The organism is Pantoea sp. nfd-35 (genome assembly GCF_056892255.1).
On sequence record NZ_CP122403.1, the window covers coordinates 57,672 to 173,014 of the forward strand.

Below are 115,343 nucleotides of genomic sequence, written 5' to 3' on the forward strand. Positions count from 1 at the left end.
ATGCTGGCGGATATCAGCGGACAGACGCTGGATTACTGCGAAGGTGGCGATGTCGGACCCGCGCTGGGCGCAGCCCGTCTGGCGCAAATGGCGCTGGATGAGAATCTGACCGTGCCTGCCTTGAAGCAGGTGCAGCGCCACCAGCCGGACCCGGCGCGTCATGCGCACTATCAGCCGAGACGTGAGACGTTCAGCCGGCTGTATCAGCAGCTGCTGCCGTTGATGCAGCAGTAATCCAGAAAGGGGGCAAACTGTGTTGCCCCCTTTTCACTTAACCAATTGCCCCCAGCGCATCGTCCTGACTCTGCTTCTTCGGCAGCAGGAACAGCGTTGCCACAATATCCAGCAGGTAGATGAGCGCCAGTAAGGTAATGGCCGCCACGAAAGAAAACTTGCCTGCCAGCAGGCCGATCACCAGCGGGCCGAATCCACCGACGCCACGTCCCAGGTTAAACAACACATTTTGCGCGGTCGCGCGCACCTGCGGTGGGAAGGTATCCGAGATTAGTGCACCGTATCCGCCGATCATGCCATTAACAAACAGCCCCATCAGGGCGCCCGTAAACAGCATAACGGTGGGATCGCGCAGTTGCGCATAAACCACAACCATCACGACTGCGCCGAACTGATAAAGCAGGAAAATTTTCCAACGTGCAAAGCGGTCCGCCAGCACGCCAAACAACCAGATGCCAAAAGTCATGCCGACCACGGTTACTGCCGTCCAGAGGCCGGATTTTGTCAGGCTGAAACCGAAGTTTGATGAGAGGTAGCTCGGCATCCAGATCATCAGGCCGTAATAACCAAAGTTCTGGACGGAGCAGAGAATAAAGATCCCCAGACTGGCCTTGCTGGTGGCGCGGTCTTTAACCAGCAATTTCAGTCGGGCGGGAAAAGACAGCGAGGGAACATGTTTGATCTGACGGGTAAAGCTCTCAGGTTCGCCCATGCTGCGGCGAATGATAAACGACACCAGCGCGGGCAGCAGCCCCACAAGGAACATCCCGCGCCAGCCAATAACACTCAGCAACGGCGGCGTGATAAACGCCGCCAGCAGAACCCCCAGTTGCCAGCCGATCCCGACCCACGCCGATGCGCGGTTGCGCTTCTCTGCCGGCCAGGCTTCCGCAATCAGCGCCATGCCGATACCAAACTCGCCGCCGAGCCCCATTCCAGCCAGCGTGCGGTACGCCAGCAGATCCCAGTAACCCTGAGCCACCGCGCACAGGCCGGTAAAAACGGAGAACATCAGTATCGTAATGGTTAAGACACGAATACGCCCGTAACGATCGCTGAGATGGCCAAACACGATGCCGCCAATCACGGCACCAATCAGCGTCCAGGTCACCAGCGAGCCCGCCTGTGAGGGATCAAGCGCCAGCGACAGGCTAATGGCAGGCAGCATAAATCCCAGAATCAGCAGGTCGAATCCATCCATGGCATAACCGCTGACGGCAGCCAGCATCGCTTTGGCAGGCGTAACGCTCTGCTTAGAAGAGGAAGAAGAGGACATGAATCAGCACCCGTTGGTTAAAAAACTGGCGCAAGTATAAAGAGCGATGCTGATGAGGTCTATGCAGAATAGCCTCAACCGTGCGCCTGAATAGCACACGGTTGTGCAGAATCAAGAAGGTTTATTACTGCCGTCGTCGCCGGATAAGAGCTCATCAAGCTTGTCTCCGCCGACGTGACGGAAATCCTGACCTTTGACGAAGTAGAAAATAATTTCGCAGATGTTCTGGCAGCGGTCACCAATACGCTCGATGGCGCGGGCGCAGAACAGTGCAGTTAACACGCTGGGAATCGTACGGGGATCTTCCATCATGTAAGTCATCAGCTGACGCACAATCCCTTCGTACTCTTTATCCACTTTTTTATCTTCGCGGTAGATCTGAACGGCTTCGTTAAGATCCATACGTGCAAACGCGTCCAGTACGTCATGCAGCATCTGTACGGTGTGGCGGCCCAGGGATTCCAGGCTGACCAGCAGAGGCAGATGTTGCTGACCAAACTTCTCCAGTGCGGTACGGCTGATTTTCTCGGCCACGTCGCCGATACGTTCCAGCTCGGAAATGGTCTTAATAATTGCCATAACCAGACGCAGGTCAATCGCAGTAGGCTGGCGTTTGGCAATGATGCGCACGCAAGCCTCATCAATCTCCACTTCCATCATGTTGACCTTCTGGTCGCCATCGATGACGCGCTGGGCCAGCTCACCGTCCAGGTTATGCATGGCGGTAATCGCATCGGTCAGCTGTTGCTCGACCAGCCCGCCCATAATCATCACCTGAGTGCGGATGTGCTCCAGTTCAGCGTTGAACTGACCGGAGATGTGTTTATTCAGATTTAAACTGTCCATGGCGATCTCCTGTCAAATCAGCCGTAGCGACCTGTGATGTAGTCTTCTGTTTGTTTCTGTGCCGGCTTGGTGAACAGCGTGTCGGTGTCGCTGAACTCAATCAGTTCGCCCAGATACATAAATGCCGTGTGGTCGGAACACCGTGCAGCCTGCTGCATGTTATGGGTCACGATCACAACCGTATAATCCTGCTTCAGTTCGGTAATTAATTCTTCGATACGGCCGGTGGAAATCGGATCCAGGGCTGAGCATGGCTCATCCAGCAGCAGCACTTCCGGACGGATAGCGATGCCGCGGGCAATGCACAGACGCTGCTGCTGCCCACCCGACAGGCTGTAGCCACTCTGGTGCAGCTTGTCTTTGGTTTCGTTCCACAGGGCCGCTTTGGTCAGGGCCCACTGCACGCGCTCATCCATATCGGCACGGGACAGCTTTTCGAACAGGCGCACGCCGAAAGCGATATTGTCATAAATCGACATTGGGAAAGGCGTTGGCTTCTGAAACACCATGCCAACGCGCGCCCGCAACAGTGCGATATCCTGATGCGACGCCAGAATATTGTCGCCATCCAGCAGAATATCACCTTCGGCACGCTGATCCGGATAGAGCGAATACATTTTGTTGAAGGTGCGCAGCAATGTGGATTTACCGCAGCCTGATGGCCCAATAAACGCCGTGACCTGGTTTTTAGCAATATCCAGATTAATGTTTTTCAGAGCGTGAAACTTGCCGTAATAGAAATTCAGATTACGAACCTCGATTTTTCCGGCTGACGCAGTCGCAGTACTCATTGTTTTTCTCTCTTAATCGACACCGCACAGGGCAGTGTCGGTAGTTAACCGTGTTTACCCTTGGCGAAAACCACTCTTGCTACGATATTCAGCAGCAGCACGCACAGGGTAATAATCAATACGCCAGCCCAGGCCAGGCTCTGCCACTCGGCAAACGGGCTCATGGCGAATTTAAATATGGTGACCGGGAGGTTAGCCACGGGCTGCATCATGTCGGTGCTCCAGAACTGATTCGACAGCGCAGTAAACAGCAGCGGCGCGGTTTCACCGGCGATACGGGCAATCGCTAACAGGACACCGGTGATGATGCCGGAAACCGACGCCTTGAGCGTAATCGCCGAGATCATCTTCCATTTCGGCGTACCCAACGCATAGGCGGCTTCGCGCATGCTGTCTGGTACCAGTCGCAACATGTTTTCCGTGGTTCGAATCACTATCGGAACCTGCAGCAGCGCCAGCGCAATCACGCCCGCCCAGCCGGAGAAGTGGTGCATCTGCGCCACGACGATGGTGTAGACAAACAGGCCAACCACAATCGACGGAGCGGACAGCAGAATGTCATTAATAAAACGAATCACTTCTGCCAGTGCTGATTTGCGTCCGTACTCCGCCAGATAAACGCCGGCCATAATGCCCAACGGCGTACCGAAGAAGGTAGACCAGAAAATCAGTAAACCGCTTCCCGCCAGGGCATTGGCTAAGCCACCACCCGCGGTGTTTGGCGGCGGAGTGGACTCCGTAAACAGCGACCATGACAAACCATCAATGCCACGGCTTACCGTAGTAAACAGAATCCACACTAACCAGAACAGGCCAAAAGCCATGGTCAGTAACGACATTGTCAGCGCAATTTTGTTTTTGGTACTGCGCCACGACTGCATCTTACGACGTGACGCTTCCAGCTCAGCGCGAGCCTGTACTTCCATTGTTGTCATGATCGCGCTCCTTCACTTTTGGCCAGCCGCATAATCATTAACTTTGAAATCGCCAGCACGATAAAGGTAATCACAAACAGAATCAGGCCCAGCTCCATCAGGGCCGCAACGTGTACGCCTGATTCTGCTTCAGCGAATTCGTTCGCCAGCGCGGAGGTGATACTGTTGCCGGGCATAAACAGCGAGGCGCTGTCTAACTGGTAGGTATTACCGATAATAAAGGTCACGGCCATGGTTTCACCCAGTGCACGTCCCAGACCGAGCATGACACCGCCGATCACCCCATTTTTGGTGAAGGGCAGAACAATACGCCAAATCACTTCCCAGGTCGTACAGCCAATGCCGTAAGCCGACTCTTTCATCATCACCGGCGTCTGTTCGAACACGTCGCGCATTACCGAGGCAATGTAGGGGATGATCATGATGGCCAGGATAACGCCTGCGGCCAGGATACCGATACCAAATGCGGGGCCAGAAAACAGCTCGCCAATGATAGGAATGCCCGACATCACATCGCCAACCGGCGTCTGGAAGTACTGTGCGAACAGTGGCGCAAAAACAAATAAGCCCCACATGCCGTAAACAATGCTGGGGATCGCCGCTAACAGCTCAATGGCGGTCCCCAGTGGACGACGTAACCAGCCTGGTGCGAGTTCAGTAAGGAAAAGCGCAATACCGAAACTGACCGGTACCGCAATAATCAGGGCAATGATTGAGGTGACGAGCGTACCGTAAATCGGTACCAGCGCACCAAATTGTTCGTTAGGGGCGTCCCAGGTTTTGGTCCACAAAAACGCGAAACCAAATTTCTGTATGCTCGGCCAGGAAGAGAAGATCAGGGAGACAATGATGCCGCCCATCAGTAACAAGACGATCAGCGCAGAGAGTTTTACCAGTGCACCGAAAACTCTGTCACCTTGCTTGCCTGGGGCTTTGAATGCCGACTTCGTTGCAGCCATAGAAGTCTCAGTCCTCAGAAGTTATCAGGGCGGCAGACGCCGCCCCTGAAGGCTGACCAGACTGATGTCCGGCCAGGGTCATTCACTTACTTGTAAAGCGCTTTACCTGAACTGTCTTTGATATTGGCTTTCCATGCGGCACGGATCTGCTGAACTACGCTCTCAGGCAGGGTGGCATAATCCAGGGCGTTAGCCGTTTTGCCGCCGTCTTTATAAGCCCAGTCGAAGAATTTCAGTACTTCTGCACCTTTCGCCGCATTAGCCTGGTCTTTGTAAATCAGGATAAAGGTGGTTGAGGTGATCGGCCATGCATCATTGCCTTTCTGGAAGGTCAGATCCTGGGCAAACGATTTGCTCCAGTCTGCGCCTTTTGCGGCATTAGAGAAGCTGATTTCGCTTGGCGCAACGGCCTTACCGTCTGCATCCATCAGCTTGGTGTAGGTCAGGTTATTCTGTTTGGCATACGCGTACTCAACGTAACCAATGGAGCCTGGCAGACGCTGAACGAACGCCGCAACGCCGTCGTTACCTTTACCGCCCAGACCGGTTGGCCAGTTAACGGTGTTTCCTTTACCAATTTTGCTGTTCCACTCTTCATTGACTTTCGCCAGGTAGCTGGTGAAAACGAAAGAGGTACCTGAACCATCCGCGCGGCGCACCACGTTGATGTTGGTGTCTGGCAGTTTCACGCCCGGGTTCAGTTTAACGATCGCTGGATCGTTCCACTTCTTGATATTGCCGAGATAGATATCACCTACGGTTTTTCCGTCCAGCGTCAGTTGGCCAGATTTTACGCCTGGCAGGTTAACCGCCAGCACCACACCACCGATCACGGTAGGGAACTGGAACAGCCCATTCTTCTGCAGATCTTCGTCTTTCATAGGCGCATCGGACGCACCGAAATCAACGGTTTTGGCGATAATTTGTTTTACACCGCCAGATGAACCAATGCCCTGATAGTTAATTTTGCTACCGGTGGCTTGCTGATACTCTGCTGCCCACTTGGCATAAACCGGCGCCGGGAATGTACCGCCAGCACCAGTCAGATCGGTGGCTGCAAAGGCAGAAACCGCACTAACGGCAAGAGAGGCGGCGAGGATTCGGGCTACGGTGCTACGCATCAGTGTCATGTTCCCTCCAGGGGAGAAAAGTCAGGCTAAGTGCCTTTTTAGTAAGAGTCAGTGATTGCTGCAGGAGGGAAAATAGGACAGTTTAGTGACAGAAAAATGTAGTTAATATTACAGTTATATGACAGACACAATTATTGCTAATTTTTACAAGCCCACTATTGAAAAGGACATGTTCGATGAAATTTATGAAGAAGCTTCTGGTAGGCAATATCGTCGTCCTCTGTACGCTGGCCAGCGCCCAGGCGTACGACGTACCGCAGATTCATTCGGATGAATCTTTTGCAATGACAGATAACAGAGGCACTCTGGCTACAATTGATAGTGGTGGCGCGGTCAGACAAGCTTCTGTCAATGCTGAGGATGTGAGTAAAACGAAGGAGAATGTAGAGAAATTATTAAAAACGCAAGAAAACCAGACTGATACCCTCAACCAGCTCACACAAAAGCTCAGTAAAAATGAAGATACGATCAATAACCTGCAACGCTCACTCGATGAGGCTAACCGTAAAATCAGCGATCAGCAGCGCGTAATTGAGCAAGTCAGCAGCAAAATCAAATAAATGGAACGCGTGAATCCCTGGTGGGATTCACGCGTGAGAGGCTTTACTCGACCGTAACCGATTTCGCCAGATTACGCGGCTGATCCACATCGGTGCCTTTAATCAGGGCGACATGATAGGAGAGTAGCTGGAGCGGCACGGTATAGAAGATAGGCGCAATGGCCTCTTCAACGTGCGGCAAGGGAATGATCTTCATTCCCTCGCTGTCACTGAAACCGGCATCCTGATCGGCAAACACGTACAGCAGACCGCCGCGCGCGCGCACCTCTTCGATATTCGATTTCAGCTTCTCTAACAGCTCGTTGTTCGGTGCCACCACGATGACCGGCATGTCAGCATCGATCAGTGCCAGCGGACCGTGCTTGAGTTCGCCCGCGGCATAAGCTTCCGCATGAATATACGAAATTTCCTTCAGCTTCAGCGCCCCTTCCATGGCGATCGGATATTGATCGCCACGACCCAGGAACAGCGCATGGTGCTTATCAGAGAAATCTTCAGCCAGGTTTTCAATCAGCTTATCCTGCGCCAGCATTTGCTCAATGCGGCTTGGCAACGCCTGCAGACCATGAACAATCTCATGCTCTTTTTCTGCGGACATGCCGTTGAGGCGGCCGAGTTTTGCCACCAGCATCAGCAGCACGGTGAGTTGGGTGGTAAAGGCCTTTGTGGAGGCCACACCAATCTCAGTGCCCGCTTTGGTCATCAGCGCCAGATCGGATTCGCGCACCAGCGACGAACCCGCGACGTTACAGATAGCCAGCGAACCCAGATAACCCAGCTCTTTGGACAGGCGCAGCGCAGCCAGCGTATCAGCGGTTTCACCCGACTGAGAGAGGGTAATCAGCAGGCTGTTTTTACGCACAGCAGATTTGCGATAGCGGAATTCAGACGCGATTTCGACGTCGCAAGGGACGTTTGCCAGCGCCTCGAACCAGTAACGCGAAACCATACCGGAGTTATATGAGGTGCCGCAGGCAATGATCTGAACATGCTCAACCTTGCTGAGCAGGGCTTCTGCATTTGGCCCCAGTTCACTGAGATCCACTTCACCGTGGTTAAAACGCCCTGTTAAGGTGTTTTTAATCGCATTCGGTTGCTCATAGATCTCTTTCTGCATGTAGTGACGATACTGGCCTTTGTCGCCCGCATCATACTGCACGCTGGACTCGATCTCTTCACGACGGACGTTATTGCCGTTGCCATCAATGATGGTGACATCACGACGGCTAATTTCAGCGATATCGCCCTCTTCCAGATAAATGAAGCGGCGAGTGACCGGTAGCAGCGCCAGTTGGTCAGAAGCGATAAAGTTTTCACCCACACCACGGCCAATGACCAGCGGACTTCCGGAACGAGCCGCCACCAGCAGCGACGGATCGCGGCTGTCCATAATCACCATGCCATAGGCGCCGCGCAGCTGAGGGATCACGCGCTGTACAACTTCACGCAGCGAGCCGCCCTGTTTCTGTTCCAGATGGACCAGATGCGCCACCACTTCGGTATCGGTTTCTGAGGCGAAGTGATAACCCTTCGCCATCAGCGCTTCACGCAGGGGCTCATGGTTTTCAATAATGCCGTTATGGACGATAACGATGTGCTCAGAAACGTGCGGATGCGCGTTGGCTTCTGAGGGCTCGCCATGAGTTGCCCAGCGGGTGTGAGCAATGCCTGTTCCGCCGACAAGGGGCTGTTCTTCAGCGGCGGCAGCCAGCATCTGAACCTTTCCCAGACGACGCAGGCGCGTTACGTGCCCCTGCTGATCGACGACGGCAAGACCGGCTGAGTCATAACCGCGGTACTCCAGGCGGCGTAACCCTTCTAACAAAATTTCAGCGATATCACGTTGTGCTACTGCGCCAACAATTCCACACATAGTTATTTCCTGACTTCATGGCTGTTCGCCATTGCGTTGTCATATGACCTGATAGTCCGGCTTTGCCGGTTCCCCGAGCCTTGTAGAGAGTGGGGATTATAGTTTTGGCACTGCAAGCGGCCCGTGTACCACGGGCCGTAAAATTATTTTTTCTTCTGCGGACGTTGCCAACCGGCTTTATGGTTCTGTTCTTTACGGTTATAGACCAGATCGGCTGCAGAGACATCTTTCATTACCGTGGTGCCCGCTGCGATAGTCGCGCCTGCCGCCACATTGACCGGCGCGACCAGCTGCGTGTCCGATCCTACAAAGACGTTATCGCCAATGATCGTTTTGAATTTATTCGCGCCATCGTAATTACAGGTGATCGTTCCCGCCCCAATATTCACATTGGCACCAATCTCGGCATCGCCCAGGTAAGAGAGGTGACCCGCTTTGGACCCTTTACCCAGTCGGGCTTTCTTCATCTCGACAAAATTACCTACGTGCGCGGCCTGAGCCAGCTCACTTCCCGGGCGCAGACGCGCAAATGGCCCTACGGTACAGTCTGCAGCCAGATTTGCATCCTCGATCACCGAATAGGGGCTGATATCACAGTCATCCCCAATAACGCTGTTTTTGATGACGCAGCCAGCACCAATTTTGACCCGGTTGCCCAGCGTCACCTGGCCTTCAATGATAACGTTGGTGTCAATTTCAACATCACGGCCATGCTGCAGGGTGCCACGCAGATCGAAACGCGCAGGATCGCGGAGCATGACGCCTGCCAACAGCAGTTTTTCAGCCTGCTCGCTTTGGTAAGTCCGCTCAAGCGTGGCCAGTTGCAGGCGATTATTGACACCGTCAGTTTCGCTATTGCGGGCCGGATGCACTGCATTAATCACCCGACCTTCTTCATGCGCCAGGGCAATAATATCGGTAATGTAGAATTCGCCCTGAGCATTATTGTTATTCAACTGGGACAGCCAGCGCTTAAGATCGCCGCCATTGGCGATCAGGATACCGGTATTGATTTCGTTAATGGTCAGTTGAGAAGGCGTGGCATCTTTTTGTTCAACAATGCCTACGATGGTGTCATTGTCGCGTACGATGCGACCGTAACCGGTGGGATTATCCAGGACGACCGTTAATAAACCGATACCGCCCGCGGGTTTTGCTTCGCGCAGACGCTGTAAGGTAGCTTCAGAAATCAGCGGGACATCACCATAGAGCATCATGATGTCTTCGTCATCGGAGAAGTGAGGGGCCGCCTGCTGCATAGCGTGGCCCGTACCCAGCTGCTCTGCCTGTAGCACCCAGTTTACTGTGCTGTCGTTTAACGTTGCTTTGAGTTGGTCACCACCGTGCCCGTATACCAAATGCACATGCTTTGCGCCAAGGCCCTTTGCGGCATCAATGACGTGCTGAACCATCGGTTTTCCTGCCAGCGTATGCAACACTTTCGGCAGATCGGAATACATACGGGTGCCCTTGCCAGCCGCAAGAATCACCACACTCATCGCACTGTTAGACATATCTATCCTGACTGATTGTAGACTGAAGAAAGTTAAACGATTTAGCGCTGAGATTACTACATTTTTCTCGGCCCGAAATTAGCCAGCATCCTTTTGCTTTACCGTCACGCAAAAAAAATGCCAACCCAATGGGCTGGCATTTCGTGACGCACAAAGCCGGATTACATCGCTTTTTTGGTCAGCTCGATCACGCGCAGTTTCGCAATGGCTTTCGCCAGTTCCGCAGAGGCCTGAGCGTAGTCCACGTCGCCGTGGCTGCTGTTCATATGCTCTTCTGCTTTACGTTTTGCTTCCAGCGCACGCGCTTCGTCCAGATCGGTACCGCGAATCGCGGTATCGGCCAGAACGGTGGTGCTGCCAGGCTGCACTTCCAGCACGCCGCCAGAGAGGTAAATAAACTCCTCTTCGCCGTGCTGTTTCACGATACGGATCATTCCAGGCTTAATGGCAGTCAGCAACGGGGCATGGCCAGGGAAAATCCCCAGTTCACCTTCGCTACCTGACACCTGAATTTTCTGTACCAGACCAGAGAACAGTTGGCTCTCTGCGCTGACAACATCCAGGTGATAAGTCATAGCCATAATTTTCCTCCTGGGAAACCGTTATTACAGTTTCTTCGCTTTTTCGACCGCTTCTTCGATGGCGCCAACCATGTAGAAGGCCTGCTCTGGCAGGTGGTCAAATTCACCTTCCATGATGCCTTTAAAGCCACGGATGGTGTCTTTCAGCGTTACGTATTTACCTGGAGAACCGGTGAACACTTCTGCTACGAAGAACGGCTGAGACAGGAAGCGCTGAATCTTACGCGCACGTGCCACCAGCAGTTTGTCTTCTTCAGACAGCTCGTCCATACCCAGGATGGCGATGATGTCTTTCAGTTCCTGATAACGCTGCAGCAGTGACTGTACGCCACGTGCAACGTCGTAGTGCTCCTGACCCACAACCAGTGGATCCAGCTGACGGCTGGTGGAGTCCAGCGGGTCAACGGCCGGGTAGATACCCAGCGAGGCGATCTGACGGCTCAGGGTAACTGTTGAGTCTAAGTGAGCAAAGGTGGTTGCTGGTGACGGGTCAGTCAAGTCATCCGCTGGCACGTATACGGCCTGTACGGAGGTGATTGAACCTGTCTTGGTGGAGGTAATACGCTCCTGCAACACACCCATCTCTTCTGCCAGCGTTGGCTGATAACCTACCGCAGATGGCATACGACCCAGCAGCGCGGATACTTCCGTACCGGCCAGGGTATAACGGTAGATGTTGTCGATGAACAGCAGAACGTCGCGGCCTTCATCACGGAATTTCTCCGCCATGGTCAGACCGGTCAGTGCCACGCGCAGACGGTTACCCGGCGGCTCGTTCATCTGGCCATACACCAGCGCAACTTTATCGATAACGTTGGAGTCAGTCATTTCGTGGTAGAAGTCGTTACCCTCACGAGTACGCTCACCCACGCCGGCAAATACCGAGTAACCTGAGTGCTCAGCCGCAATGTTACGGATCAGCTCCATCATGTTTACGGTTTTACCTACACCCGCACCACCGAACAGACCGACTTTACCGCCCTTAGCGAACGGACACATCAGGTCGATAACCTTGATGCCGGTTTCCAGCAGTTCCTGCGAGTTAGACTGATCTTCATAAGAAGGCGCAGGGCGGTGAATAGAGGAAACCTCTACTGCGCTGCCGTCTTCTTCTGTCAGGTCGCCTTTCATGTCGATAGGCTCGCCCAGCACGTTCATGATACGGCCGAGGGTTGCTTTACCAACCGGTACCTGGATCGGTTTTTTCAGGTCGGTGACTTCCAGACCGCGCTTCAGGCCGTCAGAAGTACCCATGGCGATAGTACGAACCACGCCACCACCCAGCTGCTGCTGAACTTCCAGCACCAGACGAGCATCACCATTCTTAACCTCAAGAGCGCTGTACACTTGCGGTACTGCATCCTGAGGGAATTCGACGTCAACTACGGCGCCGATAATCTGGACAATCTTTCCAGCTGCCATCTTGAATCCTCTACCTAATTCCAAACCTGGTTAAACCGCGGAGGCTCCCGAGACGATCTCGGTAAGTTCCTGGGTGATGCTGGCCTGACGAGCTTTGTTGTAAACCAACTGCAGCTCTTTGATCAGATTTCCGCCGTTATCGGTTGCAGCTTTCATTGCCACCATACGTGCGGCCTGCTCACTGGCCAGGTTTTCCACCACACCCTGATAAACCTGCGATTCGACATAGCGACGCAGCAGCGTATCCAGCAGCGCTTTCGGATCGGGCTCGTACAGGTAATCCCAGGTCTTCGCCTTCATCTCTTCTTCACCTTCCGCTGGCGGTAACGGCAGCAGTTGGGTAATGGTCGGAGTCTGAGACATGGTGTTGTTGAACTTGTTGTTAACAATGTACAGCTTGTCGATGCGGCCTTCATCGTAGGCCTGCAACATCACTTTTACCGGGCCGATAAGATCAGACAGCGCAGGCTTATCGCCCATGCCAGTGACCTGTGCCACAACATTGCCACCAACAGCGCCGAAGAATGACACGCCTTTCGATCCCACAATGGCCAGATCGCTCTGTACGCCTTTGTCGGACCAGGCCTTCATCTCTGCCAGCAATTTTTTGAACAGGTTAACGTTCAAACCACCACAAAGCCCGCGGTCAGTCGAAACGACCAGGTAGCCGACGCGCTTAACGTCGCGCTCATCCAGGTAAGGGTGCTTGTATTCCAGATTCCCCAGTGCAAGGTGACCAATCACTTTGCGCATGGTATCTGCATACGGACGGCTGGCCGCCATGCGTTCCTGCGTTTTACGCATTTTGGAGGCGGCGACCATTTCCATCGCTTTGGTGATCTTCTGCGTATTTTTTACGCTTCCGATCTTGGTACGTATTTCTTTTGCGCCGGCCATTAGCTTCTCCTCAAAGCCTTGCGGCTTGCCCTTTCAGACAAGCCGCCAGACATTACCAGGACTGGGTTGCTTTAAACGTTTCGAGGAGGCCTTTCAGCTTCTCTTCGATATCGTTATTGAAGTTACCAGACTGGTTGATTTCAGCCATCAGCTCGGCGTGATCGCGATCTGCGAACGCCAGCAGAGCAGCTTCAAAGCTACCAATTTTTGCCAGCTCAACGTCGTTCAGATAGCCGCGTTCCGCTGCGAAAAGCACCAGACCCTGCTGCGCAACCGACATCGGCGCATACTGTTTCTGCTTCAGCAGCTCGGTCACTTTCTGACCGTGGCTCAGCTGTTTACGGGTTGCATCGTCCAGATCAGATGCAAACTGGGAGAAGGCCGCCAGTTCACGATACTGCGCCAGCGCGGTACGAATACCACCGGACAGTTTCTTGATGATCTTAGTCTGAGCAGCACCACCCACACGGGATACAGAGATACCCGGGTTAACAGCAGGACGGATACCGGAGTTGAACAGGTTAGATTCCAGGAAGATCTGACCATCAGTAATCGAGATTACGTTGGTCGGAACGAACGCAGAAACGTCACCCGCCTGAGTTTCGATGATTGGCAGCGCGGTCAAAGAACCGGTCTGGCCTTTCACTTCACCATTGGTGAAGCGCTCAACGTAGTCAGCGCTCACGCGTGATGCTCGCTCCAGCAGACGAGAGTGGAGATAGAACACGTCGCCTGGGAATGCTTCACGGCCTGGTGGACGGCGCAGCAGCAGAGAAATCTGACGGTAAGCAACAGCCTGCTTAGACAGGTCATCGTAAACGATCAGCGCATCTTCACCGCGGTCACGGAAGTATTCGCCCATGGCGCAACCTGCATACGGAGCCAGATACTGCAGTGCAGCAGACTCAGACGCAGAGGCAACAACAACGATGGTGTTAGCCAGCGCGCCGTGCTCTTCCAGTTTACGTACCACGTTAGAAATGGTTGACGCTTTCTGACCAATCGCAACGTAGACACACTTGATGCCTGAATCGCGCTGGTTGATGATGGCGTCGATAGCCATTGCGGTTTTACCGGTCTGACGGTCACCGATGATCAGCTCACGCTGGCCACGGCCGATTGGAATCATCGCATCGACAGATTTGTAACCGGTCTGAACAGGCTGGTCTACGGACTGACGGTCGATAACACCTGGTGCAATCACTTCGACTGGCGAGAAGCCGTCGTTGTCGATCGCGCCTTTACCGTCGATAGGTGCACCCAGGGTGTTCACCACGCGGCCCAGCAGGCCACGGCCAACCGGTACTTCAAGAATACGGCCAGTACACTTGACCTTCATGCCTTCGGCCAGGTCAGCATACGGACCCATCACCACCGCACCTACAGAGTCACGCTCGAGGTTCAGGGCGATAGCGTAACGGTTTCCCGGCAGGGAAATCATCTCACCCTGCATAACATCGGCCAGGCCGTGTACGCGGATGATACCGTCACTTACAGAAACAATAGTACCTTCGTTGTGAGCTTCACTCACGACATTGAACTGAGCAATGCGCTGCTTGATCAGTTCGCTGATTTCGGTGGAATTCAGTTGCATATGCTCCAGTCCCCTTAAGACTGCAAGACGTCAGCCAGACGGTCAAGACGGCCGCGTACGCTGCCATCAATAACCAGATCACCCGAACGGATGATCACGCCTGCCATCACAGACTTATCAATTTTGCAATTCAGCTTAACTTTGCGTGACAGACGTTTTTCCATCGCGGCGCTGATTTTAGTCAGCTGGTCGTCACTCAGCGTGCTGGCAGAAATAACATCCACTTCGGCAGTCGCTTCATAAGCGTCTCGCAGTTGAATGAATTGCGCCAGTACAGCCGGAAGCGCTGTCAAACGTCCGTTTTCCGCCATCACCTTAATCAGGTTCTGTGCGGGTTCATCCAGTTGATCACCACAGACTGCATTAAACGAGGCAGCCAGCGCTTCGGGTGCTAATGCACCTGAAAGCAGGTCGGCCATCTGTTCATTGGCAGCCACTTCTGCGGCAAACGCCAGCATCTTTTGCCAGCGTTCAATACTTTGATGCTCAACAGCAAAGTCAAAAGCTGCTTTGGCGTAGGGGCGAGCTACAGTAATCAGATCAGACATCAGCCCCTCCCTCCTTACAGTTCAGCGACCAGTTTATCAACGATGTCGCTGTTAGCAGCTTCATCCACGGAACGTTCGATGATCTTCTCGGCGCCAGCCATTGCCAGCAACGCGACTTGCTTACGCAGTTCTTCACGTGCACGCTTGCGTTCGGCGTCAATTTCAGCCTGCGCTTGTGCAACAATGCGAGTACGTTCGTTATCAGCTTCAGTCTTGGCTTCGTCCAGAATCTGCGTGCGACGCTTGTTCGCCTGCTCGATAATGACCTGAGCTTCCTCTTTCGCTTTTTTCAGCTGGTCGGTCGCATTAGCCTGCGCGAGATCCAAATCTTTCTTCGCGCGTTCAGCAGAAGCAAGGCCTTCAGCAATTTCTTTCTGGCGCTTTTCGATGGCAGCCATAATCGGTGGCCATACGTACTTCATGCAGAACGCGACAAACAGGATGAACGCGATGGCCTGGCCGAGGATTGTTGCATTAATGTTCACAGCACAATGCCTCTAATTAAGTATTTAACTTTTCTGCCGCTATCAACGATAAACGGCAGAATCCGTTCACTCTCGCACCAGGTACGGAGTGAACACAGGGGCTTTAGGCGACAGCAAACATCACGTAGAGGCCCAGACCAACAGCGATCATTGGGATTGCATCCACCAGACCCATTACAACAAAGAACTGCGTACGCAGCAGAGGAATCAGGTCAGGCTGACGAGCAGCGCCTTCCAGGAATTTTCCTCCGAGGATGCCGATACCGATCGCAGCACCGATTGCCGCCAGGCCCATCATCACAGCGGCAGCCATGTACAGCAGATCCATATTCAGGTTTTCCATGACAGTCTCCAGTTTGTTTCAGTTAAACGCGTATTGTTGAGAAAAAAATCAATGTTCTTCAGATGCCATCGACAGATAGACAATCGTGAGGACCATGAAGATGAAAGCCTGTAGCGAAATGATCAGGATGTGGAAAATGGCCCAAGGCACATTCAGAATCCACTGTGACCACCACGGCAACAGACCGGCAATAAGGATAAAGATCAGTTCACCCGCATACATGTTACCGAACAGTCGCAGACCGAGTGAAACCGGTTTTGACAGCAGGCTAACACCTTCCAGAATAAGGTTGATGGGGATAAAGATCGGGTGATTAAAAGGCTGCAGCGTCAGCTCTTTCGTGAAGCCGCCAATGCCTTTCATTTTGATGCTGTAGAACAGAATCAAAATAAATACGCCCAACGCCATGGATAGCGTGATGTTCACGTCTGCAGAAGGTACCACGCGCAGCGCCGGTAACCCCAACCAGTGCTCACCAATATAGGGCAGCAAATCGATTGGCAGCAGATCCATGAAGTTCATCAAGAAGACCCAGACAAAAATCGTCAGAGCCAGCGGGGCGATAAGTTTGCTCTTACCGTGATACATGTCGCGCACGTTGCTATCAACGAAACCGACAACCAGTTCGATAGCCGCCTGCATTTTCCCTGGCACACCGCTGGTGACGCTTTTCGCCACGCTACGGAACAACACCAGGAAGATAACTCCCAGCACCAGAGAGAAAAACATGGAATCGATATTTAATACCCAGAACGTCGCGGGAGCGTCGTGAGCATTCACTAACTCGAAGGTACGCAGGTCCAACTGAAGATGAGTCAGGTGGTGACCAATGTACTCTTGCGGAGTAGAGATTTCTCCTGCAGCCATGATGCCTCTTACCCTTTGTTGTTAATTACCGCCGGTGCCAACATCTGAACGACCAGCACCGATAACCAGGTGATCCCGACCGGCCAGAAGACCGCATCGAATACACCCAACGCCACAATGAGCAAAATAATGGTCGCGAACACTTTGGCTATTTCCCCCAAAGCGAAGCTCCACGCGACGCGCCCCGAAGCCGGAGTTTGCCCTTGCAGGCGCCAGGCTATAAACAAGAACAACACGTTTGGCAGCCAGGCTGCCATTCCGCCAGCAAGAGCAGAGCCGCCCCAGGTGACATCTTTCAGGGCAAAGAGTGCACCGACGATGACGATGGTCACTAGCTGAATCACCAGCACCGTTCGGGCGTATTTCACACTGTAAAGAGACACTGACATGACGCTGATACTCTCCTGCCCCTTTAGGGGTATGTCGCGTGTCGTATAAGACTGCCTTTGTGCATTTGAGTCAAGTAGCAAAAGCCGTGCAAATTATACGGGCCGTACCTGTGATTTCAATCGTTAAGTAACGAAAAGGTGAACAATTATCTAAATTTCTTTCCGAATGACTATTTTTCAAAAGATACTGAGCAGCCCGTTTCGGATAAAGCCGTAAAAAGTTCCGCAGCAACTCAGTTTTAAAGCGTGCTTTAGATCACATAATAAGCATTCGCACCGCGTTATGTTTTATTAAGACCCAATTATCCGAACGCAAAATAAGGGATAAAAAACCTTATTATCAATCAGTTAAAAAGCAATATACCGTAACGTTTTTTTGTTCCCGATGAAAATAGTCTATTGACATCGAAGTCTCCTTCAGAATCGTAAAAAGCCTATTACTCTTGCCGAAAGGCGGGTGGCCTTAAATATGATTAATCGCGGTGCGCACCGATAAAACGCCAAAAACTCGTGATTATTTTGATAAAACTTTGTGAAATAAAAGTTAAATGTGAAAAAGTTTTTCAGATAATTTCCGCGTCAGGATTTAACAACGTGAGCCGGAAAAGCAGAGTAGATGACCCAAAGACCATCGCATCTTTGGTTACATGGCACCGCGCGTTGATACGCTTTACGGTGCCTGAATGCGCTATGGCGTACTGTTCCTGGCAACGATAACCAGATGACGTTCGCCTTCCAGTTGGGGAACCTGAAGTGAAATCACCTTGTCCAGCGCATAGCCCGCAGGCAGGCTGGCGATTTCCTCATCCGGCCGCACGCCTTTAAGCGCATAAAAACGGCCATTTTCCGCGGGTAAGTGATGACACCAGCTCACCATATCCTCCAGCGACGCAAAGGCGCGGCTGATCACCCCATCAAATGGCGGTTCGGAAGGAAAGGCTTCGACCCTGCTCTGGACCGGCTCGATATTTGTAAGTCCCAGTTCATGCTGCACCTGCCGTAAAAAACGTACGCGTTTACCCAAGCTGTCCAGCAAAGTGAAATGTGCCTCCGGCATCACAATGGCCAGCGGAATGCCAGGTAAACCGGGCCCGGTGCCGACATCAATAAAACGTGAACCCTGAAGATGTGGCGCCACCACGATGCTGTCGAGGATATGGCGAACCAGCATCTGCTGAGGATCGCGCACCGAAGTCAGGTTATAAGCTTTATTCCATTTATCCAGTAGCCCTACATAGGCCACCAGTTGCTGTTTTTGTTGATCGGAAAGGGAAATTTTGGCCGCTTGCAGCAGCGAAGTGAGTTTGTTGATCACAGCATCAGTCCAGTCAGCGGGGGCGGAAAATCCCGCCCCGGTTCAGATCAGGCGTTTTTGCGCAGCAGACCTTGTTTTTTCAGGTAAATCAGTAAAATTGAGATGGCCGCAGGCGTGACGCCTGAGATGCGTGATGCCTGGCCGATTGAAACCGGTTTATGATCGTTAAGCTTGGCGATAACTTCATTAGAAAGGCCACTGACCTGACGATAATCAAGCGTGGCTGGCAGCAGCGTATTCTCATTACGCAACTGACGATCGATCTCTTCCTGCTGACGCGCAATATAGCCTTCGTATTTTACCTGGATCTCAACCTGTTCAGCAGCCTGTTCATCCGCCAAAGCCGGGCCAAAAGCATCAAGTGCCATCAGCTTCAGATAGGTCATTTCAGGGCGGCGTAACAGATCTTCAGCACTGGCTTCCTTCGTTAATGGAGAGCTGGTGATGGTATTCACCGCCTCAACATGTTCGGACTTAGGGTGCACCCAGATATCGCGCAGTCGCTGGCGTTCCTGCTCGATCGCTTCAAGCTTCTGGTTGAAGCGCGCCCAGCGCGCATCATCCACCAGGCCGAGTTCACGCCCGGTTTCCGTTAAACGTAAATCTGCATTGTCTTCACGCAGCATCAGGCGATATTCGGCACGTGAGGTAAACATGCGGTAAGGTTCTTTAGTGCCGAGAGTGCAAAGATCGTCGACCAGTACCCCGAGGTAAGCCTGATCGCGACGCGGTGCCCAGCCCTCTTTGTCAGCAGACTGACGCGCGGCGTTAAGCCCCGCCAGCAATCCCTGTGCTGCCGCTTCTTCGTAGCCTGTGGTGCCGTTAATCTGCCCGGCAAAAAACAGGCCGTCGATAAATTTGCTTTCCAGCGTGAGTTTTAAATCGCGTGGATCAAAGAAGTCATACTCAATGGCATAACCCGGGCGCACGATCTTCGCATTTTCCATGCCCTGCATTGAACGAACGATCTGCATCTGTACGTCGAATGGCAGGCTGGTTGAGATACCGTTGGGGTAGATCTCATTGCTGGTCAGTCCTTCAGGCTCAAGGAAGATCTGATGCGAGTTGCGATCGGCGAAGCGCATGACTTTGTCTTCGATCGATGGACAATAACGTGGCCCGATCCCTTCGATGATCCCCGCATACATGGGGCTACGATCGAGGTTATTACGGATCACATCATGTGTTTTTTCATTGGTATAGGTCATCCAGCACGGCACCTGCTGTGGGTGCTGTCCGGCATTGCCCATGAAAGAGAACACCGGCATCGGGTTATCGCCATGCTGCGGGGCAAGTACGCTAAAATCGATGCTGCGTGCATCAATGCGTGGCGGTGTACCGGTTTTCAGGCGGTCAACGCGCAGTGGCAAAGCACGCAGGCGTTTTGCCAGAGGGATCGACGGCGGATCGCCTGCACGACCTCCGCTGTAGTTATCCAGCCCGATATGAATTTTTCCGTCGAGGAAGGTACCCACGGTAAGCACGACCGTTTTGGCACGGAATTTCAGGCCCATTTGGGTTACCGCACCGACAACGCGATCGTTCTCGACGATAAGATCGTCAACGGCCTGCTGGAAGATCATCAGGTTTGGCTGGTTCTCCAGCGCAGTACGTACCGCCTGGCGATAGAGTACGCGGTCCGCCTGAGCACGGGTCGCCCTTACGGCAGGACCTTTACTTGCGTTTAGTATCCTAAACTGAATACCCGCCCGATCGATTGCACCGGCCATCAAACCGCCTAAGGCATCCACTTCCTTTACCAAATGTCCCTTACCGATACCACCGATGGCCGGGTTGCAGGACATTTGTCCCAGCGTATCGATGTTATGGGTCAGTAACAGGGTTTGCTGACCCATTCGGGCTGCTGCCATGGCAGCTTCCGTGCCCGCATGACCACCACCAATAACGATGACGTCAAAAGGATCTTGATAAAACATGAAGTGGTACCTCGTTGATGAATAGTCAGAGAGCGTTCTCTCTGGGCCGTGGATTCTACTGAAATTATGGCTGAGGTGAAAGCAGCGGGATCGACAGGTATTAAAAGAAAAGATCTTAATTCTTTATATGATCTTTCTGTTAGATCTCTTATTAGGATCGCCATCTCTTGTGGATATCTGCGAAAAGCACAGGATAAACAAGTGAGTAGAGAGGATCGTTACCTGTTAATGATCGGTGATCCTGATCCGTATAAGCTGGGATCAAAAGAGGACTTTATCCACAGCTCATAAAGTAAACTCCAGTTGTTCTTTGGATAACTACCGGTTATACGCAACTAAACAGGGTAGTTATCCACAAAATAAAAGACCAGATCCGGGGAAAAACAGTATCTTCTGCTGGGGATCGTCGTGATTTCCCGATCCCTGACCGGCTCAGATCGCGTCTTTCCAGGTCATCACCCACTCTTCAGCCGGATCTTCGGGGATCTCATGTTGCAGAATATCAATTTCCAGCCTTTCGCCGATGCGCTGTGCGCCACAGGTAATTAACAGAGCGTCAAGATTGCGTATCGCACCACAAAACAGATCGTATTCATGGTTGCCGATGCCGACTGCGCCAAAACGCACGGATGACAGATCGGGACGGCTTTCATCAATGGCGTCATAAAAAGGTTGCAGATTATCAGGCAACTCTCCGGCTCCGTGGGTAGAACTCACGACCAGCCAGATCCCCTGCAGGGGCACATCATGAAGCTCAGGACCATGTAGCATCTGCGTTGAGAAGCCCGCTTCCTGCAGTTTTTCTTCGAGATGTTCAGCAACATATTCGGCGCTGCCTAAGGTGCTGCCACTGATTAACGTAATGTCGGCCATCGTGCTCTCCTGAGATCAAGGTGAGCATTGTACGCTGTGATCAAGCGGTGATCCACCTGTGGAAAACAAGGTTATTAGTTTTGACAAGGGCGATACAGCCGTTGTCAGGCGGCCGATCGTTAAAGGATAAAATTGTGCACAAGCGGGTGGAAAGATCAGGGCTTGATGGTTCGCATGATGGGGTTCTGCAGGGAGATCAGGGTTTCTGTTGACTGGATTTCATCAATTGTCTGGATCTTGTTAATTAATACCTGCTGGAGAGCATCGATAGATCGACACATGACTTTAATAAAAATACTGTAATGCCCGGTGGTATACCAGGCTTCAACGACTTCATCCAGCGCGTCCAGTTTACTCAGCGCCGCCGGGTAATCACGGGCGCTTTTGAGAATAATGCCGATAAAACAACAGACATCAAAGCCCAACTGGCGGGGATCGATCTCAACCCGCGTTCCCAGAATAATGCCTGCCTGCTTCATTTTTTCGACACGGACATGAATGGTTCCCGGGCTGACGTTGAACTGTTTTGCCAGTTCGGCATACGCGGTGCGTGCATTTTCCAGTAGTGCATTCAGGATCCCCCGGTCAAGGTTATCCAGTTGCAGATGTTCGGGCATGATCGTCCTCGTTATCGTTTTTCTTCAATGAACTGAGGAGAATGTGCAGCAAAATAACGTAACTGGCAACACACCGGCAGCGGCATAAGCCGCTGCCGGTTGCCTTAACGTTTACGCCACAGAGTGACCTGCGCGAGCGTATGCTGGAATTTACGCGCCGTTTCACGGATGACGAATGGCATATCCTGTGGTGAACCTATTTGCTCAAAGTCGGCGGCCAGCAACCGTTGCAGTGCCTGCAGGGTGGTCAGGGCTTCTCCATTTTCACGTACGCCGCCCAGCCAGTTTTCCTTCGGGGTAAAGGCTTCAAGCCACGTGTAAGGTGACGACAGCACTAAGATCCCACCAGAACGCAACATGGGCGTGACGTCCTGAAGAAAACGTGCCGGCTGACGCAGGCGATCGATCAGGTTCGAGGCCAGGACCAGATCGTAACGTGCTGGCTGAGGTTTCATGTTACAGGCATCGCCCTGAACAAACTGAATGCGCTTCGCCTGCTCACTGGTGATAGCAAAGTCCTTAAGTCGTACCTGACGGTATTCCACCAGATCGCCTTCTTCAGGTACCACGTAGCGGAAATCTTCGCCGGTGGTGAGCTGGAGCGCCACATCAATAAAGCGGGCCGAATAATCCATGCCGGTGACATGCTCAAAGTGGCGGGCCAGTTCGAAGCTTGCCCGGCCCGTGGCGCAGCCAATATCCAGCGCCTCTCCCCGATTCTGGCTGTGCGACAGTGCCAGTTTGACCAAGGCTTCTGCATAGTTATCGACGCCGAAATAGCGAGGCCCATACTGGAAATCGAGGTACTGAGAAACCATGCTGTCGGTTTCATAGGGGTTTAAGGCCATGGTTTCCTGGTGGGAAGAAATCACATAGCGAAAACCCGCATGCTGGAAAAAGTGACGGCGGAAGGCATAACGCGATGATTTGATCGCCTCATTGCCGGTGGAAATCCAGCTTCCACCTTTTATAAGTGAGTGCTTACCGTCAAAGGTGGGCGTTGAGAAATCGTCATAGAGCGGATGGACTTTAAAGCCTTCAAAGCCATTGGTTGGGGTGGTTGTCCATTGCCAGACGTTACCCACGATGTCGTAGAACTCGCCCTGCGGGAACCGATCGACCGGGCAGGAAGAGGCCCAGTAAGCCAGATTAATATTGCCTGGCGCCTGCTGCCAGTCTGGCTGATCGCCTTCGACCTGTTCGCGCAGTTGATACCATTCCGCCTCACAGGGTAGCTGGACTGACTTACCGGTTTCTTCCGCTTTCCAGCGACAGAAGGCCGCGGCCTCCAACTGATTGACCTCAGCTGGCCAGTCCCACGGCATGGGTACCTCTTCACACATCAGTCGGAGTTTCAGCTGATCGGGCATCGCAGCGTTACCCACCCAGAAGGTGGGCATTTCTGCCTGTGCAAACTGGCGCCAGCCCAGGCCTTCTTCATCCCACCAGCGGGATTCCTGATAGCCACCAGCCTGCACAAATTCATAAAACTCTGCGTTACTGACCAGCATTTTGCTGGCCTTGAAAGGCTTTAGCTCAACCTGCTGAGTACCGTACTCGTTGTCCCAGCCATAGGTATCATCGGTTTTACCAAGCGTGATGTGGCCACCGGGCAGGGAGACCAGTGCGTTGGTGGGCACCAACTGACGATCGCGGCGCGCTTCCGCGCAGGCTGGCCACTGCGGTTGAGGTTTCACCCATTCGACCGGCAGCTGACGGATCAGCACGCTGGAGGTTTCCAGGTGAATTCGCTCATGCTCAATCCCCATCAGGATCACCCAGGCCGGGCTGTCCCATGTGATGGGCAGTTCAAGCGGCATCTCCTGAATAAATTGTGTCACTAAGGCTTTTACGCTACCGCGATAGTCGCGAACGGCTTCTACAGAAGGCCAGTCGTAGTGGTTGTCGTTGAGATCATCCCAGCTCATTTCGTCCACGCCAATAGCCAGCATGGCTTCGATGCGATCGTCAATGCGGTCATCGATGTAACGTCCAGCCATTAACTTGTTAATGTAGAACGTGGCGGTGTGGCCAAAGTAAAAGATCAGCGGATGGCGCAGGGGAATCGCTTTCGTAAACCATGCGCGCTGATCGTTGAGGCAGGTAAAGAGATCTTCGTACAGCGCCCATGTCTGACTAAAGTAAGCCAGCAGCTCGGCACGTTTTTGTTCGACATTTTGGCCAGAGAGCATCAGCGTCCGGGTTGGCGCAGGTAAATCGCGATGGGGTTGAACGGTGTTCACAGGACACTCCTGATTGCTGAATAAGTAATTGCAGATATTTACTATAAAGCAAAATGGAATTTCTGCTGTCTCGCTTAGCGCCGCCAGTGACGTAATATGCGGCTTTTTAAGCCGGTATCGAAACGCCAGATATGATCGAAGATGCGCATTATGCCGGGTTTACCGTGCGTGGACATGGCGACGGCGTGGAAGCGCTGCTGCTGTTGCTGCTGGCGATGTTTAACGCTGCGTACCACCTCTTCCGGCAGGCGCTGCGCAATAAAGTCTGACACGATGACGGCATCGGCATCCTGCCACAACGGGCCTTCCATCCGTTTGACCACCGCGGAAAGACAGGCTGCGAGGTCGGTTCCGCCACGAAAACGTTGGCTGAGAAAACGGATGGCCTGCTCCAGCCCGTCATCGCCCGTTAATTCGTAACCAATTACGTCATGAGCGAATAACATGATGTAACAGCGACGGCGATCGGCCAGTGCCACTTTGAGAAGGGCCAGACAAAAGGCTTTTGCACAACGTTCATTGAACCCTCCCATTGACCCTGAGGTATCGACACAAACGATAAACGGGCCACGAGGCTGTTCTTCATGCTGCTGGTGGCTGACGGGACGTTGAGTGATTTTTTCATGCCAGGCATCGCCCTGAAGTTTGTAAGTAAGCAGTCGCTTCTCTACCAGCCTGCGGTAAAACTCAAGTTCAAGCTCGCTGACGCTCAATGCTGCCAGTTCAGGTGGCAGCAAGCGTAATACGTCATCACTTTGATGAATACCGCTGACTTCTTCCGGTACGGCATCCGGTTCGCGCACCAGATGATGAAAGGCTTCCATCGGCGTATCCTGGGAGGGAACCGATTTTGCCTCACGACTCCGCCCCAGTTGCTGGGCCAGCTTCATTAATTCGGGCTGCTGTGCAAGGAACTCGCCGTATTGCAGCATCAACTGGTAATCGCCATGCTGAAGCGGCGCTTTGCCCATATCCCATAACCGTCCGGCTGCCGCTTCGTCATCGTCTGCCAGCACAGGTGCCAGTTGCCCACTCAGGGCCATACGTTGCTGTAACTCCGCCATCAGACGTTCGCGCTGCTGCTCAAGAAGTTGCTCATTAAGCGTTAACGTTTGCAGCGTAAGGCTGAGCCGCCAGCGTTGCAGGAACAGCGTATGCTGGGCAGTGCTGAGATGGCCGGGATCGTTATGAAGAAGCAGTCGTTTTGCTTCTTCCTGGAAGGGGGATGTCAGGCGTTCAAGGTGAGAAAGGGTTTCATCAAGCTGCTGGCTGAATTCACGATCGCTGAGTAACTGAATACGCTGGAATAACTGAAACTCTTCCGCCAGTGCTTCCGGGACCGGCGTGGCTTTGAGTTCGGCATCAATTTCTGCCTTCCAGCGAGGAACATCCCGTAACAGCGCCTTTTTCATGCCGGGAAATTTTTCAAAGAACAGGGCCAGTTGTGGAGACGCGAGGAGTGCCAGAATTAACTCTTCAATCAGCTCGGTCTCGCCGATTGACAGCAGGGTACTCAGCGTCTCCAGTGAGATCATTTACGCGCCTGTTTAAGTTGTTCCGCAACGTCCTGCAGGCTGGTTTCGACGCGAGCCAGCCAGTCATCACTGATAAACAGGCAACGCTGTTGCTGACTGAACAGGTGGCGTTGTTGACGCAGCTGGTTGTCGAGTTCATCCAGCGCTTCACTGATTTCTTCCGGCAACGCCTCACTGCTGCTGCTGCCGGGCAGTGTCAGTCTTGCCGTTTGTAAGCTGACATCGCGAACCGCCAGGCAATGCTGCGCATCCACCAGCATATCCACCGTTTGAGCAAATCCAATACCGTTTAATTTGCCGCGAATATCGCCGCCTTTCTGTAACCAGTGGTTCAGTGCTTCACGCTCAATAACCAGATGCGTGACCTGCATATCATGCAGCGTGAGCGGCTTTTGCAGCATCAGCGTTAACTGCGCGTCGGTAAGGCTTTCGGGCATGTCGTAATGCGGTTTACGACTGAACATGCCGCTGTGCTTCTCAAGCGTAATGGCGGCAGCCACGCTTTGCTGCTGTTGCAGGGCCAGACGTCGGGCTTTCAGTTGCTGCAACCTGAGCAACATCGCCTGCTGTTGCCAGGCATGTTGAGTCATGAGCTGATCGATTTCACGATCCAGAAGCTGCATGGATGCAACGTCATGCCACAAACAGTCTTTTAATAAGATCAGATCCAGTGGCGCAATGGTGTTTCGCCCACTGTAAAAGGCGCTGGCCTGCAACAGATGTATGGCTTTTTTCCAGCGGCGATCGGAGATGTAAGGCGCCTCGGGTAGCTTTTCCAGCTGCTGGCGTAACTGATAGATCAGTTCAAACACGTTATCGGGCAGGGTGACCTGGCTGATGCCTTGCTGCCATCGCACATACTCTTCGTCGCTGATGCGCAGCGATTCGGCGACCGGGTTGTCATTTTCATCCTGATGATGGGTCAGCATGCTGCGGAAGTTCTGCTTTTCATGCACGTTATCCAGCCACAGGCGAATTAACATGCGGTCATACAGGGCTTCGAGCCCGCTATCGGCTTCCGGCAACTCATTGGAGGCCGTGACCAGCAGGCGCATCGGAATTTTTTCTTCGCTATCGCCATTACGGAAACGGCGTTCGTTGATGGCGGTAAGCAGCGTGTTAAGGATTGCCGGGCCGGCTTTCCAGATCTCATCCAGAAAAACGATTTCGGCATCGGGGAGATAGCCTTTGGTCAGCCGCTGATAGCGTCCTTCATCTTTTAAAGCCTGGATAGACAGCGGACCAAAGACTTCTTCCGGGGTAGAAAAGCGGGTCATCAGATATTCGAAAGCGCGGGCATGCTGGAAGGCGCATTTCAGGCGACGGGCAATCAGGCTTTTTGCTATGCCTGGCGGACCCAGCAAAAATACGCTTTCGCCGCTGAGTGCGGCGAGCAGGCAAAGGCGAATGGCATGATGTCGCTCATACAAACCTTTTTCTAACGCATTGCTGAGACGAGAAATTCTTTCTGCCAAAAGATGGGGTTGAGCCATAATCACATCAATGTCCTTACGATCGTCGAGCCGCCGCGTTTTAGCGAACGCAATACTCTATAGGGTATGATGCGCGAAAGCGTTAATCGATGTCAGCTTTTTTGTTTCAGAAGGTTCGACAGCGCGACTTTAAATGTTAATGCAGCACCAAAAAACAGTGAATGACCATCGGTTACCCGGACGGCGGTGTAGGAATTTTTGTGAATACGTGCATACTGTGCGCTTTTTGATGGCTTGTGCGCCTCTCAGACTCCAACAAAAGATAATTTTATGAGCTCGGATAATAAGCACTCACTAGGCGGATTAACGCTGGCTGCCATTGGTGTCGTCTACGGGGATATCGGCACCAGCCCGCTTTATACCTTACGCGAATGTCTTTCGGGGCAGTTTGGCTTTGGCGTGGAGCGGGATGCGGTCTTTGGCTTTCTTTCGCTGATTTTCTGGCTGCTGGTGCTGGTGGTATCGCTGAAATATATCAGCTACGTCATGCGCGCAGACAATGCCGGAGAAGGCGGCATCTTAACGCTGATGTCCCTGGCGGGGCGACATACGGGCGGGCGAGCCACCGCAATTCTGGTAATTATGGGGCTGATTGGCGGCAGTTTTTTCTACGGCGAGGTGGTGATCACCCCGGCGGTTTCTGTCCTGTCGGCGATTGAAGGTCTGGAAATTGCGGCGCCAAGTCTCGATAGCTACATCGTGCCCATGGCCATCGCCGTCCTGACACTGTTGTTTGTCATTCAAAAACACGGGACCGGCATCGTGGGTAAACTCTTCGCGCCCGTCATGCTGTTGTGGTTTATTGTCCTGGCCGTGTTGGGTGCGCGCAGCATTCTCAATAATCCTGAAGTATTGCAGGCGCTGAATCCTTACTGGGCGCTGCACTTTTTTGTCGAATACAAGTCTGTTTCTTTTTTTGCGCTCGGCGCGGTGGTGCTCGCAATTACAGGCGTCGAAGCGCTGTATGCGGACATGGGGCACTTTGGTAAATTCCCTATCCGGCTGGCATGGTTTGTGGTGGTGCTGCCTTCGCTGGTGCTCAACTACTTTGGTCAGGGCGCGCTGTTACTGAAGCAGCCGGAAGCGATTAAAAACCCGTTCTTCCTGTTGGCCCCTGACTGGGCGCTGATCCCCATGCTGATTCTGGCGACCTTAGCCACCGTTATTGCTTCACAGGCGGTGATTTCCGGGGTCTTCTCATTAACCCGACAGGCGGTACGTCTGGGTTATTTGCCGCCAATGCGCATCGTCCATACATCGGAAAAAGAGTCGGGGCAGATCTACATCCCCGTGATTAACTGGCTGCTTTATTTCTCTGTCGTGATTGTCATCATCGGCTTTGAGCATTCGAGTAACCTGGCTGCGGCTTACGGGATTGCGGTCACGGGCACCATGGTGCTGACATCCATTCTGTGCGCGACCGTGGCGATACTGAACTGGCACTGGAATCGTTATCTGGTGGGGCTGATTTTAGTGGCGATGCTGTGCATTGATGTGTCGCTGTTCTCGGCCAACCTGATTAAAATTTTCTCCGGCGGCTGGCTGCCCCTGACGCTGGCGCTGATGATGTTTATTGTGATGACAACCTGGAAGAGTGAACGCTTTCGGTTGCTGCGCCGCATGCATGAGCACGGCAATTCCCTGGAAGCAATGATTGCTTCTCTGGAAAAGTCACCGCCTGTTCGCGTACCCGGCACTGCGGTTTACATGTCTCGCGCGCTGAACGTGATTCCTTTTGCCATGTTGCATAACCTTAAGCACAACAAGGTGCTGCATGAGCGCGTCGTGCTGTTAACGCTGCGTACCGAAGATGCGCCATACGTACACAACGTCAGGCGCGTCACCATTGAGCAGTTGTCGCCCACCTTCTGGCGCGTGGTAGCCAGTTACGGCTGGCGTGAAACGCCGAACGTTGAAGAGATTTTCCACCGCTGTGGCCTGGAAGGACTTAACTGCCGCATGATGGAGACCTCTTTCTTTATGTCCCATGAGTCGCTGATCATTGGAAAACGCCCCTGGTATTTGCGTCTGCGCGGCAAGCTGTTTATGACGTTACAACGCAATGCGCTGCGTGCGCCCGATCAGTTTGAGATCCCGCCGAATCGGGTTATCGAGCTGGGAACGCAGGTCGAGATTTAAACGGCTGTGCCTGCCTGTCAGGCACAGCGTTTCACCAGTGCAGCGTGACGCACAATCCGCCGCCGGGATGTTGACTGAAGTGCAGCGACATACCGTGCAACTGGGCAATATTGCGTACGATCGATAAACCCAGCCCACTGCCGCTTTTCTCCTGCCCCGGCGGACGCCAGAAACGTTCGCCTAAACGCTGCAACTCGGCTGCCGATAGACTGTTTCCGTTATCCTCCACCCGCAACGTATTCGGGCTGAGCACGATGTCAACGCGGCTGCCCGGCGGTGTATAGCGGATAGCGTTATCCAACAGGTTTCTGATCAGCAGCGACAGCAGCAACGCGTGTCCCGAAATAACCGGATCGGCTTCAGCGTTAAGGCGCAACGTAATGTCAGCCTTATCTGCCAGTGGCAGCTGTGAAGCCAGCGTGTCCTGTGCCACCTTTTTTAACATGACGGGCTGGAACGTATTGCGAACATCCTCGGCTTCAATGCGGGAAAGGGTAAGCAGCTGATCAACCAGACGAGTGGCGCGGGTAATACCCGCATCCAGCTGTTGCAGCGCGTGAGTGCGCATCGCCTCGTCATCGGCGGCCAGTTGAATGACCTCGCTTTGCACCCGCAGTGCGGCGAGCGGGCTGCGTAATTCGTGTGCGGCATCCGACGTAAAACGGCGTTCCCGCTGCATCATGGTATGAATACGGCTGAACAGGCCGTTCAGGGCGTCAATTAACGGTCGTACCTCTTTGGGAACGCGATCGGCCTGCAAGGGCGCATCATCGTCAGGTGCCCGCCCGGCAAGCTGGTGGCTGAGTTTCTTCAGCGGACGAAGTTCATACCACACCAGGCCCGTTAACATCAGCAGCATAAAAGGTAATGAGATCAGCCAGGGCAACATGCTGGCATCGACCAGATCTTTTGCCATATCGTCACGGTATTCCCATTCCTGACCCACCACGACGCGGTAACGTTGATCGGGCGTAGTCAGCCAGACAAAACGCCAGAGATCGTCATCCCCGTTAAGCTGGCCATCCTGGAAACCTTGATGCTCCGCATTAAAGGGCAGATCTTTGCCATTATCACCGTCGTTGAGAACCTGTTTTCCCTCCCGGTCAAATACCGCGAAAGCCAGCGCGTCATCGTCCTGTTTGCCACGATTGTGATCCAGCAACTTTTTCGTTTTTGGCAGCGACGTGCCGTTCAGCGTCGTGAAGTCCAGGGTCAGCAGGCGCTTAGCAAGCAGCATCTGTTGCGTATCAAACAGCTCGTTAACGGTGTCACGTGTTTTATACCAGGCGCTGAGCGTGGCCGCTCCCCAACAAATGCCCAGTATCAGCACCAGGCCAATGCCAAGGCGTAAAAACAAACTCATCGATCGCATTCGCTTTCCCCCAGCGTATAGCCCACGCCGTGGATGGTGCGGATAAAGCGGTTACCGAGTTTTTTACGCAGATGATGGATATGCACTTCTACCGCATTGCTCGACACTTCGGTATCCCAGGTATAGAGCTTTTCTTCAAGCTGGCTTCGCGTCAGTACCCGATCCGGATTTCGCATAAACAGCTCAAGCAGGGCCAGCTCACGGCTTTTTAACGCGATATTTTCGCCGTTTCTTTCCACGCAGAGATTACCGGGAATCAACACTACATCGCCATGACGCAGTTCGGGCTGGAGTTGCCCGTGGCGGCGGCGAATCAGTGCCTGTAAGCGTGCGGCAACTTCTGTAAGGGCAAAGGGTTTGCACAGGTAATCGTCAGCCCCCATCTGTAATCCTTCAACGCGTTGATCAAGCGCATCGCGGGCGGTAAGGATAAGAACCGGGACATCGTGCCCCTGCTGACGCCATTGACGCAATATGTCCAGCCCGTCACGCTCAGGCAGTGATAAATCGAGTACGACCGCATCCCACGGCGCCGCCGTTAATGCCTGAAAACCGGCCTCGCCAGAGACAAACCAGTCAACGCTGAATCCCAGCTTACTGAGTCCCGCTTTAATGCCGTCTCCAATCAGGCGGTCGTCTTCAATCAGTAAAATTCGCATCGCTTCTCCCTTTTAGTAAGCGATTTATACGAAGGCGAATGGGGGTTGTACAGTGAGTTTGGCTAAAAACTGCGTTTATTTTTGCCTTAAGATCCTGTTAAGAACTCTATGTTTTACTACAGTCACTACCCTAACTGCTTCATGGACAAGAGGTGACAAAATGAAAAAGTATGCTGCACTATTAGCCGTAACCATGCTGGCTTCCGCGCCGGTCTTTGCTGCACAACAAGGCGGATTTGTTGATCCAAATGCGCCAGCGCCGGCCGCACATCAGCAGCAGGGCGGTTTCAAAACCGATCAAAGCAGTGTTGTAACGGTGAAACAGGCTGAAGAGATGAAAGATGACAGCTGGATTACCGTTCGTGGCCAGCTTGAAAAGCAGATTGGTGACGAAGACTACGTGTTCCGTGATCAGACCGGCACGATGAAAGTAGAAATCGATCATAAGCGCTGGAATGGGCTGACCGTTTCACCCAAAGACCATGTTGAACTGACCGGGGAACTGGATAAAGATTTCAACAGCATCGAGCTGGACGTCAAACAGGTCAAAAAGTTGCCCTGATTCTGCCCCAATGGACCGCTCAGACGGTCCATTTTTACCTTCTGATTGCCCCCTAACTCAAATTCTGGTCTGCAACAGCGAAACGTTTCGATAGCGATCACAAATTTCTTATTCAGTGGTTGAATTGTAACCTTCATTTAATACACTCCTGAAAGCGAAACGTTTCGCTCTGGAGTGGAAAAATGAAAAAAGGTCGCCTGTTAAACGCTGAACTCTCTTACGTCATCGCCCGCCTGGGCCATACGGATACATTGACGATCGCCGATGCGGGGTTGCCGATTCCGGCAGAAACGCAGCGTATCGATCTGGCACTGATACCGGGTACGCCAGGATTTATGCAGGTGGTTGAAGCGGTAACGCATGAGATGCAGGTGGAAAGCGCCTTTATCGCGGAAGAAATTAAGCAGCATAATCCGCAGCTCCACAGCGAACTGATCGCCGTGCTCGACGCATTGCAACAGCACCAGGGAAATACCATTAGTATCCACTACATCAGTCACGAACAGTTCAAACAACAAACACAGCGTAGTCAGGCGGTCATTCGCAGCGGAGAGTGTTCTCCGTTTGCGAATGTCATCCTGAGCGCAGGTGTGACCTTCTGAGGCCATTATGCAACCGTTACTGCAGCTTAAAGGCATCGAAAAATCATTTCCGGGCGTCAAAGCACTGAATGGCGCATCGTTGTCAGTCTGGCCGGGACGCGTCATGGCGCTGGTGGGGGAAAACGGCGCGGGCAAATCGACCATGATGAAAGTGCTTACCGGCATTTACAGTCGTGATGCCGGTTCACTGTTGTGGCTGGGTGAAGAAACGACGTTCAGCGGACCCAAGGCTTCTCAGGAAGCGGGCATTGGTATTATCCATCAGGAACTTAACCTGATCCCCCAGTTAACCGTCGCGGAAAACATTTTTCTTGGCCGCGAATTCGTTAATGGCCTGGGCTGCATCAACTGGAAACGGATGTATGCCGAAGCTGACGCGCTGCTAAAGCGCCTGAATTTACGTTTTAACAGCCACAAACTGGTGGGCGATTTATCCATCGGCGATCAGCAAATGGTCGAGATCGCTAAAGTGCTGAGCTTTGAGTCGAAAGTCATCATTATGGATGAGCCGACCGACGCGCTGACCGATACCGAAACCCTGTCGTTATTCCGCGTTATCAACGAGCTCAAAGCACAGGGATGCGGCATCGTCTATATCTCCCATCGCATGAAAGAGATTTTTGAGATTTGCGATGATGTCACGGTGTTCCGTGATGGTCAGTTTATTGCTGAGCGTGCCGTCAGCGATCTGAGCGAAGAAAGCCTCATTGAGATGATGGTGGGCCGTAAGCTGGAAGATCAATATCCCCATCTGGACGAGGCGCCCGGCGACGTGCGCCTTAAAGTCGAAAACCTCAGCGGGCCTGGCGTCGATAACGTCTCGTTTACCCTGCGCAAAGGTGAAATTCTTGGCGTGTCTGGCCTGATGGGCGCTGGGCGCACAGAACTGATGAAAATCCTCTACGGTGCTGCGCCCCGCAGCGCCGGGCAGATCTGGCTGAGTGGACGTGAAGTGGTGACCCGCTCACCGCAGGATGGCCTTGCCAATGGCATCGTGTATATATCGGAGGACCGTAAGCGCGATGGCCTGGTGCTGGGCATGTCAGTCAAAGAGAACATGTCTTTGACCGCACTGCGCTACTTCAGTCACCTGGGCGGCAGGCTCAGGCACGCTGAAGAGCAGCTCGCCGTCAGCGATTTTATCCGTCTGTTTAACGTTAAAACCCCGTCAATGGAGCAGCCGATTGGCCTGCTATCCGGCGGTAATCAACAGAAAGTCGCGATTGCCCGCGGATTAATGACGCGCCCCAACGTGTTGATTCTCGATGAACCGACGCGCGGTGTTGACGTAGGGGCAAAAAAAGAGATCTATCAGCTCATTAACCAGTTTAAGGCAGAAGGGCTGAGCATTATTTTGGTGTCGTCGGAAATGCCAGAAGTTCTGGGCATGAGTGACCGTATTGTCGTGATGCATGAAGGCCGTTTAAGCGGCGAATTTACCCGTGAAGACGCTACCCAGGAAAGCCTGATGGCCGCAGCCGTTGGTAAGCAACACAGTGAGGATTTAGTTGTATGACCACCCAAACCGTTCCGTCTAACCGTCGCTGGTTCAGCAAAGCCTGGCTGCTTGAGCAAAAGTCGCTGATTGCGCTGATTGTGTTGATTGCCGTGGTCGCCAGCCAGAGCCCTAATTTCTTTACCGTGGCAAACCTGTTCAACATTTTGCAGCAGACATCGGTCAACGCCATTATGGCGGTGGGCATGACGCTGGTTATTCTGACGTCAGGTATCGATCTCTCTGTGGGATCGCTACTGGCGCTCACAGGTGCGGTGGCGGCATCGCTGGTGGGAATGGAGGTGAATGCCTTTGTTGCGGTTGCGGCCTCGCTGGCGCTGGGCGCAGCCATTGGCGCGGTGACCGGTACCATTGTCGCGCGCGGTAAGGTGCAGGCTTTTATCGCCACGCTGGTGATGATGCTGTTACTGCGCGGTGTCACCATGGTTTATACCAACGGCAGCCCTGTGAATACCGGCTTTAATGACAATGCCGATCTGTTCGGCTGGTTTGGTATTGGTCGTCCGTTGGGGATTCCTACACCCGTATGGCTGATGGTGCTGGTGTTCGTGGCGGCCTGGTACATGCTGCACCACACGCGGTTGGGCCGCTACATCTATGCACTGGGGGGGAATGAAGCCGCAACACGTCTCTCCGGTATCAACGTCAATCGGGTCAAAGTCATTGTTTATTCGCTGTCTGGCATGCTGGCGGCGCTGGCGGGTTCTATCGAAGTCGCCCGTCTTTCGTCCGCGCAGCCGACAGCCGGAACAGGCTATGAACTGGATGCGATTGCCGCCGTTGTATTAGGCGGTACCAGCCTGGCCGGAGGTAAGGGCCGGATTGTTGGCACCTTAATTGGCGCATTAATCCTTGGCTTTTTGAACAATGGTTTAAATCTGATGGGTGTATCGTCGTATTACCAGATGATCGTAAAAGCGGTAGTCATTCTGCTGGCGGTGCTGGTGGACAATAAAAGCAGCAAATAACTCAGACCTTAATACAGGATAAAATGATGAAAAAGTTAACTGCATTAGCTGTGATCCTTGGTGCAACGCTCAGCGCCAGCGCAATGGCTAAAGATACCATTGCCTTAGTTATCTCTACGCTGAACAACCCGTTCTTCGTTTCACTGAAAGACGGCGCACAGAAAGAAGCCGATAAACTGGGCTACAACCTGGTCGTGCTGGATTCACAGAACAACCCGGCAAAAGAACTGGCTAACGTTCAGGACTTAACCGTGCGCGGGACGAAAGTGCTGTTGATTAACCCGACCGATTCTGACGCTGTCGGCAACGCCATCAAAATGGCTAACCAGGCGAAGATCCCGGTGATCACCCTGGACCGCGTAGCTGCACAGGGTACGGTAGTCAGTCACGTTGCATCTGATAACCGCTTTGGCGGCAAGATGGCGGGTGACTACATCGCACGTAAACTGGGTGATAACGCGAAAGTGATCGAGTTAGAAGGCATCGCAGGGACCTCTGCTGCGCGTGAACGTGGCGAAGGTTTTAAACAGGCTGCTGACGCACATAAATTCCAGATCCTGGCCAGCCAGCCGGCAGACTTTGATCGTACCAAGGGTTTGAACGTTATGCAGAACCTGCTGCAGGCGCACCCGGATGTTCAGGCGGTGTTTGCACAGAATGACGAAATGGCACTGGGCGCGCTGCGTGCACTGCAAACTGCAGGTAAAACCGATGTGATGGTCGTCGGTTTCGATGGCACACCTGATGGCGTGAAAGCCGTTGAAGGTGGCAAGCTGGCCGCAACCGTGGCTCAGATGCCAGAGAAAATTGGCATGATCGGCGTTCAGACTGCTGATAAAGTGCTGAAAGGTGAAAAAGTGCAGGCGGTCAATCCGGTCGATCTGAAACTGGTTACCAAATAAATCAAAGAAAAGCAGGGCATTGCGCCACCCGTCGGTGGCGCACTTATTTTGGACTCCTCCAATGAGCAAAAACGCAAAACTGGCCGTTCTTGGTAGCATTAATGCTGACCACATTCTTAATCTGGCTCATTTTCCCCGCCCTGGAGAAACGGTGATCGGGCAGAAATACCAGATTGCGTTTGGCGGTAAAGGCGCGAATCAGGCGGTTGCCGCGGGTCGTGCGGGTGCGAATATCGCTTTTATAGCCTGTGTTGGCGCTGATGACATTGGCGAACGTATTTGCCAGCAGCTCGCGCAGGACAATATTGATACGCATCCAGTAGAAGCCGTCGAGGGTGAATCTACGGGTGTGGCGATGATTTTCGTGAATGGCGAAGGCGAAAATAACATTGGCATCTATTCCGGCGCCAACGCGGCATTGACGCCGCAGTATGTTGAACGTCACCAGCAGGTCATTGCCCAGGCGGATGCCTTACTGATGCAATTGGAATCGCCCCTGGACAGCGTTTTGGCTGCGGCGACGTTGGCCAGACAGCATCAGACCCGCGTGATTTTAAATCCTGCTCCGGCAACGAAACTGTCTGATGATTTGTTAGCGCTTATCGACATCATTACGCCGAATGAAACTGAAGCTGAAATTCTGACCGGTATTGCGGTAAATAATGATGATGATGCAGCACGTGCCGCCGCCGCATTGCATGAAAAAGGTATTGCTACCGTTTTGATCACCCTGGGACGCCGTGGCGTCTGGCTCAGTGAAAATGGGAAGGGACAACGTATTGCCGGCTTTGAGGTCAACGCGGTCGACACCATTGCTGCTGGCGATACCTTTAACGGTGCGTTTATCACTGCGCGCCTTGAAGGTAAGGCCATGCATGATGCCGTTCGTTTTGCCCATGCCGCCGCGGCAATTGCGGTAACCCGTTCAGGTGCGCAGCCTTCTGTACCGTGGCGTGCGGAAATCGACGACTTTTTACAGCAGCAGGGTTAAGCGCTTGGCTACGATGAAAGATGTCGCCCGACTGGCGGGTGTCTCAACTTCAACGGTTTCACACGTCATCAACAAGAACCGTTTTGTCAGTGACGGCGTGCGTGAAAAAATTGAACAGGCGATCCGCGAACTCAACTACGCGCCGTCGGCATTAGCGCGTAGCCTCAAGCTTAACCAAACCAATACCATCGGCATGCTGCTGACTGCCAGTAGCAACCCTTTTTATGCAGAAGTCGTGCGTGGGGTGGAAGACAGTTGCTATGAGCGGGGATACAGTCTGATTCTTTGTAATACCGCTGGCGACGAAGCGCGCATGAATCGTAGCCTGGAAACGCTGCTGCAAAAGCGCGTTGATGGCTTGCTTATCATGTGTACCGAGAGTCATCTGCCTTCGGCCGAAATCCTTAATCGTTATCCTTCTATCCCAACGGTGATGATGGACTGGGCACCTTTTGAAGGCCATGGCGATATTATTCAGGATAACGCGTTGTTAGGGGGAGAGCTGGCCACGCAGCACCTAATTGACAGTGGCTACTCGCGTATTGCCTGTATTTCTGGGCCGCTTGATAAAACACCTGCACGCATGCGACTGGAAGGTTATTACCAGGCGATGCAGAAAAGCGGTCTGCATGTTCCGCCAGAATATGTTGTCAGTGGCGACTTTGAGTTTTCAGGCGGCTACAACGCAATGTTTGAATTGCTGGCGCTGGAAACGCCGCCGCATGCTGTTTTTACCAGCAACGACGCGATGGCGGTTGGCGTTTATCACGCATTGCATCAGGCCGGACTGCAGATTCCACAGGATATGGCGGTGATGGGATATGACGATATTGAACTGGCTCGCTATATGTCACCGCCGCTGAGTACTATTCATCAACCTAAAGATGAACTGGGCGAACTGGCGATAGATACGCTGATTCACCGCCTGAGCAATCCCGACGTCAGCCAGCAAACGCTGGTACTGACGCCGGAGCTGGTGCCGCGAGGCTCGGTTTAAGCCTTTTTCTTTTTATCGCGATTGCTGATCAGGTTACGTCCATCACCATTGCGCAACATCATAAATGTTAGCGCCGACAGCACGGTTACGATGCCCATCGTCAGGAAGGTGGAATGGAACTGTTCTACCGTCGTGCTATCAAACTCCTGATAAAAACGCAGTACAGCAGCGCTGACCGCTACACCGAAACTGATCGCCAGTTGTTGTGTCACGGCTAGCACGCTATTGCCGCCACTGGCGTTGTCGTCATCTAAATCAGCCAACGTAATGGTATTCATCGCCGTAAACTGGGTGGACATCGCCATACCCAGCAGAAAGAGCGGTATCAATAATAATGCGATGCTTTCAGAAGGTGACTGCAGTGAAAAGCTGGCAATCATGAACCCGATAATCACCGTAATGCTGACCAGCAAGCGGCGATAACCAAACCAGCGCAGCAGCTGCGTCACGCTTTGTTTTGCCAGAATAGATCCTACGGCCGTGGGCGCCATCATGCATCCCGCCAGAATAGCCGAGTAACCGAAACCCACCTGAAGCATCAGCGGCATCAAAAACGGCACACAGCCTGTACCAAGCCGCGAGGCGATGTTGCCAATGATACCTACCGAGAAGGTGCGGGTCTTAAACATCGGCAGATTAATAAGGGGAGAGGGGTGACGTCGGGCGTGCGCAATATAAAGAAGCAATAACACAACACCGCCACACAATACCCCGGCCGCAATCCAGGGCGAGACGATACGCTCACCAAACAGCTCTATCCCGGTGGAGATCATCACCAACCCGATGCCGAAGAGTAAAAAGCCCAGAAAGTCGAAGCGGCGTTTAGGCGTAGTAAAGTCAGGCATATATTTACGCGCATAGAATATGCCCAGTATGCCAATAGGGATGTTAATCAGGAATATCCAGTGCCAGGTGGCATACGTCACCATTACACCGCCCAACAGCGGCCCCAGGATCGGCCCCACTAACCCCGGCATCGTCACAAAGTTAAGGATGGGTAAGAGTTCACTGCGCGGATAGGCGCGCAAGAGTGCCAGGCGCGCTACCGGCATCATCATGGCACCACCAACGCCCTGAATGACACGGGAGGTAACCAGAACAGATAAAGAAGGCGACAAGGCGCAGGCTAACGAGCCAAGGGTAAAGAGCGAAACGGCAATCATGAAGATTTTGCGTGTGCCGTAACGATCTGCAAGCCAGCCGCTGACGGGGATAAGCATGGCAACGGTTAAGGTGTAGCTGATGACGGCGGACTGCATGGCAAGCGGGGAACGGTCAAGACTGGTGGCGATCGCGGGCAGGGCTGTGTTCAATATCGTGGCATCCAGTGACTGCATAAAGAATGCCATAGCGGCAATCCATGGCAGACCGGCCATACTGCGCGCGGATTTAATCATTGAGCGTCCTTCGTAATGTTTTCAGCAAAGATAATGAAGAAGAATAGCATTGGCAGAAATGCACAATACGCCTCTTTCAAAGACTACGTGGTGATTTCCGTGCGTTGTTTAGGCAGGAAGTGGTGCTTTTTACCTCGTTCGTTTAAAAATAAACCGCTCAGACATTTTTTTATAATTAATGCTTGTCACTCAGAAAGAACTCCCTATAATGCGCCTCCACTGACACGGCACAACGGCTTACGTAACGCGGTGTTCAGCAGGAGGCTCCCAGGAGTTTCCGCCGGAGAAAAACTTCTGAAAAAGAGGTTGACTCTGAAGGAGGAAAGCGTAATATACGCCACCTCGCGACAGACGGTTAACCCGCTGTTCGCACTGCTCTTTAACAATTTATCAGACAATCTGTGTGGGCACTCGCAGGATTGATATCAGCGTCTCCGGACGTAAAAAATATCAAAGCCTCACGAGTGAACACATAATGAAATTCATTATGACGTTTTACAGATGAGCACCGCTGGACTTGTTTCAGCAAATCAAACTTTAAATTGAAGAGTTTGATCATGGCTCAGATTGAACGCTGGCGGCAGGCCTAACACATGCAAGTCGGACGGTAGCACAGAGGAGCTTGCTCCTCGGGTGACGAGTGGCGGACGGGTGAGTAATGTCTGGGGATCTGCCCGATAGAGGGGGATAACCACTGGAAACGGTGGCTAATACCGCATAACGTCGCAAGACCAAAGAGGGGGACCTTCGGGCCTCTCACTATCGGATGAACCCAGATGGGATTAGCTAGTAGGCGGGGTAACGGCCCACCTAGGCGACGATCCCTAGCTGGTCTGAGAGGATGACCAGCCACACTGGAACTGAGACACGGTCCAGACTCCTACGGGAGGCAGCAGTGGGGAATATTGCACAATGGGCGCAAGCCTGATGCAGCCATGCCGCGTGTATGAAGAAGGCCTTCGGGTTGTAAAGTACTTTCAGCGGGGAGGAAGGCGATAAGGTTAATAACCTTGTCGATTGACGTTACCCGCAGAAGAAGCACCGGCTAACTCCGTGCCAGCAGCCGCGGTAATACGGAGGGTGCAAGCGTTAATCGGAATTACTGGGCGTAAAGCGCACGCAGGCGGTCTGTTAAGTCAGATGTGAAATCCCCGGGCTTAACCTGGGAACTGCATTTGAAACTGGCAGGCTTGAGTCTCGTAGAGGGGGGTAGAATTCCAGGTGTAGCGGTGAAATGCGTAGAGATCTGGAGGAATACCGGTGGCGAAGGCGGCCCCCTGGACGAAGACTGACGCTCAGGTGCGAAAGCGTGGGGAGCAAACAGGATTAGATACCCTGGTAGTCCACGCCGTAAACGATGTCGACTTGGAGGTTGTTCCCTTGAGGAGTGGCTTCCGGAGCTAACGCGTTAAGTCGACCGCCTGGGGAGTACGGCCGCAAGGTTAAAACTCAAATGAATTGACGGGGGCCCGCACAAGCGGTGGAGCATGTGGTTTAATTCGATGCAACGCGAAGAACCTTACCTACTCTTGACATCCAGAGAACTTAGCAGAGATGCTTTGGTGCCTTCGGGAACTCTGAGACAGGTGCTGCATGGCTGTCGTCAGCTCGTGTTGTGAAATGTTGGGTTAAGTCCCGCAACGAGCGCAACCCTTATCCTTTGTTGCCAGCGATTCGGTCGGGAACTCAAAGGAGACTGCCGGTGATAAACCGGAGGAAGGTGGGGATGACGTCAAGTCATCATGGCCCTTACGAGTAGGGCTACACACGTGCTACAATGGCGCATACAAAGAGAAGCGACCTCGCGAGAGCAAGCGGACCTCATAAAGTGCGTCGTAGTCCGGATCGGAGTCTGCAACTCGACTCCGTGAAGTCGGAATCGCTAGTAATCGTGGATCAGAATGCCACGGTGAATACGTTCCCGGGCCTTGTACACACCGCCCGTCACACCATGGGAGTGGGTTGCAAAAGAAGTAGGTAGCTTAACCTTCGGGAGGGCGCTTACCACTTTGTGATTCATGACTGGGGTGAAGTCGTAACAAGGTAACCGTAGGGGAACCTGCGGTTGGATCACCTCCTTACCTGAAGATACCTTCCCGCGAAGTGCTCACACAGATTGTCTGATAGAAAGATAAAGAAGCAAGACGGCTGCGAAGTCGAGACACGTCAGTGTCCCCTTCGTCTAGCGGTTAGGACTCCGCCCTTTCACGGCGGCAACAGGGGTTCGAATCCCCTAGGGGACGCCACTTGCTTGGTGACAGGTGAATGGTGTCTCCACGAAGTATCTCAAAACTGGCCTCAGGGTCACGTTTGAGATATTTGCTCTTTAACAATCCGGAACAAGCTGAAAATTTGAAACGACGCATTGTCGTGTTCCTCCGTAATAAGGAACACAGTACAACGCGTTCGAGTCTCTCAAAAGCTTACAGCTTACAAGCTAACTGTGAAGCCGTTACGGCGAAACAGATAAACGCCTGTGGGTTGTGAGGTTAAGCGACTAAGCGTACACGGTGGATGCCCTGGCAGTCAGAGGCGATGAAGGGCGTGCTAATCTGCGATAAGCGCCGGTAAGGTGATATGAACCGCAATAACCGGCGATACCCGAATGGGGAAACCCAGTGTGACTCGTCACACTATCATGCAGTGAATACATAGCTGTATGAGGCGAACCGGGGGAACTGAAACATCTAAGTACCCCGAGGAAAAGAAATCAACCGAGATTCCCCCAGTAGCGGCGAGCGAACGGGGAGGAGCCCAGAACCATCATCAGCTTGTGCATCAGTGGAAGCGTCTGGAAAGTCGCAGGGTACAGGGTGATACTCCCGTACACAAAGGTGCACAGGCTGTGAGTTCGATGAGTAAGGCGGGACACGTGGTATCCTGTCTGAATATGGGGGGACCATCCTCCAAGGCTAAATACTCCTGACTGACCGATAGTGAACCAGTACCGTGAGGGAAAGGCGAAAAGAACCCCGGCGAGGGGAGTGAAACAGAACCTGAAACCGTGTACGTACAAGCAGTGGGAGCCTTCTTTATGGGGGTGACTGCGTACCTTTTGTATAATGGGTCAGCGACTTATATTCTGTAGCAAGGTTAACCGTATAGGGGAGCCGCAGGGAAACCGAGTCTTAACTGGGCGTTAAGTTGCAGGGTATAGACCCGAAACCCGGTGATCTAGCCATGGGCAGGTTGAAGGTTGGGTAACACTAACTGGAGGACCGAACCGACTAATGTTGAAAAATTAGCGGATGACCTGTGGCTGGGGGTGAAAGGCCAATCAAACCGGGAGATAGCTGGTTCTCCCCGAAAGCTATTTAGGTAGCGCCTCGTGAACTCATCTCCGGGGGTAGAGCACTGTTTCGGCTAGGGGGCCATCCCGGCTTACCAACCCGATGCAAACTGCGAATACCGGAGAATGTTATCACGGGAGACACACGGCGGGTGCTAACGTCCGTCGTGAAGAGGGAAACAACCCAGACCGCCAGCTAAGGTCCCAAAGTCATGGTTAAGTGGGAAACGATGTGGGAAGGCCCAGACAGCCAGGATGTTGGCTTAGAAGCAGCCATCATTTAAAGAAAGCGTAATAGCTCACTGGTCGAGTCGGCCTGCGCGGAAGATGTAACGGGGCTAAACCATGCACCGAAGCTGCGGCAGCGACGCTTATGCGTTGTTGGGTAGGGGAGCGTTCTGTAAGCCGTCGAAGGTGGCCTGTGAGGGTTGCTGGAGGTATCAGAAGTGCGAATGCTGACATAAGTAACGATAAACAAGGTGAAAAACCTTGTCGCCGGAAGACCAAGGGTTCCTGTTCAACGTTAATCGGAGCAGGGTGAGTCGACCCCTAAGGCGAGGCCGAAAGGCGTAGTCGATGGGAAACAGGTTAATATTCCTGTACTTGGTGTTACTGCGAAGGGGGGACGGAGAAGGCTATATCAGCCGGGCGACGGTTGTCCCGGTTTAAGCGTGTAGGTGTGTGTTCCAGGCAAATCCGGTTCACTTTACACTGAGGCGTGACGACGAGGCACTACGGTGCTGAAGTGATAAATGCCCTGCTTCCAGGAAAAGCCTCTAAGCATCAGGTAACACAAAATCGTACCCCAAACCGACACAGGTGGTCAGGTAGAGAATACCAAGGCGCTTGAGAGAACTCGGGTGAAGGAACTAGGCAAAATGGTGCCGTAACTTCGGGAGAAGGCACGCTGGCGCGTAGGTGAAGGGACTTGCTCCCGGAGCTGAAGCCAGTCGAAGATACCAGCTGGCTGCAACTGTTTATTAAAAACACAGCACTGTGCAAACACGAAAGTGGACGTATACGGTGTGACGCCTGCCCGGTGCCGGAAGGTTAATTGATGGGGTTATCCGCAAGGAGAAGCTCTTGATCGAAGCCCCGGTAAACGGCGGCCGTAACTATAACGGTCCTAAGGTAGCGAAATTCCTTGTCGGGTAAGTTCCGACCTGCACGAATGGCGTAATGATGGCCAGGCTGTCTCCACCCGAGACTCAGTGAAATTGAAATCGCTGTGAAGATGCAGTGTACCCGCGGCAAGACGGAAAGACCCCGTGAACCTTTACTACAGCTTGACACTGAACACTGAGCCTTGATGTGTAGGATAGGTGGGAGGCTTTGAAGCGTGGACGCCAGTCTGCGTGGAGCCGGCCTTGAAATACCACCCTTTAATGTTTGGTGTTCTAACGTAGGCCCGTGATCCGGGCTGCGGACAGTGTCTGGTGGGTAGTTTGACTGGGGCGGTCTCCTCCCAAAGCGTAACGGAGGAGCACGAAGGTTGGCTAATCCTGGTCGGACATCAGGAGGTTAGTGCAATGGCATAAGCCAGCTTGACTGCGAGAGTGACGGCTCGAGCAGGTGCGAAAGCAGGTCATAGTGATCCGGTGGTTCTGAATGGAAGGGCCATCGCTCAACGGATAAAAGGTACTCCGGGGATAACAGGCTGATACCGCCCAAGAGTTCATATCGACGGCGGTGTTTGGCACCTCGATGTCGGCTCATCACATCCTGGGGCTGAAGTAGGTCCCAAGGGTACGGCTGTTCGCCGTTTAAAGTGGTACGCGAGCTGGGTTTAGAACGTCGTGAGACAGTTCGGTCCCTATCTGCCGTGGGCGCTGGAGAATTGAGGGGGGTTGCTCCTAGTACGAGAGGACCGGAGTGAACGCACCGCTGGTGTCCGGGTTGTCACGCCAGTGGCACTGCCCGGTAGCTAAGTGCGGAAAAGATAAGTGCTGAAAGCATCTAAGCACGAAACTTGCCCCGAGATGAGTTCTCCCTGAGCCTTTAAGGCTCCTGAAGGGACGTTGAAGACGACGACGTTGATAGGCCGGGTGTGTAAGCGCAGCGATGCGTTGAGCTTACCGGTACTAATGACCCGTGAGGCTTAACCTTACAACGCCAGAGGCGTTTTGGTTGAGAGACGACTTAAATTTTCAGCATTGTTTACCGGATAAAGAATTTAGTTCTGTTCTGCGGACGTGAGTCCGAAGGATTTTGCGCTGAGTGCAAGGCGGCAACCGAGACGGGGTGAAGGAGCATACTGAGGTATGTGACTGAGCGGCGCGAGGGAAGCCAGCGCGGCAGCAGCGTGAAAGACGCAGGACGGAGCACAAAGAATTTGCCTGGCGGCTTTAGCGCGGTGGTCCCACCTGACCCCATGCCGAACTCAGAAGTGAAACGCCGTAGCGCCGATGGTAGTGTGGGGTCTCCCCATGCGAGAGTAGGGAACTGCCAGGCATCAAACAAGTGAAGAAGCCCTGAACTGACGTTCAGGGCTTTTTTACGTCTGCGATCTGGCAGATAACCCCTCATCTCTGCGCCGTTCCGGACCGGACGCATCCCTTTACCGGCGTTTAACGGGCAACGGTGAACCTGCAGCAAGGCACGGGTGCAGTGGCGGAGCGACGTAAAACACAGGCACGTCATCTGGTACGCGGCAGACAGGCTCTAACGATGATGGTAATTACACCTTCTTTGCCGTTCGAAGACGGGAAAACCCTCTACTGAACGCTGCTGATCTGCATCATCCACTCGCTACCCATTGTGTTGTCAGCTATGCGCCTTTTTACCCAGCCATGTCAGGATAAATGCGGCCACTTCTTGTGGCTGGTTGATGTTCAAAACGGGCACATTCAGGTTTAAAGTCGTGTCGTCACAGGCGACAGCCACCACCTTCTCATCCAGCAGTGCTGCTAGCTCACCTTTAATACCCGAGCGCCAAAGCACAATTTTGGCGACTGGCTCATCTTTAAATCCTTCGACTAACACTACATCCAGCTGTTCGCTGTCCATTCGTCCCACTAACGCCATTAAGCTGACAGGCTGCTCAGGCGTTTCACACATGAGTGCCCAACGCCTGTCGCTGGCGACAATAACCTGATCGGCTCCGGCCTGGCGCAGTCGATAACTGTCCTTGCCTGGCGTATCTACGTCCATGTCATGGTGGGTATGCTTAATTAATCCTGCACGTATCTCCTGCGCCCTTAACAAGGGTATAACTTGCTCGAGTAGTGTGGTTTTACCGGTCCCACTCCAGGCGACAATGGCCAACAACGGAACACACATTATGATTTCTCCTGCTCCACAAGGTCGTCAGGCGTATTGATGTTGCTGAACGCTGACTCTGGATCGCTAAATAAAACCGGGTGCCCACCATGCTCACGCATAAACTGCATAAGCCTGCGCTCCCCCCGTAACAACCATGTCTCCAGATCGTCGGCAATCGCCTTATTCATCAAGGCCAGGGTTGGATGATCCCGCTGGGAGGATTTCACCCATACAGCAGGTGCGTTGTTACGCTGCTGCCAGAGGCGCGCAACAAAATCACCGGGGATCTGAGGTGTATCACAGGCACAAAATGCCACCCAATCAGTGGGGCTGTGCCGTAAACCGCTCAACATACCTGCAAGCGGTCCTGGGTAGTCCTTGATTGAATCGGTTACGACCTGATAACCACTTAGCTGATAACGATCAATGTTGCGGTTAGCGCTTATTAACACAATGTCTACCTGCGGCCTCAACCGCTGTAGAACGTGTTGGTATAGGGGTTTACTCTGCATCATGAGTAATCCTTTATCCTGCCCGCCCATACGGCTACCTTGTCCACCAGCAAGGATTACACCGGTAAATGCTGCCATCTTGTCTCCTTGTGTCATTCTGGACGTGAATCACCTGCATTGAGGAATCATTATGAAAACCCATCGGCTGACTGAACTGCTTGAACTCCTGCAACCGGCATGGGAGAAAGAGCCCGATCTTAACCTGTTGGCATTTTTACAAAAACTGGCCCACGAGTCTGGTTTCATTGGCCCATTAAGTGAATTAAGCGATGACGTATTGATTTATCATCTAAAAATGCGTGATTCAGCCAGCGACGATCAGATTCCAGGCTTGAAAAAAGATTATGAAGTCGATTTTAAAACCGCCCTGCTACGTGCACGTGGTGTCATCAAAAATGACGAGTAGTGTTATCCTTGGCCATTAACCGTAAAGATAAGCACAGGGATAACCATGAGTGATGCCGCCTTTAACTTCCAGACACTCAATCCTGATGTCCTGTTGGATGCGCTTTGGGAAACGGGCATACGGGTAGATTCCGGTTTAACCGCCCTGAACAGCTATGAAAATCGGGTTTATCAGTTTAGCGACGATGAAAAACGTCGCTATGTGGCCAAGTTTTATCGCCCTCAGCGCTGGAGTGCAGAACAGATCACCGAAGAGCATCGGTTTTCCCAGGATTTACTGGATGATGAGGTGCCGATTGCCGCGCCGTTAGTTTTGCAGGGCGATACGCTGCAACGTCATGCTGGCTTTTACTATGCGGTCTTTCCCAGCCTGGGTGGACGGCAGTATGAAACCGACAACGAAGATCAGATGGAATGGGTAGGCCGTTTCCTGGGACGTATTCATCAAACTGGCCGCAAAAGCCTGTTTCAGCAACGCCCATCCATAGGGCTGGAAGAATATCTGGAGCAGCCGCGAGAAGTCCTGGCAAAGGCTGAGCTCGTGCCTGCGTCACTCCGCCCAGCATTGCTGGAAGCTGTCGATAAACTTGGCATCACGCTGCGGCAGTGCTGGCATAGCGACTGGCAGCCGCTACGCTTACATGGTGATTGCCACCCGGGCAATATTCTGTGGCGCGATGGCCCGCTGTTTGTCGATCTTGATGATGCCCGCAATGGTCCCGCTATTCAGGATCTGTGGATGTTAATAAGTGGCGATAGGCAGGAACAGCGTATTCAGTGGGATATTCTGTTGGACGCATACAGCGAATTCAGCGACTTCGATATTAACGAATTGTCACTGATTGAGCCTTTACGTGCTATGCGCATGATTTATTATCTGGCCTGGGTCGTGCGCCGCTGGCAGGATCCCGCTTTTCCGCGCGCTTTCCCCTGGATGACGGATGAGGATTTCTGGCGCCGGCAAATTTTGCAGTTTATCGAGCAGGAAAAGGTGTTACGGGAACCTCCGTTGCAGCTGGCCCCGCAATTTTAATGAAAAGTCAGGAGAGTTTTCCCCAATGAAGAAAATATTTTTTGCACTGATGGGTTTGGTGCTGGCGTTCAGCGCATCTGCTGCACAATTCACTGAAGGTAAACAATACGTTAGCCTGCCTAAACCTGTTGCAGGTGAACCCCAGGTTATGGAGTTTTTCTCTTTTTTCTGCCCTCACTGCTACCAGTTTGAGCAAATTTACCACGTCGGTGATGCAGTTAAAAAGAATCTGCCAGCCGATACGAAGATGGTGAAGTACCACGTTGACTTCCTTGGCGGCGACTTAGGTCCCGTTGTCACTCATGCGTGGGCCGTCGCGATGGCGCTGGGCGTAGAAGATAAAGTGACTTCACCTATTTTTGATGGCATTCAGAAAAGCCAGACGATTACGGATGCAGCCAGCCTGAAAGACGTATTCATCAAAGCAGCGGGCATTTCTTCTGAGCAGTACGATGCGGCCTGGAACAGCTTTGCAGTAAAAGCCCTTGTTGCCCAGCAGCAAAAAGCGGCGTCTGACGTTGATCTGCGCGGCGTGCCAGCGATGTTTATTAACGGCAAATATATGGTTAATAATGGCGGTCTGGATACCAGCTCAATGGCAAACTTCGTGGCAGATTATGCCAACGTAGTGAAGTTCCTGGTTGAGAAAAAATAGCGTTTTACGCTGAGTTTTTTGCAAAACGCCAGCATACGCTGGCGTTTTCATTTGTAATTTGTGCGCCCATCGCTGACCTGTTGAAGAAGCACAGTTTTTCTATCCACACAAGCAAACATGCCATTAAAAATCACGATCGCATCACGGATTTATATTAACTATATGATTTTATTATTTTTAATTTTGGCTGAATCTTTTTTATGACATAAATAAACTATTGATATAATTTTTACGCACAAAGTTATCCACAGAAAGATCGTTGCGATCCTCATTACAGAAGCACGAAAAACGTCACTCCCTGTTTGTCTTGATTAACCCTTTTCGCCAAGGTGTGGCATCCTTATAGGCCAATCCATGGCAACGAAGAATACACAGACATATGGCGCAAATAGCAGAAAACCCCCTGATTTTGGTTGATGGCTCATCCTATCTTTATCGCGCGTACCACGCTTTCCCGCCGCTAACCAACAGCGCAGGAGAGCCTACTGGTGCTATGTATGGCGTGCTCAACATGCTGAAAAGCCTGTTGGTACAGTACAGCCCTACACATGTTGCTGTGGTGTTTGATGCTAAAGGCAAAACCTTCAGGGATGAACTGTTTGAACATTACAAATCCCACCGCCCACCGATGCCTGATGATTTGCGGTCACAAATAGAGCCGCTGCACGAAATGGTGCGTGCGATGGGCTTGCCGCTGTTGGCTGTCAGCGGCGTTGAAGCGGACGATGTGATTGGTACGCTGGCGTTAGAGGCAGAGAAAAAAGGCCACGCTGTTCTGATCAGCACCGGCGATAAAGATATGGCGCAGCTTGTCACACCGGGCATTACGCTAATCAATACCATGACGAATACCATTCTTGGCCCAGAAGAGGTTGAGCAGAAGTATGGTGTGCCACCGTCGTTGATCATCGATTTTCTGGCGATGATGGGGGACAGCTCAGATAATATTCCCGGCGTACCCGGCGTGGGTGAAAAAACAGCCCAGGCGCTGCTGCAGGGGCTGGGCGGGATGCAGTCCATTTACGACAATCTTGATAAAGTCGCCGATCTCTCTTTTCGCGGTGCAAAAACCATGGCCGCGAAACTGGAGCAGAATCGCGATGTTGCTTTTCTTTCTTATCAGCTTGCCACCATTAAAACAGACGTCGAGCTCGATCAACCCTGTGAAGCGCTTACTGTCAGCGAACCTGATGTTAACGCGCTGCAAGCGCTATTTAGCCGTTTCGAATTCAAGCGCTGGTTGACCGACCTGCAAGAGGGAAAATGGCTGCAGGGTACTAAAAGCAACCGGCAAGCCCAGCAGGTTCTTACCGATGAGCCGGTGGCGAGCGTTGAGGCCACCAGCCTGTTATCGGCTGACGGCTATATCACCATTTTGGATCAGCAAACCTTAGATGCCTGGGTGGAGAAGCTGAAAAACAGCGAGGTCTTTGCGTTCGATCTCGAAACCGATGGGCTGGATACGTTAACGGCTAATATCGTCGGCCTCAGTTTTGCGGTAGCGCCAGGTGAGGCGGCTTACCTGCCCGTGGCACATGATTACCTTGATGCGCCGGAGCAGCTCGACCGCGATGCCGTTCTTGCCCAACTCAAGCCGCTGCTCGAAGATCCTGACGCCAGTAAAGTGGGGCAAAATCTCAAATACGATCGTGGCGTGCTGAAAAACTACGATATTGAACTCGCCGGTATCAAATATGACACCATGCTGGAGTCATATATTCTGAACAGCGTAGTAGGCAAGCATGATATGGACAGCCTGTCTGCGCGGTGGCTGAATCATAAAACCATTACCTTTGAAGAGATCGCCGGTAAAGGGAAAAATCAGCTCACATTTAATCAAATCGCTTTAGAGCAGGCTGCACATTACGCAGCAGAAGATGCCGATGTCACTCTGCAACTGCATTTGAAAATGTGGCCTGAGCTTGAAAAAGAAGCCGGCCCTAAAAAGGTTTTTGAACAAATTGAAATGCCCCTGCTTAAGGTGATTTCACGTGTTGAGCGTAACGGCGTATTGATCGATCAAGCCATTCTGGCGCAGCACTCTAAAGAGCTGACATCGCGCCTGGCTGAGCTTGAGCTTAAAGCGCATGAGCTGGCGGGCGAGCCCTTTAATCTCTCATCGACCAAGCAGCTGCAGGTCATCCTGTTTGAAAAGCAGGGCATTAAGCCGACGAAGAAAACACCCGGAGGCGCGCCTTCTACCAGTGAAGAAGTCCTGGCTGAGCTGGCACTGGACTATCCGCTGCCAAAGGTCATTCTGGAGCACCGTGGGTTGTCGAAACTGAAGTCAACTTACACTGATAAACTGCCGCTGATGATCAATCCTGTCAGCGGTCGCGTGCACACGTCCTATCATCAGGCGGTAACGGCTACCGGTCGCCTGTCTTCAACCGATCCTAACCTGCAAAACATCCCGGTCCGTAACGATGAAGGACGCCGCATTCGTCAGGCCTTTGTTGCGGGCAAGGGGAATCGTATCGTGGCGGCGGACTATTCACAGATTGAACTGCGTATCATGGCGCATCTGTCACAGGATAAAGGGCTGCTTGATGCCTTTTCTCAGGGAGAAGATATTCACCGTGCCACTGCGTCAGAGGTCTTTGGCGTGCCGCTGTCTAAGGTCACGGGCGAACAACGTCGTAGCGCCAAGGCCATCAACTTTGGTCTTATCTACGGCATGAGCGCGTTTGGATTATCTCGCCAGCTGAACATTGGCGCAGGCGAAGCGAAAAAGTATATGGATTTGTACTTCGAGCGCTATCCTGGCGTGCTGCGCTATATGGAAAACACGCGGCAGCTTGCAGCCAGTAACGGGTATGTTGAAACGCTGGATGGACGCCGTTTGTGGTTGCCCGACATCAAGTCCAGTAATGCCATTCGTCGTAAAGCTGCTGAACGTGCGGCGATTAATGCCCCCATGCAGGGAACGGCCGCGGATATCATCAAACGCGCTATGATTGCGGTCGATGACTGGTTACAAAAGCAAACCGATGATGCGGTCAGGATGATCATGCAAGTGCACGATGAACTGGTGTTTGAAATCAAAGCTGAAGCCGTCGATGAAGCCAGCAAGCAGATTCGCGCGCTGATGGAGGGCAGTATGGCGCTGGATGTCCCCTTACTGGTCGAAGTCGGCGTAGGCGACAACTGGGATCAGGCGCATTAAGACTCTGGCTGGTGGCGTTTATGCGCCACCGCTGGCGCATTATCACGTGATCAGGCATGAAGCCGGCACACCGTGGTACCGGCGCTGCAAAACGATGCAGTAACTTATTATGGCCTAAGCACTTTTTTTGTAATTTAACTACATGCCATCCTCATTTTTGTGACGAGCATGGTAAAAAAAGTGACTAAAAATGAAAGAGAGCAACAAAAAAACCTTTGTTGCTCACAAAAAATCAGGTAAAGTTCGAGGCGTAGGGTACAGAGGTAAGATGTTCTATCTTTCAGACCTTTTACTTCACGTAATCGGATTTGGCTGAATTTAGCCGCCCCAGTCATTCTGTGACTGGGGCGTTTTTTATTGGGCTGACGCTAAAAAACGGCAGCCTGTGAGGTTTGTCAGGCTTCAGTGCCCTGATCTTCAACAGCAGGTTCGAGTTCACTAAACCAGCTATTCAGCTTATGGCGCACTTTGTCGACGCCGATTTTTTTCAGCGATGAGAAAACCTCAACCTGCACATCACCCATAAACGCCATTGAGGCTTCTTTCACCATATTGAGCTGGGCTTTACGTGCGCCGGAAGCGAGCTTGTCAGCTTTAGTCAGCAGCAGGAGTACAGGGATCTCGCTCTCAACCGCCCACTGAATCATTTGCTGATCCAGATCTTTAAGCGGGTGGCGGATATCCATCAGTATCACCAGGCCTTTAAGCGCCTGCCTTTTTTGCAGATATTCGCCCAATGCCCGTTGCCATTTGAGTTTCATCTCTTCTGGCACTTCAGCATAGCCGTAACCCGGTAAGTCTACGAGGCGCTTGCCTTCTGCAACTTCAAACAGGTTAATCAGCTGCGTACGACCGGGTGTTTTACTGGTTCGCGCCAGGCCTTTTTGATTGGTGAGCGTATTTAAGGCGCTGGATTTACCCGCGTTTGAACGACCAGCAAACGCAACTTCAATGCCGGTATCAGAGGGCAAATGGCGGATGTCCGGTGCGCTTAGAATGAAGCGGGTGACATGGTAATTCAGTTCAGACAAGGGAATACTCCAGAAACGCATTAGGGCAATGGCGCTGATTATACGCGTTATGGCGCGAAAGTGCTCAATACCATTGGTGAGGCGCCTTTGTAAGATATTTGCCATAAATTTTGCCCGTTATGTCTCTTTTTAGTTAAATAATTAAAAAAATAAACCATTAAAATTCAGTGAATTATACTTAAGTACAGGTTTTTTCGCCTAAAGACTGACATGTGTTACTTGAGCCTTTTACCATATGGTCTACATTATTCAGCAGTGCAGGACGCACTCATCAGGATGATGCGCTCAGGAATGTTGGGATAACGAAGAGCGGCTGGAATGGAAATGGCTATGGACGGGAGCCGGAAAAGGAAAGGGATACGCTCAGGAGTTGAGCAGGCGCAGGATTAACCGGGACGTTGTGAGCCGAAACGGATTTGAAACATGATTCCTTCTGCTGAAGGTATGAAATAAGGCGACAGCTTGAGCTGTCGCCTTTTTTCTTTGTCTGGTTTCTGCTAGATTTCGCCGCAATTCTATACTGAATAAAAAACACCGGGACCGAACATCATGAAGCAACCTGCAAGCGCTGCGAAAGGTAAGCCTGTCGCCAAGGCTAAACGTAAATCGCGTGAAGATATCAATAATGAAGCGCGCGATCGTAAACGCGATAAAAAGCATCGTGGCCATGCGTCAGGCAGCCGTGCTAATCCGCAAACGCAGAGCAACAACGGCAAGCAAAGCGCCGCTGCGAAAGACCCGCGTATTGGCAGCAAGAAGCCAGTGGCATTGATCGCTGACGAAAAGGCCGCACCGGCAAAAGCGAAAAACGTCGCGACCAAACCGGCGAGGGAGAAAAAAGTGTCTCTCACGCCTGAAGAGGAGCTGGCGCAGCTGGAGAACAGTGAGCGCCTGGATGCGCTGCTCGATCGTCTTGAAAAGGGTGAAACGTTGTCATCAGAAGATCAGGGCTGGCTTGACGTGACGCTGGATCGCATTGATGAACTGATGGAACAGCTTGGTATTGAAATGGACGAAGAGGAAGACCAGGAGGCGGAAGAGGATATGTATCGCCTGCTAAAAGGTAACTAAGCTGTATTGATCGGCATGCGCGCATGCGCATGCCATGCTTAACAGGTAAACGACAATGTTTTGGCCTGGATCAATTTTCGTGTTGTTGATGACATGTTATCTGCTGTGGTTATTGTTTAAACTACGGCGACTGTCGCGTCTGAAGCAGCGTTTACGTCGGGTTTCCGCCCGCTCACCTCTCTTTCCTTCTGGATCGCGACCTTTACGACGGCAACGTAAGCGGAAGGAGTGAGCATGTCAGCAATGCAGATCAAGTGGGACCAGGCGTTAATTGAAAAATATAACTCTGCCGGTCCGCGTTACACGTCTTATCCCACCGCCTTAGCGTTCAACGATAAGTTTACCGATAACGACTTCAGACACGCCATTGAACGTTATCCGCAACGTGCCTTATCGCTGTATATCCACATCCCGTTCTGTCATCGCCTGTGCTACTTCTGTGGCTGCAATAAGATTGTCACGCGTCAGCTGCATAAAGCCGACCGTTATCTGAATGCGCTTGAGCAGGAGATCACTGCCCGCGCACCGCTGTTTAAGGGTCGTCAGGTTAGCCAGCTGCACTGGGGCGGCGGAACGCCCACGTTCCTTAATAAACAGCAAATCAGCCGGCTGGTGGCGCTGTTAAAGCAGCACTTTACCTTTATCGACGACGCAGAGATGTCGATCGAGGTCGATCCACGTGAAATTGAACTGGATATGATCGATCACCTGCGCGCGTGTGGTTTCAATCGCCTGAGCATGGGCGTGCAGGATTTCAATAAAGCCGTGCAGGAGCGGGTGAATCGGGTACAGGATGAAGCGGTCATTTTTGCCTTGATGGCGCGGGCGCGCGAGCAGGGATTTCGTTCAACCAGCATCGATTTGATTTACGGGTTGCCGCTGCAAACGCCTGAAAGCTTCGCTTATACCTTGCAGCGCGTTATCGCATTGGATCCTGATCGCCTCAGCGTCTTTAACTATGCCCATCTCCCCGCGCTGTTCGCCGCACAGCGTAAAATTAAAGAAGATGAGCTGCCCTCAGCACAGCAGAAGCTGGATATCCTCCAGCAGACCATTACCACGCTGACCCAACAGGGCTATCAGTTTATTGGTATGGATCACTTTGCTAAACCGCAGGACGAGCTGGCAGTTGCGCAACGTGAAGGAAAACTGCACCGCAACTTTCAGGGTTATACGACACAGGGCGACAGTGACTTGCTGGGGCTTGGCGTATCTGCGATTAGCATGATCGGCGACAGCTATGCGCAAAACCAGAAAGGGCTTAACGACTGGTACAGTCAGGTTGAAAAACAGGGCCATGGCCTGTGGCGCGGATTACTGCTCAGTGAAGACGACTGCTTACGTCGCGACGTGATTAAAAGGCTGATCTGCAATTTCTCACTTGATTTCAGCACGGTCGAAGCGCAGTGGAATATTCAGTTTGAACGCTATTTTGCGGAAGACATGGCGCTGTTAAAACCGCTGATTAGTGATGGGCTGGTGGAGCAGCATGCAACGGACCTGAGAGTGACGGGAGCCGGACGCTTGCTGATTCGAAATATCTGTATGTGTTTTGATGCGTATCTACGTCACAAGGCGCGGCAGCAGCAGTTTTCACGCGTCATATAAAAAAGCCGGAGCAGCCTGCGCTGTTCCGGCGGTGGATTTCTTATTCCATGCCCAGTTCTTTGAGCTTACGCGTCAGGGTATTTCTCCCCCAACCCAGCAAACGTGCCGCTTCCTGTTTGTGGCCCTGAGTATGACGGAGCGCCGTGGTCAGCAACGTACGCTCCATCTCCGGCTGGGCTTCAGACAGTAGATTTTGATGACCGGAACGCAAGGCGCGGTCAGCCCACTGCGCCAGCAGGGTTGCCCAGTTATCCGGCAACGACTGAGTAGGGCTTTCCGGGGTACTGGATTCAAACAGCTCTGGCGGAAGATCCTGGATCAGCACTTCCTGTCCCGCCGCCATAACGGTTAACCACCGACAGGTATTCTCCAACTGGCGCACGTTACCCGACCAGTGCAGACGTGTCAGCGCGGTTTCGGTTTCCGCGTGCAGAATCTTGGCCTCAACCCCCAGTTCCCGTGCCGCAACCTGGAGGAAATAACGGGCCAGACGCGGGATATCCTCACGGCGCTCACGCAACGGCGGCAGATGCACGCGGATGACGTTCAGACGATGGAATAAATCCTCACGGAACTTGCCTTCCTGCACCCGCAGTTCAAGGTTCTGATGCGTTGCGGCAATAATACGGACGTCAACTTTTACCGGCGCATAGCCGCCGACGCGGTAAAATTGCCCGTCAGCCAGAACGCGCAGCAGTCGTGTCTGAACATCCAGCGGCATATCGCCGATTTCGTCTAAAAACAGCGTGCCGCCATCAGCCTGTTCAAAACGGCCCTGACGGATCTGATTGGCACCGGTAAACGCCCCTTTTTCATGACCAAACAGTTCTGACTCGATCAAATCCTTGGGAATCGCGGCCATATTCAGGGCAATAAACGGCGCTTTGCTGCGAGGGCTGTGGCGATGCAGCGCATGCGCAACCAGTTCTTTACCCGTACCGGATTCCCCGTTGATCAGGACGCTGATCGACGAGCGAGAGAGACGGCCAATAATACGAAACACATCCTGCATGGCGGGCGCTTCGCCGATAATATCGGTGGTCGGGCCGCTGACAGGCTGATTACGTGGCTGCTGCTGTTCCTGATAGTGGCTGATGGCGCGCTCGACCAGCGCAACAGCCTCATCAATATCAAACGGCTTGGGCAGATAATCAAAGGCCCCTTGCTGATAGGCACTGACCGCGGCATCCAGATCGGAGTGCGCCGTCATGATGATGACCGGGAGCATGGGATGGCGCTGTTTAATCTGTTTTAGCAGCGTCAGCCCGTCCATTCCGGGCATACGAATGTCTGACAATAAAACGTCCGGCGTTTTTGTCGCTAATGCGTTCAGCACGTCGTTCGCACTGTCAAAGGTCGCACAGCTCAAACCGGCTCCAGTGAGCGCGCGTTCAAGCACCCAGCGGATGGAGCTATCGTCATCGACGATCCAGACTATCCCTCGTTGCATAGAAACCTCACTGGCGAATAGGCAGGTAAACCGAAAATTCGGTATGACCTGGCCAACTGTTAAACTCAATTTTTCCTGAATGCTGATCAATCAGGCTACGGGCAATAGAAAGACCTAAACCGGTTCCGCCTTCACGTCCGCTTACCATCGGATAAAACAGCGTATCCTGAAGCTGAGCCGGAATGCCGGGACCGTCATCTTCGATATCAATACGGGCGACCAGGCGATACCGCGTACCGTGCAGCGTCAGCTGAAAGGCGGTACGGGTGCGAATGACTATCGTGCCACCGTCCTCGCCCAGCGCCTGCAGCGCATTACGCACCACATTCAGCAGTACCTGTTCGATCTGGTCGGGATCGTGGGGCAACTCCGGCAGGCTGGGATCGTAATCGCGGACCAGAGACACATTTTCTGGCAGCTCCATCGAGACCAGGTTGACCACCCGTTCGGCGACCTGATGAATACTCTGGGTGATGTGCATCCCGGGCTGTTGCGGCCCTAATAAGCGATCCACCAGATTCCGCAGGCGATCGGCCTGTTCAATAATGACTTTGGTATATTCATTCAGCGCGGGATCGGGCAGGGCGCGAGACAGCAGCTGGGCCGCACCGCGCAGTCCGCCTAACGGATTTTTAATCTCATGAGCCAGCCCACGCACCAGATCGCGTGCCGCAACCTGCTGAGCATGCTGGAGTTGTTCCTGGCTCAGGCGACGTTGATTATCCATGGGCGCCATTTCCAGCAAAATCAGGCCATCAGGCAAGCGCTGCGCTGTCAGCGACATAATATGTGCCCGACCATCGACCACCAGGGTAACTTCACTGTCCGTAAAGCCCTGGCCCGCCTCAAGACTCTCGCGCATTACCTCGACATTCAGCGAAAAGTAGCCGGTCAGTTCAGGTAACGGCGTGCCGAATAATTTACGCGAGCTTTGCGCCAGTAATTGCTGTGCCGCGGGGTTGGCGTAGTGAATAACCAAATCGTTATCCACCAACAAAATACTGTTGATTAAGGTATTGAGAATCTGCCCGGCATCGGGCAGTGAGGCAGTTGCCATACAGCGTTCCTCTGCACTGATTTAGTGCATTGTAATCTTTAAGCCGGAATTAAAGCGAATGAACGATGAATTCGCGGAGAAAAAAGCCCATCCGAAGATGGGCTAAAGTTTCCACGGCAACAAAAAAACGTTTCAGACTATCGGTGCCGCCTTTGCAAGATCTGTCTGCGGCACCCATTTGCTTATTCTGAAATTAAACGCTGTAGTACAGTTCGAACTCAACCGGGTGCGGCGTCATGCGCACACGATCGTTTTCGGATTTACGCAGTTCGATATAGGCATCGATCGCGTCATCAGTGAACACGCCGCCACGGGTCAGGAACTCGCGGTCTTCGTTCAGGGCAATCAGCGCTTCTTCCAGTGAACCTGCAACTTTTGGAATTTCAGCTTCTTCTTCCGGTGGCAGGTCATACAGGTTTTTGTCCATCGCATCGCCAGGATGGATCTTGTTGATGATGCCATCAAGACCCGCCATCAGCAGTGCGGTAAACGCCAGGTATGGGTTAGCCGCTGGATCCGGGAAGCGCGCTTCAATACGACGTGCTTTCGGGCTGGCAACAACCGGGATACGGATTGAGGCTGAACGGTTACGCGCTGAATAGGCCAGCATCACCGGCGCTTCATAACCCGGCACCAGACGCTTGTAGGAGTTGGTGGTTGGGTTCGCCAGGGCGTTAATAGCTTTAGCATGCTTGATGATGCCGCCAATGTAGAACAGCGCCATTTCAGACAGGCCGCCGTACTTATCGCCAGAGAACAGGTTCTGACCGCCTTTAGACAGCGACATATGGCAGTGCATACCGGAACCATTATCACCAAACATCGGTTTTGGCATAAAGGTCGCCGTTTTGCCGTAGGCATGAGCCACGTTGTGAACGACATATTTGTAGATCTGAATTTCGTCAGCTTTTTTGGTCATGGTATTGAAGCGTGTAGCCACTTCGTTCTGACCTGCTGTTGCAACTTCATGGTGATGGGCTTCAACAACCAGACCCATTTGCTCCATGGTCAGACACATGGCAGAACGGATGTCCTGTGATGAGTCAACCGGTGGAACCGGGAAGTAACCGCCTTTCAGGCCTGGACGGTGGCCTTTGTTGCCGCCTTCGTATTCTTTGCCGGTGTTCCAGGCTGCTTCGATATCGTCGATAGCAACATGAGAACCCGAAGTTGAAGAACCAAAACGAATATCGTCAAACAGGAAGAACTCTGGCTCTGGGCCAAACAGAACGGTATCCGCAATGCCTGAAGAACGCAGGTAATCTTCCGCGCGCTTAGCGATAGAACGTGGATCGCGGTCATAGCCCTGCATGGTGCCTGGCTCAAGAATGTCGCAACGAATGATCAGGGTAGAATCTTCAAAGAAAGGATCCATTACCGCCGTGGTTGCATCCGGCATCAGCACCATGTCTGATTCGTTAATGCCTTTCCAGCCGCCGATGGAAGAGCCATCGAACATCTTGCCTTCTTCGAAGAAGTCAGCGTTAACCTGGTGAGCCGGAATAGTAACGTGCTGTTCTTTACCTTTGGTATCGGTAAAACGCAGGTCAACAAACTTAACTTCATGCTCGTTCATCATCGAGAGAACGTGTTCAGCGGACATACTCAACTCTCCTGGAAATGGTCATTGTCTACATGGCGAGAACCGGGTTACGGAATAGACGACTGTTAACTGTCTTTCCTGAATCTGATCCTGACCAGCTCTGTAACCGTTGTCTTACATCGTTTTCATCTGGATAATACAAAGCGAATTCTGTGCCAACTTTATTTCTTTGCACAAAATCGCGCTGTCATGCACCTTTTTGTCATAAAGGTCATGCACCATGATAGTTGCATTGCACTGTTTGTGTGCGGTTGGGTTGAAAGTGAGCACTTTTTTGGTGCAAAACATCGACGCTGTGCAAATTTTGCACGCCTATTAGTGCGATTTTGCGACAATGCAATAAACTTTCAGTGAAAAGTGTGATCGTGTTCAGTCTCCCGCTTAATCCGTGTACAATACCGCGTTATTTCTAATGCCTGAGGCAAAAAAGCTGTGATCGAAAATTTGCGTAACATCGCCATCATCGCGCACGTTGACCATGGAAAGACCACCCTGGTTGATAAACTGCTGCAACAGTCCGGTACTTTCGATGCCCGTACTGAAGCCACCGAGCGCGTGATGGACTCCAATGATTTGGAGAAAGAGCGTGGGATTACCATCCTCGCAAAAAATACCGCCATTAAATGGAACGACTACCGTATCAACATCGTTGATACCCCAGGACACGCCGACTTCGGTGGTGAAGTTGAACGCGTAATGTCTATGGTGGATTCGGTACTGTTGGTTGTAGATGCGATGGATGGCCCTATGCCGCAAACCCGCTTCGTAACCAAAAAAGCGTTCGCGCATGGTTTGAAGCCGATTGTGGTTATCAACAAAGTTGACCGTCCTGGCGCGCGTCCTGATTGGGTTGTTGATCAGGTATTTGACCTGTTCGTTAACCTGGATGCGACTGACGAGCAGCTCGACTTCCCTATCATTTTCGCCTCGGCGCTGAATGGTATTGCCGGTCTTGAGCACACAGACATGGCTGACGATATGACCCCGCTGTATCAGGCTATTGTCGACCATGTATCGCCTCCACAGGTTGAAGCGGATGCCCCGCTGCAGATGCAAATCTCTCAGCTGGACTACAACAACTACCTGGGCGTTATCGGTATCGGCCGCATCAAGCGCGGTAAAGTGAAGCCTAACCAGCAAGTCACTATCATTGATAGCGAAGGTAAAACCCGTAACGGTAAAGTCGGTAAAGTGCTGACTCACCTGGGCCTGGAGCGTATTGACAGCGACCTGGCAGAAGCAGGCGATATCATTGCGATTACCGGTCTGGGCGAGCTGAACATTTCTGACACCATTTGTGATCCGCAGAACGTGCAGGCGCTGCCAGCACTGAGCGTGGATGAGCCAACGGTTACCATGTTCTTTAACGTCAACACCTCTCCGTTCTGCGGTAAAGAAGGTAAGTACGTGACGTCTCGTCAGATCCTTGAGCGTCTGAACAAAGAACTGGTTCACAACGTAGCACTGCGTGTTGAAGAAACCGAAGATGCTGACGCGTTCCGCGTATCGGGCCGTGGTGAGCTGCACCTGTCTGTTCTGATCGAGAACATGCGTCGTGAAGGTTTCGAACTGGCGGTATCCCGTCCGAAAGTTATCTTCCGCGAATTCGAAGGCCGTAAGCAAGAGCCTTTCGAGAACGTGACGCTGGATATCGAAGAAACGCATCAGGGTTCAGTCATGCAAGCCATGGGCGAGCGTAAAGGCGACCTGAAAAACATGGATCCAGATGGCAAGGGCCGCGTACGTCTTGACTACGTGATCCCAAGCCGTGGCCTGATCGGTTTCCGTAACGAATTTATGACCATGACCTCAGGTACCGGTCTGCTGTACTCCACCTTCAGTCACTACGATGATATTCGTGCGGGCGAAGTGGGCCAGCGTCAGAACGGCGTGCTGATCTCTAACGGTCAGGGTAAAGCGGTTGCGTTCGCCCTGTTCGGTCTGCAGGATCGCGGCAAGCTGTTCCTGGGGCACGGTGCAGAAGTTTATGAAGGCCAGATCATCGGTATTCACAGTCGTTCTAACGACCTGACTGTAAACTGCCTGACCGGTAAGAAGCTGACTAACATGCGTGCTTCCGGTACTGACGAAGCGACGACGCTGGTTCCACCTATCAAAATGACACTTGAGCAGGCTATCGAGTTCATTGATGATGACGAACTGGTCGAAGTGACCCCTCAGTCAGTGCGTATCCGTAAACGTCACCTGACTGAAAACGACCGTAAGCGTGCTTCACGCGGCGGTAAAGACGCATAACTGCGCTGTAGGAAGCCCCGTTTAAACGGGGCTTTTTTTTTCCTGCGCGATTGCTACCCAGAGTTAAATCTACCCTAAACCAGCCCGTAACTTCTTCTCTCCGCCCTTTCAACGTTGTGTCGTCGTGCCTTAATTTACTGTTTCTGTTTTTCTCGTCCAGGCTGCCTGTTCAGGCTGCGCTTTTACCGCTAGAGTGAATGATCCAGGGAACCCGAGGAGGCACCATGCTGTATATCTTTGATTTGGGCAATGTGATTATTGATATCGACTTTAACCGCGTACTGGGCGTCTGGAGTGACCTCAGCCGCGTGCCGCTGGCCTCGCTTCAAAGCCACTTCCATATGGATGACGCATTTGAACAGCATGAGCGCGGCGAAATCAGTGATGAGGCCTTTGCAGAAGCCCTGTGTGAGAAGCTGGATATCGCGCTGAGCTATGAACAGTTCGCGGCAGGCTGGCAGGCGGTTTTTGTGGGTGTCCGGCCGGAGACGCTGGCCGTAATGCACCAGCTAAGACAGGCGGGACATCGGGTGGTGATTCTCTCCAACACCAACACCCTGCACTGTACCTTCTGGCCAACGCAATATCCTGACGTACAGCAGGCGGCTGACAAGTTCTACCTGTCACAGGAGCTGGGCATGCGTAAACCTGAAGCGAGAATCTATCAGCATGTGTTAGATGCTGAAGGGGTGAGCGCCGATCAGGCCGTGTTCTTCGATGACAATGCCGCGAATATTGAGGGCGCGCGGGCGCTGGGAATTAACAGCGTGCTGGTAACCGACAGCACAACCGTGCCGGACTGGTTTGCAGGTCAGCATTAAGCCATGAAGTTACGTCATTTTCGCCCCGGGCTTCATGCGTTCTGGTTGTGGCTTAAGCTGCTGTGGAAGCGCATTGATAATGATGCCATGACGACGCAGGCAGGCAACCTGGCCTTTGTCTCGTTACTGGCGCTGGTGCCGTTGATTGCCGTGGTCTTTGCGCTGTTTGCTGCGTTTCCTGTGTTCTCTGATATTAGCGTACAGCTTAAGAACTTTATTTTTACCAACTTCATGCCCGCTGCGGGTAACACGCTGCAACGTTACCTTGAGCAGTTTGTGGCAAACGTGCACCGGATGACGGCCGTGGGCGCGGTGGGGTTGATCGTAACGGCGCTGTTGCTCATGCATTCCGTGGATTCGGCGCTGAATGCGATCTGGCGCAGCGACAAAAAGCGGCCGCTGGTCTATTCCTTTGCGGTTTACTGGATGATATTAACGCTCGGGCCCTTGCTGGCGGGTGCCAGTTTAGCCATCAGCTCTTATCTGCTGTCGCTGAAATGGATCAACGTGACGGGCGTAACCAGCCTGGTCGATCAGATGCTGCGTTTCTTTCCGCTGCTCTTATCGTGGCTGTCGTTTTGGCTGTTATACAGTATTGTCCCGACACAGCGGGTTCCTTCGCGCGATGCGTTGACGGGGGCGCTGGTCGCCGGACTGTTGTTTGAGCTGGGGAAAAAGGGCTTTGCGCTCTATGTTACGATGTTCCCGTCTTACCAGCTGATTTATGGTGTGCTGGCGGTGATCCCCATTTTATTCCTGTGGGTTTACTGGACCTGGTGTATCGTACTTCTCGGTGCGGAAATTACCGTGACCTTAGATGACTACCGCCAGTTCAAACGGCAGGAAAGAGAAAAAGAACGAGAGGACGGATGATTGCTTTAATTCAACGCGTTCAGCGTGCCAGCGTCAGTATTGATAACGCTGTTGTGGGTGAAATCGGACAGGGATTGTTAATACTGTTGGGCGTTGAAAAAGGTGATGATGACAAGCGCGCCGAGCGGCTGGCGGAGCGCGTGCTGGGCTATCGTATTTTTAGTGACGACCAGGGCAAGATGAACCTGAACGTCAAACAGGCGGGCGGCAGTGTGCTGGTGGTGTCTCAGTTTACGCTGGCTGCCGATACGCAAAAGGGCATGCGCCCCTCATTTTCCGGCGGGGCTGAGCCACAAGAAGCAGAACGGCTGTATGACTATTTCAGCGCGTGTTGCCGTCGCCATGACGTGATGACCGCGAATGGCCGTTTCGCCGCGGATATGCAGGTCGCGCTGGTCAACGACGGGCCAGTGACATTCTGGTTACAGGTATGACGCCGCATACCGCGCGGCTAAACCTCCGCCATCCCGCATCAGACCGAGAGAAACATTTTATGTATCATCTTCGTGTGCCACAAACGGCGGAAGAGCTGGATGTCTATTATCAGTTCCGCTGGGAAATGTTACGAAAGCCGCTGCATCAACCCCAGGGTTCTGAACGTGATGCCTGGGATGCGTTAGCGCATCATCAAATGGTGGTGGATGAGCAGGGTAAACCCGTTGCGGTGGGGCGACTTTACATCAATGCGGATAATGAGGCGGCGATCCGTTTTTTAGCCGTACACCCAACCGTTCAGGGGAAAGGCCTGGGCACGCTGGTGGCGATGACGCTGGAATCGGTTGCGCGTCAGGAAGGCGTCAAACGTGTGACGTGCAGTGCGCGTGAGGATGCGGTGGCGTTCTTTGCCAAGCTCGGATATGTCAATCAGGGCGAAATTACCGCTCCACAGACCACACCGGTGCGCCACTTTCTAATGATTAAGCCGGTTGTTACGCTGGATGATATCTTACACCGCGCGGACTGGTGCGGGCAGCTACAGCAGGCCTGGTACGAGCACATCCCCCTGAGTGAAAAAATGGGCGTGCGGATTCTGCAATATACCGGGCAAAAATTTATTACCACCATGCCGGAAACAGGTAATCAAAACCCGCATCATACCTTGTTTGCCGGAAGCCTGTTTTCGCTGGCCACGCTTACCGGCTGGGGGCTGATCTGGCTGCTGCTGCGTGAGCGCCATCTCGGTGGCACCATTATTCTGGCCGATGCGCATATTCGCTATAGCCGTCCGATCACCGGCAGGCCGGGTGCTATTGCCGACCTTGGCTCACTGAGTGGCGATCTCGATCGCCTGGCACGGGGTCGCAAAGCCCGTGTTCAACTGGACGTGCAGCTATTCGGTGATGATGAGTGTGGTGCGGTATTTGAAGCCGTGTACATCGTGTTGCCTGTGGATCCGGACGGACCGCTCGAAGAGGGCGGCTCAGGGGCGCGCATCAATTAAACGACAGGGCCGCGATTGCGGCCCTGTGTGTTTTTACCTGACCTGACCTGCCTGCATGGTCTGCTGCAGTTGCTGGCTGTCTGTATTCACCGACAGCGTGGCGTTAACTGACGGTGCCAGCGGCTGATCGGCCTTCAGGGAGGCATTCAGGCGCAGCTGGAAATTGCTGTCGCCTTCCAGAGGAAGGGCGGGCCAGCCCCAGTTTTGCAAGACATTGACGGGCACGCCGCGACCAGTCAGGTTAAGGCTAACCGGGCGGTCGGTTTGCTGACCCACGGTTGCCGTGCCTTCCAGTAAACCCTTAGCGCTAAACGCGCTGAGTTCCGTCACCCTGATCTGCCGATCGTCAGCCTCCAGCGCAATGGACGGATGGCGTAAATCCGTACGGTTAAAAGTCGATTCCGCTGCATTCAGGCTCAGTTTCCCTGACCAGATCCCCCATTGATGCTGGCGGGCCAACTGCAGATTCTCACCATTGCCATCCAGTGAGGTAAGCTGGAAAGGAAACGCAGGATTGATGTCGATAATCAAATTGCGGTTTGAGGTGAAACGGGTCACGGTAATCCCATCCAGCCAGTCAGGAAGGGGATCCTGCCATAACGCCCGCCAATTCTGTGGCAGCGTATATTCCAGGCCCGCGACGGCCAGGTTATTCAGTGTTAAGCGTCTGTCGTTACGTGACCAGTTACCGTCAGCCCGGATCACGCCGTTGGCCCAGCGTGAGCTGAACTGGGTCAGGGCAATCCCCTGTGGCGAGAAGTCCATATTGATAATGGGATCGTTGAGCTCGAATTTGCCATTGATAAAGTTGCCTGCGTTCATCGCCAGTGAGCCATCCTGACTCTGCCAGTCCCGGCCTTTCCAACTGATATTTTTCAATGTCAGATCGAGATCGGTTACCGCCCAGTCAGGGCCCTGCAGCCGGGCATCGGTAATATCGACGCGGTTCAGCGTAACTGAGGGCACCTCTTCAAACGGCTTCAGGAAATCGACAAGCGAGCTGGCGGTTTGCAAACGGATATCGTTCAGGCGGAGCTGATTGATCTTCCAGTTTCCCTGCGCATCGCGCTCTCCGTTACCGGTCATCGAGCCCCGGGCTAAATCCGCGCCGATGTTGCTAAACGTCATACGGCCCTGGGACACGTTGCCCTGAATCAGCACGTTTTCACCTGCCACGCTATTGAGCGTCATCTTGCCTGCACTCATCTGGAACTGTGCATCTCTACCCAGCACATCGTCGGGCAAGGGTTTCCACGGCAGAATGCCGCCATTCACCTGCAGTGCGGAAAGCGGTAAAACGGAAGCGGGACTGTCGATGCGCATGTTGTTCAGTTGCAGGCGATCGGCCTGCACGGGTAAGGCGCTATTCCTGGCCAGATTGGTCAGGTTAACCTCACCGTCACGGAGCTCTATGCTGGCAAAATGGAAGGGATCGCTGAACTGCATCAGGGCGATGCCAAGATCGACGCGTTTGGCGACCAGCACGGCCGGTTGTCCGTCATGGCCAAAACTGAAGTCATCCAGAATAATGTGTGTAGGTGATGAAAAGTTATGTTCGATTTTGCTCAGCGACAGATGCCATTCCGTTTTGTCGCTCACCCAACGGCTAAACCAGCCCGCGCCCCACTGTGTTTGCAGCAGTACATACAGCACCACTAACGCAAACAGTAGTAGTAACAATAAGGTAAGGAAAAACTTTCCTATAAATTTCATCGTATCCTTCCCGGGTTCAGTCCGCTGAAAGGTTGTTATGCCTGAATTATCGTTATAGCTCAACCGCCTGGATGTAAATCAGCATAAATAGCAGGCAGGCCGCAGCCTGCCTTAAAACGACTTTTCCGGTGGAAAGACGAGATTAAGCACAATCGCTGTGATGCCCCCTGCGGCAATGCCGGAAGACAGTAAGGTTTTCAACCAGTCCGGTGCAAACTGCAAAATCAGCGGTTGCTGTGACACGCCAAGTCCTGCGGCCAGTGAGAGGGCGATAATCATGATTGCACGCCGGTTGAGCGGCTCTCTGGAGACAATACGTACGCCGGATGCGGCGATGGTACCAAACATCACGATAGTTGCGCCGCCCAGAACCGGCTCAGGAATATGCTGCACCAGTCCACTCACCGCCGGAAACAGACCCAGCAGGATAAGCATCAGCGCTACAACAAAACCAACATAGCGGCTGGCAACGCCGGTCAGCTGGATAACGCCGTTATTCTGCCCAAAACAGGAGTTAGGAAAGGTATTAAACAGGGCAGAGACAAAGGAGTTCAGGCCGTTAGCGAGCACGCCGCCTTTCAGGCGCTTCATATAGATGGGGCCGCTCACCGGTTGTTCCGATACATCTGAGGTTGCGGTGATATCACCAATCGTTTCCAGCGAGGTCACCATAAACACCAGCATGAGCGGGATGAGCAGATTCCAGTCAAAACCCAGACCGTAATAAAGCGGAGTCGGCAACGCCACGATCGGCTGATCGGCCGGTGTGCTGATGGATGGCAGCATATTCATCGCCCAGGCCAGCAGGTAGCCCACCGCCATTGCAATCACCAGGGAGGCAACGCGGAGATAAGGATTTTTTTGACGGTTCAGAAGGATAATCACGACCAGAACGACGCCGGCCAGCAGCAGGTTTTTCGGTGCGCCGAAACTGTGATCGTTCATGGCGGCAAAGCCGCCGCCGACGGAGGTGAGGCCAACCTGAATAAGCGATAACCCAATGATCATTACGACAATACCGGACACCAGGGGCGTGATGATACGGCGAGCCAGGTGCAGCACCCGTGACAGTACCATTTCCGTGCAGGATGCGATCATCAGCGTTCCAAACAGCGCCGCCATCATCGTGGGCACATCTGCGCCGCCGTTCTTCAGCGCCATCCCACCCATAATCAGCGGTGTGACAAAGTTAAAGCTGGTGCCCTGAATAGACAGCAAACCTGAGCCAACCGGCCCCCACGTTTTAATTTGCAGCACTGAGGCTACGCCAGAGGCAAACAGAGACATGCTGATGATGTGCTGTGTGTCCTGCGCCGGTAAACCCAATGCCTGGCAGATGAGCAGCGCGGGCGTAATCACCGCGACGAACATGGCCAGCAAATGCTGACCGGCTGCAAACAGGGTTTGCGCAAGCGGCGGGCGATCTTCCAGGCGGTAGATCAGTTCACTTTTACTGGCGGATGAGGAGGCTGGCTGCTGATTGGTCGACATTGTAACGGTTCCCAAAAAAAGTGAGGCGATTGTAATCTGCAACGGCTCAAAAGCAAACGTTTGCTAACGGTGGCAAAAAAAGTGTCAGGCGTTGCTGTAGCGGCCGGTTTCCGGCAGCCAGCGCTCGATTAGGGCGTGTGCCTGTTCAGGATAGTGCTGGTGGATATGCCGTGCGACGCGTTGAACTTCAGGAATCATGGCCTGATCGCGCAGGAGATCGGCAACCTTAAACTCAGCATTACCGGTCTGGCGCGTTCCCAACAGTTCACCCGGCCCCCGAATCTCCAGATCGTGTTGGGCAATCACAAAGCCGTCGTTGCTGTCGCGTAGCACCTGCAAACGCTTCTGCGCCGTTTTGCTCAGCGGCGCTTTGTACAGCAGCACACAGTGAGAGGCAACCGCACCCCGTCCCACGCGTCCGCGTAGCTGGTGCAGCTGAGCCAGCCCAAGCCGTTCCGGGTTTTCAATAATCATCAGGCTGGCGTTTGGCACGTCCACGCCGACTTCAATTACGGTAGTAGCGATTAACAGCTGGATCTCGTTCGCTTTGAAAGCCTGCATGACTGCCAGCTTTTCCGCCGGTTTCATACGACCATGCACCAGTCCCACCCGCAAATCAGGCAGCGCCACGTTGAGTTCTTCCCATGTGGCTTCTGCCGCCTGGGCTTCCAGCAGGTCCGATTCTTCAATCAACGTACAGACCCAGTAAGCCTGACGGCCCTCGTGACAGGCCTTTTGTACGCGCTCAATAATCTCACTGCGACGGCTGTCCGGAATGGCAACGGTCGTGACCGGCGTCCTGCCTGGCGGCAATTCGTCAATGGTTGATGTATCCAGATCGGCATAGGCGGTCATGGCCAGCGTGCGCGGAATGGGAGTGGCGGTCATGATCAGCTGATGGGGATGAAAGCCCTGCTCCTCCCCCTTTTCCCATAGCGCGAGCCGTTGATGAACACCAAACCGGTGTTGCTCATCAATAATCACCAGCGCCAGCCCGTTGAACTTCACCTGCTCCTGAAACAGTGCATGTGTGCCAACGACCATGGCGACACTACCGCTCGCGATGGCATCCTGCTGCGCCTGACGCGCTTTGCCTTTTTGTTTACCTGCCAGCCAGCCGACTTCCAGACCCAGTGGCGCGAGCCATTGACGAAAATTGATTGCATGCTGTTCGGCCAGCAACTCTGTCGGTGCCATCATCGCCACCTGTTTGCCGTGAGCAATAACGTTCAGGGCGGCGAGGGCGGCAACTAACGTTTTTCCTGAGCCGACGTCTCCCTGGACCAATCTCAACATGGGGAAGTCATTGGCCAGGTCTTTCTCAATCTCGGCGACCACGCGTTTTTGGGCAGAAGTGGGCGAAAAAGGCAGAGCGGCCAGTAACTGGTCACTCAATGTGTGCCGGGCAGGCATGGGCAGAGCATAATGGCGCTGTGCGCCAGCCCGAACCGCCAACATACTCAGGTTATGCGCCAGCAGTTCTTCCAGAATCAGCCTGCGCTGCGCAGGATGGTGCCCGCTTTCAAGTTCGCTGAGTTTCACATCTGGCGGTGGCCGATGCAGCGTATGTAAGGCCTCGGGCAGGCTGATCAGTCCGCCGCTTAACGCCTGCGGCAACAGTTCCGTAATCGGGCAGTTTTCCAGCAAAGTTAACGCCTGGTCGGTAAGGTTGCGCATCGTCGCCTGACGAATGCCATCAGTTGTGGGATAAACGGGCGTCAGGGTTTCTTCCAGCGTCACAGTGCTGTGCTCGCCCTGTACACGGTATTCCGGATGAATGATTTCTGCACCGCGCTGGCCACGTTTTATTTCACCATAGGCGGTGACACGTCTGCCCGGCGCGAGGCTGTTTTTCATCCCGGCATTAAAGTTGAAGAAGCGCATGCTCAGCACGCCGCTGCCGTCACTGATTTGGCACACCATCATGCGCCGGCGGCCAAAAGTAATCTCGGTATGCAGGACATCGCCTTCAACAGTTGCCCAAATGCCCGGTAACAGGTCATTAATGGCATAAAGTTGGGTACGATCTTCATAACGCAGGGGAAGGTGAAGCAGTAAATCCTGAATGGTATGCAGGCCAATTTTAGCCAGCTTTGCCGCCTGACTGGCGCCGACGCCGGTCAGGGTACTGAGCGGGATGGCATCCAGCAGACGGCCTTTCATTTCTTACTTCTGCCTGTAGATTGCATCGTTGCCCACCAGGTTTCATCGGCTTCTATCTCGCCCTGAGCATTGATATAAGGATACGGCATGCGCTTGTGCTTTGCCACGCGGGCCAGAACGGGATAGCCGCCCTCAAACAGCAGGCGCTGTTGCTCTTCCGGGGCTAAAAGGCTGGCCTGACGTTGATACATACCGGCATTTTGACGCTGGCGCTGCGCTTCATAAAGAATCAGGGCAGATGCAACGGAAACGTTGAGTGACTGAACCATACCGACCATCGGAATAATGATATGACGATCGGCCAACGCCAGAGCTTCATCAGTAATACCGGTTTTTTCCTGCCCCATCAAAATGCAGGTGGGTTTGGTGTAATCAATCTCACGAAAATCCACGGCGTCAGCAGAGAGGTTGGTCGCCAGTATCTGCATGTTTTGCGTTTTAAGATGGCTAATGGCGTCGTTGATTGAGCGATGCGTTACCACGTTCACCCAACTGTTACTGCCGGCTGATGCCGAAGCCTGAGTGCGCATGCGCTGGCTGGGCCATACGGCATGGACCTCATGAATCCCCACCGCGTCGGCGGTACGAATGACAGCGGAAACGTTATGAGGCTTATGCACCTGCTCCATGCAGACGGTAAGGTCGTGCTGGCGCAGGGCCAGCATTTCCTGGATACGAGCAAAGCGTTGAGGATTCATGCACTAGTTACGGTTGCGGTGAACTTTGATCACATCCGGCATCACACGAATCTTACGCATGATATTCGCCAGGTGGACGCGATCGCGTGCGGTCAGACGGATAAAGGCACTGTAAACGCGGCCATCGCGCTCTTCGGTATTCAGACTCTGAATATTGGATCCGGCGGTATTAATGGCTGCCGTGAGATTAGCCAGTGCACCCTGGTGGTTAAACATATCCACCTTGATCTCAGCCACAAACTCCTGTTCGGTGACTTTATCCCACTCTACCGGCATGAATTTTTCTGGCTCTTTTTGGTAGCCGCGAATATTTCGACAGGATTCATGGTGAACAACCAGGCCTTTACCGGGGCTGACGTGAGCGACAATGGGATCGCCAGGAATAGGGCGACAGCATTTCGCAAAGGTAATCAGCACACCGTCTGCACCTTTGATGGGCAGCTTGCCTTGTTTTTTGTTATTGCTGAGCGTGCTGGTGTCGGTCTGGAGCAGGTTCTTGGCCACGACCACGCTCATTGCATTACCCAGACCGATTTCCGCTAACAGATCGTCCAGTGACGTCAGTTTCATGCGATCAAGCTCATGCTTGATGTTTTCAGCCGGTACTTCCGCCAGTTTACGACTGCCGCCCATTGCATGGCTGAGCAGGCGACGTCCCAGGTTTACCGAGTCTTCGCGCTTGAGGTTTTTCAGTAGCTGACGGATCTTAGCGCGAGCTTTGGAACTGACCACGAAGTTGAGCCAGGCGGCGTTAGGACGCGCGCCGGGCGCGGTGATGATCTCGATAGTTTGGCCGCTGGTGAGCGTCTGAGACAGCGGATAAGGCTGACGATCAACGCGCGCGCCTACACAAGCATGACCAATATCGGTATGTACCGCGTAGGCGAAATCGACCGGCGTGGAGCCTGTCGGCAGTTCGACGATACGGCCTTCTGGCGTAAAGACGTAGATCTCATCCGGGAAGAGATCGGATTTCACGCTTTCGATGAATTCAAATGAACTGCCGGCGCTCTGTTGCAGTTCAAGCAGGCTTTGCAGCCAACGCTGAGCGCGGATTTGCGCCGTGGTACCGCTTTCGCCTGCCTGCTTATAGGCCCAGTGCGCGGCAACCCCCATTTCAGCCATCTGATCCATATCTTCGGTACGGATTTGCACCTCAACCGGTACGCCATGTGGCCCGATCATCGAGGTATGCAAAGATTGATAGCCGTTAGCTTTGGGGATTGCAATATAGTCTTTTACCCGGCCCGGACGCGGCTTGTACAAGCTGTGCATCTGACCCAGCACGCGATAACAGGTATCTAAATCTTTGACGATAACGCGAAAGGCATAGATATCCATGATCGAGTGAAAACGCTGCTCTTTGAGCGTCATTTTGCGGTAGATAGAGTAAAGGTGCTTTTCGCGCCCACTTACCCGGCAGGGGATACCGGCTTCCTGCAGGCGGCCATCGATTTCAGAGAGGATTTTTTGAATCATCTCTTTACGGTTGCCGCGGGCCGCTTTCACGACCTCTTTAATCACCCGAAAACGATTGGGATAGAGCGCTTCAAAACCGAGCTCTTCCAGTTCTGTTTTTAGGTGATGAATACCCAGGCGGTGCGCCAGTGGACTGTATATTTCCAGCGTTTCGAGCGCGATGCGACGACGTTTATCGGGACGTAACGACCCGAGCGTTCGCATGTTGTGGGTACGGTCAGCCAGCTTGATGAGAATGACACGGATATCCTGCACCATTGCCATAATCATCTTGCGGAAGTTCTCTGCCTGCGCCTCTTTCTTGTCACGGAATTTCAGCTTATCCAGCTTTGAAACGCCTTCAACCAGTTCGGCAACGCTCTTGCCAAACAGCTGTTCCATATCCTGATAGGTGGCTGGCGTGTCTTCAATAACATCGTGCAAAAGCGCGGCCATGAGCGTTTCATGGTCGAGCTTCATTTCTGCCAGAATACAGGCTACTGCAACAGGATGGGTGATGTAAGGCTCGCCGCTGGAGCGTGTCTGTCCCTCGTGGGCATCACGTGACACAAGATAAGCTTGCTTGAGGCGCTTAATCTGGTCCTCAGGCAAGTATTGTTCAATCAGTTGATTGAGACTTTCAAACAGATACAAGGTTGACCTGCAGCTAGCTGTTAACGACGACCTTCAGCGATAGCGGTAACGGCCTGTAACTCAGCGGCTTCCTGCTCTTGCTGCTCCTGACGATCACGCACATCTAAAATCTGATTGGTGACCAAACCTTCTTCGATTTCGCGCAGTGCGATAACGGTAGGTTTATCGTTCTCTTCCGGAACCAGCGGATCTTTTCCGCCTACCTGCATCTGACGTGCACGACGTGCAGCGACCAACACCAGGTCAAAACGATTACCAACTTTTTCTACTGCGTCCTGAACGGTTACGCGTGCCATAGGTGTGCTACTCCACAGATGAAGAAATGACTCGGCATCATACTGAAACTGGGTTCAGACTGCCAACAGTTTGCTGATTAAAGCATCATGGCGCGCTTTCTGACGGGCCATGCGCAGACGTTCTGCGCGAATAATGGTTTTCAGATCCGATAACGCCAGATCAAAATCATCATTCACAATTAAATAGTCGTATTCGGCGTAGTGGCTCATTTCTGCCACGGCCTGTGCCATCCGACGCGCAATGACCTCTTCGCTGTCCTGACCGCGACCACGCAGGCGACGATCCAGTTCTTCTTTCGAAGGCGGCAAGACAAATATGCTGCGCGCTTCTGGCATCTTAGCGCGAATTTGCTGCGCGCCCTGCCAGTCAATATCAAGAAAAACGTCCACGCCGGTCGCCAGGACCTGTTCAATTGCCTTACGCGAGGTGCCGTAATAGTTGTCGAAAACTTTCGCGTGCTCCAGAAAAGCATCTTCCGCGATCATTTTTTCGAACTCATGCTGTTGAACAAAGAAGTAATGTTCACCATGCGCTTCGCCCGGACGCATACCACGGGTGGTATGGGAAACAGACACTTGCGTATCATACAGCGGCTGCGTTTTTAACAGTGCCTGAATCAGACTGGATTTTCCTGCACCACTGGGCGCAGAAACAATATAGAGCGTACCTTGGGCCATGATTTTCTTGAATTGATTAAGTGCGGAGTCGGTTTCCTGCACAGTATACACAGCTTCCCCGCCCCACGCAGCGTTTGCGCCATCCTCAAAGCGAAAAGTTTATGCGACATGCTACGTAGCCCAGCCTGCAGCAGCTGAAAACACAACTCTTTGTTCGCCTAACCCGTTCCAGAACACCGGAACAGGGCTGGCTCAGCCTGATGTTCAGAGATTGAATGGTTCAAAATCAGGAGGTGACGGATGAGAGGGATGTTTATTGTTGGGCTGCTACTGATATTTAGCACGTTTTCTTCCCTTGCGGCTTTGTGCCCCGCCTGGACGTCAGCGCGTGCCGTCAGTGAGATCGCGCATTTGCAACAGCAACTTCGGCAGTGGGATAAGGCGTATTTCCAGCAAGGGCGCTCGCTGGTTAGTGACGCAGACTACGATAGCTTGCAGCAGCGGCTTAACCACTGGCAGCGCTGTTTTACTCAGGCTGCGGATGAATATGTGCCTGCCTTGCCTGAGGACGGTACGCAGTGGCATCCCGTTGCGCACACCGGCGTTAAAAAAGTACGGGATAAACGTGCGCTGGGTTACTGGATGCAGGCACGAAACGATCTTTGGGTACAACCAAAAATCGATGGCGTTGCCGTCTCCCTGATCTATCGACAGGGAAAACTGGTCTCGCTAATCAGCCGCGGCGATGGGTTACACGGCGAGCAGTGGCTGGCGAAAGCCCGTAATATTCCTGCCATTCCATCGGTTATCGACAGTCAGCAAGGCAGCATCGTACTGCAGGGCGAGCTTTTTTTGAGGATGACCGGTCATCAGCAGGCTGTGGACGGCGGCAGGAATGCCAGAGCCCGTGTGGCAGGGGCAATGATGAGCCAGGCTGACTCGCCGCTGCTGGCACAACTGGGTATTTTTATCTGGAGTTGGCCTGACGGGCCGGCGAGTATGCCTGAACGTCTGGCCCGGTTGAGCTCATGGGGCTTTGACCTCGCCAGCCACTGGACTCAACCCGTTCAGGATGAAGAGGATGCGGCAAGCTGGCGCGAGCGCTGGTTTCACGCGCCCTTGCCTTTTGTTACCGACGGTATTGTTGTGCACCAGGCTGCCCGCCCGGCAGGAAAGTACTGGCAGCCCGGTGAGGGTGAGTGGGCCATCGCCTGGAAATACCAGCCACCGGAGGTGAGCAGTGAGGTACGATCCGTAGATTTCTCAATAGGACGAACGGGAAAGGTGGCGGTCGTACTGAATATTCAGCCCGTTCAGCTTGATGACAAAACCGTCAGGCGTGTCAACATAGGGTCGTTAAAACGCTGGCGAGAGAAGGATGTCATCGCGGGAGATCAGGTGACGGTTAGCCTGGCAGGACAGGGAATTCCCCGGCTGGAGCGCGTTATCTGGCGCGTGGCGCAGCGTGATTACCCTGAGCCACCGGGTTCTGAGCACTTCACTCATCTGAGTTGTTATACGTTAACGCCGGATTGCCATCGCCAGTTACTGGCTCGCCTGAGCTGGCTGAGTCAAAAGTTCGTGCTGAATATTCCCGGCGTTCAGCGCAGCACCTGGCAGCGACTACTGGATACCGGTTGTATTACGCACCTGTTTTCCTGGCTGACGATTACGCCAGAACAGATTGCCGCTGCAGCAGGCATCTCCTCTGAAAGAGCACAGCAAATCTGGCATAGGTTCGAATTGACCCGCCAGCAACCTTTGCGTCGCTGGGTTAACGCATTGGGCATCGCGTTGCCCCAAAAGGCACTTCGCGCCCTGGCCGATAAAGAGTGGGAACCCTTGCTGGCTCGTGATGTGCAAACCTGGCAAGCGCTGCCCGGCGTGGGCGCAAGGCGTGCTGAACGCATTGCCGCACAATTTCAGGATGCCGGGCTGCGGAAGTTGATTACCTTTTTGCAGCAGCAGGGCATCCCGGCATCATCAGTGTTCAGGGTGGGGATAATTGAAGATGGGCAAGCCGAGTCGAAACCGCAGTGCCAGCAGGCGGGCAAAGAAACCGAAAAGTAAGGTGATGATGATCACCAGCTCATGTGCCAGAGGCGTTTTCAGTAGCAGGATGTACATCCAGCCAGAAGCGAAAGCGATACCGGCGTAAAGCTCTTTTTGAAAAACCAGCGGGATACGATTACAAAACATATCACGCAAAACCCCACCAAATACGCCGGTGATGACGGCACTTATCGCGGCAATGATCATGGCATGACCTGAATCCAGCGCAACCTGAGCGCCAATGATGGAGAACACCACCAGACCCAGCGCATCCAGAACCAGAAATACCTTGCGCAGATGTGTCATCAACGGCGCGGCAAAGGTGGTCACCACGGCAGCCGCGGCGACGATCATGATGTACTCAGGATGCTTTACCCAACCCAGTGGATAATGGCCAAGCAGAATATCGCGTACTGAACCCCCGCCTATCGCGGTCACAGAAGCAATAATGATCACGCCAAACAGGTCCATTTTACGACGGCCGGCGGCAAGTGCACCCGTCATCGCTTCAGCGGTGATACCAATGATATAGAGAACAGTAAGTAACATAGCAGGCTCCAGGAAGACGGCGGCAAGGCTACGCCACTGAAGAGCACGGCGCGACTGAGATTTTCTGTTAGTTACGTTAAAAGTATTAGTAAAAATTATCCCGTTCTGGATAAGACATTAATAATCAATAAGGTGCATGGGGGAAGACACCAGTAGAGATGAAATTTTTTATTGGTTTTAATCCAGACACGCCAGGGGGCGCTGACGCATTGCCCTGATCTTGCTCTCTGCCATGACATTATGTTGGTCTAAACAGGGAAAGGAAACAACGCAAGAAAGCCATGCAGGGTGAAACCCTGTTGGGTGAATGGCAGCCCGCATGCAGAAGCCGGTGAAAAGCAGGACAGAATCCGCAGGAATAACCAATAACGGAAAGGGCTGTGTGTTCTCAAAAAAACGTGCTGACTGGCAGCACGTGAAGCCCTTTTTTCAGATGCCTGAAGTCCAAATACCTTCTTATCGCGGTACGTTCCTGATACAAACCTGGAAAAAGGTTTTCAGATTAAATTGATACTCGGGTTGAAACCAGACCCGGCCATAACAGCAGTAAGCCAGCATCCTTACTGAAATCATTGCCAGATAGCCCCATAACGCGCATAACACTGAAGGCGTGCTCCACACAGTCAGCAGCGTAATGATCAGTCCAACGAATACGGATGATATTTCACAAAAAGCGATATCGGAATACTGCTTTTCGCGCTGCAAGATCGCGCGGTAATGTTGACCCTGAGGGATGATAATAAAGATGACCGCTGCCATCTCCAGCATCATGGTAATCTCTGGCTGGTTAAAAAGATGATCGGCAACAATGCCGGAAATAAAAAGCGCAGAAAAAATGAGGAGGCCCATTAACACATTCCCCCAATATATGACAGACAACGTATTGTCGGAGAGGGGAGAATAGCGAATCACTTTGTTTGAAAAACCGCGATCCGCCAGTGTATCTATGACCAAAAGGCCGGCAATCACGACAGCCAGAAAATTGAATGCTTCTGCCTGCAGGAATTTACCCAGCAGGGAAAGTTGCAACACGCCAATGCTTAAGATTTTTATTGATGAAAGAAAGGGCCATTTAGCGTCAATAATATTTATTTTACGTATAGCCATGGTTTTTTCCATCGTGTAAATAATTATAGTGGTAAGCGGAGGTGAAATCCTGGCTTAGCGTTTGGTCTGTTTATACAGTTTATATTAACGGTCAAGCTGATGCTGTCGCGAACGGATCTATAGCGCGCATATTTCCCCTGGTGATGCTGAATCCCTGTTGTTGTTTTAATTATCCAGACGTCATTCATAATTATAACATTCATGATGCCATAATGAACATTACTGAACGCCTTTGTTATTTCGTTATATAAGTATTGCTGTGTGTAGGTGATTTATAGCGCTTTTTATTAGAAATAACATCATAAGGAAAATCTGATATGCGATTTGAGATAGGCGTTAATATTGAGTAACTGCATGATGTTTTTTGACTGACAGATAAAATCTACATATTTATTTGTGCCAGAATTCGGTGTGACTATCCAGCATAAAAGAGTGTGGAATAAAAAAGGCTTTTAAACACTGTACATAGGCACGCTGTGAAAGCGTGAGCCAGGATTTTTCCGCTTTAAAATGCTTAAGCAGCAGCAAAGCATAAACACGTTTGTTACGCGCGTGAGGGGTAAATACTTAAACATTCTGAACATAAAAAACCGGAGCGTAAGAATGACTCAACCGCTGTACTGGCAAATTCGCCTTAGGCAGTGATTAAAGAACGCAGGGAAAGGCGAGGCTGAACCTGCCTTGTTTGCCGTAACGGTAAAACAAATCCCGCCTGAAAAAGTAAAGCAGGCAAGAGCCTGCTTTGTCTTTATACGTAAAGAGACGCTTCACCCGGTGGGCGCGTTTTAAACCGGCGATGTAGCCAGAGGTACTGCTCCGGCGCGCGCATAATCTGGCTTTCGATCACCTTATTCATGTAAGCAGCAGCGGCTGATTCATCTTTGTGAGGATAGTTTTCCAGAATCGGCTCAATAATCAGTTTATAGCCATCGTTGCCGGGATTACGAATCAGCATGATTGGCACCATAGCCGGCTTGGCCAGGCGGGATAAAACATAGGTACCGTTCGTTGTCGCTGCTTTCTCAACGGCAAACAGTGGCGCAAATGTACTGCCTTTAGGGCCGTAATCCTGGTCCGGCGCAAACCAGACGGATTCACCCTGCTTAAGTGCCTGCACCATGCCGCGCAGATCGCGACGGTCAATCATCGCCTTGTTGGAACGCATCCGGCCTTTGGTTTGTACGTATTCCATCGCGCGGTTGTTATGCGGACGGTACATAGCCATCATCGGCTGACACAACCCGCTGATGCGGCCACCCAGCTCTAAGGACATAAAATGGATGCCGATTAACATCACGCCACGGCCTTCATTTTGAGCTGAATAGAGGTTTGCAAGGCCAGAGACGTTGAATAAACGTTTAACCGCATGATCAGGCCAGAACCAGGCAATACCCGTTTCAACCAGTGCCATACCGAGAGAGGCAAAATTACCCGCGATCATGCTTTCTTTTTCTTCGTCACTGATAAAAGGAAAGCAGAGTTCAATATTACGACGGGTTATACGCTCTCGGCGCTGAAGGAAATGACGGGAAAGTTTACCGGCACCTGCACCCAATCTCATCAGAACAGGATAAGGGAGTTGAACCAGAAGCCAGAGAATGCCTAGACCGAACCATGTAAACCAATAACGCGGGTGTAAAAGTGTGCTGCTGAACTGCCTGGTGTTTTTCATCATTGACCTTAAAGGATTGATGGATGTAACGCAAAAAGACCCATTCCTTAAGTTCCCAAGCGGTACGGCTGTACTAACTACGACCAGCACTTTATCAAAAAGTGCCCTCTGTCACAGTGAGCTTTCGTCATCCTGTGGATTAAGACGATCGATGGAATGGCCTACTGAACGAACAAAACAGGGTGGTGTTTTATTTTTTAATGATTTAAAAACAACGTCTTAAGTATACTCTTGTAAAGCCAGAACGTTAAGGGAAGCGTAGGGAAATTAAGACAGTTCTGTACTCACAAGCTAAAATCTTTTCGAAAAACTTACATTCAGAGTGGCAAAATTCTAAAAATTGGCTAAGGACGAGTATGCGCCGGGATGTGATGAAAAGCGACATGATCCGTGCGATAAGTGATTTCGGCAGATCATAAGAGGAGAGAGTAAGGACATGCGTCTTCACAGGCTATACACGTCTGTCCCCGTACGTCACATCATAGCCTGAAAGAACATGCTGTACAAAAAAGGAGCGCTAGTAGTAATTCACAGTCATCATGCGGTAATTACCGACTTTTTTTAACTGCATCGTGCCCAGCTTGAATGGCAAAGATTGCTGGCTGTCATTCAACCCTAGGGTGGCAGCTTCGGTTTTACCCCCTCTTGTGCAGCTTTGCTTAATCTGAGAATGAACAATCAGGGTATCACATCCGGTCTCCACAATAGCACCACGAAAAGTGATTTGGCCGCCAGTTGCAAATGACGAGGATGATAATGCCATTAAGACAAATACATAAGTTAGTTTTTTCATGGCTTCACACTCTGTGTTGATTTTCATAAACAAAGAACGGCACCAAATAATAAAACTTTAGTCGATCGTGCTTTTTTATTTTTTAAAAATTATTTTATACGATAGTGTGAGTGATTTAGCACTTACAGACTCTTATTAATGCCGATTTCTGGAAGAAGCTTAGTGGATTATAGTTCACCACCTTATGGGCATTTTTTTTCTTAGTAAGATTTTCTCTTTTTTAACAAATCCGCCTGAATACTGGGCGGTAAATCACAAAATAACCGTTTCAATAAGGCGTATGAAAATTGGGGTGCAGGTAGGCTGAAATGCGGCATACAGGTCATGTATCACCCAGATGAAAACATGTTCATTATCCGTACTTGAATTGTTGTGCGTCTGGGCTTCTTCGCGTTTTAGTTTCCGGCCTGCTTATCACATCTCACTATCCGGTTAGCGAAGGTTCTTCGGTGAGGACGGTTTACTTAAGAAATAAGGAGGCCTTGCCGAGAGGGCTGCATAATACTGACGATAAAAATCAATTCCATGTTCCGTTAAAAAAGGGAGCACCGAAAATGATAAGTTAACACTAAAGGGTTACAGATTTTATCTGTCTGACCAGAAAGCATCAGTAAAACGGGCGCCCAGTGCGCTTACAGCAGGTTGTTGAGCCTTTTTTACGCGCCTAAATTTGCTGAGCAGCAATGTGAAAAGTCCGCTATTACAAGGACTTGATAATGATGAAGTGACGTAGTAAACGCTATAAAGCGAAATTATCTATTACTCGATATTTTGGATTTGAATGTTGATTAAAATAAAATAAATGCTATTTATCATCATCTTAATGAGTTGATCTGTGACGGGGTTACCATTTTACTCCCCAATCAACTCCCCATTTATAACAGTGGCAAGCTGTTCAGCTCGCCAGGTTACAGATTACATCTGTCATTGAATGGTTGTCTTTGATCTTTCACCTTTCATGAGTTCACCAGAAGGTTTCCGATAGTAAGATTCGGTTCCTATCCGGTAATAGGTATAGCCATCCTTTGTCTTAGTTATGTCCATGATCCAATTAGACTTATCAATACAATTTTCTTCTGTATTCATGTCATCGAAGCATAGTAAATAATCTGTATCATGATCTGGAAAAATACCTGAATTTTTAGGGGCAAGCTTTTGATATCTTCCGTCAAACTTCCAGATTGAAACAAAGTAAGTTTCAGCGGATGAGAGGGTTTTAGCTCCATTATTATCCCACCACTCAATTTTACTACTATCACTGAAAGGCATGTTTTTAACTAAAAATTCTTTATTAGAGCCAGTGCCGTGAACGGCAAGGACCTTAGTGGAATTAAAAAAATTCAAATAGAAGAATACAAGAATAATAGCTGCTAATATAAATATTATAATTTTTCTGGCTTTCATCCATTCCTCCGGCTACTAATTTCAAACTCGGCTTTCATATTTGTAAAAAAAGGTTTAAATGCAAATTTTTCCCATCGTTGGAGCACAAACCAGATGCGGAATGCCCTAATATAGTGAAACTTCATATTCATAATGTCAGTTTTGTCGAGACCAAAATGATCTTGTCCCGTAAAAGTTACTTTCGCTACATAACCACTCTCAGTGATATCAATTTTAGTGAGTTGTATCTTTGTGGCATATATGTCATGTATAGACATTCCTAATCCATTAAAGCTATCTGCCCATCTGTTAAACTTAGGAAGTATTGAATTTCCTATTGCTTTAGTTATTGAATCTTTGTCGGCATCAGATAAGCCATTTTTTACATCAATGGCAACCTTATCGAGCATAGACTGGATTATTTTTAGCGAAGATAACGGAGAGGATTGTTCGTTTAATATCAAACTTTTATATGCACTATCAAGAAAAGGGCTGGAATAGCTTTTTCCATTGCCATGATAAAAATGCTTTACAAGATTATTAAATAAATTATGTTGCCCTAAGTAATATGTAGGCAATGACACTCGAAGAAACTCATCGAAAAGGATTTGAGCAATTACCGTTTTTGATTTTGGTTGGGATTTACGGAAGGAACTAAATATTGAGACTTCCTCTCCAGTCCACGGATCAACGACATCAGAAACATCATCAAGACCTAAGTCGCTTCTAAGCTGTTTTTCAGTAAGATCGCCACATTGCATATCATCAGAGCTGTGGTCATTGAACTGATGCTTAGTCTGATAAAGTGTGACTGGGAACACCATAGCTGACATAATAACTTCCTTATGATATTAATTTTCAGACCAAACTCTTACTTGTGAAGGTAGATCCAAATCTTTAAATATCGTCATGTCTGTAAACTTAGTTCCTTGTCATTACAAGATATTCATTTCTGACTCTTAACCTATAGCTGATTAGTGTAATAATAAACTTCATATACGGGAAAGGGAAGTGCTGAGAATCTCATCTTTTTCTCAAATTACTGTAATAGCCTGGTCTCAATACTTTGACGTGCTCACCGCTTGGATGAAACAAATTGAAACGTACAAAACAGGTTGGAAATAAAAAGCCCTGATAAATCAGGGCGTTGATAAATATTGAAAAGCTTTGGAAAACAAGAGAAAATTATTCAATATTCTGGATCTGCTCGCGCATCTGTTCAATCAGCACTTTCAGCTCAATGGCTGAATTGGTGATCTCTGCATTAATCGATTTCGAGGCCAGAGTGTTCGACTCGCGGTTGAACTCCTGCATCATGAAGTCGAGCCGACGTCCGACGGCTTCTTTTTTCTTCAAAATGTTGTACGTCTCTTTAACGTGCGCATCCAGGCGATCCAGCTCTTCTGCTACATCCACACGTTGCGCCATCATCACCAGTTCCTGCTCCAGGCGGTTGTTTTCCAACTGCACTTCGGCGTCCTCCAGTTTGGCGATCAGCCTTTCACGCTGCCACTTAATGACATCAGGCAGTTGAGCTCGCACTTTACTGACTTCATGCGTTACCGCTTCCAGACGCTGCTCGATCAGGGATTTCAATGCGCTACCTTCGCTCTCACGTGCAGCAATGAAATCATCCAGTGCGCCATCTAGTGCCTGAATCAGCTGTGTATTAATCGCGTCCAGATCCTGTTCTGGCGCAGACATCACGCCAGGCCAGCGCAAAATATCCAGTGGATTGATCTGGCCTTCGTCGCTCTGCATCTTCACCCAGTTAGCGGCCTGAACCAGCTGTTTAGCCAGCGACTCGTTCAGCATCAGCTCGCCTTGTGCGCCGGGATCGGCATCAAAGCGCAGATTACATTCGATTTTACCGCGCGTCAGACGCTGGCGAATGCGTTCCCGAATCATCGGCTCCAGTCCGCGGAACTGCTCTGGCAGACGAATATAGGTTTCAAGATAACGTTGGTTAACGGAACGCAGCTCCCAGGCGGCGCTGCCCCATTCGCCTTTAACTTCACGGCGGGCGTAGGCGGTCATACTGCGGATCATAAGCGTTACTCATTTTCAGAAAGATTAAAGTCAGTATAACGAGGCAAAGCTAACCATAACAGGTGTAAGCAGCAGCAGGATGAGAGAACAAATTATTTCCGCTTTCAGCAACAGGCACTTATGCTGTTTACTGGCTTACTCGTTGAGGACCCCGTTTATGTCTCACGTATTACGCTTTCCTGTAATGCTGACCTTACTGCTGGCTGGCTGTCATTCGCCATCACCGCCACCTGTGCCATCAACCCGACCTGTTCCCATATGTGCTGGCGGTGAGGTGATGATGCAAACCACATTGTGGTTTGGTCTCAGTAAGCCACAAGGCGGTAGCGTGAGTTCGCTGGACTGGATGAATTTTATCGATAAACAAGTGACGCCTCGCTTTAAAGCCGGGCTCTCGGTTTATGATGCGCAAGGGCAGTGGTTGGGTGAAAACGGTCAGCTGGCGCGTGAGAAAAGCAAAGCGCTGGTGCTCATCTATAACTTTGACAGCGATAACAACAGCCGTGTCGAAGCACTACGCGAGCAGTATAAAAAACAGTTTGGTCAGGAATCGGTCATGCGTGTCGATTCGCCTTCCTGCGTGAGTTTCTGATGCCATTAACGGCGGCCCAGGCCGCCGTAAGATGATCAGATAAACAGTCCGGCGAACGCAGCCGAAAGCAGGCTTACCAGGGTCGAACCATATACCAGTTTCCAGCCAAATCGGGAGACGACGTTCCCCTGTTGTTCGTTCAGCCCCTTAATCGCGCCTGCCACAATACCAATCGACGCAAAGTTAGCAAACGAGACCAGGAATACCGACAGGATGCCTAATCCACGCGGCGTCATGCCTGCCGCCACTTTCTTCAGTTCGATCATGGCGACGAATTCATTGGCCACCAGTTTAGTGGCCATAATGCTCCCAGCCTGAAGGGCGTCGACGGCGGGGATGCCGATTAACCAGGCAAAAGGGTAAAAAACATAGCCCAGGAGCTGCTGGAAACTGTAGCCAAATAGCGCTGCGAACAGCGCATTGACGGCCGCGATCAGCGCAATAAAACCGATCAGCATTGCCAGAATGATCATCGCCACTTTAAAGCCCGCCAGGATGTACTCTCCCAGCATTTCGAAGAAACTCTGCTCCTCATGCAACTTATCTAGGGCTACAGGCTGTTCCTCGCTTTCCTTACCGGGATTAATAATCGACAGAATGATAAAGGTGCTGAACATATTGAGCAGTAGCGCCGCCACGACATAGCGAGCCTCAATCATCGACATGTATGCACCGACAATGGAAAGCGAGACGGTAGACATAGCGGTTGCCGCCATGGTGTAAAGGCGCTTCGGCGGGATATCCGCCAGAATACCTTTATATGCGATGAAGTTTTCAGACTGACCCAGTACCAGCGTACTGACCGCATTAAAAGATTCCAGCTTTCCCATGCCGTTGATTTTAGACAGGACAGTTCCCACCAGGCGGATTAGCAACGGCAGAATGCGCCAGTGCTGCAAAATACCAATCAGAGCGGAAATAAAAACAATCGGGCAAAGTACGCCAAGAAAGATAAAGGCCAGGCCCTGCTGACTCATGCCGCCAAAAACAAACTCTGTGCCTTGTGCAGCAAAACCCAGTAATGTTTCAAAGAAGCTGCCCACCGCTCCCACGAGCGCCAGTCCACTGGCAGAATGAAGGAAAAACCAGCCCAGCGCGGCTTCAACGATAATGAGCTGAATGATATAGCGCGGACGAATGTGTTTACGGTCATGACTGACCAACAGCGCAAGGGCGAAAATCACCACCAGCGCCAGCAGGAAATGTAAAATAGCGGCCATAGTTTAATCTGTTCGTAAAATGCGGCAAAAGGTAGGGCATTTAGCCATACTCCCACATGAATTTCATCCTGAGCCTTACAGCCCACTGCAAGAGACAGCGGGCCAGGAAGTCCGTATAATACGCAGCCAATCATTTGCAAGCCGGAGATAACCATGCGTCCAGCAGGCCGTAGCGCACATCAGGTGCGTCCAGTCACATTGACCCGCAATTACACTAAACACGCAGAAGGTTCCGTTCTGGTGGAATTCGGTGAAACCAAAGTGCTCTGCACTGCCACGGTGGATGAAGGTGTTCCGCGCTTCCTCAAAGGACAGGGACAGGGCTGGGTCACTGCCGAATATGGCATGTTGCCGCGTTCAACGCATAGCCGCATGGCACGTGAAGCCGCGAAGGGCAAACAGGGCGGCCGCACGCTGGAAATTCAGCGTCTGATCGCCCGTTCACTCCGCGCAGCCGTCGATCTTAAAGTGCTGGGTGAATATACCATTACGCTTGATTGCGACGTCATCCAGGCTGATGGTGGCACCCGTACCGCATCTATCACCGGCGCCTGCGTGGCACTGGCGGATGCACTAAACAAACTGGTTGCCAGCGGTAAGCTCAAAGCGAACCCGATGAAAGGGATGGTCGCGGCGGTATCTGTGGGCATCGTTAACGGTGAAGCCCTGTGTGACCTTGAATATGTTGAAGACTCCGCTGCTGAAACCGATATGAACGTCGTGATGATGGAAGACGGCCGTATGATCGAGGTGCAGGGCACGGCGGAAGGCGAACCTTTCAGCCATGAAGAGTTGCTGGCACTGCTGGCGCTGGCCCGCGGCGGCATCGAAGAGTTAATTCAGGCGCAAAAAGCGGCGTTGGAAAAATAAAGTAACAGGCGACCGCAGAGTCGCCTTTTTTTATCTGAGGAGTAAGACATGAAAGCCTGGCAGCGGCAGTTTATTGAATTCGCACTGAATAAGCAGGTGCTTAAATTTGGTGAGTTTACGTTAAAATCTGGTCGTAAAAGTCCCTATTTCTTTAATGCCGGTCTGTTTAACAGCGGGCGAGACTTAGCGCTGCTGGGGCGTTTCTATGCGCAGGCGTTAGTGGACAGCGGCGTGGATTTCGATTTGCTGTTCGGGCCCGCTTATAAAGGGATTCCTATTGCGACCACGACAGCGGTTGCCTTAGCCGATCATCATGACCGGGATGTGCCTTACTGCTTTAACCGTAAAGAGGCGAAAGATCACGGTGAGGGCGGTCTGCTGGTGGGAAGCCCGCTACAGGGTAAAGTTATGTTGGTCGATGACGTTATCACGGCAGGCACGGCAATCCGCGAGTCGATGGATATTATTAATGCCCATGATGCGAGTCTGGCTGGCGTCATGATTTCACTGGATCGTCAGGAGCGTGGCCGGGGAGAGCTTTCCGCTATTCAGGAAGTGGAACGTGACTATTCCTGCAAGGTTACCGCCATTATCACGCTCAACGACCTGATCGACTATCTGGCTGAAAAAACGCATATGGCCGATCATTTAGCGCAGGTGCGTGCATATCAAAAAGCGTACGGCGTCTGATTACAGGCGGGCGCTGCCCGCCTGCCTGTTACACCAGCTGTGCCGCAATCAGCGGCCAGCGGGTGTCAAAGTCAGCGGTGGGACTAAAGCGGAACTCCGAGCGAACGTAACGCGACAGTAATCCTTCACACAGAGCCAGTAGCTGACTGGCTAATAATGCTTCATCGGTTTGAAAGCCTTCACCCTCTCGCATTTTCCGCTCACGCATCACCTGACGTAACTGGACTTCAATGCGCTCAAACAACTGGTTAATGCGCCCTTGTAAACGATCCTGTTCAAACATCAGCGCGTGACCCGTTAAAATACGTGTCAACCCCGGATTACGCTCACCAAACCCCAGAATCAGCTGCACAATAAGACGCAGGCGCGCCATTGTTTCTTTTTCATCTTTAAGAATGAGATTGATGCGGGTAATCAGACTGTCTTCAATAAATTCGATCAGGCTGTCAAACATCCGTGTTTTGCTGGGAAAATGACGATACAGCGCCGCTTCCGAAACACCGACGTTGGCCGCGAGCTTCGCGGTAGTGATTCGTTGGCTGCCATCGCTGGACTCAAGCATCTGCGCCAGCGCCTGCAAAATCTCTTCGCGACGATTCCGCTTTACGACTTTTTTTTCTGCCATGCCCTTAAAAACCCCTGAATTTCACCATAAACAGGCAACACCTACGCATCAGCCACAAGATAAACACCTATGGCGATGAGAAATAAAATGATGAGCGTAAGTGAAAATAGGTAGTGCTGGTTACTGACGACCTGAGTGACCGAAGCCGCCTTCACCGCGCAAGCTGGCATCAAACTCTTCTACCAGATTGAATTCGGCCTGAACGACAGGAACAAAAACCAGCTGGGCCATGCGGTCGCCCGGCTGTAGCGTAAAGCTTTCCTGACCCCGATTCCATACCGATACCATCAGTTGACCCTGATAATCGGCATCAATAAGCCCCACCAGGTTACCCAGTACGATGCCATGTTTATGGCCCAGTCCTGAGCGTGGGAGGATGACAGCAGCAAGGCTCGGATCGGCAATATGGATAGCCAGGCCAGTAGGGATTAATGTTGTAGTCCCGGGGGCGATTTCCATCACGTCATCAATACAGGCACGAAGATCTAACCCAGCGGAACCCGGTGTCGCATAGGTCGGCAATGGAAAATCTTTGCCGACGCGCGCATCCAGAATTTTAACGTCTATTTTTTTCATCATAACGGCTGACAATCTCGTCTATTAAAAGTTGACCAAGGAGTGACTTATCGCTGAGCGGTAAGGTCTTTTCTCCTTCCTGCCAAAAAAGGTGAAGAGCATTGGTGTCGCTATTGAACCCTTGTCCAGCTTTCGACACGTCGTTAGCACAGATCAGGTCCAGCTTTTTACGCGCGCGTTTTTTTCGGGCGTATTCTTCCACATTCTGGGTTTCAGCCGCAAATCCAACCACAAAAGGCCGGCCCTGCGTTAATGCGGCAACGCCCGCGACGATATCGGGATTTTTAATGAGCTGCAGGGTGACATTATCATCGTCATCCTGTTTCTTGATTTTCTCATCCGCAATGTCGGCTGCCCGGTAGTCTGCCACGGCTGCGCTTGCAATGAAAATATGTTGTTTATTTATCTCATCCATCACCGCAGACTGCATCTCCCGTGCCGACGTTACATCCACCCGCTTAACGCCCACGGGCGTTGCTAAGCTAACCGGGCCACTAATCAGTGTGACGCTGGCACCGCGTCTGGCGGCCGCGGCCGCAATGGCAAAACCCATTTTTCCTGAGCTGTGGTTGCTGATATAGCGCACGGGATCGAGGGCTTCACGAGTCGGGCCGGCGGTAATCATAATGTTGAGATGTTGCAGATCGTTGACGGGGCTGGCCCACTGAACCGCATGGTCAACGATAGCCAGTGGGTCGAGCATGCGGCCCGGCCCGACATCGCCGCATGCCTGGCTGCCGCTGTCAGGCCCCCAGATGAATACGCCGCGCGCCTGGAGCGTCGTCAGGTTCGTTTGCGTGATGGCGGCGCGGTACATCTGTTGATTCATCGCCGGCACAATCGCGACAGGCGACGCGGTAGCCAACACGGCGGTTGTCACTAAATCGTTCGCCATACCGGCTGTGACGCGCGCGATTAAATCCGCGGATGCGGGTGCCAGCAGAATCAGATCGGCCCATTTGGCCAGCTCAATATGGCCCATGGCGGCCTCTGCTGCCGGGTCGAGCAGATCGTCCATTACCGGGTAGCCCGATACGGCCTGGAGGCTGAGGGGCGTAATAAACGCTTTTGCTGCATGGGTCATCATCACGCGCACATCGGCACCGCGATCGCGCAGACGGCGCACCAGCTCGGGGGTTTTATAGGCTGCGATGCCACCGCTTACGCCTAAAAGCACTTTTTTACCGGCTAATCCCATCATGCAGTTGACCTCGTTTTCAGTTGCCGTACAGCCACGGCGGAATGGGCGAATTTTATCACAAAACCTTGCCGTCACCTGTTCAAAGGCTGCGTTTGCGAGAAGTGCCGAAGAATCACATTTGCTCACTGGTCGCGTGTTAACTGCCAGAGGATGATACAGGGGGCGACAGGGAGAGCAGCAATGAATCATTTTCTACCACGGGAAAAACTCAAGCGACTGGGCGCAGATGCATTAAGCGATGCAGAACTGCTGGCCATCTTTTTACGTACGGGTTCAAGAGGCGTACCGGTGATGAAGCTGGCGCAGCAGATGTTGCAAGAGCTGGGGTCGCTTTACAACATCGTGAACGCCAGTGCGGAGGATTTCAAAGGAATCAAAGGGGCGGGGGAAATTAAGCTAATTCAGCTACGTGCCGTTGCTGAGCTGGCTAAACGGTTTTTCGCCAGCCAGTTGGCCCGTGAAAATACCCTCGACAGCCCGCTTGCGACACGCCAGTATCTGCAAACGCTGTTAGCAGAGCAGGAACGTGAGATTTTCATCGTGATGTTTCTGGATAATCAACACAGGGTGATAACCGCCCGGCAAATGTTCTCAGGCTCGATTAACAGTGTGGAAGTGCATCCGCGCGAAATTGTGCGCGAGGCGCTTAAAATTAATGCCGCAGCGTTAATCATCGCACACAATCATCCGTCAGGAAGAGCCGAACCGAGTCAGGCTGACCGCGACATTACCGTTAAAATCTGCGAAGCTTGTCGGCTGGTCAATATTCGCGTGCTCGATCATTTAGTGATTGGACGGGGTGAATCGGTCTCATTTACCGAGCGGGGATGGCTCTGAGCCTGAAAATCTGGTCCAGGTGGCGGATTTTTACACGATCATTCGGGATCTTTATCTGTTCGGGACTTGAGCACTTGGGCCGAGCGGCGTATACTACGCCACCTTTGAGAATCTCGGGTTTGGCGGTTAGGCCAGCTTAGCGGGTTCCATGGAACTCGCCTGGCGGGCTGTAAGCCTGACGAGGCGGCCAAAACCTAATTTTTAAAGCTCGAGCTGATTTGATTTTTGGAGAATAGACATGTCACGAGTCTGCCAGGTAACTGGAAAGCGTCCGGTGACCGGTAACAACCGTTCCCACGCAATGAACGCGACGAAACGCCGTTTCCTTCCGAACCTGCACTCACACCGTTTTTGGGTTGAGAGCGAGAAGCGCTTCGTTACTCTGCGTGTATCTGTAAAAGGTATGCGTATTATTGATAAAAAGGGCATTGATACGGTGTTAGCCGACATGCGTGCCCGTGGTGAGAAGTACTAAGAGTACTAAGGAACTGAATCATGGCTAAAGGTATTCGTGAGAAGATCAAGCTGGTTTCCTCTGCTGGTACAGGTCACTTCTATACCACCACGAAGAACAAACGTACTAAACCAGAGAAACTTGAACTGAAAAAGTTCGATCCGGTTGTACGTCAGCATGTGATCTACAAAGAAGCCAAAATTAAGTAATTTTGGTTTTCTGCAAAAAACCCGGCTCAGGCCGGGTTTTTTGTTTGTGTAATGCGCAGGGGAGAGGTTATGCCTGAGTTGCCAGAGGTAGAAACCAGCCGACGCGGCATTGAGCCACATCTGGTTGGTCAGACAATTCTTCACGCAGTCGTGCGCAATGCGCGTTTGCGTTGGCCAGTGTCACAAGAAATCCTGGCGTTAAGCGATCAGCCTGTGCTGAGCGTTCAACGTCGTGCCAAATACCTTTTACTCGAATTGCCGCACGGCTGGATTATTATCCACCTGGGTATGTCAGGCAGTTTACGTGTCCTTTCAGAAGAGTTGCCCGCAGCCAAACACGATCATGTCGACCTGGTCATGAGCAACGGTAAAGTCCTGCGCTATACCGATCCCCGGCGTTTTGGCGCCTGGCTGTGGAGCAGCGACCTGGCCGGCAGTAGCGTACTGGCACACCTCGGCCCAGAGCCGCTGAGTGAAGCGTTCAGTGGTGACTATCTGTTTGAAAAATCCCGCGGAAAGCGAACGGTGATTAAGCAGTGGCTAATGGACAATAAAATTGTCGTTGGCGTGGGTAACATCTATGCGAGTGAGTCACTGTTTACGGCAGGGATCATTCCTGATCGACCCGCAATGAGCCTTTCCCATGAAGATGCGGCGATATTAGCGAATACCATCAAAGCGGTACTGCTGCGCTCAATCGAGCAGGGCGGAACAACATTACGCGACTTTTTACAAAGTGATGGCAAACCGGGCTATTTTGCACAAGAGCTACAGGTTTATGGTCGCGCGGGAGAGCCCTGCAGAGCATGTGGCACACCGATTGTCAGTGGCAAGCATGGGCAACGCAGTACTTACTGGTGCCCCAACTGTCAACACTAAGGCAGTTTTGCCAGCAGAGCCTGGTGGACAGGCGCGGGCAGGAAGGCCGAGACGTCGCCGCCGTGCCGCGCCACTTCTTTTACCAGGGTAGAAGAGATAAAAGAAAAGTTTTCCGATGGCATCAAAAACACACTTTCCAGCGTCGGCAGCAAATGCCGGTTCATACGCGCCAGCTGTGTCTCATATTCAAAATCCGACACGGCACGCAATCCGCGCACCAGAATGTTTGCCTGCTGAGTGCGGGCAAAGTTCGCCATCAGATCGCTGAAACCTGTCACCTCAACGTTCGCCAGATGCGCGGTCGCCTGACGCGCCAGCGCAACTCTTTCATCAAGCGTGAATAAGGGCTTTTTGCTCGGGCTGGCGGCAATGGCTACGACCAGTCGGTCAAACATCTGCGCAGCACGCGTCACAATATCGATGTGGCCTAATGTGATGGGATCGAAGGTGCCTGGATAAATAGCTTTCGTGGTCATGTGCGCCCTTTCGCCGAAGCATGTGTCAGCGCCCATAGCGCTGCATATTTGTTGAAGGTGTACTGGGCATTGACGACCGCCAGCAGCCAACCCTGTTTACCATCAAGAAAGCCGGCACGCAGCAGCAGCGTTTTCGCGAAGGCGCCGAGCGCATGACTGAAGACCGAAAACAGGCTGCAGGTTTTTCCGCGCTGAAATCGTTCCTGTGCCCAGGCCTCCGCATAGGCCAGCTGCTTACGCTGGAAAGCCATCAGGTTACGACAGGTCAGGTGTTGTAAATCGCCTTTGAGGGCCTGCACGGAGGCGCCTTCGGTGTTGAGTGACTCATGCACGCTGTTATCGTTATAGCTTAACGTACGTGGGTAAAGACGCATCACTCGATCAGGGTACCAGCCGCTGTGGCGCATGAATCGCCCCAAAAAAAGATTACTGCGGCTGAAGCTGTAAACGGTGTCGCCTGGCGGGGCCTCGAGCACCCGTTCAATGGCCTGACGTAACTCTGGCGTGACTCGCTCATCGGCGTCGATCATTAAAATCATGTCGCAACTGGCAAAACTCTGCGCCCGCTGGCGCTGTTTGCCGTAGCCCTGCCATTCCGTCGCCTGAAAAACCTGCGCGCCTGCTGCCCGGGCCAGCGCCATCGTGTCGTCTGTGCTGCCAGAATCCAGCACGATAATCTCATCGGCCCAGCTCACTGATGCAAGACAGTCGGGCAGCAGCTCTGCTTCATTTTTGGCAATCATAACGACTGAAAGGCGTTGGCGAGTGGATGTCATTAATGGGCTCGTGGCGGCAGGTGTGGTTCAAGTAACTGCAGCAAACGCTGAAGGGCGCCCTGGTTTTGATGCAGCACTTCTACGGCATGGCGTCCGTAGTAGCGACGATAATCATCGTCCTGCAGCAGGTTCGTCACCTCTTTTACCAGCGATGCGACATCAGTAACGGTAATCAGCCCCTGTGCCTGTTGCAGCTTGCTACAAATATCTTTGAAGTTCCAGGTATGGGGGCCCATAAGCACAGGAATAGCATGAGCGGCGGGTTCGAGCGGGTTATGACCACCGCGCTCAACCAGGCTGCCGCCAACAAAGGCCAGATCGGCAATGCCATACAGCAACATCAGTTCACCCATCGAGTCGCCAATCACAACCTGCGTTGAGCCGGATGGGATTTCACCGCTGCTGCGCAGGGTAAAACTGAAGTTGCGCTTCTGCGTCAGCTCTCGGGCATCGTTAAAACGCTCCGGGTGACGCGGCACCAGAATCAGCAGCAAATCCGGAAAGGTTTGTAATAAGCGACGGTGCGTATCCAACAGGATAGCTTCCTCACCCTCATGAGTGCTGGTGGCAATCCAGACAGGGCGACGGGGTGCCCATTGCCGGCGTAGCGTTACTGCTCTTGCGGCCAGCTCGGGCGTAACAGAAATATCAAACTTCAGGCTGCCGGTAACCGACAGATGCGAGCGCTTCAGGCCGAGTTGCACAAACCGCTCACCGTCCTCGGCGTTTTGTGCGGCGATCAGCGTGATACTTTGTAAAAGATTACGCATGAACTTGCCAAGCTTGCGATAGCCTTTAGCCGATCGTTCGGAAAGTCGGGCATTAGCAATCACCAGGGGAATATGGCGCTGGTGCAGGATACGAATGATGTTAGGCCACAGCTCGGTTTCCATAATGATCACCAGGCGTGGATTGACCGTATCAAGAAAGCGATTGATGGCGTTGGGGAGATCGTAAGGCAAATAAACATGATGCACATCTTTGCCAAAAGCAGAGAGCGCACGTTCAGAACCGGTTGGCGTCATGGTTGTGACGGTGATAGGTAGCGTTGGATAGCGATGACGTAGCGCGCGCACCAACGGCACTGCCGCCAGGGTTTCGCCCACGGAAACCGAGTGTAAAACGATGCCTTCAGGCTTCACTTTTCCGGCGCAATAGCCATAACGCTCTGCCCAACGTTTACGGTAGGCAGGAGCTTTACGACCGCGCAGCCACAGGCGCAGCCAAATAAGTGGCTGAATGAGATAAAGCAATGCGGTGTAAATGGTCGTCATAGTTACCGTTATGACACGTTGGCGTCAAAAAAGCAGATTAAAGTCAGAATACAGCATCTTATCAGAAACAGCATAATCACTCATCCCACATCATGCGTGGCGACTCAGGACCTGCTGATAGAGCCTGTTCAGTGAATGTGCCAGGTTTTGCGGCGTGTAAGGTTCAATCCTGCGTCTTGCTGCTTCGCCCATTCTGCCGTCAACGGTTAAAGCAGAAAGGGCATTAATGGCCTGATTGAGTCCTTTTACATCCAGCGCATCACGAACAAACCCTTCCTGACCTTCGCGAATAAATTCAGCGCCGCCACACCCGGTGCTGGTGATCACCGGCAACCCGCAGGCCATGGCTTCCAGCACCACGTTGGGAAAAGGATCGTAAAGGGTGGGCAGAAGCAATCCATCAGCAGCATGGTAATAGGGCTGCACATCCTGCTGTACGCCGACAAAACGAAGCCGCTCACTGCAGTGAAGCTGACTGGCTAACTGCTGATAACGTTTTGCCTGTTTGTCCTGGCCGACCACGATCAGATAGCGGTTACTTTTGGCCAGCGCTTCAATGGCGGCTTTGAGGCCCTTACGTTCAAATCCCGAACCCACATAGATCAGAACAGTCGCGTTAGCGGGCAGGTTCAGCTGTGTCCGAACCGCATGGCGGGCGGCCTCTGTCGCAGGTTGAAAGCGCGTTGAATCAATGGCGTTGTGAATGACATGTATTTTGTCAGCCTGCAGTGCGAAGCAGCGCAGGATGTCTTTTTTTACCATCTCAGAATTACATATCACCGCTTTCAGTGCGGGGGAGTTAAACATATCGGCTTCTGCCTGCAGAACATAGCGATGATATGGGCTGAGGCTGGCGCTAAGACGCTGCAGGGGCGAAACAATACGTGCCCGTTGTTCAAGCCAGACACGATGAACGCCATCGCCTGCCCGAAAGATGTCACAACCAGCGATACGCTCATGGCTTTGAACAATATCGAACTTTTCACGTTCCCAGCAGGCCCGCGCCGCGTGGGCAAAACCGCGTTCACGTGAAACCCGTCCCAGTTTCCCTGGATTGCAGATATGCAGGTGCCAGTCCGGGTTGGGCTTTCCTTCCCAGCTTCGGGTGATGATATTGAGATCCAGTTTTTCGCTACCCAGGGCTTCCAGCGCGCGTGAAATAAAGCGTTCGGCCCCGCCATCAGGGCGGTATTTCTGCCGGACAATCGCCAGGCGTAACTTACTCATTTAGATAGCTCCTTGCTGCGGTAACGACATCCTCAACCGGGATAACGGACAAGTAACGTTGTTCGGTACGAGTATCAATGGAATCCGGAGAAGGAAGGGGGCCATAGTCACCAGCCCAGATGACCCGATTGTTGTCACCCCAGGGGCGCCAGTGCTGCAGTTTTGTCGGGCCGAAAAGCGCAATGCAGGGCGTGTCGAGCGCGGCGGCCATGTGCATCGGGGCTGAGTCAACGCCGATAAAGAGCTGAGCGCAAGCAATCAGTGCAGCCAGTTGTGGCAGAGAGAGTTTGCCTGCCAGCGAGATAACATGCGGAGACTGGCACTGCGCCAGAATCCGCTCAACCATCGCCAGCTCACTATCATCCGGTCCTGCTGTCAGGATGACTTTTCGGTCGGCTTGAGCCAGCTGGTCGATAGTGGCTGCAACCTTGTCTTCCTCCCAGCATTTGAACTGCCAGCGGGAGGTAGGCTGCAGCACGATATAAGGGGGCTTCACCTGCTGCTGAAGCAGCATATTCTGCACTTTTAACGCATCGTCCGGGCTGAAGTGCATCGAGGCTCTGGCACCGTCGGCTGAAATCTGCAGCGGTGACAGAGCGGAAAGATTCTGTTCAACCGTATGTAAGCGCTCATGATTTTCTGTGGTAACCAAATGATTGTGGCACCCGCGCCAGAAGGCGTTATCACGCTTTTTAAACGCGAATCCAATGCGTACCGGCGCACCAGACAGTCCGGTGAGAATGGCACTGCGCCACTGATCGGCAAGGTTAATCACCAAATCGTAATGACAGGCTCGCACTGCTGAGACCAGTGCGACTTCATGGCGAAACGTCTGCCAGCCACCTTCCTTTTTCCAGTTTCGATCGATGATGTGCAGATGACGGACAGAAGGATGTGCTTCCAGCATGGGCCGGGTTTCTTTGTAGAGCAGGACATCAATGCTGGCCTGCGGATAATGCTGATGCAAAGCATTGATGACAGGCGTAGTCAGCAGCATGTCGCCGTGATGGCGTAGTTTGATTAACAGAATTTTTTTGGGTGCAAACTGGACTGGAATCGGGCTTGTCATACTCAAATGCTCTCAGAATTCAGTGAGCCGATTGTAGGGCAAACCCTTTTGAGGTTAAAGCAAGTGACGCCGCTTATTTCCTGCGCCAGTAATAAATTCGACCCAGCCATAGCAGCAGGTGATACCACTGTTTTATCCCGCGCGCATTACGCAGCATGCGTTTGTGTGTCTGGGTCGCGAAGATATCGGCAATCATCGCCTGTCGTGCTGATTCGTCCGGTTCGCGTCGGATACTGTGACAGACGCTCAGGGCTTCGTAAGTAATCTGATAGTGAAAGGCCGGATAAATTTTTACCTTATGGCGATAGCGGCTGTTAATTGACTCCAGCATTTGCGCAATTTTCAGATAGTGACGCTGATATTCAACGTTACGCAGGCCGGTCCGCTTGCGGTTGCTGATTGAAGCATCGTGCAGATAGTAGCGATACAGCTGTTTATCGGTATAGCGCGCGCGTTTTACATTCAGCATGAACTCTGTGGTCCAGGGAATATCCTGATGGTGCAGGCCGGGTTCAAAATTTAGCTTCAGTTTTTCAATCAGTTCGCGTCGGTAAATACCAAGCCAGACAACATGTTTATAGCGATGAGTCTTCAGCGCCTTGTTAAGCCACTCAGGGCCGCTAAGGACGGATGTGCTTGAGAGTCGTTCAGGCGGTATCAACGGCTGGGTTTCATTGCTAGCCTGGAAAAACCATTCGGCATTGCATTGCGCCACATCGAGATCGTCTGCCTCTGCCATATCGACCAGTGTCTGATACATCTCTGGCTTCATGGTGTCATCAGCGTCTGGAAAGGTTACGTACTTACCGGATGCAACAGCCAGCCCGGCATTGCGTGCACGTGATACACCACCATTAGGTTGGTGAATGACCCGGATATGAGGATGACGTCGTGCGTAGTCATCCGCTCTCTCACCCGAGCCGTCAGTCGATCCATCATCGACAAGGATGATTTCCAGAGATGTCAGCGTCTGAGCCAGTAAAGACTGAATAAATGTCTCAAACATGACACCAGCGTTAAACATTGGTGTGATTATCGATAGTAAAGGCGAATTTTGTGACACAGCAGCATAACTTCAAGTGAAAAGAGACGGATTTCCGCCGACATTATTACGAATGCCGATAGAACTTTTTGTGCATTTAGGGTCAAACCTTGATAGGTAGCAGAAATTTATTTTTTCGCAACTTTATGGCGTGTGTACGCTCCAGTCCGGTCAGGTACGTTTAACCAGGTACAATATGAAAAATATCCTCGTCATCAGGCGCGACAACATTGGTGATATGGATTGTACCACACAGTTACTGGAAGGCATCAAAACGGCCTTTCCCGAAGCTAAACTGACGCTGTTGGTAAATAAAGTGGCGCAGGATGTGATACTGCATAACCCCCATGTCGATGCGCTTCATGTCTATAAGAAAGCCAAGCACCGTGGCAAGAACGAGACCGCAATTGGCGTTTACTGGCACCGTTTAAAGATCTTTTGGGCTTTACGTAAAACGAAGTTTGATGCGGTGGTACTGGCGAACCCGGTTCCCTGTAAATACAGCCTTCGCCTCGCGCGTATGGCGGGCGCAACCCACATCATTGGCGCTGGCGAAGCCGATAACGGGCTGACAAGAGTCTTTGGCAGAGACGATTTTTCTGGCAACCACCAAGTCGAACACACTTACTCGTATCTCTCAGCGCTCACTGCTCATTTGCCTGTCGTTCCCCCCGTCAGAGTCTATTTAACCCCACGAGAGCATGAACAGGCTAAAACGCATGTGCATTCACTGTTTACGGTATCGGGTCAGACATACGGTATACACATCAGTAGTCGCAGCCCAAAGCGCCGCTGGGATATAGAAAAGTATGCTGCTTTTATTCGTCATCTGTTAGAAGATGCGCAAGCCCGTGTGCTGATCTTTTGGTCGCCGCAGGGAGCGCTGGGGCCGGATGATCGGGGTGATGACGCCAGAGCCGAGCAACTCATGCAACTGGTCAATTCTTCACGAGTGGCGGCTTACACTACCACATCAGTGCGTGATCTAATGGCGGGTTTTAGTTGTTGTGACCAAATTCTGTGTAGCGATGGTGGCCAAATGCATATCGCGGCGGGTTTGCATAAAAAGCAGGTGGTGTTTTTTGGCGATACGGATGCGCCTGGGTGGCATCCATGGTCTGGTGAGTACAGGATTTTGCAGACACCTTCTGGTGAATGTAACGACGTTACTCCTCAAGAGGTGATGAGTGCGTGGCTGCAGCTTAAGGACATCTCTTGAGTGGCTACTACGTGACTGACACGCTCAATTATTTTCCGAAAATTTCTGGCTAAACGATGTCAATTACCGGAAGAACAACGCTTAAAACGTGCCGTTCCCTTGATCTGCTTATCGGTTCATGGGAACGACTGATTGATGCTATGAGCGGTCAACATGCATTCATTTGGACGCTCGGAAATCTGCCAACTGCAAGTATCGCTGACAGATAACGGAGAGGCTGTAGATACTCAGGTCAAGTTGATGCAAATCAGGCGGGTTATCGTAAATCTCTCGCATCTTTTCCGCCAGTGAGGTTGCATTCATCTCAGACAGCCCGCGACTCAGGTCACCCGTCAAAATACTCGCGGGCCCGCCGGGGCAACGTGTACTCACTACAGGTGTTCCGCAGCTCATTGCTTCGATCAAAACATTGCCAAAGCCTTCACTGTCAGAACTCAAAATCAACATCCGTGCATGATGTATCCAGGGATAGGGATTACGCTGAAAGCCTTCAAAGCGCACGCGATCTGAAACGCCCAGCTGTTCCGATAAACGATACAGTTTTTCTTTCATAGCAGGACTGCCCTGTCCCAGTAAGATTAAAGGAGCCTGAATGCCACTTTGCGCATAAGCTTCCAACAGGCGGTCATGGCGTTTAGTTTCATGGAAACGGCCAACATGAACAAGGAAATCCTCACCTGCCAGTGGGCAGGGTTCCAGTGAGAGCCTTTTGATTTCATTGAAATCAAAAGGGTTAAAGATAACATCCGTTCGCGATGCTTTTACGCCAATATGGTTGATCAAGTCATCAAGAGCATATTGGGAAACCGCGATCACCTGGCGATGGCGATAGACATGACGTATTTTCTGTCGCTTGAGCCATAATGAAAAACCCGATTTGCGAGCGAGATAAGAGGCAGAAAAAATGCCATGAATGCAATACCAGGTCCTGAGCGGATCGAGAGCACGCGAAGAAGACACTATTCGGTCCGTTTTATGCAGATGAGACAGCACAAGATCAAATTTGCCTTGGCGGGTTTCACTGTAACGGACGGCTTTATCCAGGAGCGCGGCGCGACGAGATGTTTCGGTAAGCTTACGCCATGGACTGCGACAACGGTCTTCAATCACCTGGTAATCAAGCCCTGACGGAAGGGAATAATCACAGACGTTACGCAAAGAAAAAAGTGATACCTGATGTCCACTGTTAATCAGGCCCTGTGCCAGGGTCAGTACTACTTTTTCAGCGCCTCCACCAGGCAGCCCGTCTATTATCATCAAAATACGCTTGGACAAATTATCACCTCAAAGACGCCGCCAGCACTGTGAATGGCCTAAAGCATAAAGCGCACGGCAGTAAACTCGCCATAACAGAGCAAAATAGTGGGGATCTAACGCAGTTTTTCAATAGGGAAAACGCCACAACGCTATTTTATTCAAGGCGTTACAAAATAAAGGCCCCGCTGACTACGGGAATTATCTTAGGTTATCAGGCCATTGATGACTACGAATAAAAACCAAACCAATTGCAATTATATTTTTGCGCGGAATGACTACCCTGCGTAACATAGTCAGGATAATCTCTACCGATTATTGGATAAGTCATGGATAAACCGGCATTTTTAATCACTCTCGATACGGAAGGTGACAACCTCTGGCGCAACCGCAGCGGCAATGTCACCACACATAATGTCCGCTTTCTACCGCGTTTTCAGTCGCTTTGCGAGAAATACGCGTTCAAACCGACGTGGCTTACTAATTATGAAATGGCTTGCGATCCGGCTTATGTCGAGTTCGGACGAGATCTTCTTGAGCGTAATCAGGGTGAAATAGGCATGCATTTACATGCCTGGTACAGCCCTCCTGACTATGCACTTACGGAGGATGACTGGCGTTACCAGCCTTATTTGATCGAATATCCAGAGTCGATACTGCACGATAAGGTCGCCTATATGACCGACCTGCTTGAAACGGCATTTGAAACTAAAATGCGTAGTCACCGTGCAGGCCGCTGGGCCTTCAATGAAGTTTATGCACGTGCATTGATCGATCATGGCTATCTGGTCGACTGCTCTGTGACGCCGCGCGTGGACTGGCGTAGTTCTCCCGGTGCTCCCCAGGGGAAAGGCGGTACAGATTACCGCCATTTTCCTGACCAGGCCTACTATGTCGACATCAACGATATTTCCAAGCCTGGCAGCTCAACCTTACTGGAATTGCCGATGAGCATTCAGTACCGGCATGGCATGTTGAAAAACCAGTTTAAAAAAGTCTGGGACAACGTCAGGGGTAAGTCGAGAGGACCTCGGGTAAACTGGCTGCGGCCTGTGGGCGGGAATCTGGCGCAAATGAAGCATGTCGTTGAGCAAACGCTGTCGCAGGGAAACGACTATGTTGAATTTATGCTGCATTCATCGGAGTTTATGCCTGACGGCAGCCCGACGTTTAAAAACGACGCAGACATTGACCGTCTTTACGATGATTTAGAGCAGCTGTTCAGCTGGCTTCAGGAACGTACCCAAGGTATGACCTTGACCGAATATGCCCTGAAGAAAAAAACGGCACTCGGTGCCGTCACTGATTCGCTTCAGGAACAGATTTGCGGGCCTTAAATCGCAACCACGAAAAAAGCGTGTCGACTTCGGGATAGCGCATTTGCCAAAACTTTTTTGTTTTGCAATGGCCCCTACAAAGGCGTGCGGCTGACTTAATGGCCAGCCTGGTTTGTTTATCGTAATGATAATAACCAAAAACCGCTTTCGACATGCTTTTCACTTCATTAAAGCAGTTCACTATCATCCCTGCAGCCAGTCGACGCAGCTCAGTGTCAGACTGTGCCATTGCACACATTTTATTCATGGCGAATAGCATGTCCTCAATGTCACTCATACGGACATTCCGTGTGATGCCCTGCTGATTATCGCGGTAGTAGTAGAGCGTATTTTCAAGATGAGCGATACGCTGTGTTTTGAGATATTGAAATGGCGTAAAGATAACGTCTTCGTAACGTCTGCCGACTTCAAAAGCCTCACCTTCCAGCAGACTGTTTCTGTATATGCGGTTCCATAAATGCCACATCGATCGGATAAAAAGCGGACGCAGACAATTCAGCCCCTGAACGGAAAAATCGTAAGCGACACGTTGAGGCAATTCGTTTTCTGATGCTTCAGGGGGCGTGTTTTCAAAGCGTGCGTAGTTAAAATCAATCAGATCGTCTTGATCGGAGAGTAATAACGGTCGGATAACTGATAGATAATTTTTACTGAGTAGATCATCAGCGTCCAAAAAGGTAATAAATTTTCCTTTAGCTTTTGACAGGCCAACATTGCGGGTTGCGGCAACCCCCTGGTTAGCCTGCTGAATGAATTCAACACAAGCTGAAGGATAAGTCTTGAGAAATTCTTTCACACGCTGGGCTGAAAGGTCTGTCGACCCATCATCGATAATGATGACCTGAATATCAGGGTCAATTTGGGTAAACAAGGATGTCAGACAGGGAACGATATAATCCTGACTATTGTATAAAGGAATAATGATGCTTAGCAGCCAGTCACGCGTTTGCATTACTTCGCTTCCTGTAATACAGACGGTGTTTTAACTAATAAGCCACTGATGATGACGGCCAGACAATAGATGAGGGTTCCCTCAGTGCTGAAAAATATCACGTCGCTCAGGCCATAGGTGATCAAAGATACTGTGACTGCGAAGAGTGCGGGATTGCGGTAAGGCGTGAATGCGCTGCGTAATAAGCAAAGATATAAACCTGCCAACGCTAACAGACCCACAATGCCCTTAATCGAGAACGTTTCCATCACTTCATTGTGCATATGAACGGTAAGGTAGGGTAATGCCCCATAAAGCGAAGGTTCTTGTGCAACAATCACTTTTGCTTCTGCCGCTCGTTGCTCTGCAGACTCTCCCCACAGGGCTTCAAGGCTGGTGCGAAATGCAACGGTTTGCATGCTTAAGCGTGAGATGATTGAGTTTTCTCCCGTTTGCTCATGCATATGCGCAATATCCTGATTGAACTGCTGTATACGCATAGTGATGACTTTATGAAAAAGTGCAGCGCTGAGCAGGAGCATGATGGGCACCAGGATGAACAGAATAATTTTGTGACGACGATTAATCACATGTGTGCTCATGAGTACAATCATTAAAGCCAACACGGGATAAGCCAGCATAGCTGCACGGGTTCCAGTCAACAGAATGGAAGCATAGGTAAAGGCGAAAGCTGCCAAAAAAAGCAACACTCTGTGGCGGGTTTTTAAAAGTAATACGGCTTTAATGAATATCAGATTGACTGCGGTAATGATGTAGGCAGCAACCGTTGCTCGATCAAAATTCAGCTCTACACGCGCTATGTGTAAGAAAATCCCCTGATAAATGGCATAGCTATTTACCGCAAGCCCGCAAACAAGGGCTGCCAGCACGGTATTTTTTTGTAGCGCTATCTTTGTATTAAGCATCGCCAGTAGAACAAACGCTGCGGCGATTTGTAATCGTCCGGTTGATTGGTACTGCCGGTACAGACTAATGAAATCGCCAGGTTGTTTATACATGGCTGTCCAGATAATGCTGATGATCCCGACAGCAAAAAACGCACCAGGGAGAATCAGGTTTTTTTTGTCAGCAATGTAAAATCTGAGATGAAAAACGATGACCAGAAAAGCCAGATAGCTGGAAAGATAAAAAACGTTCCTGCCAAAGGCCCATCCAAATGGCGAAGTAATAAAGGCGATAGCACATCCGATAAAAATAAGCTGGCTGAAAAAGTTGGCAGGCGCTTCTTTTTTAAAGATTAAATGATTTAGTTTCATTTTTTAATTATAACATCCTTTAAAGCATCGTTGAATTCTGTCTTAAACAGCGCATAGTCGAAATGTTCTACTGTCCAGGCTTTAGCGGCTTCACTAAATCGCTGATACGTTTCAGGCACCGACAAGACTTCCACCGCGTTGGCGCAATCAATATGTGAAACCAGCCTGGCTTCTTCCATAACATCACGGACAGGTTCGTAGACCTGATAGGGGAAATCAACGCGTATACCAGTTAATTTCTCATGCTCATCAATTGTAACGGAGGGGGGTAATCCAATGCCACACTGCTGATGACCAACGACTTCAGGTTGGCCGTCAATCATGGGGAAAATAACCGGTACACCAAAATAAAGCGCTTCCATACAGGAAAGGCCAAATGGCTCAGTGACAGGTGTACTGAGATAGATATCTGTGCGATTAAAAAAGGCGCTCATATCATGCTGAAAACCGCTGAAGGTAACAAACTGACTAATATTCAAACGCTCAGCAAGCGCCACGAAGGCGTCATGATCGGGCCCTTTTCCCGCAATTTCCAACACAACGTTGTGTCCACGTTGGCGTAATTCTTTAAGCGTTAAAAGTCCTACGCTAATGCCTTTCAGGCTAACCTGGCGAGATGCCGTTCCTAGCCTGAGCGGATTTTTTAGCGTTCTGATTGCGGAATTTATCCCCTGCGGCAACATGATTCGGTTTATCACGACGTGATGCGGGCAAGGTAGGTTGAAGCGGTGATGCATCACCCGGTTTGACGCGTATGAGGCTGAAATCACGCCGTCCAGCATTGCCATAAAGTTAAGCGTTTTTTTATTTTTTGGATAACGCCATGAGCAGCCATGATCGTAATAGACCAGAGCAGCACGCCTGGGTTTTGCTGGCAGTCCTGGAATTAAATCCCAAACCACTATTACATCGGCATCACTTGCCTCAATGCGTTTTTTTAGCAAATATTTCCGAAGAAATTGCGGGACTTTATATTTCAGGCCATTTACCCAACGATTGGCAAAGGTGATTTTTTGTTGAGGAATGTGACGACGAATATCATCGTCTATCTCATTACTGATGCATATCACATCATCATTTCCGTCAGAAAAATCATTGATGTACTGCAGGAACAGGCGTTCAACACCACCCATTTTTTCAAGGTTAATGATGTGGAGTTTCTTCATACAAGAATCTCAAAGACCATATCCGCGACGTCCTTAGCGCTAATGTCTGCTAATTTGCTGCCCTCTGCAGGCCGCAAAACATACTGATTTTGCCCATAACCCCCAATCAAACCCGGATCGGTGGGGCCATATAACGTGATATTGGGCCTGTCTAGTGCGGCGGTCAGATGGCTCAGCCCTGTATCTACCGACACTACGGCATCTGCGCCTGCCAACTGCTGTGCTACGGCTTCAAGAGAAAGCTTAGGCAAGACTTCTACGTGCTCAAAACCTTCAGCCAGACGCAGCGCACGCTGATGTTCATGTTCAGCGCCCCACGGCAGCTTTACACGCAAGCCCGCTGGCCGGACACGTTCAATCAACTCTCGCCAGTGAGCTTCTGGCCAGTGCTTGTTATCACGGGTAGTGGCATGAAGAAATACCAGATAAGGGCTCTCATGCTGTGATAAGGGCTTCAGAAAATGGCCGGCAATTGCATAATCCCCCTGAGACGGGGGTTTATCGTAACCCAGACTTTTAGCAAACAGCTCACGCGTCCTCTCGACTGCATGTTGTTGCTTGCTGATCTCGTGCTTTTTGTCATACCACCAACTGGCGAAAGGTTCTCTCGCACTACGATTGTCCAGGCCGTGCTTAACGCCTTTAGCCAGACGAGTCACAAGCGCGGCGCTCTTAATCAGCCCCTGAGCGTCGATCACGATGTCGTAGTCACGAGACTGAAGCTCACGCTTGAAACGCACGCGCTCTTCACGCTGCAGGCTGCCAAACCAGTGTTTGCGCCAGCGTCGAATGGCGACAGGCAGAACCTTATCCACTGCCGGATGCCAGGTCGGGATTTGTGCAAAATTTTCTTCCACCACCCAGTCAAAGCGTATTCCGGGCAGGGCATGCATGGCATCGGTGAGTGCTGGCAGCGTATGCAGGACGTCTCCCATGGAGGAGGTTTTGACGATCAGGACGTGCATGTCCCCTCCTGGACTTCGCGCAACAACGTGCTCAATGTTTCATGAACCTGTGCGGGCTGAATATCGATAAGACTTTGGTGATAGCCCTGCCCGGCATCGCCTTTGCGTACACGATGATAGCCGCTAATTAAACGGAGAATACGTGCCCGGTCAGACAGAGGCGGCGTAAAGTCAGGGCTGCTGGGACCATATAAGGCGACAAGCGGTCGGTTTAACGCTGCGGCAATATGCATCAGGCCCGAATCATTACTGACCACTGCGTGGCACTGAGCCAGCAGAATAACAGCCTGTTCCAGCTGCGTTTCGCCAGCCAGATTGCGGCAATGTGCACGGCTCGCTTCCGGTAGCGAAGACAGGATTTCTTCACCGGTGGAATGATCTTTAGCCGAGCCAAACAGCAGAATCTGATAACCCTCACTGATTAACTGCTGGGCAAGCGTCGCATAGTGAAAATGCGGCCAGCGTTTTGCCGGCCCAAACTCTGCACCGGGACAAAAACCAATCGTCGGCCGCTCGGGAGTCAGCTGAAACTGCGCGGACGTCTCACTTTTTTCCTGTTCACTGACCTGTAGCTGAGGCGTTAGCAGGGGTTGTGGCAGTTCCCGCGCTGAGCGGACTGGCAAGTCATAAGCCAGAGCCACATAGCGCTCAACCATCAGCGGAAACGCGGCTTTATCCAGTACCCGACAATCGTTTAACAGGCCGTAACGCATTTCTCCGCGCCAGCCAATACGGCGCTTGATCCCGGCAAAAAAGGGAACCAGCGCTGATTTAAAAGAATTGGGTAAAACATAAGCGCGATCGTAATGGCTGGCCTGGAGCGATTTGCCCAGCCGACGGCGCTCGCCAAGCGCTAACGCGCCATGACCCAGCGGCATCGCCAGCGCCTGATTCACTTCAGGCATCCGTGAAAGTAAAGGACGGCACCACGCAGGTGCCATCACATCAATCACTGCGTCAGGATGTTCGGCCTTGAGGGTACGATAGAGACTTTGCGACATCATCATATCGCCGACCCACGACGGGCCGATCACCAGAATTTTCATTACCGGTATCTATTCCTTTAGACGTTGCGATTTAACCAAACCATATATTCAGAAACGCCCTGTGCCACGGTCTTAAACGGTTTGTCGTAACCCGCTGCGCGTAAATTAGACAGGTCGGCCTGCGTGTAAGCCTGGTAGCGGCCTTTCAGCTTGTCAGGGAAAGGAATGTACTCAATCTGGCCTTTCTGGTGAAAATTAAGCACCGCATCTGCCACTTCCTGGAAGGATTCGGCGCGGCCTGTTCCGCAGTTATAGATGCCGGAAATCCCATTCTCCCAGCACCACAGATTCACCGACACCACATCATCGACATGAATAAAATCACGTTTAAAGCCGTCGCTGCCTTCAAACAGCTTTGGATTTTCATCATTGCTAATCTGCGTGTTTAAATGAAACGCCACGCTTGCCATGCTGCCTTTATGGCTTTCACGCGGGCCGTAAACGTTAAAGTAGCGAAAGCCGCATACCGGCGAGGAGGCTTCAGGCAGGATCTGACGCACGTAGTGGTCGAACAGCATTTTTGAATAGCCGTAGACATTCAGTGGCTGTTCGTACTGGCGCTCTTCAATGAAATTCTCATTGCGTCCACCATAGGTGGCGGCAGAAGAAGCGTAAAGGAACGGAATTTCACGCTCAAGACAGAAGTGCAGCAGATCTTTAGAGTACTGATAGTTATTATCCATCATGTACTTACCGTCCCACTCGGTGGTGGCTGAGCAGGCACCTTCGTGAAAAACGGCTTCAATCGGACCAAGATCTTCACCTGACATGATATAGGTCAGGAATTCTTCTTTATCCATGTAATCAGCGATATCCAGATCGGCCAGATTCACGAATTTGGTGCCATCTTTAAGGTTATCCACGACCAGAATGTCGTTGTGACCGCGATCGTTCAGCGTTTTGACAATATTGCTGCCGATCATTCCTGCGCCACCGGTTACGATAATCATACTGTTACCTTTAAAGTTTTGAGTTGAAACGGGACATTTCACACGTAATGCCTACATCATAACATTTCATCCCGCTCCAGACAGCCAGATGACTCTGTAAGGTCCTGCACATCCGACAGAATGGCGTGAACTATGCTGCAAAATTAACATTCTTTTGGTCGATTAAGCGTAGAAAGGCGATATGTTCAGTAATATTTGCCAGATTTCCACCTTATCAGGAGCAGGATAATGCCAGCGCATTTTTACCAACATATCCGGCAGCAACTCGACGCCGCCCAGCGTGAAGGTTTATTCAAAAAAGAACGTATTATTACCTCCGCACAGCAGGCAGAAATTGAGGTCGGGCCTGAGCGTCCCGTAATTAACTTTTGCGCGAATAACTACCTGGGTTTGGCCAACCACCCAGCCTTAATTCAGGCAGCCAAAGAGGGCATGGATTCGCACGGTTTTGGCATGGCATCCGTGCGTTTTATCTGCGGTACCCAGGATATACACAAACAGCTGGAAAAAAAGCTCGCCGATTTTCTGGGAATGGAGGACGCCATTCTTTACTCCTCCTGTTTTGACGCCAACGGCGGGCTGTTTGAAACCTTACTGGGCGCGGAAGATGCCATCATCTCTGATGCACTCAATCATGCATCGATTATTGATGGTGTACGCCTGTGTAAAGCACAGCGCTATCGTTACGCTAACAATGATATGGCGCAACTGCGCGACCGCCTGAAGGAAGCCAGGGATAACGGGGCGAAGACCATTATGATTGCCACGGACGGCGTGTTCTCGATGGACGGCGTGATCGCCAATCTGAACGCCATTTGCGATCTTGCAGACGACTATTCCGCACTTGTCATGGTCGATGATTCCCATGCGGTTGGCTTTGTCGGAAGTACCGGTCGCGGAACGCATGAGTATTGCGACGTCATGGGCCGGGTCGACATTATCACCGGCACGCTGGGCAAGGCGCTGGGCGGCGCATCCGGCGGTTACACTGCTGCCAAAGCAGAGGTGGTGGAATGGCTGCGTCAGCGCTCACGGCCTTATCTGTTCTCTAACTCGCTGGCACCGGCAATTGTCGCGGCTTCTCTTCGCGTGCTGGATTTATTAAGCGAAGGCGACGGTTTGCGTCAGCGCTTGTGGGACAACGCACGTTTCTTCCGCGAAAAAATGACATCGGCAGGTTTTACGCTGGCCGGCGCCGATCATGCCATCATTCCGGTCATGTTGGGAGAAGCCAGCGTCGCGCAGGAATTTGCTCAGTTGTTACAACAGGAAGGCATCTATGTCACCGGGTTTTTCTATCCGGTTGTGCCAAAAGGTCAGGCACGCATCCGAACCCAAATTTCAGCAGCGCACAGCCAGCAGCAACTCGAAACGGCGGTGGCAGCTTTCACGCGCATTGGTAAACAACTTGGCGTCATTGCCTGAGGATTAACCATGAAAGCACTGGCTAAGTTGAAAAAAGAGCAGGGCATCTGGATGGTGACTGATGCGCCAGTTCCCGAGCCGGGTCACAACGATCTGCTGATAAAAATTCGTAAAACCGCCATCTGTGGGACAGACGTACATATTTACAACTGGGACGACTGGTCGCGTAAAACCATCCCGGTCCCCATGATTGTCGGCCACGAATATGTCGGTGAAGTGGTGGCTATTGGTCAGGAGGTTAAAGGGTTTAACATAGGCGATCGGGTTTCGGGCGAGGGGCATATCACCTGTGGGCACTGCCGAAACTGCCGCGCAGGCCGTACCCATCTCTGTCGAAATACCCAAGGCGTTGGCGTTAACCGCCAGGGATGCTTTGCAGAGTATCTGGTTATTCCCGCCTTTAATGCATTCAAAATTCCCGACAATATTTCCGACGAGCTGGCAGCGATTTTTGATCCCTTCGGCAACGCGGTACATACCGCCTTATCCTTCGACCTGGTCGGTGAAGACGTACTCATTTCCGGTGCCGGCCCTATTGGTATTATGGCGGCTGCGGTGTGCCGCCATGTCGGTGCGCGGAATGTCGTGATCACGGACATTAATGACTACCGGCTTGAACTGGCCCGCAAGATGGGCGTGACCTGCGCGGTCAATGTCGCCAGAGAAGATCTGCGTGAAGTCATGCATGCGCTGGACATGAAAGAAGGCTTTGACGTGGGATTAGAAATGTCAGGTGCACCGCCCGCTTTCCGAACCTTGCTTGAGGTGATGAATCACGGTGGGCGGTTGGCCTTACTGGGCATTCCTCCGGGAGAAATGGCTATTGACTGGAACCTGGTGATCTTTAAAGGACTGTTTATCAAGGGCATATACGGGCGTGAGATGTTCGAAACCTGGTATAAGATGGCCGCGCTGATTCAGTCAGGTTTGGATCTCACCCCGATTATCACTCACCGTTACCCGATTGATGACTTCCAGCAGGGTTTTGATGAAATGCGCTCGGGGCAGTCTGGAAAGGTGATTCTGGACTGGACGTCGCCTTGATCGCCCGAGTAGCGAGTAAGAAAGATAACGTTTGTCTGCGTAATGTGATTGCTCAGCACCAGGTTTAATGCCTGGTGCTGAGTGTTTTAGAACAGTTCATCAATACGATGATAAAGCGGACTTTCTGTAATGCTTTCACCAATAACGCTCAGCGCACGGCTAGCCGGAACTGGTGCCAGCGGCTGCTTCACTTTACATTCACCAGGCGGCTGGAAGCCCTGAAGTGGCTTGCTGTGTGGTGTGATCTTGGCTGGCGATGCGTTGCCGTTGCGTAGCGGTTCATTCAATAACTGACCCGGCGTCACCAGGGTGATATCTGCGGGCAGCGAGGGCAACATTTGTTGCAGCACCCGCACGGTATTGGGATGCGGATGACCGATCGCAATCGCGTAGCCATCACGCTGGGCCAGACTGACTGCCCGGTTGAACTGCTGTCGAATCGCATTGATATCCTGACTGTCATCTAAAAATACGCGACGCTTAAGCACCCTGACGTGCGTTCCCTGTGCGGCCTGCAGTGACTGACTGTTACCAATCGTCATGCTGTCGAGAAAGTACAGATTGTACTGATTCAGCGCCTGCATGACTTTTTGCATACCCGGCAGGCTCGATGTCATTTTGCTGCCCATATGGTTATTCAGCCCCACTGCATAGGGGACATTGTTGACCGCACTACGGATGATGCGATCGATTTCCGCGCGGCTCATTTCAGGCGTTAAGGTGTTTTTCTCAAGCGGTTGCTTACTTAACGGCGCCATAGGCAGGTGAATCAGAACTTCACGGCCGCCCTGATGCGCTTTGATGGCCATCTGACGTGCATAGGGCGCATCAGGAAGCACCGCGACAGAGATCGCCTGCGGCATTTGCAGCACTTTATTTTCTTCCGTGGGTCGATAGCCGAAATCATCAATGACGATGGCGAGCTTAGCGGCCTGGGACGCGAAACTGAGCAACAGTCCGCACAGCAAGGCGGTAATCTGGTAACGATGAACTAACACTTATTTTCCCAACCACGGAACTGGATTGACCGCTTTACCCTGACGTCGGATTTCAAAATAGAGCGAAGGCGTGCCGCGACCACCGCTGGTGCCCACCAGCGCAATGGGCTGACCGGCCTTCACCTGGGCACCTACGCTGACGAGGGCGCTTTGGTTATAGCCATACAGACTCATATCTCCTTTACCATGCTCGATAACTACGACCAGACCATAGCCCTGCAACCAGTCGGCCATCAATACACGACCATCGGCAATGGCTTTGACCTCTGTGCCTTCCGGAGCCGCAATGACCAGGCCTTTCCAGCGTAATTCGCCTTGCAGTTCCTCACCGAACCGATGTTCGACGCGTCCGCGTACCGGCCAGATATCCTGACCGTTGGGCCGTCCCAGTCCGCCCGTTCGCGCCATCAGCTCGCGCTCGCTTTGTGTTGGCTGATAACTGGAGCCTTTCGCTTTCGCCTGCACCTGACGCTGACGCACTTTTTCTGCCTCACGTGCCTCACGGGCGGCGCGTTCACGGGCTTCTCGCTCGGCACGAGCGATTTTATCTTGCAGGCGGCTTTCGTTCTGGCGCATCTCAACCAGGTCAGCCTGATCCTTCTGCAGTGCGCTTTCCAGAGACGTGAGCGTTTTTTTACGCGCGGCGCTGGCTTGCTGGAGTTTGTCTTGTTGTTCTTGCTGCTGGGTTAACAGCGTTTTCTGCTGTTGTTGCTTTTGTTCCAGCGAGGCGCGCTGTTGGGCTAATTCCTGACGGGTGGTTTGCAGGGCGGTGATATTTTCCTGACGTGCGGTGTTCAGATAGCCAAAGTAAGCGAGGATACGTTCGCTACGCTGACTCTCTTCACCGCCTAACAGAAGTTGCAAACCTTTGTGCTGCCCCTGGCGAAAGGCGGCGTCCAGCTGTTCAGCAAGCAGCTTTTCCTGCTGTGCCTGCTGCTTTTCAAGACGGGAAACCGAGGCGGTGACCTGGGTAATCTCACCCTTCAGGGCCGACAGGCTGTTACGGGTTTCCCGTAGCTGTCGACTTGCCTGAGCAATGATCTTTTCCTGACTTTGTAGCTGATTAAGTAACTGGCTGCGCTGAACCTTTTGGGCTTTTACGCTTTTTTCTTTTTCGGCAATTTCTTGCTGGATAGATTTCAGCTGGGCTTTGTTGTCATCCGCCGATAAGCCGGGTAGAGGAAACAACAATATGCCCGCATAAAGCAGGCTAAAAGACAGGGCGGACAAGCGTGTAAACAACGGCAGGGGACGACCGTTGTAACGAGTCCATGTTGGTAGAACGGTTGTCTTTCCCTTCATAGGCCGATGATTATTCCACGATGAACAGTTGCTTACCAGCATTGCCGACCGGCTTTTGCTTTCTCAGTGCGATCCATTTTCATCAGGACAAGGGACAAGCGCCACGACATTTTTGCCATTCAGCCAATTTTTTTGGAAAATGACGCACAAATCGTCACTCTGTCCGCTTAGCGTCTGTACATGCGAAGTGGCGCAGGTATACTCAGAAGCCTTGTTTTAGCTTATTAGCCCGGTCTGGAGTCGTTACCCCTCATGCAAGAAATTATGCAGTTTGCAAGCAATCACCCCATCCTGAGTCTGGCATGGGTCGTCTTACTCGTACTGGTGATTGTGACTACCGTTAAAGGAATGTTCTCTAAAGTAAAAACTATCAGTCGAGGCGAAGCAACCCGACTCATTAACAAAGAGGACGCGGTAGTGGTAGACGTGCGTTCGCGTGATGATTACCGCAAGGGGCACATTTCGGGCGCGATAAATGTGGCTGCAGCAGATATCAAGAAAGGCAGTTTAGGCGAGTTGGAAAAGCATAAAGCACAGCCCATAATTGTTGTATGCGCAACCGGACAAAGCGCGGCAGATCCTGCTGCCCATCTGAGCGCGGCTGGATTTACCCAGGTTGCCGTTCTCAAAGACGGTATCAGTGGTTGGAGCGGCGAAAATCTGCCGTTGGTTCGCGGTAAATAATCATCCTGAGGTCCCTATGGCAAATGTTGAAATTTACATCAAAGCAACCTGTCCTTATTGCCACCGGGCAAAAGCGCTGCTGAGTCAAAAAGGCGTGGCGTTTCAGGAGATTCCCATTGATGGGGACATGGCAAAACGCGAAGAGATGATTAAGCGCAGTGGCCGGACTACCGTGCCGCAGATCTTTATCGACGGTCAGCATATTGGCGGTTGCGACGATCTGATGGCGCTCAACGATCGTGCAGGTTTAGATCCGTTACTTCAGGCGTAATTACGCCAGACATATTAACTTACAGGACTTAGTCACATGTCAGAACATAACACCAACGAAATGCAATTTCAGATTCAGCGCGTTTACACGAAAGACATTTCTTTTGAAGCGCCGAACGCGCCACAAGTGTTTCAGAAAGAGTGGGAACCAGACGTTAAGCTGGATCTGGACACGGCTTCTTCGCAGCTGGCTGATGAAGTGTATGAAGTGGTGCTGCGTGTGACTGTAACCGCGACCGTTGGCGAAGATACCGCTTTCCTGTGTGAAGTGCAGCAGGCGGGCATTTTCACCATCGGCGGTATCGACGGCACTCAGATGGCGCATTGCCTGGGCGCTTACTGCCCGAATATTCTGTTCCCTTATGCCCGTGAATGCATCACCAGTCTGGTTTCTCGTGGTACGTTCCCGCAGCTTAACCTCGCGCCGGTTAACTTTGATGCGCTGTTTATGAACTATCTGCAGCAGCAGCAAGGCGAAGAAGGTGCCGCGCAACATCAGGATGCCTGATGACTACTCACGCTTCGATTAGCGTCATCGGTGCCGGTTCGTACGGCACCGCTTTGGCGATTACGCTGGCCCGTAATGGCCATCCCGTGTTGTTGTGGGGCCATAATCCCGCCCACATGGCACAGCTGCAGTCAGACCGCTGCAATCTTGCTTTCCTGCCTGATGTTCCCTTTCCCGATAATCTGACGATTGAACCCGATCTCGCCAGGGCCATTGCGGCCAGCCGCGATCTACTGGTGGTCGTACCCAGCCACGTCTTTGGCGAAGTGCTGACGCAGATCAAACCTGGCTTACGTGAGGACTCGCGTATCGTCTGGGCGACGAAAGGGCTGGAAAAAGAAACCGGTCGTTTGCTGCAGGACGTCGCCCGGGAAATCCTGGGTGAGGCCATTCCGCTGGCGGTGATATCTGGCCCAACCTTCGCGAAAGAACTGGCCGCGGGTTTACCTACGGCGATTGCGCTGGCGGCAACCGATACGCAGTTTGCGGATGATTTGCAAACGCGGTTGCACTGCGGCAAAAGTTTCCGCGTGTATAACAATCCCGATTTTATCGGGGTTCAGCTGGGTGGCGCGGTTAAAAATGTGATCGCGATTGGTGCTGGGATATCGGACGGTATCGGATTTGGCGCGAATGCACGAACGGCATTAATCACCCGTGGACTGGCAGAGATGAGCCGTCTTGGCGCAGCGTTGGGTGCCGATCCCACGACGTTTATGGGGATGGCAGGCCTGGGCGATCTGGTGCTTACCTGTACCGATAATCAGTCGCGTAACCGCCGCTTTGGCATGATGTTGGGGCAGGGCGAAGAGGTCGATGGCGCACAACGCATTATCGGACAAGTTGTAGAAGGTTACAGAAATACGAAAGAAGTCAAAGCGCTGGCTGCACGTGTCGGGGTTGAAATGCCCATTACGGAGCAGATTTATCAGGTGCTCTATTGCGGAAAACCGGCACGAGATGCAGCATTAAGCCTGCTGGGGCGTTCGAGGAAGGACGAAAACAGTACAAACTAAAGCAGGAAGCCAGGCATCATAACCTGCAGCGCCGATCAAGGCGCTTTTTTATCGGGAGAAAACAGCATGTCGTCTGATGAGTTAGAACTGGTCTGGGACAATATCAAGGCGGAAGCACGCGCGCTGGCAGACTGCGAGCCGATGCTGGCCAGCTTTTACCATGCGACATTGCTTAAGCATGAGAATCTTGGCAGTGCTCTTAGCTATATGCTGGCCAATAAGCTGGCGAATCCGATCATGCCTGCTATCGCTATTCGTGAAGTGGTAGAAGAAGCATACCGTGAAGATCCCTCAATGATTGCGTCTGCTGCTTGTGATATTCAGGCGGTTCGCCTGCGCGATCC

At 52.0% G+C, this 115,343-nt stretch carries 105 protein-coding genes, 1 tRNA gene and 3 rRNA genes (2 of these 109 cut by a window edge); 43 read left to right on the forward strand and 66 right to left on the reverse strand.

Going from position 1 to position 115,343, the window contains the following annotated elements:
* A protein-coding gene (xylB, locus tag P9J57_RS00260; RefSeq protein WP_116220154.1) for a xylulokinase crosses the window boundary here: on the forward strand, positions 1-234 show its 3' end. Its footprint begins 1,212 nt before the window's first position; the window shows 234 of its 1,446 coding nt (coding positions 1,213-1,446); its start codon lies off the left edge, out of view; the stop codon is at positions 232-234.
* A 37-nt stretch (positions 235-271) separates the two neighbouring features.
* Here xylB and P9J57_RS00265 read toward each other — a convergent pair whose 3' ends face one another.
* The 6 genes from P9J57_RS00265 to pstS form a co-directional block, all read right to left on the reverse strand.
* On the reverse strand, positions 272-1,510 hold the full coding sequence (locus P9J57_RS00265; protein WP_013023945.1) for an MFS transporter: 1,239 nt from the start codon (positions 1,508-1,510) through the stop codon (positions 272-274).
* A 111-nt stretch (positions 1,511-1,621) separates the two neighbouring features.
* Positions 1,622-2,356 (reverse strand): phosphate signaling complex protein PhoU, encoded by a 735-nt coding sequence (gene phoU / locus P9J57_RS00270; RefSeq protein ID WP_013023944.1) that lies wholly within the window; start codon positions 2,354-2,356, stop codon positions 1,622-1,624.
* 17 nt (positions 2,357-2,373) lie between these two features.
* The gene (gene pstB / locus P9J57_RS00275; protein WP_013023943.1) at positions 2,374-3,147 is read right to left on the reverse strand and encodes a phosphate ABC transporter ATP-binding protein PstB; all 774 of its coding nucleotides are present in this window, start codon (positions 3,145-3,147) and stop codon (positions 2,374-2,376) included.
* Positions 3,148-3,191: 44 nt separating this feature from the next.
* Positions 3,192-4,082: a phosphate ABC transporter permease PstA gene (gene pstA, locus P9J57_RS00280; protein ID WP_013023942.1), complete on the reverse strand. Its 891-nt coding sequence runs from the start codon at positions 4,080-4,082 to the stop codon at positions 3,192-3,194.
* Complete coding sequence (gene pstC / locus P9J57_RS00285; RefSeq protein WP_013023941.1) at positions 4,079-5,041, reverse strand: phosphate ABC transporter permease PstC; 963 nt, start codon at positions 5,039-5,041, stop codon at positions 4,079-4,081. The genes pstA and pstC overlap by 4 nt, the downstream gene beginning before the upstream one ends.
* Positions 5,042-5,127: 86 nt before the next feature.
* The gene (gene pstS / locus P9J57_RS00290) at positions 5,128-6,171 is read right to left on the reverse strand and encodes a phosphate ABC transporter substrate-binding protein PstS (protein ID WP_014332963.1); all 1,044 of its coding nucleotides are present in this window, start codon (positions 6,169-6,171) and stop codon (positions 5,128-5,130) included.
* Positions 6,172-6,347: 176 nt separating this feature from the next.
* On the opposite strand from pstS, the gene P9J57_RS00295 reads away from it, so the two are divergent.
* Positions 6,348-6,731, forward strand: a complete 384-nt coding sequence (locus P9J57_RS00295; protein ID WP_014332964.1) for a DUF4349 domain-containing protein — start codon at positions 6,348-6,350, stop codon at positions 6,729-6,731.
* Between the two features lie 43 nt (positions 6,732-6,774).
* Here P9J57_RS00295 and glmS read toward each other — a convergent pair whose 3' ends face one another.
* The 18 genes from glmS to ravA all read right to left on the reverse strand — a co-directional run bounded on the left by glmS (position 6,775) and on the right by ravA (position 27,257).
* A complete protein-coding gene (gene glmS, locus P9J57_RS00300) occupies positions 6,775-8,604 on the reverse strand; it encodes a glutamine--fructose-6-phosphate transaminase (isomerizing) (protein WP_013023938.1) in 1,830 nt (609 codons plus the stop codon).
* A 143-nt stretch (positions 8,605-8,747) separates the two neighbouring features.
* Positions 8,748-10,118, reverse strand: a complete 1,371-nt coding sequence (gene glmU / locus P9J57_RS00305; RefSeq protein WP_013023937.1) for a bifunctional UDP-N-acetylglucosamine diphosphorylase/glucosamine-1-phosphate N-acetyltransferase GlmU — start codon at positions 10,116-10,118, stop codon at positions 8,748-8,750.
* Positions 10,119-10,279: 161 nt separating this feature from the next.
* Positions 10,280-10,699, reverse strand: coding sequence for a F0F1 ATP synthase subunit epsilon (locus P9J57_RS00310; RefSeq protein ID WP_013023936.1), 420 nt, complete (start codon positions 10,697-10,699; stop codon positions 10,280-10,282).
* A gap of 24 nt (positions 10,700-10,723) precedes the next feature.
* The gene (gene atpD / locus P9J57_RS00315; RefSeq protein ID WP_014332967.1) at positions 10,724-12,121 is read right to left on the reverse strand and encodes a F0F1 ATP synthase subunit beta; all 1,398 of its coding nucleotides are present in this window, start codon (positions 12,119-12,121) and stop codon (positions 10,724-10,726) included.
* Positions 12,122-12,151: 30 nt separating this feature from the next.
* The gene (gene atpG, locus P9J57_RS00320) at positions 12,152-13,018 is read right to left on the reverse strand and encodes a F0F1 ATP synthase subunit gamma (RefSeq protein ID WP_006121201.1); all 867 of its coding nucleotides are present in this window, start codon (positions 13,016-13,018) and stop codon (positions 12,152-12,154) included.
* Positions 13,019-13,070: 52 nt separating this feature from the next.
* The gene (gene atpA / locus P9J57_RS00325) at positions 13,071-14,612 is read right to left on the reverse strand and encodes a F0F1 ATP synthase subunit alpha (protein WP_013023934.1); all 1,542 of its coding nucleotides are present in this window, start codon (positions 14,610-14,612) and stop codon (positions 13,071-13,073) included.
* 14 nt (positions 14,613-14,626) lie between these two features.
* The gene (gene atpH, locus P9J57_RS00330) at positions 14,627-15,160 is read right to left on the reverse strand and encodes a F0F1 ATP synthase subunit delta (RefSeq protein WP_006121199.1); all 534 of its coding nucleotides are present in this window, start codon (positions 15,158-15,160) and stop codon (positions 14,627-14,629) included.
* Between the two features lie 14 nt (positions 15,161-15,174).
* On the reverse strand, positions 15,175-15,645 hold the full coding sequence (gene atpF / locus P9J57_RS00335) for a F0F1 ATP synthase subunit B (RefSeq protein WP_013023933.1): 471 nt from the start codon (positions 15,643-15,645) through the stop codon (positions 15,175-15,177).
* Positions 15,646-15,748: 103 nt separating this feature from the next.
* The gene (gene atpE / locus P9J57_RS00340; protein ID WP_003849523.1) at positions 15,749-15,988 is read right to left on the reverse strand and encodes a F0F1 ATP synthase subunit C; all 240 of its coding nucleotides are present in this window, start codon (positions 15,986-15,988) and stop codon (positions 15,749-15,751) included.
* A 48-nt stretch (positions 15,989-16,036) separates the two neighbouring features.
* Positions 16,037-16,855 carry a F0F1 ATP synthase subunit A gene (gene atpB / locus P9J57_RS00345; protein WP_013023932.1) on the reverse strand — a complete coding sequence of 273 codons (819 nt, stop codon included), beginning with the start codon at positions 16,853-16,855 and terminating at the stop codon, positions 16,037-16,039.
* Positions 16,856-16,863: 8 nt separating this feature from the next.
* The gene (gene atpI / locus P9J57_RS00350; protein WP_014332968.1) at positions 16,864-17,244 is read right to left on the reverse strand and encodes a F0F1 ATP synthase subunit I; all 381 of its coding nucleotides are present in this window, start codon (positions 17,242-17,244) and stop codon (positions 16,864-16,866) included.
* A 688-nt stretch (positions 17,245-17,932) separates the two neighbouring features.
* Positions 17,933-18,559: a 16S rRNA (guanine(527)-N(7))-methyltransferase RsmG gene (rsmG, locus tag P9J57_RS00355; protein WP_014332970.1), complete on the reverse strand. Its 627-nt coding sequence runs from the start codon at positions 18,557-18,559 to the stop codon at positions 17,933-17,935.
* 47 nt (positions 18,560-18,606) lie between these two features.
* Entirely contained in the window at positions 18,607-20,496 is a 1,890-nt protein-coding gene (gene mnmG / locus P9J57_RS00360; RefSeq protein ID WP_483279363.1) for a tRNA uridine-5-carboxymethylaminomethyl(34) synthesis enzyme MnmG, read from the reverse strand.
* A gap of 432 nt (positions 20,497-20,928) precedes the next feature.
* Positions 20,929-21,369, reverse strand: coding sequence for an FMN-binding protein MioC (gene mioC, locus P9J57_RS00365; RefSeq protein WP_133345129.1), 441 nt, complete (start codon positions 21,367-21,369; stop codon positions 20,929-20,931).
* Positions 21,370-21,524: 155 nt separating this feature from the next.
* Positions 21,525-21,986, reverse strand: coding sequence for a transcriptional regulator AsnC (asnC, locus tag P9J57_RS00370; RefSeq protein WP_013023927.1), 462 nt, complete (start codon positions 21,984-21,986; stop codon positions 21,525-21,527).
* Between the two features lie 104 nt (positions 21,987-22,090).
* Positions 22,091-24,229 carry a 5-histidylcysteine sulfoxide synthase gene (gene ovoA / locus P9J57_RS00375; RefSeq protein WP_013023926.1) on the reverse strand — a complete coding sequence of 713 codons (2,139 nt, stop codon included), beginning with the start codon at positions 24,227-24,229 and terminating at the stop codon, positions 22,091-22,093.
* A gap of 74 nt (positions 24,230-24,303) precedes the next feature.
* Positions 24,304-25,764, reverse strand: a complete 1,461-nt coding sequence (viaA, locus tag P9J57_RS00380; RefSeq protein ID WP_014332972.1) for an ATPase RavA stimulator ViaA — start codon at positions 25,762-25,764, stop codon at positions 24,304-24,306.
* A complete protein-coding gene (gene ravA / locus P9J57_RS00385; RefSeq protein WP_014332973.1) occupies positions 25,761-27,257 on the reverse strand; it encodes an ATPase RavA in 1,497 nt (498 codons plus the stop codon). Before ravA ends, viaA begins: the two co-directional genes overlap by 4 nt.
* Positions 27,258-27,527: 270 nt before the next feature.
* Here ravA and kup point away from each other — a divergent pair, with 270 nt between their 5' ends.
* Positions 27,528-29,396: a low affinity potassium transporter Kup gene (gene kup / locus P9J57_RS00390; RefSeq protein WP_014332974.1), complete on the forward strand. Its 1,869-nt coding sequence runs from the start codon at positions 27,528-27,530 to the stop codon at positions 29,394-29,396.
* Between the two features lie 31 nt (positions 29,397-29,427).
* Here kup and qseC read toward each other — a convergent pair whose 3' ends face one another.
* Positions 29,428-30,768, reverse strand: a complete 1,341-nt coding sequence (gene qseC / locus P9J57_RS00395) for a quorum sensing histidine kinase QseC (RefSeq protein ID WP_014594927.1) — start codon at positions 30,766-30,768, stop codon at positions 29,428-29,430.
* Positions 30,756-31,427: a quorum sensing response regulator transcription factor QseB gene (gene qseB, locus P9J57_RS00400; RefSeq protein ID WP_013023921.1), complete on the reverse strand. Its 672-nt coding sequence runs from the start codon at positions 31,425-31,427 to the stop codon at positions 30,756-30,758. Before qseB ends, qseC begins: the two co-directional genes overlap by 13 nt.
* 160 nt (positions 31,428-31,587) lie before the next feature.
* On the opposite strand from qseB, the gene P9J57_RS00405 reads away from it, so the two are divergent.
* From P9J57_RS00405 to rbsR, 7 genes are all read left to right on the forward strand, one after another.
* A complete protein-coding gene (locus P9J57_RS00405) occupies positions 31,588-31,989 on the forward strand; it encodes a YgiW/YdeI family stress tolerance OB fold protein (RefSeq protein ID WP_022623729.1) in 402 nt (133 codons plus the stop codon).
* A gap of 182 nt (positions 31,990-32,171) precedes the next feature.
* Entirely contained in the window at positions 32,172-32,591 is a 420-nt protein-coding gene (gene rbsD / locus P9J57_RS00410) for a D-ribose pyranase (protein ID WP_014594925.1), read from the forward strand.
* A gap of 7 nt (positions 32,592-32,598) precedes the next feature.
* Positions 32,599-34,107, forward strand: coding sequence for a ribose ABC transporter ATP-binding protein RbsA (gene rbsA, locus P9J57_RS00415; RefSeq protein WP_013023917.1), 1,509 nt, complete (start codon positions 32,599-32,601; stop codon positions 34,105-34,107).
* Positions 34,104-35,075, forward strand: coding sequence for a ribose ABC transporter permease (gene rbsC, locus P9J57_RS00420; RefSeq protein WP_013023916.1), 972 nt, complete (start codon positions 34,104-34,106; stop codon positions 35,073-35,075). The genes rbsA and rbsC overlap by 4 nt, the downstream gene beginning before the upstream one ends.
* Positions 35,076-35,101: 26 nt before the next feature.
* Positions 35,102-35,977, forward strand: a complete 876-nt coding sequence (gene rbsB, locus P9J57_RS00425; RefSeq protein WP_026020887.1) for a ribose ABC transporter substrate-binding protein RbsB — start codon at positions 35,102-35,104, stop codon at positions 35,975-35,977.
* Positions 35,978-36,038: 61 nt separating this feature from the next.
* Complete coding sequence (gene rbsK, locus P9J57_RS00430; protein ID WP_014594922.1) at positions 36,039-36,968, forward strand: ribokinase; 930 nt, start codon at positions 36,039-36,041, stop codon at positions 36,966-36,968.
* Between the two features lie 13 nt (positions 36,969-36,981).
* On the forward strand, positions 36,982-37,965 hold the full coding sequence (gene rbsR / locus P9J57_RS00435; RefSeq protein ID WP_014604728.1) for a ribose operon transcriptional repressor RbsR: 984 nt from the start codon (positions 36,982-36,984) through the stop codon (positions 37,963-37,965).
* On the opposite strand, the gene mdtD is transcribed toward rbsR, so the two are convergent.
* Positions 37,962-39,362 carry a multidrug transporter subunit MdtD gene (gene mdtD, locus P9J57_RS00440; protein WP_013023912.1) on the reverse strand — a complete coding sequence of 467 codons (1,401 nt, stop codon included), beginning with the start codon at positions 39,360-39,362 and terminating at the stop codon, positions 37,962-37,964. The genes rbsR and mdtD overlap by 4 nt on opposite strands.
* 539 nt (positions 39,363-39,901) lie before the next feature.
* On the opposite strand from mdtD, the gene P9J57_RS00445 reads away from it, so the two are divergent.
* The 4 genes from P9J57_RS00445 (at position 39,902) to rrf (ending at position 45,102) form a co-directional block, all read left to right on the forward strand.
* A 16S ribosomal RNA gene (locus P9J57_RS00445) occupies positions 39,902-41,443 on the forward strand.
* Positions 41,444-41,533: 90 nt separating this feature from the next.
* Positions 41,534-41,608, forward strand: a tRNA-Glu gene (locus tag P9J57_RS00450).
* A 241-nt stretch (positions 41,609-41,849) separates the two neighbouring features.
* Positions 41,850-44,757 (forward strand): 23S ribosomal RNA (locus P9J57_RS00455).
* A gap of 229 nt (positions 44,758-44,986) precedes the next feature.
* Positions 44,987-45,102 (forward strand): 5S ribosomal RNA (rrf, locus tag P9J57_RS00460).
* The 16S, 23S and 5S rRNA genes sit together here with 1 tRNA gene alongside, the layout of an rRNA operon.
* 312 nt (positions 45,103-45,414) lie before the next feature.
* Here rrf and mobB read toward each other — a convergent pair.
* Together mobB and mobA are read right to left on the reverse strand one after the other, a co-directional pair.
* The gene (gene mobB, locus P9J57_RS00465; protein WP_013027793.1) at positions 45,415-45,930 is read right to left on the reverse strand and encodes a molybdopterin-guanine dinucleotide biosynthesis protein MobB; all 516 of its coding nucleotides are present in this window, start codon (positions 45,928-45,930) and stop codon (positions 45,415-45,417) included.
* Entirely contained in the window at positions 45,930-46,502 is a 573-nt protein-coding gene (gene mobA, locus P9J57_RS00470; RefSeq protein ID WP_014604729.1) for a molybdenum cofactor guanylyltransferase MobA, read from the reverse strand. The genes mobB and mobA overlap by 1 nt, the downstream gene beginning before the upstream one ends.
* Positions 46,503-46,554: 52 nt before the next feature.
* Between mobA and P9J57_RS00475 the strand changes: the two genes are divergently transcribed.
* The 5 genes from P9J57_RS00475 to spfP all read left to right on the forward strand — a co-directional run bounded on the left by P9J57_RS00475 (position 46,555) and on the right by spfP (position 51,999).
* A complete protein-coding gene (locus P9J57_RS00475) occupies positions 46,555-46,830 on the forward strand; it encodes a YihD family protein (protein ID WP_013027791.1) in 276 nt (91 codons plus the stop codon).
* A 45-nt stretch (positions 46,831-46,875) separates the two neighbouring features.
* Positions 46,876-47,862: a serine/threonine protein kinase gene (locus tag P9J57_RS00480; protein WP_013027790.1), complete on the forward strand. Its 987-nt coding sequence runs from the start codon at positions 46,876-46,878 to the stop codon at positions 47,860-47,862.
* Between the two features lie 25 nt (positions 47,863-47,887).
* Complete coding sequence (gene dsbA / locus P9J57_RS00485; protein WP_013027789.1) at positions 47,888-48,517, forward strand: thiol:disulfide interchange protein DsbA; 630 nt, start codon at positions 47,888-47,890, stop codon at positions 48,515-48,517.
* Positions 48,518-48,896: 379 nt separating this feature from the next.
* Positions 48,897-51,683, forward strand: a complete 2,787-nt coding sequence (gene polA, locus P9J57_RS00490; RefSeq protein WP_014332985.1) for a DNA polymerase I — start codon at positions 48,897-48,899, stop codon at positions 51,681-51,683.
* Between the two features lie 268 nt (positions 51,684-51,951).
* Positions 51,952-51,999, forward strand: coding sequence for a small protein SpfP (gene spfP, locus P9J57_RS00495; RefSeq protein WP_071892919.1), 48 nt, complete (start codon positions 51,952-51,954; stop codon positions 51,997-51,999).
* 79 nt (positions 52,000-52,078) lie between these two features.
* Here spfP and yihA read toward each other — a convergent pair whose 3' ends face one another.
* Positions 52,079-52,714: a ribosome biogenesis GTP-binding protein YihA/YsxC gene (gene yihA, locus P9J57_RS00500; RefSeq protein ID WP_033766259.1), complete on the reverse strand. Its 636-nt coding sequence runs from the start codon at positions 52,712-52,714 to the stop codon at positions 52,079-52,081.
* 549 nt (positions 52,715-53,263) lie between these two features.
* Here yihA and yihI point away from each other — a divergent pair.
* Positions 53,264-53,785 carry a Der GTPase-activating protein YihI gene (gene yihI, locus P9J57_RS00505; protein WP_014332987.1) on the forward strand — a complete coding sequence of 174 codons (522 nt, stop codon included), beginning with the start codon at positions 53,264-53,266 and terminating at the stop codon, positions 53,783-53,785.
* Between the two features lie 234 nt (positions 53,786-54,019).
* Positions 54,020-55,393 carry an oxygen-independent coproporphyrinogen III oxidase gene (hemN, locus tag P9J57_RS00510; protein ID WP_019105380.1) on the forward strand — a complete coding sequence of 458 codons (1,374 nt, stop codon included), beginning with the start codon at positions 54,020-54,022 and terminating at the stop codon, positions 55,391-55,393.
* A 40-nt stretch (positions 55,394-55,433) separates the two neighbouring features.
* On the opposite strand, the gene glnG is transcribed toward hemN, so the two are convergent.
* From glnG to glnA, 3 genes are all read right to left on the reverse strand, one after another.
* Positions 55,434-56,843 carry a nitrogen regulation protein NR(I) gene (gene glnG / locus P9J57_RS00515; RefSeq protein ID WP_014332989.1) on the reverse strand — a complete coding sequence of 470 codons (1,410 nt, stop codon included), beginning with the start codon at positions 56,841-56,843 and terminating at the stop codon, positions 55,434-55,436.
* A 7-nt stretch (positions 56,844-56,850) separates the two neighbouring features.
* Positions 56,851-57,900, reverse strand: coding sequence for a nitrogen regulation protein NR(II) (glnL, locus tag P9J57_RS00520; protein WP_014332990.1), 1,050 nt, complete (start codon positions 57,898-57,900; stop codon positions 56,851-56,853).
* Between the two features lie 193 nt (positions 57,901-58,093).
* A complete protein-coding gene (glnA, locus tag P9J57_RS00525) occupies positions 58,094-59,503 on the reverse strand; it encodes a glutamate--ammonia ligase (protein WP_014332991.1) in 1,410 nt (469 codons plus the stop codon).
* Between the two features lie 432 nt (positions 59,504-59,935).
* On the opposite strand from glnA, the gene typA reads away from it, so the two are divergent.
* The 5 genes from typA to fabY all read left to right on the forward strand — a co-directional run bounded on the left by typA (position 59,936) and on the right by fabY (position 64,894).
* The gene (typA, locus tag P9J57_RS00530; RefSeq protein ID WP_014332992.1) at positions 59,936-61,759 is read left to right on the forward strand and encodes a ribosome-dependent GTPase TypA; all 1,824 of its coding nucleotides are present in this window, start codon (positions 59,936-59,938) and stop codon (positions 61,757-61,759) included.
* A gap of 224 nt (positions 61,760-61,983) precedes the next feature.
* The gene (yihX, locus tag P9J57_RS00535; RefSeq protein ID WP_028715920.1) at positions 61,984-62,580 is read left to right on the forward strand and encodes a glucose-1-phosphatase; all 597 of its coding nucleotides are present in this window, start codon (positions 61,984-61,986) and stop codon (positions 62,578-62,580) included.
* Positions 62,581-62,583: 3 nt separating this feature from the next.
* The gene (locus tag P9J57_RS00540; RefSeq protein ID WP_013027778.1) at positions 62,584-63,453 is read left to right on the forward strand and encodes a virulence factor BrkB family protein; all 870 of its coding nucleotides are present in this window, start codon (positions 62,584-62,586) and stop codon (positions 63,451-63,453) included.
* Positions 63,450-63,887 (forward strand): D-aminoacyl-tRNA deacylase, encoded by a 438-nt coding sequence (dtd, locus tag P9J57_RS00545; protein ID WP_013027777.1) that lies wholly within the window; start codon positions 63,450-63,452, stop codon positions 63,885-63,887. The genes P9J57_RS00540 and dtd overlap by 4 nt, the downstream gene beginning before the upstream one ends.
* A 59-nt stretch (positions 63,888-63,946) precedes the next feature.
* Complete coding sequence (fabY, locus tag P9J57_RS00550) at positions 63,947-64,894, forward strand: fatty acid biosynthesis protein FabY (RefSeq protein WP_026020958.1); 948 nt, start codon at positions 63,947-63,949, stop codon at positions 64,892-64,894.
* Between the two features lie 33 nt (positions 64,895-64,927).
* Here the strand turns inward: fabY and P9J57_RS00555 are convergent, their stop codons facing one another.
* The 7 genes from P9J57_RS00555 to gmk form a co-directional block, all read right to left on the reverse strand.
* Positions 64,928-66,607, reverse strand: coding sequence for an AsmA family protein (locus tag P9J57_RS00555; protein ID WP_028715919.1), 1,680 nt, complete (start codon positions 66,605-66,607; stop codon positions 64,928-64,930).
* A 111-nt stretch (positions 66,608-66,718) separates the two neighbouring features.
* Positions 66,719-68,098 carry a nucleobase:cation symporter-2 family protein gene (locus tag P9J57_RS00560; RefSeq protein ID WP_483279364.1) on the reverse strand — a complete coding sequence of 460 codons (1,380 nt, stop codon included), beginning with the start codon at positions 68,096-68,098 and terminating at the stop codon, positions 66,719-66,721.
* An 84-nt stretch (positions 68,099-68,182) separates the two neighbouring features.
* The gene (recG, locus tag P9J57_RS00565; RefSeq protein ID WP_019105385.1) at positions 68,183-70,261 is read right to left on the reverse strand and encodes an ATP-dependent DNA helicase RecG; all 2,079 of its coding nucleotides are present in this window, start codon (positions 70,259-70,261) and stop codon (positions 68,183-68,185) included.
* Complete coding sequence (gene trmH, locus P9J57_RS00570; RefSeq protein WP_014332997.1) at positions 70,258-70,959, reverse strand: tRNA (guanosine(18)-2'-O)-methyltransferase TrmH; 702 nt, start codon at positions 70,957-70,959, stop codon at positions 70,258-70,260. Before trmH ends, recG begins: the two co-directional genes overlap by 4 nt.
* 3 nt (positions 70,960-70,962) lie before the next feature.
* Complete coding sequence (gene spoT / locus P9J57_RS00575) at positions 70,963-73,071, reverse strand: bifunctional GTP diphosphokinase/guanosine-3',5'-bis pyrophosphate 3'-pyrophosphohydrolase (RefSeq protein ID WP_013027771.1); 2,109 nt, start codon at positions 73,069-73,071, stop codon at positions 70,963-70,965.
* A gap of 20 nt (positions 73,072-73,091) precedes the next feature.
* Entirely contained in the window at positions 73,092-73,367 is a 276-nt protein-coding gene (gene rpoZ, locus P9J57_RS00580; RefSeq protein ID WP_003851346.1) for a DNA-directed RNA polymerase subunit omega, read from the reverse strand.
* 54 nt (positions 73,368-73,421) lie between these two features.
* Positions 73,422-74,045 carry a guanylate kinase gene (gmk, locus tag P9J57_RS00585; protein ID WP_014332998.1) on the reverse strand — a complete coding sequence of 208 codons (624 nt, stop codon included), beginning with the start codon at positions 74,043-74,045 and terminating at the stop codon, positions 73,422-73,424.
* A 240-nt stretch (positions 74,046-74,285) separates the two neighbouring features.
* Here gmk and ligB point away from each other — a divergent pair, with 240 nt between their 5' ends.
* Positions 74,286-76,055, forward strand: coding sequence for an NAD-dependent DNA ligase LigB (ligB, locus tag P9J57_RS00590; RefSeq protein ID WP_019105386.1), 1,770 nt, complete (start codon positions 74,286-74,288; stop codon positions 76,053-76,055).
* Here the strand turns inward: ligB and P9J57_RS00595 are convergent.
* The 7 genes from P9J57_RS00595 to P9J57_RS00625 all read right to left on the reverse strand — a co-directional run bounded on the left by P9J57_RS00595 (position 75,969) and on the right by P9J57_RS00625 (position 83,590).
* Positions 75,969-76,586: a trimeric intracellular cation channel family protein gene (locus P9J57_RS00595; RefSeq protein WP_013027768.1), complete on the reverse strand. Its 618-nt coding sequence runs from the start codon at positions 76,584-76,586 to the stop codon at positions 75,969-75,971. The genes ligB and P9J57_RS00595 overlap by 87 nt on opposite strands.
* Before the next feature lie 456 nt (positions 76,587-77,042).
* Positions 77,043-77,705 carry an oligosaccharide flippase family protein gene (locus P9J57_RS00600; RefSeq protein ID WP_024471407.1) on the reverse strand — a complete coding sequence of 221 codons (663 nt, stop codon included), beginning with the start codon at positions 77,703-77,705 and terminating at the stop codon, positions 77,043-77,045.
* 736 nt (positions 77,706-78,441) lie between these two features.
* Entirely contained in the window at positions 78,442-79,365 is a 924-nt protein-coding gene (gene lpxP, locus P9J57_RS00605) for a kdo(2)-lipid IV(A) palmitoleoyltransferase (protein WP_014333004.1), read from the reverse strand.
* Positions 79,366-79,882: 517 nt separating this feature from the next.
* Positions 79,883-80,158 (reverse strand): hypothetical protein, encoded by a 276-nt coding sequence (locus tag P9J57_RS00610; RefSeq protein ID WP_019105388.1) that lies wholly within the window; start codon positions 80,156-80,158, stop codon positions 79,883-79,885.
* 924 nt (positions 80,159-81,082) lie between these two features.
* Positions 81,083-81,562 (reverse strand): DUF943 family protein, encoded by a 480-nt coding sequence (locus P9J57_RS00615; protein WP_013027764.1) that lies wholly within the window; start codon positions 81,560-81,562, stop codon positions 81,083-81,085.
* Entirely contained in the window at positions 81,559-82,374 is an 816-nt protein-coding gene (locus P9J57_RS00620; RefSeq protein WP_013027763.1) for a DUF3289 family protein, read from the reverse strand. Before P9J57_RS00620 ends, P9J57_RS00615 begins: the two co-directional genes overlap by 4 nt.
* 352 nt (positions 82,375-82,726) lie before the next feature.
* Positions 82,727-83,590, reverse strand: coding sequence for a YicC/YloC family endoribonuclease (locus P9J57_RS00625; protein WP_013027746.1), 864 nt, complete (start codon positions 83,588-83,590; stop codon positions 82,727-82,729).
* Positions 83,591-83,747: 157 nt separating this feature from the next.
* Between P9J57_RS00625 and P9J57_RS00630 the strand changes: the two genes are divergently transcribed.
* On the forward strand, positions 83,748-84,182 hold the full coding sequence (locus P9J57_RS00630; protein ID WP_014333006.1) for a DUF3574 domain-containing protein: 435 nt from the start codon (positions 83,748-83,750) through the stop codon (positions 84,180-84,182).
* 35 nt (positions 84,183-84,217) lie between these two features.
* On the opposite strand, the gene P9J57_RS00635 is transcribed toward P9J57_RS00630, so the two are convergent.
* Entirely contained in the window at positions 84,218-85,402 is a 1,185-nt protein-coding gene (locus P9J57_RS00635; protein ID WP_014333007.1) for a NupC/NupG family nucleoside CNT transporter, read from the reverse strand.
* A 153-nt stretch (positions 85,403-85,555) separates the two neighbouring features.
* Here P9J57_RS00635 and rph point away from each other — a divergent pair, with 153 nt between their 5' ends.
* Both rph and pyrE read left to right on the forward strand, forming a co-directional pair.
* Positions 85,556-86,272: a ribonuclease PH gene (gene rph, locus P9J57_RS00640; RefSeq protein WP_013027743.1), complete on the forward strand. Its 717-nt coding sequence runs from the start codon at positions 85,556-85,558 to the stop codon at positions 86,270-86,272.
* Between the two features lie 48 nt (positions 86,273-86,320).
* Complete coding sequence (gene pyrE / locus P9J57_RS00645; protein WP_013027742.1) at positions 86,321-86,962, forward strand: orotate phosphoribosyltransferase; 642 nt, start codon at positions 86,321-86,323, stop codon at positions 86,960-86,962.
* A 28-nt stretch (positions 86,963-86,990) separates the two neighbouring features.
* Here the strand turns inward: pyrE and slmA are convergent, their stop codons facing one another.
* From slmA to coaBC, 3 genes are all read right to left on the reverse strand, one after another.
* Complete coding sequence (gene slmA / locus P9J57_RS00650; RefSeq protein WP_013027741.1) at positions 86,991-87,587, reverse strand: nucleoid occlusion factor SlmA; 597 nt, start codon at positions 87,585-87,587, stop codon at positions 86,991-86,993.
* A gap of 120 nt (positions 87,588-87,707) precedes the next feature.
* A complete protein-coding gene (gene dut / locus P9J57_RS00655) occupies positions 87,708-88,166 on the reverse strand; it encodes a dUTP diphosphatase (RefSeq protein ID WP_014333008.1) in 459 nt (152 codons plus the stop codon).
* Complete coding sequence (coaBC, locus tag P9J57_RS00660; protein ID WP_014604740.1) at positions 88,144-89,364, reverse strand: bifunctional phosphopantothenoylcysteine decarboxylase/phosphopantothenate--cysteine ligase CoaBC; 1,221 nt, start codon at positions 89,362-89,364, stop codon at positions 88,144-88,146. Before coaBC ends, dut begins: the two co-directional genes overlap by 23 nt.
* 180 nt (positions 89,365-89,544) lie before the next feature.
* Between coaBC and radC the strand changes: the two genes are divergently transcribed.
* From radC to mutM, 4 genes are all read left to right on the forward strand, one after another.
* Positions 89,545-90,201, forward strand: a complete 657-nt coding sequence (radC, locus tag P9J57_RS00665; RefSeq protein WP_014333010.1) for a RadC family protein — start codon at positions 89,545-89,547, stop codon at positions 90,199-90,201.
* 238 nt (positions 90,202-90,439) lie between these two features.
* Positions 90,440-90,676 (forward strand): 50S ribosomal protein L28, encoded by a 237-nt coding sequence (gene rpmB, locus P9J57_RS00670; protein ID WP_006121249.1) that lies wholly within the window; start codon positions 90,440-90,442, stop codon positions 90,674-90,676.
* Positions 90,677-90,696: 20 nt separating this feature from the next.
* Positions 90,697-90,864, forward strand: coding sequence for a 50S ribosomal protein L33 (rpmG, locus tag P9J57_RS00675; protein WP_001051798.1), 168 nt, complete (start codon positions 90,697-90,699; stop codon positions 90,862-90,864).
* 69 nt (positions 90,865-90,933) lie between these two features.
* A complete protein-coding gene (gene mutM, locus P9J57_RS00680) occupies positions 90,934-91,743 on the forward strand; it encodes a bifunctional DNA-formamidopyrimidine glycosylase/DNA-(apurinic or apyrimidinic site) lyase (protein ID WP_019105393.1) in 810 nt (269 codons plus the stop codon).
* Here the strand turns inward: mutM and coaD are convergent.
* From coaD to P9J57_RS00710, 6 genes are all read right to left on the reverse strand, one after another.
* Positions 91,740-92,219 (reverse strand): pantetheine-phosphate adenylyltransferase, encoded by a 480-nt coding sequence (gene coaD / locus P9J57_RS00685; RefSeq protein ID WP_014604743.1) that lies wholly within the window; start codon positions 92,217-92,219, stop codon positions 91,740-91,742. The two genes, mutM and coaD, sit on opposite strands and share 4 nt — an antisense overlap.
* Positions 92,216-92,995 carry a glycosyltransferase family 2 protein gene (locus tag P9J57_RS00690; RefSeq protein ID WP_015699302.1) on the reverse strand — a complete coding sequence of 260 codons (780 nt, stop codon included), beginning with the start codon at positions 92,993-92,995 and terminating at the stop codon, positions 92,216-92,218. The genes coaD and P9J57_RS00690 overlap by 4 nt, the downstream gene beginning before the upstream one ends.
* Positions 92,995-94,269 (reverse strand): lipid IV(A) 3-deoxy-D-manno-octulosonic acid transferase, encoded by a 1,275-nt coding sequence (waaA, locus tag P9J57_RS00695; RefSeq protein WP_013027734.1) that lies wholly within the window; start codon positions 94,267-94,269, stop codon positions 92,995-92,997. The genes P9J57_RS00690 and waaA overlap by 1 nt, the downstream gene beginning before the upstream one ends.
* Positions 94,270-94,359: 90 nt before the next feature.
* Positions 94,360-95,496, reverse strand: coding sequence for a glycosyltransferase family 4 protein (locus P9J57_RS00700; RefSeq protein WP_013027733.1), 1,137 nt, complete (start codon positions 95,494-95,496; stop codon positions 94,360-94,362).
* A complete protein-coding gene (gene rfaQ / locus P9J57_RS00705; protein WP_019105394.1) occupies positions 95,489-96,565 on the reverse strand; it encodes a putative lipopolysaccharide heptosyltransferase III in 1,077 nt (358 codons plus the stop codon). The genes P9J57_RS00700 and rfaQ overlap by 8 nt, the downstream gene beginning before the upstream one ends.
* A gap of 73 nt (positions 96,566-96,638) precedes the next feature.
* A complete protein-coding gene (locus P9J57_RS00710) occupies positions 96,639-97,589 on the reverse strand; it encodes a glycosyltransferase (protein WP_019105395.1) in 951 nt (316 codons plus the stop codon).
* 214 nt (positions 97,590-97,803) lie between these two features.
* Between P9J57_RS00710 and P9J57_RS00715 the strand changes: the two genes are divergently transcribed.
* Positions 97,804-98,826, forward strand: coding sequence for a glycosyltransferase family 9 protein (locus tag P9J57_RS00715; RefSeq protein WP_483279365.1), 1,023 nt, complete (start codon positions 97,804-97,806; stop codon positions 98,824-98,826).
* 159 nt (positions 98,827-98,985) lie between these two features.
* Here P9J57_RS00715 and P9J57_RS00720 read toward each other — a convergent pair whose 3' ends face one another.
* Positions 98,986-100,083 (reverse strand): glycosyltransferase, encoded by a 1,098-nt coding sequence (locus tag P9J57_RS00720; protein WP_014594900.1) that lies wholly within the window; start codon positions 100,081-100,083, stop codon positions 98,986-98,988.
* A 326-nt stretch (positions 100,084-100,409) separates the two neighbouring features.
* Between P9J57_RS00720 and P9J57_RS00725 the strand changes: the two genes are divergently transcribed.
* Complete coding sequence (locus P9J57_RS00725) at positions 100,410-101,417, forward strand: polysaccharide deacetylase family protein (RefSeq protein ID WP_013027728.1); 1,008 nt, start codon at positions 100,410-100,412, stop codon at positions 101,415-101,417.
* Here P9J57_RS00725 and P9J57_RS00730 read toward each other — a convergent pair.
* Genes P9J57_RS00730 through rfaD form a run of 6 tightly spaced genes read right to left on the reverse strand, consistent with a single transcriptional unit; the run spans position 101,380 to position 107,752 of the window.
* Positions 101,380-102,369, reverse strand: coding sequence for a glycosyltransferase family 2 protein (locus P9J57_RS00730; RefSeq protein ID WP_013027727.1), 990 nt, complete (start codon positions 102,367-102,369; stop codon positions 101,380-101,382). The genes P9J57_RS00725 and P9J57_RS00730 overlap by 38 nt on opposite strands.
* Positions 102,369-103,625, reverse strand: coding sequence for an O-antigen ligase family protein (locus P9J57_RS00735; protein WP_483279366.1), 1,257 nt, complete (start codon positions 103,623-103,625; stop codon positions 102,369-102,371). The genes P9J57_RS00730 and P9J57_RS00735 overlap by 1 nt, the downstream gene beginning before the upstream one ends.
* Complete coding sequence (locus P9J57_RS00740; protein WP_019105397.1) at positions 103,622-104,791, reverse strand: glycosyltransferase family 4 protein; 1,170 nt, start codon at positions 104,789-104,791, stop codon at positions 103,622-103,624. Before P9J57_RS00740 ends, P9J57_RS00735 begins: the two co-directional genes overlap by 4 nt.
* The gene (gene rfaC, locus P9J57_RS00745) at positions 104,788-105,756 is read right to left on the reverse strand and encodes a lipopolysaccharide heptosyltransferase RfaC (protein ID WP_014594897.1); all 969 of its coding nucleotides are present in this window, start codon (positions 105,754-105,756) and stop codon (positions 104,788-104,790) included. Before rfaC ends, P9J57_RS00740 begins: the two co-directional genes overlap by 4 nt.
* Positions 105,744-106,802 carry an ADP-heptose--LPS heptosyltransferase RfaF gene (gene rfaF / locus P9J57_RS00750; RefSeq protein WP_014594896.1) on the reverse strand — a complete coding sequence of 353 codons (1,059 nt, stop codon included), beginning with the start codon at positions 106,800-106,802 and terminating at the stop codon, positions 105,744-105,746. The genes rfaC and rfaF overlap by 13 nt, the downstream gene beginning before the upstream one ends.
* Before the next feature lie 17 nt (positions 106,803-106,819).
* Positions 106,820-107,752, reverse strand: coding sequence for an ADP-glyceromanno-heptose 6-epimerase (gene rfaD / locus P9J57_RS00755; RefSeq protein WP_014604756.1), 933 nt, complete (start codon positions 107,750-107,752; stop codon positions 106,820-106,822).
* Positions 107,753-107,980: 228 nt separating this feature from the next.
* Between rfaD and kbl the strand changes: the two genes are divergently transcribed.
* On the forward strand, positions 107,981-109,177 hold the full coding sequence (kbl, locus tag P9J57_RS00760) for a glycine C-acetyltransferase (protein ID WP_014604757.1): 1,197 nt from the start codon (positions 107,981-107,983) through the stop codon (positions 109,175-109,177).
* A 9-nt stretch (positions 109,178-109,186) separates the two neighbouring features.
* Entirely contained in the window at positions 109,187-110,221 is a 1,035-nt protein-coding gene (tdh, locus tag P9J57_RS00765) for an L-threonine 3-dehydrogenase (protein WP_013027720.1), read from the forward strand.
* An 86-nt stretch (positions 110,222-110,307) separates the two neighbouring features.
* Here tdh and P9J57_RS00770 read toward each other — a convergent pair whose 3' ends face one another.
* Both P9J57_RS00770 and envC read right to left on the reverse strand, forming a co-directional pair.
* Positions 110,308-111,219: a divergent polysaccharide deacetylase family protein gene (locus tag P9J57_RS00770; protein WP_022622376.1), complete on the reverse strand. Its 912-nt coding sequence runs from the start codon at positions 111,217-111,219 to the stop codon at positions 110,308-110,310.
* Positions 111,220-112,521 carry a murein hydrolase activator EnvC gene (gene envC / locus P9J57_RS00775; protein ID WP_019105399.1) on the reverse strand — a complete coding sequence of 434 codons (1,302 nt, stop codon included), beginning with the start codon at positions 112,519-112,521 and terminating at the stop codon, positions 111,220-111,222.
* Positions 112,522-112,773: 252 nt separating this feature from the next.
* On the opposite strand from envC, the gene P9J57_RS00780 reads away from it, so the two are divergent.
* From P9J57_RS00780 to cysE, 5 genes are all read left to right on the forward strand, one after another.
* Positions 112,774-113,205, forward strand: a complete 432-nt coding sequence (locus tag P9J57_RS00780; RefSeq protein ID WP_013027717.1) for a rhodanese-like domain-containing protein — start codon at positions 112,774-112,776, stop codon at positions 113,203-113,205.
* A gap of 16 nt (positions 113,206-113,221) precedes the next feature.
* Positions 113,222-113,476 carry a glutaredoxin 3 gene (gene grxC, locus P9J57_RS00785; protein ID WP_013027716.1) on the forward strand — a complete coding sequence of 85 codons (255 nt, stop codon included), beginning with the start codon at positions 113,222-113,224 and terminating at the stop codon, positions 113,474-113,476.
* A 36-nt stretch (positions 113,477-113,512) separates the two neighbouring features.
* Complete coding sequence (gene secB / locus P9J57_RS00790) at positions 113,513-113,983, forward strand: protein-export chaperone SecB (RefSeq protein WP_013027715.1); 471 nt, start codon at positions 113,513-113,515, stop codon at positions 113,981-113,983.
* On the forward strand, positions 113,983-114,999 hold the full coding sequence (gene gpsA / locus P9J57_RS00795; protein ID WP_013027714.1) for an NAD(P)H-dependent glycerol-3-phosphate dehydrogenase: 1,017 nt from the start codon (positions 113,983-113,985) through the stop codon (positions 114,997-114,999). Before secB ends, gpsA begins: the two co-directional genes overlap by 1 nt.
* A 66-nt stretch (positions 115,000-115,065) precedes the next feature.
* Positions 115,066-115,343, forward strand: the 5' portion of a protein-coding gene (cysE, locus tag P9J57_RS00800; protein ID WP_013027713.1) for a serine O-acetyltransferase. It continues 544 nt past the right edge of the window; 278 of the gene's 822 nt are visible here — the first part of the coding sequence; the start codon lies at positions 115,066-115,068; its stop codon lies beyond the right edge, outside the window.

What these genes read in the sequence shown, in the direction of transcription:
- P9J57_RS00265 (WP_013023945.1), bottom strand. Translation starts at nt 1,510, where the DNA reads ATGTCCTCTTCTTCCTCTTCTAAGCAGAGCGTTACGCCTGCCAAAGCG.
- phoU (WP_013023944.1), bottom strand. Translation starts at nt 2,356, where the DNA reads ATGGACAGTTTAAATCTGAATAAACACATCTCCGGTCAGTTCAACGCT.
- pstB (WP_013023943.1), bottom strand. Translation starts at nt 3,147, where the DNA reads ATGAGTACTGCGACTGCGTCAGCCGGAAAAATCGAGGTTCGTAATCTG.
- pstA (WP_013023942.1), bottom strand. Translation starts at nt 4,082, where the DNA reads ATGACAACAATGGAAGTACAGGCTCGCGCTGAGCTGGAAGCGTCACGT.
- pstC (WP_013023941.1), bottom strand. Translation starts at nt 5,041, where the DNA reads ATGGCTGCAACGAAGTCGGCATTCAAAGCCCCAGGCAAGCAAGGTGAC.
- pstS (WP_014332963.1), bottom strand. Translation starts at nt 6,171, where the DNA reads ATGACACTGATGCGTAGCACCGTAGCCCGAATCCTCGCCGCCTCTCTT.
- P9J57_RS00295 (WP_014332964.1), top strand. Translation starts at nt 6,348, where the DNA reads ATGAAATTTATGAAGAAGCTTCTGGTAGGCAATATCGTCGTCCTCTGT.
- glmS (WP_013023938.1), bottom strand. Translation starts at nt 8,604, where the DNA reads ATGTGTGGAATTGTTGGCGCAGTAGCACAACGTGATATCGCTGAAATT.
- glmU (WP_013023937.1), bottom strand. Translation starts at nt 10,118, where the DNA reads ATGTCTAACAGTGCGATGAGTGTGGTGATTCTTGCGGCTGGCAAGGGC.
- P9J57_RS00310 (WP_013023936.1), bottom strand. Translation starts at nt 10,699, where the DNA reads ATGGCTATGACTTATCACCTGGATGTTGTCAGCGCAGAGAGCCAACTG.
- atpD (WP_014332967.1), bottom strand. Translation starts at nt 12,121, where the DNA reads ATGGCAGCTGGAAAGATTGTCCAGATTATCGGCGCCGTAGTTGACGTC.
- atpG (WP_006121201.1), bottom strand. Translation starts at nt 13,018, where the DNA reads ATGGCCGGCGCAAAAGAAATACGTACCAAGATCGGAAGCGTAAAAAAT.
- atpA (WP_013023934.1), bottom strand. Translation starts at nt 14,612, where the DNA reads ATGCAACTGAATTCCACCGAAATCAGCGAACTGATCAAGCAGCGCATT.
- atpH (WP_006121199.1), bottom strand. Translation starts at nt 15,160, where the DNA reads ATGTCTGATCTGATTACTGTAGCTCGCCCCTACGCCAAAGCAGCTTTT.
- atpE (WP_003849523.1), bottom strand. Translation starts at nt 15,988, where the DNA reads ATGGAAAACCTGAATATGGATCTGCTGTACATGGCTGCCGCTGTGATG.
- atpB (WP_013023932.1), bottom strand. Translation starts at nt 16,855, where the DNA reads ATGGCTGCAGGAGAAATCTCTACTCCGCAAGAGTACATTGGTCACCAC.
- atpI (WP_014332968.1), bottom strand. Translation starts at nt 17,244, where the DNA reads ATGTCAGTGTCTCTTTACAGTGTGAAATACGCCCGAACGGTGCTGGTG.
- mnmG (WP_483279363.1), bottom strand. Translation starts at nt 20,496, where the DNA reads ATGTTTTATCAAGATCCTTTTGACGTCATCGTTATTGGTGGTGGTCAT.
- mioC (WP_133345129.1), bottom strand. Translation starts at nt 21,369, where the DNA reads ATGGCCGACATTACGTTAATCAGTGGCAGCACCTTAGGCAGCGCCGAA.
- asnC (WP_013023927.1), bottom strand. Translation starts at nt 21,986, where the DNA reads ATGCCCGAACATCTGCAACTGGATAACCTTGACCGGGGGATCCTGAAT.
- viaA (WP_014332972.1), bottom strand. Translation starts at nt 25,764, where the DNA reads ATGATCTCACTGGAGACGCTGAGTACCCTGCTGTCAATCGGCGAGACC.
- ravA (WP_014332973.1), bottom strand. Translation starts at nt 27,257, where the DNA reads ATGGCTCAACCCCATCTTTTGGCAGAAAGAATTTCTCGTCTCAGCAAT.
- kup (WP_014332974.1), top strand. Translation starts at nt 27,528, where the DNA reads ATGAGCTCGGATAATAAGCACTCACTAGGCGGATTAACGCTGGCTGCC.
- qseC (WP_014594927.1), bottom strand. Translation starts at nt 30,768, where the DNA reads ATGCGATCGATGAGTTTGTTTTTACGCCTTGGCATTGGCCTGGTGCTG.
- qseB (WP_013023921.1), bottom strand. Translation starts at nt 31,427, where the DNA reads ATGCGAATTTTACTGATTGAAGACGACCGCCTGATTGGAGACGGCATT.
- P9J57_RS00405 (WP_022623729.1), top strand. Translation starts at nt 31,588, where the DNA reads ATGAAAAAGTATGCTGCACTATTAGCCGTAACCATGCTGGCTTCCGCG.
- rbsD (WP_014594925.1), top strand. Translation starts at nt 32,172, where the DNA reads ATGAAAAAAGGTCGCCTGTTAAACGCTGAACTCTCTTACGTCATCGCC.
- rbsA (WP_013023917.1), top strand. Translation starts at nt 32,599, where the DNA reads ATGCAACCGTTACTGCAGCTTAAAGGCATCGAAAAATCATTTCCGGGC.
- rbsC (WP_013023916.1), top strand. Translation starts at nt 34,104, where the DNA reads ATGACCACCCAAACCGTTCCGTCTAACCGTCGCTGGTTCAGCAAAGCC.
- rbsB (WP_026020887.1), top strand. Translation starts at nt 35,102, where the DNA reads ATGAAAAAGTTAACTGCATTAGCTGTGATCCTTGGTGCAACGCTCAGC.
- rbsK (WP_014594922.1), top strand. Translation starts at nt 36,039, where the DNA reads ATGAGCAAAAACGCAAAACTGGCCGTTCTTGGTAGCATTAATGCTGAC.
- rbsR (WP_014604728.1), top strand. Translation starts at nt 36,982, where the DNA reads ATGAAAGATGTCGCCCGACTGGCGGGTGTCTCAACTTCAACGGTTTCA.
- mdtD (WP_013023912.1), bottom strand. Translation starts at nt 39,362, where the DNA reads ATGATTAAATCCGCGCGCAGTATGGCCGGTCTGCCATGGATTGCCGCT.
- mobB (WP_013027793.1), bottom strand. Translation starts at nt 45,930, where the DNA reads ATGTGTGTTCCGTTGTTGGCCATTGTCGCCTGGAGTGGGACCGGTAAA.
- mobA (WP_014604729.1), bottom strand. Translation starts at nt 46,502, where the DNA reads ATGGCAGCATTTACCGGTGTAATCCTTGCTGGTGGACAAGGTAGCCGT.
- P9J57_RS00475 (WP_013027791.1), top strand. Translation starts at nt 46,555, where the DNA reads ATGAAAACCCATCGGCTGACTGAACTGCTTGAACTCCTGCAACCGGCA.
- P9J57_RS00480 (WP_013027790.1), top strand. Translation starts at nt 46,876, where the DNA reads ATGAGTGATGCCGCCTTTAACTTCCAGACACTCAATCCTGATGTCCTG.
- dsbA (WP_013027789.1), top strand. Translation starts at nt 47,888, where the DNA reads ATGAAGAAAATATTTTTTGCACTGATGGGTTTGGTGCTGGCGTTCAGC.
- polA (WP_014332985.1), top strand. Translation starts at nt 48,897, where the DNA reads ATGGCGCAAATAGCAGAAAACCCCCTGATTTTGGTTGATGGCTCATCC.
- yihI (WP_014332987.1), top strand. Translation starts at nt 53,264, where the DNA reads ATGAAGCAACCTGCAAGCGCTGCGAAAGGTAAGCCTGTCGCCAAGGCT.
- hemN (WP_019105380.1), top strand. Translation starts at nt 54,020, where the DNA reads ATGTCAGCAATGCAGATCAAGTGGGACCAGGCGTTAATTGAAAAATAT.
- glnG (WP_014332989.1), bottom strand. Translation starts at nt 56,843, where the DNA reads ATGCAACGAGGGATAGTCTGGATCGTCGATGACGATAGCTCCATCCGC.
- glnL (WP_014332990.1), bottom strand. Translation starts at nt 57,900, where the DNA reads ATGGCAACTGCCTCACTGCCCGATGCCGGGCAGATTCTCAATACCTTA.
- glnA (WP_014332991.1), bottom strand. Translation starts at nt 59,503, where the DNA reads ATGTCCGCTGAACACGTTCTCTCGATGATGAACGAGCATGAAGTTAAG.
- yihX (WP_028715920.1), top strand. Translation starts at nt 61,984, where the DNA reads ATGCTGTATATCTTTGATTTGGGCAATGTGATTATTGATATCGACTTT.
- P9J57_RS00540 (WP_013027778.1), top strand. Translation starts at nt 62,584, where the DNA reads ATGAAGTTACGTCATTTTCGCCCCGGGCTTCATGCGTTCTGGTTGTGG.
- dtd (WP_013027777.1), top strand. Translation starts at nt 63,450, where the DNA reads ATGATTGCTTTAATTCAACGCGTTCAGCGTGCCAGCGTCAGTATTGAT.
- fabY (WP_026020958.1), top strand. Translation starts at nt 63,947, where the DNA reads ATGTATCATCTTCGTGTGCCACAAACGGCGGAAGAGCTGGATGTCTAT.
- P9J57_RS00555 (WP_028715919.1), bottom strand. Translation starts at nt 66,607, where the DNA reads ATGAAATTTATAGGAAAGTTTTTCCTTACCTTATTGTTACTACTACTG.
- P9J57_RS00560 (WP_483279364.1), bottom strand. Translation starts at nt 68,098, where the DNA reads ATGTCGACCAATCAGCAGCCAGCCTCCTCATCCGCCAGTAAAAGTGAA.
- recG (WP_019105385.1), bottom strand. Translation starts at nt 70,261, where the DNA reads ATGAAAGGCCGTCTGCTGGATGCCATCCCGCTCAGTACCCTGACCGGC.
- trmH (WP_014332997.1), bottom strand. Translation starts at nt 70,959, where the DNA reads ATGAATCCTCAACGCTTTGCTCGTATCCAGGAAATGCTGGCCCTGCGC.
- rpoZ (WP_003851346.1), bottom strand. Translation starts at nt 73,367, where the DNA reads ATGGCACGCGTAACCGTTCAGGACGCAGTAGAAAAAGTTGGTAATCGT.
- gmk (WP_014332998.1), bottom strand. Translation starts at nt 74,045, where the DNA reads ATGGCCCAAGGTACGCTCTATATTGTTTCTGCGCCCAGTGGTGCAGGA.
- ligB (WP_019105386.1), top strand. Translation starts at nt 74,286, where the DNA reads ATGAGAGGGATGTTTATTGTTGGGCTGCTACTGATATTTAGCACGTTT.
- P9J57_RS00595 (WP_013027768.1), bottom strand. Translation starts at nt 76,586, where the DNA reads ATGTTACTTACTGTTCTCTATATCATTGGTATCACCGCTGAAGCGATG.
- P9J57_RS00600 (WP_024471407.1), bottom strand. Translation starts at nt 77,705, where the DNA reads ATGGAAAAAACCATGGCTATACGTAAAATAAATATTATTGACGCTAAA.
- lpxP (WP_014333004.1), bottom strand. Translation starts at nt 79,365, where the DNA reads ATGAAAAACACCAGGCAGTTCAGCAGCACACTTTTACACCCGCGTTAT.
- P9J57_RS00610 (WP_019105388.1), bottom strand. Translation starts at nt 80,158, where the DNA reads ATGAAAAAACTAACTTATGTATTTGTCTTAATGGCATTATCATCCTCG.
- P9J57_RS00615 (WP_013027764.1), bottom strand. Translation starts at nt 81,562, where the DNA reads ATGAAAGCCAGAAAAATTATAATATTTATATTAGCAGCTATTATTCTT.
- P9J57_RS00620 (WP_013027763.1), bottom strand. Translation starts at nt 82,374, where the DNA reads ATGTCAGCTATGGTGTTCCCAGTCACACTTTATCAGACTAAGCATCAG.
- P9J57_RS00625 (WP_013027746.1), bottom strand. Translation starts at nt 83,590, where the DNA reads ATGATCCGCAGTATGACCGCCTACGCCCGCCGTGAAGTTAAAGGCGAA.
- P9J57_RS00630 (WP_014333006.1), top strand. Translation starts at nt 83,748, where the DNA reads ATGTCTCACGTATTACGCTTTCCTGTAATGCTGACCTTACTGCTGGCT.
- P9J57_RS00635 (WP_014333007.1), bottom strand. Translation starts at nt 85,402, where the DNA reads ATGGCCGCTATTTTACATTTCCTGCTGGCGCTGGTGGTGATTTTCGCC.
- rph (WP_013027743.1), top strand. Translation starts at nt 85,556, where the DNA reads ATGCGTCCAGCAGGCCGTAGCGCACATCAGGTGCGTCCAGTCACATTG.
- pyrE (WP_013027742.1), top strand. Translation starts at nt 86,321, where the DNA reads ATGAAAGCCTGGCAGCGGCAGTTTATTGAATTCGCACTGAATAAGCAG.
- slmA (WP_013027741.1), bottom strand. Translation starts at nt 87,587, where the DNA reads ATGGCAGAAAAAAAAGTCGTAAAGCGGAATCGTCGCGAAGAGATTTTG.
- dut (WP_014333008.1), bottom strand. Translation starts at nt 88,166, where the DNA reads ATGATGAAAAAAATAGACGTTAAAATTCTGGATGCGCGCGTCGGCAAA.
- coaBC (WP_014604740.1), bottom strand. Translation starts at nt 89,364, where the DNA reads ATGATGGGATTAGCCGGTAAAAAAGTGCTTTTAGGCGTAAGCGGTGGC.
- radC (WP_014333010.1), top strand. Translation starts at nt 89,545, where the DNA reads ATGAATCATTTTCTACCACGGGAAAAACTCAAGCGACTGGGCGCAGAT.
- rpmB (WP_006121249.1), top strand. Translation starts at nt 90,440, where the DNA reads ATGTCACGAGTCTGCCAGGTAACTGGAAAGCGTCCGGTGACCGGTAAC.
- rpmG (WP_001051798.1), top strand. Translation starts at nt 90,697, where the DNA reads ATGGCTAAAGGTATTCGTGAGAAGATCAAGCTGGTTTCCTCTGCTGGT.
- mutM (WP_019105393.1), top strand. Translation starts at nt 90,934, where the DNA reads ATGCCTGAGTTGCCAGAGGTAGAAACCAGCCGACGCGGCATTGAGCCA.
- coaD (WP_014604743.1), bottom strand. Translation starts at nt 92,219, where the DNA reads ATGACCACGAAAGCTATTTATCCAGGCACCTTCGATCCCATCACATTA.
- P9J57_RS00690 (WP_015699302.1), bottom strand. Translation starts at nt 92,995, where the DNA reads ATGACATCCACTCGCCAACGCCTTTCAGTCGTTATGATTGCCAAAAAT.
- waaA (WP_013027734.1), bottom strand. Translation starts at nt 94,269, where the DNA reads ATGACGACCATTTACACCGCATTGCTTTATCTCATTCAGCCACTTATT.
- P9J57_RS00700 (WP_013027733.1), bottom strand. Translation starts at nt 95,496, where the DNA reads ATGAGTAAGTTACGCCTGGCGATTGTCCGGCAGAAATACCGCCCTGAT.
- rfaQ (WP_019105394.1), bottom strand. Translation starts at nt 96,565, where the DNA reads ATGACAAGCCCGATTCCAGTCCAGTTTGCACCCAAAAAAATTCTGTTA.
- P9J57_RS00710 (WP_019105395.1), bottom strand. Translation starts at nt 97,589, where the DNA reads ATGTTTAACGCTGGTGTCATGTTTGAGACATTTATTCAGTCTTTACTG.
- P9J57_RS00715 (WP_483279365.1), top strand. Translation starts at nt 97,804, where the DNA reads ATGAAAAATATCCTCGTCATCAGGCGCGACAACATTGGTGATATGGAT.
- P9J57_RS00720 (WP_014594900.1), bottom strand. Translation starts at nt 100,083, where the DNA reads ATGATAATAGACGGGCTGCCTGGTGGAGGCGCTGAAAAAGTAGTACTG.
- P9J57_RS00725 (WP_013027728.1), top strand. Translation starts at nt 100,410, where the DNA reads ATGGATAAACCGGCATTTTTAATCACTCTCGATACGGAAGGTGACAAC.
- P9J57_RS00730 (WP_013027727.1), bottom strand. Translation starts at nt 102,369, where the DNA reads ATGCAAACGCGTGACTGGCTGCTAAGCATCATTATTCCTTTATACAAT.
- P9J57_RS00735 (WP_483279366.1), bottom strand. Translation starts at nt 103,625, where the DNA reads ATGAAACTAAATCATTTAATCTTTAAAAAAGAAGCGCCTGCCAACTTT.
- P9J57_RS00740 (WP_019105397.1), bottom strand. Translation starts at nt 104,791, where the DNA reads ATGAAGAAACTCCACATCATTAACCTTGAAAAAATGGGTGGTGTTGAA.
- rfaC (WP_014594897.1), bottom strand. Translation starts at nt 105,756, where the DNA reads ATGCACGTCCTGATCGTCAAAACCTCCTCCATGGGAGACGTCCTGCAT.
- rfaF (WP_014594896.1), bottom strand. Translation starts at nt 106,802, where the DNA reads ATGAAAATTCTGGTGATCGGCCCGTCGTGGGTCGGCGATATGATGATG.
- rfaD (WP_014604756.1), bottom strand. Translation starts at nt 107,752, where the DNA reads ATGATTATCGTAACCGGTGGCGCAGGAATGATCGGCAGCAATATTGTC.
- kbl (WP_014604757.1), top strand. Translation starts at nt 107,981, where the DNA reads ATGCCAGCGCATTTTTACCAACATATCCGGCAGCAACTCGACGCCGCC.
- tdh (WP_013027720.1), top strand. Translation starts at nt 109,187, where the DNA reads ATGAAAGCACTGGCTAAGTTGAAAAAAGAGCAGGGCATCTGGATGGTG.
- envC (WP_019105399.1), bottom strand. Translation starts at nt 112,521, where the DNA reads ATGAAGGGAAAGACAACCGTTCTACCAACATGGACTCGTTACAACGGT.
- P9J57_RS00780 (WP_013027717.1), top strand. Translation starts at nt 112,774, where the DNA reads ATGCAAGAAATTATGCAGTTTGCAAGCAATCACCCCATCCTGAGTCTG.
- grxC (WP_013027716.1), top strand. Translation starts at nt 113,222, where the DNA reads ATGGCAAATGTTGAAATTTACATCAAAGCAACCTGTCCTTATTGCCAC.
- secB (WP_013027715.1), top strand. Translation starts at nt 113,513, where the DNA reads ATGTCAGAACATAACACCAACGAAATGCAATTTCAGATTCAGCGCGTT.
- gpsA (WP_013027714.1), top strand. Translation starts at nt 113,983, where the DNA reads ATGACTACTCACGCTTCGATTAGCGTCATCGGTGCCGGTTCGTACGGC.